103 protein-coding genes, 3 tRNA genes and 3 pseudogenes (2 of these 109 running past the window's edge) are annotated in these 114,225 nt (G+C 67.6%); 60 read left to right on the top strand and 49 right to left on the bottom strand.

The window, feature by feature from the left end:
- Together HIV01_RS02740 and HIV01_RS02745 are read left to right on the top strand one after the other, a co-directional pair.
- Window positions 1-197: the final stretch of an alpha/beta fold hydrolase gene (locus HIV01_RS02740; RefSeq protein WP_200604834.1), read on the top strand. It extends 730 nt beyond the left edge of the window; only the last 197 of its 927 coding nucleotides appear in the window; its start codon lies beyond the left edge, outside the window; the stop codon is at window positions 195-197.
- Complete coding sequence (locus tag HIV01_RS02745; protein WP_207527066.1) at window positions 194-1,699, top strand: lipopolysaccharide biosynthesis protein; 1,506 nt, start codon at window positions 194-196, stop codon at window positions 1,697-1,699. The genes HIV01_RS02740 and HIV01_RS02745 overlap by 4 nt, the downstream gene beginning before the upstream one ends.
- A 44-nt stretch (window positions 1,700-1,743) precedes the next feature.
- On the opposite strand, the gene HIV01_RS02750 is transcribed toward HIV01_RS02745, so the two are convergent.
- The gene (locus HIV01_RS02750) at window positions 1,744-3,600 is read right to left on the bottom strand and encodes a right-handed parallel beta-helix repeat-containing protein (RefSeq protein ID WP_200604836.1); all 1,857 of its coding nucleotides are present in this window, start codon (window positions 3,598-3,600) and stop codon (window positions 1,744-1,746) included.
- A 143-nt stretch (window positions 3,601-3,743) separates the two neighbouring features.
- Here HIV01_RS02750 and HIV01_RS02755 point away from each other — a divergent pair, with 143 nt between their 5' ends.
- On the top strand, window positions 3,744-4,493 hold the full coding sequence (locus HIV01_RS02755; RefSeq protein ID WP_200604837.1) for a YdcF family protein: 750 nt from the start codon (window positions 3,744-3,746) through the stop codon (window positions 4,491-4,493).
- On the opposite strand, the gene HIV01_RS02760 is transcribed toward HIV01_RS02755, so the two are convergent.
- The 11 genes from HIV01_RS02760 to HIV01_RS02810 all read right to left on the bottom strand — a co-directional run bounded on the left by HIV01_RS02760 (window position 4,490) and on the right by HIV01_RS02810 (window position 16,729).
- Complete coding sequence (locus HIV01_RS02760; protein ID WP_200604838.1) at window positions 4,490-5,734, bottom strand: glycosyltransferase family 4 protein; 1,245 nt, start codon at window positions 5,732-5,734, stop codon at window positions 4,490-4,492. The two genes, HIV01_RS02755 and HIV01_RS02760, sit on opposite strands and share 4 nt — an antisense overlap.
- Window positions 5,735-5,747: 13 nt before the next feature.
- Window positions 5,748-6,890: a glycosyltransferase family 2 protein gene (locus HIV01_RS02765; protein WP_207527067.1), complete on the bottom strand. Its 1,143-nt coding sequence runs from the start codon at window positions 6,888-6,890 to the stop codon at window positions 5,748-5,750.
- A complete protein-coding gene (locus tag HIV01_RS02770; RefSeq protein WP_200604840.1) occupies window positions 6,887-7,672 on the bottom strand; it encodes a polysaccharide deacetylase family protein in 786 nt (261 codons plus the stop codon). Before HIV01_RS02770 ends, HIV01_RS02765 begins: the two co-directional genes overlap by 4 nt.
- A 4-nt stretch (window positions 7,673-7,676) precedes the next feature.
- Window positions 7,677-8,747 (bottom strand): polysaccharide deacetylase family protein, encoded by a 1,071-nt coding sequence (locus HIV01_RS02775; protein ID WP_200604841.1) that lies wholly within the window; start codon window positions 8,745-8,747, stop codon window positions 7,677-7,679.
- Window positions 8,744-10,033 (bottom strand): O-antigen ligase family protein, encoded by a 1,290-nt coding sequence (locus tag HIV01_RS02780; RefSeq protein ID WP_200604842.1) that lies wholly within the window; start codon window positions 10,031-10,033, stop codon window positions 8,744-8,746. The genes HIV01_RS02775 and HIV01_RS02780 overlap by 4 nt, the downstream gene beginning before the upstream one ends.
- A gap of 103 nt (window positions 10,034-10,136) precedes the next feature.
- The gene (locus HIV01_RS02785) at window positions 10,137-11,294 is read right to left on the bottom strand and encodes a glycosyltransferase (RefSeq protein ID WP_200604843.1); all 1,158 of its coding nucleotides are present in this window, start codon (window positions 11,292-11,294) and stop codon (window positions 10,137-10,139) included.
- Window positions 11,291-12,415, bottom strand: a complete 1,125-nt coding sequence (locus HIV01_RS02790) for a glycosyltransferase (protein ID WP_207527068.1) — start codon at window positions 12,413-12,415, stop codon at window positions 11,291-11,293. The genes HIV01_RS02785 and HIV01_RS02790 overlap by 4 nt, the downstream gene beginning before the upstream one ends.
- Before the next feature lie 40 nt (window positions 12,416-12,455).
- Window positions 12,456-13,793 (bottom strand): outer membrane beta-barrel protein, encoded by a 1,338-nt coding sequence (locus HIV01_RS02795; RefSeq protein WP_200604845.1) that lies wholly within the window; start codon window positions 13,791-13,793, stop codon window positions 12,456-12,458.
- Between the two features lie 10 nt (window positions 13,794-13,803).
- Window positions 13,804-14,541 (bottom strand): P-loop NTPase family protein, encoded by a 738-nt coding sequence (locus tag HIV01_RS02800; protein WP_200604846.1) that lies wholly within the window; start codon window positions 14,539-14,541, stop codon window positions 13,804-13,806.
- On the bottom strand, window positions 14,538-16,115 hold the full coding sequence (locus tag HIV01_RS02805; RefSeq protein WP_200604847.1) for an XrtA system polysaccharide chain length determinant: 1,578 nt from the start codon (window positions 16,113-16,115) through the stop codon (window positions 14,538-14,540). Before HIV01_RS02805 ends, HIV01_RS02800 begins: the two co-directional genes overlap by 4 nt.
- Window positions 16,112-16,729, bottom strand: a complete 618-nt coding sequence (locus HIV01_RS02810) for an XrtA/PEP-CTERM system exopolysaccharide export protein (RefSeq protein ID WP_200604848.1) — start codon at window positions 16,727-16,729, stop codon at window positions 16,112-16,114. Before HIV01_RS02810 ends, HIV01_RS02805 begins: the two co-directional genes overlap by 4 nt.
- Before the next feature lie 309 nt (window positions 16,730-17,038).
- Here HIV01_RS02810 and galE point away from each other — a divergent pair.
- A pseudogene (gene galE / locus HIV01_RS02815) lies at window positions 17,039-18,084 on the top strand (UDP-glucose 4-epimerase GalE); the annotation flags it as partial.
- A 309-nt stretch (window positions 18,085-18,393) separates the two neighbouring features.
- Here the strand turns inward: galE and HIV01_RS18085 are convergent.
- The 13 genes and pseudogenes from HIV01_RS18085 to HIV01_RS02875 all read right to left on the bottom strand — a co-directional run.
- Window positions 18,394-19,974: pseudogene (locus HIV01_RS18085) on the bottom strand (sulfatase-like hydrolase/transferase); the annotation flags it as partial.
- 61 nt (window positions 19,975-20,035) lie between these two features.
- A complete protein-coding gene (locus HIV01_RS02820; RefSeq protein ID WP_207527069.1) occupies window positions 20,036-20,773 on the bottom strand; it encodes a response regulator in 738 nt (245 codons plus the stop codon).
- Between the two features lie 13 nt (window positions 20,774-20,786).
- Window positions 20,787-23,435 carry a sensor histidine kinase gene (locus tag HIV01_RS02825; RefSeq protein WP_200604852.1) on the bottom strand — a complete coding sequence of 883 codons (2,649 nt, stop codon included), beginning with the start codon at window positions 23,433-23,435 and terminating at the stop codon, window positions 20,787-20,789.
- Between the two features lie 148 nt (window positions 23,436-23,583).
- Window positions 23,584-24,207 carry a potassium-transporting ATPase subunit KdpC gene (gene kdpC, locus HIV01_RS02830; RefSeq protein WP_200604853.1) on the bottom strand — a complete coding sequence of 208 codons (624 nt, stop codon included), beginning with the start codon at window positions 24,205-24,207 and terminating at the stop codon, window positions 23,584-23,586.
- A gap of 1 nt (window position 24,208) precedes the next feature.
- Entirely contained in the window at window positions 24,209-26,230 is a 2,022-nt protein-coding gene (kdpB, locus tag HIV01_RS02835; protein ID WP_245156966.1) for a potassium-transporting ATPase subunit KdpB, read from the bottom strand.
- 52 nt (window positions 26,231-26,282) lie between these two features.
- Window positions 26,283-28,031, bottom strand: a complete 1,749-nt coding sequence (gene kdpA / locus HIV01_RS02840) for a potassium-transporting ATPase subunit KdpA (RefSeq protein WP_200604855.1) — start codon at window positions 28,029-28,031, stop codon at window positions 26,283-26,285.
- A 12-nt stretch (window positions 28,032-28,043) separates the two neighbouring features.
- Complete coding sequence (locus HIV01_RS02845) at window positions 28,044-28,136, bottom strand: potassium-transporting ATPase subunit F (protein WP_158732366.1); 93 nt, start codon at window positions 28,134-28,136, stop codon at window positions 28,044-28,046.
- 12 nt (window positions 28,137-28,148) lie between these two features.
- Window positions 28,149-28,880, bottom strand: coding sequence for a TorF family putative porin (locus tag HIV01_RS02850; RefSeq protein WP_200604856.1), 732 nt, complete (start codon window positions 28,878-28,880; stop codon window positions 28,149-28,151).
- A 134-nt stretch (window positions 28,881-29,014) separates the two neighbouring features.
- Window positions 29,015-29,863, bottom strand: a complete 849-nt coding sequence (locus HIV01_RS02855) for an alpha/beta hydrolase family protein (RefSeq protein ID WP_200604857.1) — start codon at window positions 29,861-29,863, stop codon at window positions 29,015-29,017.
- Window positions 29,856-30,671, bottom strand: coding sequence for a bifunctional hydroxymethylpyrimidine kinase/phosphomethylpyrimidine kinase (gene thiD, locus HIV01_RS02860; RefSeq protein ID WP_200604858.1), 816 nt, complete (start codon window positions 30,669-30,671; stop codon window positions 29,856-29,858). Before thiD ends, HIV01_RS02855 begins: the two co-directional genes overlap by 8 nt.
- A gap of 212 nt (window positions 30,672-30,883) precedes the next feature.
- Window positions 30,884-32,293, bottom strand: a complete 1,410-nt coding sequence (locus HIV01_RS02865) for a PhoH family protein (protein WP_200604859.1) — start codon at window positions 32,291-32,293, stop codon at window positions 30,884-30,886.
- Window positions 32,294-32,426: 133 nt separating this feature from the next.
- On the bottom strand, window positions 32,427-32,909 hold the full coding sequence (locus HIV01_RS02870) for a peroxiredoxin (RefSeq protein ID WP_200604860.1): 483 nt from the start codon (window positions 32,907-32,909) through the stop codon (window positions 32,427-32,429).
- A gap of 137 nt (window positions 32,910-33,046) precedes the next feature.
- Window positions 33,047-33,607, bottom strand: coding sequence for a glycine cleavage system transcriptional repressor (locus HIV01_RS02875; protein ID WP_158730621.1), 561 nt, complete (start codon window positions 33,605-33,607; stop codon window positions 33,047-33,049).
- Between the two features lie 248 nt (window positions 33,608-33,855).
- On the opposite strand from HIV01_RS02875, the gene dapA reads away from it, so the two are divergent.
- Together dapA and HIV01_RS02885 are read left to right on the top strand one after the other, a co-directional pair.
- Complete coding sequence (gene dapA / locus HIV01_RS02880; protein ID WP_200604862.1) at window positions 33,856-34,761, top strand: 4-hydroxy-tetrahydrodipicolinate synthase; 906 nt, start codon at window positions 33,856-33,858, stop codon at window positions 34,759-34,761.
- Between the two features lie 17 nt (window positions 34,762-34,778).
- Window positions 34,779-35,276: a hypothetical protein gene (locus HIV01_RS02885; RefSeq protein ID WP_200604863.1), complete on the top strand. Its 498-nt coding sequence runs from the start codon at window positions 34,779-34,781 to the stop codon at window positions 35,274-35,276.
- A gap of 86 nt (window positions 35,277-35,362) precedes the next feature.
- Here HIV01_RS02885 and fdxA read toward each other — a convergent pair whose 3' ends face one another.
- Window positions 35,363-35,686 (bottom strand): ferredoxin FdxA, encoded by a 324-nt coding sequence (gene fdxA, locus HIV01_RS02890; RefSeq protein ID WP_200604864.1) that lies wholly within the window; start codon window positions 35,684-35,686, stop codon window positions 35,363-35,365.
- 172 nt (window positions 35,687-35,858) lie between these two features.
- A tRNA-Glu gene (locus HIV01_RS02895) sits at window positions 35,859-35,934 on the bottom strand.
- Between the two features lie 109 nt (window positions 35,935-36,043).
- Between HIV01_RS02895 and pcnB the strand changes: the two genes are divergently transcribed.
- From pcnB to pgi, 6 genes are all read left to right on the top strand, one after another.
- On the top strand, window positions 36,044-37,399 hold the full coding sequence (pcnB, locus tag HIV01_RS02900) for a polynucleotide adenylyltransferase PcnB (RefSeq protein WP_200604865.1): 1,356 nt from the start codon (window positions 36,044-36,046) through the stop codon (window positions 37,397-37,399).
- Window positions 37,400-37,424: 25 nt separating this feature from the next.
- On the top strand, window positions 37,425-37,946 hold the full coding sequence (gene folK, locus HIV01_RS02905) for a 2-amino-4-hydroxy-6-hydroxymethyldihydropteridine diphosphokinase (protein ID WP_200604866.1): 522 nt from the start codon (window positions 37,425-37,427) through the stop codon (window positions 37,944-37,946).
- Window positions 37,947-38,005: 59 nt separating this feature from the next.
- On the top strand, window positions 38,006-38,824 hold the full coding sequence (gene panB / locus HIV01_RS02910; protein ID WP_200604867.1) for a 3-methyl-2-oxobutanoate hydroxymethyltransferase: 819 nt from the start codon (window positions 38,006-38,008) through the stop codon (window positions 38,822-38,824).
- Window positions 38,825-38,879: 55 nt separating this feature from the next.
- Window positions 38,880-39,728: a pantoate--beta-alanine ligase gene (gene panC, locus HIV01_RS02915; protein ID WP_200604868.1), complete on the top strand. Its 849-nt coding sequence runs from the start codon at window positions 38,880-38,882 to the stop codon at window positions 39,726-39,728.
- Window positions 39,729-39,873: 145 nt separating this feature from the next.
- A complete protein-coding gene (gene panD / locus HIV01_RS02920) occupies window positions 39,874-40,254 on the top strand; it encodes an aspartate 1-decarboxylase (RefSeq protein ID WP_158730628.1) in 381 nt (126 codons plus the stop codon).
- 7 nt (window positions 40,255-40,261) lie between these two features.
- On the top strand, window positions 40,262-41,770 hold the full coding sequence (pgi, locus tag HIV01_RS02925) for a glucose-6-phosphate isomerase (protein WP_200604869.1): 1,509 nt from the start codon (window positions 40,262-40,264) through the stop codon (window positions 41,768-41,770).
- 129 nt (window positions 41,771-41,899) lie between these two features.
- Here the strand turns inward: pgi and queG are convergent, their stop codons facing one another.
- Complete coding sequence (queG, locus tag HIV01_RS02930) at window positions 41,900-42,943, bottom strand: tRNA epoxyqueuosine(34) reductase QueG (RefSeq protein ID WP_200606320.1); 1,044 nt, start codon at window positions 42,941-42,943, stop codon at window positions 41,900-41,902.
- 84 nt (window positions 42,944-43,027) lie between these two features.
- On the opposite strand from queG, the gene HIV01_RS02935 reads away from it, so the two are divergent.
- The 6 genes from HIV01_RS02935 (at window position 43,028) to HIV01_RS02960 (ending at window position 50,788) form a co-directional block, all read left to right on the top strand.
- Complete coding sequence (locus HIV01_RS02935) at window positions 43,028-44,539, top strand: NAD(P)H-hydrate dehydratase (protein ID WP_200604870.1); 1,512 nt, start codon at window positions 43,028-43,030, stop codon at window positions 44,537-44,539.
- 27 nt (window positions 44,540-44,566) lie between these two features.
- Window positions 44,567-45,043 carry a tRNA (adenosine(37)-N6)-threonylcarbamoyltransferase complex ATPase subunit type 1 TsaE gene (gene tsaE / locus HIV01_RS02940; RefSeq protein WP_200606323.1) on the top strand — a complete coding sequence of 159 codons (477 nt, stop codon included), beginning with the start codon at window positions 44,567-44,569 and terminating at the stop codon, window positions 45,041-45,043.
- Between the two features lie 87 nt (window positions 45,044-45,130).
- Complete coding sequence (locus HIV01_RS02945; protein ID WP_200604871.1) at window positions 45,131-46,825, top strand: N-acetylmuramoyl-L-alanine amidase; 1,695 nt, start codon at window positions 45,131-45,133, stop codon at window positions 46,823-46,825.
- Between the two features lie 87 nt (window positions 46,826-46,912).
- A complete protein-coding gene (gene mutL, locus HIV01_RS02950; protein ID WP_200604872.1) occupies window positions 46,913-48,766 on the top strand; it encodes a DNA mismatch repair endonuclease MutL in 1,854 nt (617 codons plus the stop codon).
- 75 nt (window positions 48,767-48,841) lie between these two features.
- Window positions 48,842-49,756: a DUF1684 domain-containing protein gene (locus tag HIV01_RS02955; RefSeq protein ID WP_425600266.1), complete on the top strand. Its 915-nt coding sequence runs from the start codon at window positions 48,842-48,844 to the stop codon at window positions 49,754-49,756.
- Window positions 49,757-49,807: 51 nt separating this feature from the next.
- The gene (locus tag HIV01_RS02960) at window positions 49,808-50,788 is read left to right on the top strand and encodes a TraB/GumN family protein (protein ID WP_200604874.1); all 981 of its coding nucleotides are present in this window, start codon (window positions 49,808-49,810) and stop codon (window positions 50,786-50,788) included.
- A 25-nt stretch (window positions 50,789-50,813) separates the two neighbouring features.
- Here the strand turns inward: HIV01_RS02960 and rnfB are convergent, their stop codons facing one another.
- The 3 genes from rnfB to HIV01_RS02975 all read right to left on the bottom strand — a co-directional run bounded on the left by rnfB (window position 50,814) and on the right by HIV01_RS02975 (window position 53,934).
- Complete coding sequence (gene rnfB / locus HIV01_RS02965; RefSeq protein WP_200604875.1) at window positions 50,814-51,230, bottom strand: Rnf electron transport complex subunit RnfB; 417 nt, start codon at window positions 51,228-51,230, stop codon at window positions 50,814-50,816.
- A 44-nt stretch (window positions 51,231-51,274) separates the two neighbouring features.
- Window positions 51,275-53,365, bottom strand: coding sequence for a methionine--tRNA ligase (metG, locus tag HIV01_RS02970; RefSeq protein ID WP_200604876.1), 2,091 nt, complete (start codon window positions 53,363-53,365; stop codon window positions 51,275-51,277).
- Between the two features lie 113 nt (window positions 53,366-53,478).
- Window positions 53,479-53,934: a DUF2147 domain-containing protein gene (locus HIV01_RS02975; RefSeq protein WP_200604877.1), complete on the bottom strand. Its 456-nt coding sequence runs from the start codon at window positions 53,932-53,934 to the stop codon at window positions 53,479-53,481.
- 525 nt (window positions 53,935-54,459) lie between these two features.
- Here HIV01_RS02975 and apbC point away from each other — a divergent pair.
- Window positions 54,460-55,258 (top strand): annotated as a pseudogene (gene apbC / locus HIV01_RS02980) (iron-sulfur cluster carrier protein ApbC).
- A gap of 77 nt (window positions 55,259-55,335) precedes the next feature.
- Window positions 55,336-55,905 carry a dCTP deaminase gene (gene dcd, locus HIV01_RS02985; RefSeq protein WP_158730638.1) on the top strand — a complete coding sequence of 190 codons (570 nt, stop codon included), beginning with the start codon at window positions 55,336-55,338 and terminating at the stop codon, window positions 55,903-55,905.
- 50 nt (window positions 55,906-55,955) lie between these two features.
- Here dcd and HIV01_RS02990 read toward each other — a convergent pair whose 3' ends face one another.
- Genes HIV01_RS02990 through HIV01_RS03035 form a run of 10 tightly spaced genes read right to left on the bottom strand, consistent with a single transcriptional unit; the run spans window position 55,956 to window position 62,346 of the window.
- Complete coding sequence (locus HIV01_RS02990) at window positions 55,956-56,252, bottom strand: hypothetical protein (protein ID WP_200604878.1); 297 nt, start codon at window positions 56,250-56,252, stop codon at window positions 55,956-55,958.
- Window positions 56,253-56,263: 11 nt separating this feature from the next.
- Window positions 56,264-56,920: a pyroglutamyl-peptidase I gene (pcp, locus tag HIV01_RS02995; protein ID WP_245156896.1), complete on the bottom strand. Its 657-nt coding sequence runs from the start codon at window positions 56,918-56,920 to the stop codon at window positions 56,264-56,266.
- Between the two features lie 13 nt (window positions 56,921-56,933).
- Window positions 56,934-57,899 carry a DUF979 domain-containing protein gene (locus HIV01_RS03000; protein ID WP_200604879.1) on the bottom strand — a complete coding sequence of 322 codons (966 nt, stop codon included), beginning with the start codon at window positions 57,897-57,899 and terminating at the stop codon, window positions 56,934-56,936.
- On the bottom strand, window positions 57,886-58,611 hold the full coding sequence (locus HIV01_RS03005; RefSeq protein WP_200604880.1) for a DUF969 domain-containing protein: 726 nt from the start codon (window positions 58,609-58,611) through the stop codon (window positions 57,886-57,888). The genes HIV01_RS03000 and HIV01_RS03005 overlap by 14 nt, the downstream gene beginning before the upstream one ends.
- Window positions 58,608-59,369 (bottom strand): 5-oxoprolinase subunit PxpA, encoded by a 762-nt coding sequence (locus HIV01_RS03010; protein WP_200604881.1) that lies wholly within the window; start codon window positions 59,367-59,369, stop codon window positions 58,608-58,610. Before HIV01_RS03010 ends, HIV01_RS03005 begins: the two co-directional genes overlap by 4 nt.
- 19 nt (window positions 59,370-59,388) lie before the next feature.
- A complete protein-coding gene (locus tag HIV01_RS03015) occupies window positions 59,389-59,553 on the bottom strand; it encodes a LiaI-LiaF-like domain-containing protein (RefSeq protein WP_200604882.1) in 165 nt (54 codons plus the stop codon).
- Between the two features lie 30 nt (window positions 59,554-59,583).
- The gene (locus HIV01_RS03020) at window positions 59,584-60,543 is read right to left on the bottom strand and encodes a 5-oxoprolinase subunit C family protein (RefSeq protein WP_200604883.1); all 960 of its coding nucleotides are present in this window, start codon (window positions 60,541-60,543) and stop codon (window positions 59,584-59,586) included.
- Window positions 60,540-61,241: a 5-oxoprolinase subunit PxpB gene (pxpB, locus tag HIV01_RS03025; protein ID WP_200604884.1), complete on the bottom strand. Its 702-nt coding sequence runs from the start codon at window positions 61,239-61,241 to the stop codon at window positions 60,540-60,542. Before pxpB ends, HIV01_RS03020 begins: the two co-directional genes overlap by 4 nt.
- Entirely contained in the window at window positions 61,238-61,666 is a 429-nt protein-coding gene (locus HIV01_RS03030) for an HIT domain-containing protein (protein ID WP_200604885.1), read from the bottom strand. The genes pxpB and HIV01_RS03030 overlap by 4 nt, the downstream gene beginning before the upstream one ends.
- Window positions 61,663-62,346 carry a dienelactone hydrolase family protein gene (locus HIV01_RS03035; RefSeq protein ID WP_425600255.1) on the bottom strand — a complete coding sequence of 228 codons (684 nt, stop codon included), beginning with the start codon at window positions 62,344-62,346 and terminating at the stop codon, window positions 61,663-61,665. The genes HIV01_RS03030 and HIV01_RS03035 overlap by 4 nt, the downstream gene beginning before the upstream one ends.
- 204 nt (window positions 62,347-62,550) lie before the next feature.
- On the opposite strand from HIV01_RS03035, the gene rimO reads away from it, so the two are divergent.
- Window positions 62,551-63,900: a 30S ribosomal protein S12 methylthiotransferase RimO gene (rimO, locus tag HIV01_RS03040; RefSeq protein ID WP_200604886.1), complete on the top strand. Its 1,350-nt coding sequence runs from the start codon at window positions 62,551-62,553 to the stop codon at window positions 63,898-63,900.
- 9 nt (window positions 63,901-63,909) lie between these two features.
- Here the strand turns inward: rimO and HIV01_RS03045 are convergent, their stop codons facing one another.
- Window positions 63,910-64,389, bottom strand: coding sequence for a GNAT family N-acetyltransferase (locus HIV01_RS03045; protein ID WP_200604887.1), 480 nt, complete (start codon window positions 64,387-64,389; stop codon window positions 63,910-63,912).
- Entirely contained in the window at window positions 64,382-64,894 is a 513-nt protein-coding gene (greB, locus tag HIV01_RS03050) for a transcription elongation factor GreB (RefSeq protein ID WP_200604888.1), read from the bottom strand. The genes HIV01_RS03045 and greB overlap by 8 nt, the downstream gene beginning before the upstream one ends.
- A gap of 140 nt (window positions 64,895-65,034) precedes the next feature.
- Between greB and HIV01_RS03055 the strand changes: the two genes are divergently transcribed.
- Window positions 65,035-66,726 (top strand): MltF family protein, encoded by a 1,692-nt coding sequence (locus HIV01_RS03055; RefSeq protein ID WP_200604889.1) that lies wholly within the window; start codon window positions 65,035-65,037, stop codon window positions 66,724-66,726.
- Window positions 66,727-66,768: 42 nt separating this feature from the next.
- On the opposite strand, the gene HIV01_RS03060 is transcribed toward HIV01_RS03055, so the two are convergent.
- Window positions 66,769-68,322, bottom strand: coding sequence for a helicase HerA-like domain-containing protein (locus HIV01_RS03060; protein ID WP_200604890.1), 1,554 nt, complete (start codon window positions 68,320-68,322; stop codon window positions 66,769-66,771).
- 235 nt (window positions 68,323-68,557) lie between these two features.
- On the opposite strand from HIV01_RS03060, the gene HIV01_RS03065 reads away from it, so the two are divergent.
- A complete protein-coding gene (locus HIV01_RS03065; RefSeq protein WP_200604891.1) occupies window positions 68,558-70,108 on the top strand; it encodes a transglycosylase SLT domain-containing protein in 1,551 nt (516 codons plus the stop codon).
- Between the two features lie 110 nt (window positions 70,109-70,218).
- Here HIV01_RS03065 and asd read toward each other — a convergent pair whose 3' ends face one another.
- Together asd and HIV01_RS03075 are read right to left on the bottom strand one after the other, a co-directional pair.
- On the bottom strand, window positions 70,219-71,070 hold the full coding sequence (asd, locus tag HIV01_RS03070) for an archaetidylserine decarboxylase (RefSeq protein ID WP_200604892.1): 852 nt from the start codon (window positions 71,068-71,070) through the stop codon (window positions 70,219-70,221).
- Window positions 71,067-71,726: an SCO family protein gene (locus HIV01_RS03075; protein ID WP_200604893.1), complete on the bottom strand. Its 660-nt coding sequence runs from the start codon at window positions 71,724-71,726 to the stop codon at window positions 71,067-71,069. The genes asd and HIV01_RS03075 overlap by 4 nt, the downstream gene beginning before the upstream one ends.
- 90 nt (window positions 71,727-71,816) lie before the next feature.
- Between HIV01_RS03075 and prmB the strand changes: the two genes are divergently transcribed.
- The 7 genes from prmB to HIV01_RS03110 all read left to right on the top strand — a co-directional run bounded on the left by prmB (window position 71,817) and on the right by HIV01_RS03110 (window position 79,659).
- A complete protein-coding gene (gene prmB / locus HIV01_RS03080) occupies window positions 71,817-72,761 on the top strand; it encodes a 50S ribosomal protein L3 N(5)-glutamine methyltransferase (RefSeq protein WP_200604894.1) in 945 nt (314 codons plus the stop codon).
- Window positions 72,762-72,841: 80 nt separating this feature from the next.
- Window positions 72,842-73,945 carry a chorismate synthase gene (gene aroC / locus HIV01_RS03085; RefSeq protein WP_200604895.1) on the top strand — a complete coding sequence of 368 codons (1,104 nt, stop codon included), beginning with the start codon at window positions 72,842-72,844 and terminating at the stop codon, window positions 73,943-73,945.
- The gene (locus HIV01_RS03090; protein ID WP_200604896.1) at window positions 73,938-74,936 is read left to right on the top strand and encodes a 2-hydroxyacid dehydrogenase; all 999 of its coding nucleotides are present in this window, start codon (window positions 73,938-73,940) and stop codon (window positions 74,934-74,936) included. The genes aroC and HIV01_RS03090 overlap by 8 nt, the downstream gene beginning before the upstream one ends.
- A 107-nt stretch (window positions 74,937-75,043) precedes the next feature.
- On the top strand, window positions 75,044-76,069 hold the full coding sequence (locus HIV01_RS03095; protein WP_200604897.1) for an aspartate-semialdehyde dehydrogenase: 1,026 nt from the start codon (window positions 75,044-75,046) through the stop codon (window positions 76,067-76,069).
- Window positions 76,070-76,254: 185 nt separating this feature from the next.
- Window positions 76,255-78,105, top strand: coding sequence for a type IV pilus assembly protein FimV (locus HIV01_RS03100; protein WP_245156897.1), 1,851 nt, complete (start codon window positions 76,255-76,257; stop codon window positions 78,103-78,105).
- Between the two features lie 73 nt (window positions 78,106-78,178).
- Entirely contained in the window at window positions 78,179-79,024 is an 846-nt protein-coding gene (truA, locus tag HIV01_RS03105) for a tRNA pseudouridine(38-40) synthase TruA (protein WP_200604898.1), read from the top strand.
- Window positions 79,006-79,659: a phosphoribosylanthranilate isomerase gene (locus HIV01_RS03110; RefSeq protein WP_280633596.1), complete on the top strand. Its 654-nt coding sequence runs from the start codon at window positions 79,006-79,008 to the stop codon at window positions 79,657-79,659. Before truA ends, HIV01_RS03110 begins: the two co-directional genes overlap by 19 nt.
- Here the strand turns inward: HIV01_RS03110 and HIV01_RS03115 are convergent.
- The gene (locus HIV01_RS03115; RefSeq protein ID WP_200604899.1) at window positions 79,648-80,547 is read right to left on the bottom strand and encodes a LysR family transcriptional regulator; all 900 of its coding nucleotides are present in this window, start codon (window positions 80,545-80,547) and stop codon (window positions 79,648-79,650) included. The two genes, HIV01_RS03110 and HIV01_RS03115, sit on opposite strands and share 12 nt — an antisense overlap.
- Before the next feature lie 173 nt (window positions 80,548-80,720).
- Between HIV01_RS03115 and trpB the strand changes: the two genes are divergently transcribed.
- From trpB to HIV01_RS03140, 5 genes are all read left to right on the top strand, one after another.
- Window positions 80,721-81,947: a tryptophan synthase subunit beta gene (trpB, locus tag HIV01_RS03120; RefSeq protein WP_200604900.1), complete on the top strand. Its 1,227-nt coding sequence runs from the start codon at window positions 80,721-80,723 to the stop codon at window positions 81,945-81,947.
- An 18-nt stretch (window positions 81,948-81,965) separates the two neighbouring features.
- Window positions 81,966-82,766 (top strand): tryptophan synthase subunit alpha, encoded by an 801-nt coding sequence (trpA, locus tag HIV01_RS03125; RefSeq protein WP_200604901.1) that lies wholly within the window; start codon window positions 81,966-81,968, stop codon window positions 82,764-82,766.
- 81 nt (window positions 82,767-82,847) lie between these two features.
- Window positions 82,848-83,735 carry an acetyl-CoA carboxylase, carboxyltransferase subunit beta gene (gene accD, locus HIV01_RS03130; RefSeq protein ID WP_200604902.1) on the top strand — a complete coding sequence of 296 codons (888 nt, stop codon included), beginning with the start codon at window positions 82,848-82,850 and terminating at the stop codon, window positions 83,733-83,735.
- Window positions 83,732-85,072: a phosphoglucosamine mutase gene (gene glmM, locus HIV01_RS03135; RefSeq protein WP_200604903.1), complete on the top strand. Its 1,341-nt coding sequence runs from the start codon at window positions 83,732-83,734 to the stop codon at window positions 85,070-85,072. Before accD ends, glmM begins: the two co-directional genes overlap by 4 nt.
- Window positions 85,073-85,210: 138 nt before the next feature.
- Complete coding sequence (locus HIV01_RS03140) at window positions 85,211-86,161, top strand: isopenicillin N synthase family dioxygenase (RefSeq protein WP_200604904.1); 951 nt, start codon at window positions 85,211-85,213, stop codon at window positions 86,159-86,161.
- A gap of 17 nt (window positions 86,162-86,178) precedes the next feature.
- On the opposite strand, the gene HIV01_RS03145 is transcribed toward HIV01_RS03140, so the two are convergent.
- Window positions 86,179-86,859, bottom strand: a complete 681-nt coding sequence (locus HIV01_RS03145) for a DNA-deoxyinosine glycosylase (protein ID WP_342367060.1) — start codon at window positions 86,857-86,859, stop codon at window positions 86,179-86,181.
- Between HIV01_RS03145 and tpiA the strand changes: the two genes are divergently transcribed.
- The 25 genes from tpiA to pnp all read left to right on the top strand — a co-directional run bounded on the left by tpiA (window position 86,809) and on the right by pnp (window position 113,363).
- Window positions 86,809-87,561, top strand: a complete 753-nt coding sequence (gene tpiA, locus HIV01_RS03150; protein ID WP_200604905.1) for a triose-phosphate isomerase — start codon at window positions 86,809-86,811, stop codon at window positions 87,559-87,561. The two genes, HIV01_RS03145 and tpiA, sit on opposite strands and share 51 nt — an antisense overlap.
- 74 nt (window positions 87,562-87,635) lie before the next feature.
- Window positions 87,636-88,133 carry a preprotein translocase subunit SecG gene (secG, locus tag HIV01_RS03155; protein WP_200604906.1) on the top strand — a complete coding sequence of 166 codons (498 nt, stop codon included), beginning with the start codon at window positions 87,636-87,638 and terminating at the stop codon, window positions 88,131-88,133.
- Window positions 88,134-88,253: 120 nt separating this feature from the next.
- Window positions 88,254-88,338, top strand: a tRNA-Leu gene (locus tag HIV01_RS03160).
- A gap of 163 nt (window positions 88,339-88,501) precedes the next feature.
- Window positions 88,502-88,858, top strand: a complete 357-nt coding sequence (locus tag HIV01_RS03165; protein WP_200606334.1) for an NADH-quinone oxidoreductase subunit A — start codon at window positions 88,502-88,504, stop codon at window positions 88,856-88,858.
- On the top strand, window positions 88,849-89,421 hold the full coding sequence (locus tag HIV01_RS03170; RefSeq protein ID WP_200604907.1) for a NuoB/complex I 20 kDa subunit family protein: 573 nt from the start codon (window positions 88,849-88,851) through the stop codon (window positions 89,419-89,421). The genes HIV01_RS03165 and HIV01_RS03170 overlap by 10 nt, the downstream gene beginning before the upstream one ends.
- A gap of 1 nt (window position 89,422) precedes the next feature.
- Window positions 89,423-90,151, top strand: a complete 729-nt coding sequence (locus HIV01_RS03175; RefSeq protein ID WP_200604908.1) for an NADH-quinone oxidoreductase subunit C — start codon at window positions 89,423-89,425, stop codon at window positions 90,149-90,151.
- Window positions 90,148-91,449 (top strand): NADH-quinone oxidoreductase subunit D, encoded by a 1,302-nt coding sequence (locus tag HIV01_RS03180; protein ID WP_200604909.1) that lies wholly within the window; start codon window positions 90,148-90,150, stop codon window positions 91,447-91,449. The genes HIV01_RS03175 and HIV01_RS03180 overlap by 4 nt, the downstream gene beginning before the upstream one ends.
- Before the next feature lie 28 nt (window positions 91,450-91,477).
- Window positions 91,478-92,005, top strand: coding sequence for an NADH-quinone oxidoreductase subunit NuoE (gene nuoE / locus HIV01_RS03185; RefSeq protein ID WP_200604910.1), 528 nt, complete (start codon window positions 91,478-91,480; stop codon window positions 92,003-92,005).
- A 15-nt stretch (window positions 92,006-92,020) separates the two neighbouring features.
- Entirely contained in the window at window positions 92,021-93,388 is a 1,368-nt protein-coding gene (gene nuoF / locus HIV01_RS03190) for an NADH-quinone oxidoreductase subunit NuoF (RefSeq protein WP_200604911.1), read from the top strand.
- On the top strand, window positions 93,385-95,613 hold the full coding sequence (gene nuoG / locus HIV01_RS03195) for an NADH-quinone oxidoreductase subunit NuoG (protein WP_200604912.1): 2,229 nt from the start codon (window positions 93,385-93,387) through the stop codon (window positions 95,611-95,613). Before nuoF ends, nuoG begins: the two co-directional genes overlap by 4 nt.
- Complete coding sequence (gene nuoH / locus HIV01_RS03200) at window positions 95,610-96,680, top strand: NADH-quinone oxidoreductase subunit NuoH (protein WP_200606335.1); 1,071 nt, start codon at window positions 95,610-95,612, stop codon at window positions 96,678-96,680. The genes nuoG and nuoH overlap by 4 nt, the downstream gene beginning before the upstream one ends.
- Before the next feature lie 9 nt (window positions 96,681-96,689).
- The gene (gene nuoI / locus HIV01_RS03205) at window positions 96,690-97,178 is read left to right on the top strand and encodes an NADH-quinone oxidoreductase subunit NuoI (RefSeq protein ID WP_200604913.1); all 489 of its coding nucleotides are present in this window, start codon (window positions 96,690-96,692) and stop codon (window positions 97,176-97,178) included.
- 10 nt (window positions 97,179-97,188) lie between these two features.
- Entirely contained in the window at window positions 97,189-97,824 is a 636-nt protein-coding gene (locus HIV01_RS03210; protein ID WP_200604914.1) for an NADH-quinone oxidoreductase subunit J, read from the top strand.
- Window positions 97,821-98,147: an NADH-quinone oxidoreductase subunit NuoK gene (gene nuoK, locus HIV01_RS03215; protein ID WP_200604915.1), complete on the top strand. Its 327-nt coding sequence runs from the start codon at window positions 97,821-97,823 to the stop codon at window positions 98,145-98,147. Before HIV01_RS03210 ends, nuoK begins: the two co-directional genes overlap by 4 nt.
- Window positions 98,148-98,181: 34 nt before the next feature.
- Complete coding sequence (nuoL, locus tag HIV01_RS03220) at window positions 98,182-100,347, top strand: NADH-quinone oxidoreductase subunit L (protein WP_200606336.1); 2,166 nt, start codon at window positions 98,182-98,184, stop codon at window positions 100,345-100,347.
- Window positions 100,348-100,397: 50 nt separating this feature from the next.
- On the top strand, window positions 100,398-101,894 hold the full coding sequence (locus tag HIV01_RS03225) for an NADH-quinone oxidoreductase subunit M (protein WP_200606337.1): 1,497 nt from the start codon (window positions 100,398-100,400) through the stop codon (window positions 101,892-101,894).
- Window positions 101,895-101,905: 11 nt separating this feature from the next.
- Window positions 101,906-103,360, top strand: coding sequence for an NADH-quinone oxidoreductase subunit NuoN (gene nuoN, locus HIV01_RS03230; protein ID WP_200604916.1), 1,455 nt, complete (start codon window positions 101,906-101,908; stop codon window positions 103,358-103,360).
- 87 nt (window positions 103,361-103,447) lie between these two features.
- A tRNA-Met gene (locus tag HIV01_RS03235) sits at window positions 103,448-103,524 on the top strand.
- A gap of 772 nt (window positions 103,525-104,296) precedes the next feature.
- On the top strand, window positions 104,297-104,887 hold the full coding sequence (rimP, locus tag HIV01_RS03240; RefSeq protein ID WP_200604917.1) for a ribosome maturation factor RimP: 591 nt from the start codon (window positions 104,297-104,299) through the stop codon (window positions 104,885-104,887).
- Between the two features lie 62 nt (window positions 104,888-104,949).
- The gene (nusA, locus tag HIV01_RS03245) at window positions 104,950-106,437 is read left to right on the top strand and encodes a transcription termination factor NusA (RefSeq protein WP_200604918.1); all 1,488 of its coding nucleotides are present in this window, start codon (window positions 104,950-104,952) and stop codon (window positions 106,435-106,437) included.
- Window positions 106,438-106,545: 108 nt separating this feature from the next.
- Window positions 106,546-109,149 (top strand): translation initiation factor IF-2, encoded by a 2,604-nt coding sequence (infB, locus tag HIV01_RS03250; protein ID WP_200604919.1) that lies wholly within the window; start codon window positions 106,546-106,548, stop codon window positions 109,147-109,149.
- An 18-nt stretch (window positions 109,150-109,167) separates the two neighbouring features.
- Window positions 109,168-109,545: a 30S ribosome-binding factor RbfA gene (rbfA, locus tag HIV01_RS03255; protein ID WP_200604920.1), complete on the top strand. Its 378-nt coding sequence runs from the start codon at window positions 109,168-109,170 to the stop codon at window positions 109,543-109,545.
- A gap of 96 nt (window positions 109,546-109,641) precedes the next feature.
- On the top strand, window positions 109,642-110,613 hold the full coding sequence (gene truB, locus HIV01_RS03260) for a tRNA pseudouridine(55) synthase TruB (protein ID WP_200604921.1): 972 nt from the start codon (window positions 109,642-109,644) through the stop codon (window positions 110,611-110,613).
- A gap of 198 nt (window positions 110,614-110,811) precedes the next feature.
- Window positions 110,812-111,072: a 30S ribosomal protein S15 gene (gene rpsO, locus HIV01_RS03265; RefSeq protein WP_115858221.1), complete on the top strand. Its 261-nt coding sequence runs from the start codon at window positions 110,812-110,814 to the stop codon at window positions 111,070-111,072.
- 182 nt (window positions 111,073-111,254) lie between these two features.
- Complete coding sequence (gene pnp, locus HIV01_RS03270) at window positions 111,255-113,363, top strand: polyribonucleotide nucleotidyltransferase (protein WP_200604922.1); 2,109 nt, start codon at window positions 111,255-111,257, stop codon at window positions 113,361-113,363.
- Window positions 113,364-113,423: 60 nt separating this feature from the next.
- Here the strand turns inward: pnp and HIV01_RS03275 are convergent, their stop codons facing one another.
- Window positions 113,424-114,225, bottom strand: partial view of a sensor histidine kinase gene (locus HIV01_RS03275; RefSeq protein ID WP_200604923.1) — the 3' portion only. It continues 473 nt past the right edge of the window; only the last 802 of its 1,275 coding nucleotides appear in the window; its start codon lies off the right edge, out of view — the gene reads right to left on this strand; the stop codon is at window positions 113,424-113,426.

Here is a 114,225-nt window from a genome sequence, read left to right on the forward strand (position 1 = left end):
ACCATCGCTCGCAGCTCGCTGCCTGCCTGGGCCGCGCCGCGCGCTCGCCGCAGGTGAGCCTGGAGTACTGGCGCGAGTACGACCATACGTTCTACCTGCGCAAGCATCGGGAGATGCTGTTTGCCCGGATCAGCCACTGGATGGCGACGATGTGGGGGCAACCGGCCGGCTCGTCACGCGAGATTGCATCGACATGAGCAACGGTTCGTCTGGTTCGCCTGGCATTGGCACGCATTACCTGCGCTATTCGACCGCCAACGTACTGGTGATCATGGCCGGGCTGGTCTCGTTCCCGGTGCTGACGCGCCTGCTGGACAACACCCAGTTCGGCATCCTCGGCTACTACGACACCTGGGTGCTGATGGCAGTGGCCGTCGCCAAGCTTGGCGCGCAGCATTCGATCCAGCGCTTCTATCCGCACAACGGCGACGGCGCCAGCCAGCGCGCCTTCTCGACCAACCTGTTCTATTTGCCTTTGGCAGGTTCGTTGCTGTTGTGGGTGATCGTTTCGTTGGGCGTCATCGGCTATGGAAAGGTCAACGGCATCGGCCACTCGCCGGTGTTCTGGATGGCGTTGGTGATGACGCCGATGCTGGTCTACGGCAGCCTGGTGGAGACGGTGCTGCGAGTGACCGAGCGTTCGCGCATCGTCATGCTCACCCGGGTCGGCTGGCGCTGGCTGCAGTTGCTGCTGATGCTGGTGGCCGTACTGGCGGTGCAGCAGAGCGCGACCGCGGCCTACGGCGGCAAGCTGCTGGCGGTGGCCATCGGCAGCGTGTTCTACATCGCCTGGGCGTACCGAAACCTGGGCTTCTCGCGCGGTGCCGTGGACACCGCGTCGGTCAAGCAGTCGATGGGCTACGGCATGCCGCTGGTGGCCACCGAGATCCTGGCCGTGGCGCTGGTCTCGATCGACCGGTTGATGTTGAAGGGCATGTCCGGCGATTTCGCCGTGGTCGGCATCTACAGCGTGGGCGCGTCGCTGGCGATGCAGGTGCACATGTTCATGAACCTGACGGTGTTCGAATCGTTCGCGCCGGTGGCCAACCGCCTCTACGTGACCCAGGACCCTTCCGCGGTCCGCGCGCTCATGCTGCGGATGCTGATGCCGATGACCTACGCCGCGGTCGCGGTGGCGTTGTTGCTGGGGTGCCTGGGCACCGACACGATCATCGCGCTGAGCGGTCATGGCAAGGCCGCGTCCGGGCCGGTGTTCGCCTGGATGGGCGCGATGAACGCATTGCTGCCGGTGGCGCTGGTGTGCGGCTACGGGCTGGTGCTGGAGCGGCGCACCAAGGTGGTGCTGTTGATGATGTGCGGTTCGGTACTGCTCAACACGGCACTGAACTTCGTGTTGATTCCCGCCTATGGGGTGATGGGTGCGGTCTACGCGACGCTGGCCAGTTCCATGGCGGCTGCAGTCACCCATTGCCTGCTGGTATCGCCGTTGCTGCGGCAATTCCCGGACCGGCGCACGCTGGCCACGACCGCGGTGGCCCTGGCCGCAGGCCTGGCCGGTGCCGGGCTGGCGTCGTACCTGCAGCTGCGGCCGGGCTGGGAGCGGTTGATCTTCGGCGGACTGCTGATCGGCGTGCCGTACCTGCTGACCGTGCTGGTGCTGGACCCGCGCCTGCGCGCGATGCTGCCCCTCAAGCGCAAGGCCGGCGCCGCAACCGTGGGCGAAACACTGGCCGGCTGAGCGGCCGTCGAACGAGAAGGCGGCGACGGACTACCAGGCAGGCCTCATCCAGCGCGACGCGGACGCTGCTTGCGCGCAACCGCGGCCACGCCGCCTGCCAGCAGCGACGCGATCACGATGGCGCCGATGGTCATGGTCGACGTCTGTACGGCGGCGGGCGCACCGCTGCCTGTCGCGCCCGCGCCGGACCCCGTCGACTTCTGCGGCTCGCTGGCGCTGTCGACCGCGCCTGCCGCGGGCGCCGCGGCCTGCACGCCCTGGACTTCGATCGCGCCGATGTCGGGCGCCGCGCCAACCGGGCGTGCGTGCTTCAGGTAGTCCGAGGTCACTTCCGACAGTTGCGACGCGTGGTCGATCAGCGGGCTGCCTTCCAGCGGAACGGCGTCGAAGTCAGCCATGTCCATTCCCTTGAGCTTGGGATCGCGGTCGCACAGGTTGCCTGACGGGCATTGGTCGTCCTTGACGTTCCAGAACGCGTTGCCGGAGAAGTTGACGACGGCCTTGCTCTCGTCGGCGTAGTGGCCGCAGCTCATCTCGCCCTTGTCGCCCGAGGTCAGGTCGCGCTGGCCAACCAGTGCATTGTTCTGGATGTCGATGCGCGAGGACGCATCGCCGCCGGCGGTCAGTATCAGGCAGTCGCCTTCGCCGGTGATGGTGTTGTGGCGGATGGTGGCCGTGTGCTTGCGGCCGACCCCGACCGAGATCGCATTGCCATAGGCGCGGCACATGTCGCCGTCGGTCATGTTGAACTTGCCGTGGAAATAGGCGCACTGGCCGATCACGACCGAATTCTCGATCAACGCATTGCCCGCGGTCTTGATCTGGTTGCCGGCATTGGCGGCGGCGTAGACCCGTCGCACCACCGTGGTCCCGGTCTTGGACTCGTCCATGTAAAGCAGGTCGAGGCCGTCGGACGTGTTGTGGTGGATGCGCGAGTCCTCGATGAGCCAATGGCCATTGGTCTTGCCGGTGCCCAGGCCGTCGCCGTAGCCGCCTTCTTCCTGCGCCCAGCAGCCGACCGGTTCGCCGGTCTGCCAGCGCTCGGCGCACCCGTTCCAGGCAATCTCGACGTTGCGGAAGATGATGTCGCCCTCATTGGAGCTCTCGCCTTCACCGACGTCTCCGTCCCAGCCGGCCCAACCGTTGGCGATGATCCTGACCCGCTCGATGGTCCAGTTGGTCAGGCCGCCGGCCATCACGCCGCGACCGGACAGCCCATGGATGTTGAGATCGTGCAGCCAGACGTTGCGCGAGCGCTTGGCACCGATGCCGATGGAGGCCCAGTTGCCGTGCGGGAAGCTGTCGCGCTCGCAGCGCAGGTCGCTGTCGGTGTGGAATTCGACGCAGTCGCTGCGGTCGGTGATCTCCAGGCAGCCGACTTCGACGTTGTCGCTGTCCTGCAGGTTCAACACCAGCTCCACTCGTTCGGTGCCCCACAGTTTCGGCGGAGCCTTGCAGCCGCTGTCGAAGCCCTGGCCAAGGATGCGCGTCTTGTGGGCGGGGTCGGGTCCGCTCGGCGGCGCGGCGGGGTAGCAGTCGTAGGGGGCGCTGCGGTCGCAGCGGATGCTGTTCTCCGACAGCCCCGGCGCGCCCCAGCCGATCATGTAGTCGCCCGCGCCGATGATCAGCGTGTCGCCACCGTCGATGCGCGGACGGTCGTTGGTCGGCAATGCGTAATACGGGTGCTTCCAGGCGCAGTCCACGTCGTTGCCGCTGCCAGGGTAGGGCGCGTCGGCGCGGCCATTGCATTGCTTCTCGTCACCGCCGTCGGTGCGTACGTAATAGGTGCTTGCCGCCGACGCGTCGCGCCAGGCGCCGAGCAGCAGTAGTGCCAACAGGAGCAGCAGGGTTGGCATCGCGGTTTCGAGGCGACGCGAGTGACGACGGGGGAAGGCACGCATGACGGATCCCGAAGAGGAGGCAGGGTGTACCCGCGGTCATTCACCCGGTACACCCTGTAGAACGCGGAGGCCGTCAAGGTTCGGCCTAGACGCAGTCGCCGCCACCTCGCACCCGCGCCGCGTTCATGCAAGACTTCGGCGCGATGTCCCACCTCCTGCTCTCGCCGATGACCTGGGGCCTGTTGCTGGGCGCCTTGCTGTGGCTGACGTGGTCCCGGCTATGGGCGCCGGTGCGCGCGCTTGGCATCGTGCTGATGTTCGCGGTGCTGGTGCTGTGCACACCACTGGCGGCCAATGCCCTGATCGGTGACCTCGAGTCGCGCATCCCGGCCAAGGCGCATTGCGTCGCCCCAGGGGCGCCCATCGTGGTGCTGGCCGGTGGCCTCGACGGCGAACCCCGTGCAGACGACGACTACGCGGCACTGACCCAGGCCAGCTGGCGACGCCTGCGTGGCGCGGTGGAGTTGTGGCGCACCGACCCCGGCTCGCAGCTGGTGATTGCTGGCGGCGGGCCGTTCCAAGTCAAGGAAGCATCGGTGATGGCGCGGTTGGCGCGCGACTGGGGTGTGCCCGAGTCGGCCCTGCGCACCGAAACCGCCTCGACCACCACCTGGGAAAGCGCGTTCGCCCTGCGCGGCACGCTGCCCGCGCGCATGCGCCTGGTCAGTTCGGCGGCGCACCTGCCGCGCGCGCTGCTGTCGTTCCGCAGCGCCGGGTTCGACCCCTGTGTGTACGCCAGCGATTCGGACTATGTACCGATGGGAAGTGTCGGCTATTTCCTGCCGCAGGTATCGGCGGTGGCGAAGACCCAGAGCGCCCTGTATGAACTTGCCGGCATGATCCAGTACCGCATGCGTGCGCGCGAGACCGTGCCGGTGACGGCGACGCGCTAGGCCGCGTGGACCCGGCCACCCGGAGCGGCGATTGATTCAAAGACCGCGCGGCCAAGCAGACCGTCATAGCGATGGAGCAACTGTGCGCCGATCGCCTCCCAGCCGTAGCTTGCTTCGGCCAGCCGGCGCGCCGCCACGCCCATTGCGGCCACACGTTCCGGCGAGTCCATCAGGGCCAGCGTGGCGCGGGCGAAGTCCTCGGCATCGTCGGCAAACAGCGCACTGTCGCCATGTTCCAGTTCGATGCCTTCGCTGCCGACCGTGGTGGTGACGATCGCCTTGCCCAGGGCCATCGCCTCGAGCACCTTCAGCCGCGTGCCGCTTCCGGCGCGCAGCGGCACCACGTACACGGCGGCTGCGTGAACATCCGGCCGGAGGTCGTCGACGAAGCCGGCCAGGCGCACGTTGCCGGCCACCGTCGCGGGCACTTCATAGCCGTCGGCCTTGCCGACCAGCACGAACTGCGCCTGCGGTCGGGCGGCGAGGATGCGTGGGAACACCGACTGCAGGAACCAGTCGACGCCGTCGCGGTTCGGAAACCAGCCCATCTGGCCGACGAAGACCAGCCGGTCCGGATCCGGCGCCGCAGGCGCGGGACGGTTGCCATCGAGGTCGACGCCGTTGGCGATCACGCCGACGTCGCATCCCGGTGCCAGCTCGCGCAGTGCGTGCGCATCGGGTTCGGAGCAGGCCAGGATCGCGTCGGCGCGCTGGCAGGCGTGGCGCTCGAAGGCCTGCAGGCGCGACACCTGGCTGGCCAGGAACACGCGCGCGGCCAGGCGCGGCTCGATCTGCGCGCGCTTGGCGAGAAGGTGATGCTCGACGTTGTGTGCATTGAACGTGACCGGCACGCCGGCCGGGACGCAGTCAACGTGCGCCATCAACGGCAGCATGTCGAAATGGACCAAGTCGGCGTCGCGCGCAAGCTCGGCCAGGCGACGGCGAAGCGCTGCGGAGTCGTACTTGGCGACGAGGAAAGGCGTGCGCGTCGATGTGCCGCGCAGCAGCGCGCCCGCCATCGACGCGTGCGAATGCTCGCTGGCGATGGGAAAGGTTTCAAGGCGGGCGAGCACGTCTCGCAGCGGCCCGGCCTCGTCCAGCGCGTCGTCCTTGCGCAGGAAGCTCAGCAGCGTGACCTCGTGGCGCGACGCCAACGCCTTGAGCACGTGCCAGGCGCGCAGCTGGTGGCCTTCGCGTGGCGGGTAGGGCAGGCGGCTGGTGAGGGCGAGGATGCGTGCCATCAGCTCGCTCCCGTCAGTGTTTGCGCCACAGGCGCGAAGGACCCGCCAGTGATGCCGGCAGCGACAGCAGTGCGGCCAGGTTGAGCATCACGAAGCCGCTGGCCGCAGGCAGCAGCGGCAAGCGCGAGGCGAGTTTCGGCAGGCCCAACCCGATCATGGCGCCGGCGTAGCCGAGCAGTTGCGCGTAGAACGCCCACCGGTAGAACGGGCCGCTCGCCAGCGCCGACGCAGCCAGCGCCAGCAGCAATGCCCATGGCACCAGCAGGCGCAGGAACTTGTGCGAGAACCAGGCGAAGAACACCGGGTTGGCGAAGGGGTTCATCAGCGCCGGCATGCGCGCGAGCAGCTGCCAGTTGCCTGCGAGCGTGCGCAGCTTGCGGTGGAACTCTTCATCGGCGCTGGCGCTGGCATGGTCATGTGCGATCGAGTGGCGCGACATCCACACCTGGTGTCCCGACCACAACACCTGCAGCGGCATCCACATGTCGTCGAGCACGGTGCCGGCCGGAATCGGGCGGAACAGGTGCCGGCGCATGGCATGGATCGCGCCGGTGACGCCGTGCAGCCAACCCAGTCGCGCCTCGTCGGCACGCAGGCGTTTTTCCATGCGCCAGTAAAGTCCGACGCCCTCGGTGGCCGCGCGGTCCTTGCCGGCGGCGATCACCAGTTCGCCGGTGACCGCGCCGATCGCCGGGTCGGCGAACGGCGCCACCAGTGCGCGCAGTGCACGCGGGGCGAAGCGCTGGCGCACATCGGTGAAGGCGACCAGCTCGGTCTCGACGTGGCGCAACGCGGCGTTGATCGCCGCCGCCTTGCCGACGTTTCGGGGCAAGGCCAGCACCCGTACCCGCGGGTCGCCGATCGCGGCCGCGTCAGCGGTACCGTCGCGGCTGCCATCACTGACCACCAGCACCTGCAGACGCTGCGGCGGATAGTCCTCGGCGAGGATGTCGTCGATGCGCGCGGCGATGCGCAGTTCCTCGTCGTATGCGGCGACGACGACGGTCAATGCCGGGCACAGGCGGGACTCGAACGGCACCTGGCCGTAACGCTGTGACAACAGCGCCACGAACAGCGGATAGCCGACGTAGGCATAGGCGACCAGCGCCGTGCACAGCCAGAAGACGGTTTCGGCGCTGAAAGCCAGTGTCGTCATAGCAGGCGCTCGCGCAGTCGTTGGTAACCGTGGTTGCCGAGCACGCGCTTGGGAAGCGACAGCGCCGCGTGGCGGGCCTGCATCAGCCGTGGCGCCAGCCCCTGCCAGCGCACCAGCGCGGCGAAGTCGTCGATGCCAAGGTTGCGGGTGATGGCCAGGCGCTGCAGGCAACGATCACTGCGCGCGCGCAGGTTGCGGCCGGGGACCGAGCCGAGCACGTGGCGGTAGCCCAGCGATTGCGCGGCGAGCAGTTCGCGCTCGCCGCCGCGGCCGCCGGGCAGGGCGATGGCGTCGACCGGCCGCCGGCTCAAGGCCTGCAGGCGGCTTCGGCTGTCGTCCAGTTCGGACATCAGCGCGGTCGTGTCCAGGTCCTCGAGGAAGGAATGGCTGCAGCCGTGCGAGCCGATGCCCATGCCGGCCGCCGCCAGTTGCCGCACCTCGTCGGCCGACAGCATTCCGGTGGCGCCGATAAATCCGGTGGTGATGTAGAACTCGGCCTTCATGCCGCGCTCGAGCAACAGCGGCAGGGCGACCTCGATGTTGGACAGATCGCCGTCGTCGAAGCTGATCACCAGTGCGCGGTCGCCGCGCTGCTGCATGGCCTCGTCGAGCAGCATGCAGCGGTAGCCCTGCGCCTGGATCCAGTCGAGCTGGCGGGCGAACTGCTCGGGGGCCAGGCTGTAGACCGGATCGAAACGGCCGCGCGCGTCGGCATCGGCATGGAGGCCGTGGTACATCAGGATCGGCAGCCGGGCCGGGCCTTTGGCGGCTTCTTCTGTCATGGCGTCAGCCCGGTTGCACGCTGTGGTCGGGGAGCGATTCGACGGCACCGCGGCATCCGCGCAGCCAGCCCAGCAGGCCGCTGGTCTCGCTGAAGAACAGTGCCCGCGACAGGCGTCCGGACGGTGCCAGGAAACGCTGCTCGTGGACGTTGAAACGCATCAGCCGGTAAGGGTCCGCGCCGGGGCGGTTGATGCCTTCGATGGAAGTGGTTGCCGTCTCGAAGCCGGCTTCGCGCACCAGCCGCGCGTCGCGATCGCCGAAGTCCTGGCTGCCGCCGTTGGGGTAGGCGAAGTGGCGCGGCGGCATGCCCAGCTCGGTGGTGATGCTCGCATGCGCCAGGCCGATCTCCTCGCGTGCGGCGGTTTCGTCGAGGCGGCTGAGGATGGCATGGCTGCAGGTGTGCCCGCCGATCTCGACGCCGTTGACGTAGAGCTTGCGGACGTCATCCCAATCCAGCATCTCGCGATTCTCGTGCGGGATCGGGCGCGGTTTGGTCTGTTCGCACAGGTGGTCGACCCAGGCCTCCAGTTCGGCCGGCTCGAGTTCCTTCAGGCGCGCTGGCAGCAGGGCATAGAGGCGATAACGATCGTCTGGCTCGGCAAGGTCGAAGTGACCCATGCCGAGGCCGCCGAGATCGACCTGGTCGCGGCTTCGCGACTCGATGGCGTGGGCAAGCCGGTAGGCCCAGATCGGTTCGCCGCCGATGTGCCCGGTGGCGACATAGACCACGGCCGGCACGCGGCCGAGGCTGGCGTCGATCAGGCCGAGGTTGTCGTGGTAACCGTCGTCGAAGGTGAGGGCATAGCGCACGCGTTGTGGCGCCGCAGGCGACAGGTCGCGCAGGCCTTCGCCCAGGCCGACCAGTGCCTGCTGGCCGCGCAGCCAGCGGATGATCTGGCGCAGGTTGCCGCGCGACATGCTCAGCGGATAGGGATCGGGTTCGTCGCGCACGCGGTGCAGCATCAGGATCACCAGGCCGGCGCCGCTGACGTGGCGGTACAGCCAGTCCAGTCCGCTGTAATGGCAGCACAGCGCCAGCAGGTAGCGAAGCCAGGATCGCAGCGGTGCGGTCATCGCGGAACGTCCTCGGGTGGCAGGTGGCGCGCCTTCATCACCAGTGCCACGTAGGCCCAGAAATAGGCGACTACCGGGTAATACGTGAAACGGTCGCCAAACAGGTTGGCGATCACCATCGCCAGCCACGCCCCGAGCAGGCCCAACGCCAACGCGTAGCGCCAGGTTCCCGAGCGCGAATGCCGCAACTCCCGCATCGCCAGCGACAGCACCGACAGCAACACCCCCAGCAGCACCACCGCGCCGATCACGCCGCCTTCGCTGAGCGTGCGGATGTAGAGGTTGTGGGTGTCCTTGCCGTAGGGATTGATCTCGCGGTGGTGGAAGGTGTGGTATCCGGTGCCGGTGACCGGGTGGCGCAGGAAGTTGGCCCAGGCCACTTTCCAGTACTCGATGCGCAACTCGGTGCTTTCGTCGCGCTGGCCTTCCTCCACCGTGGTGCTGTCGAACCGCTCCACCACCGACGCCGGCAGGATCGCCGGCAACAGCGCCGCGGCCAGGACCAGCGGCAGGATCAGTTTCCAGCGCCCTCGCCAGACCAGGATCACCGCCACCAGGCCGACGATCAGGCTGACGTAGGCGGTGCGCGAATAGGCGTAGAGCACGCCCAGCACCATGCAGGCGACACCTCCGGCCAGCACCATGCGCCAGCGCCGCGACAGCCGGCACGCCAGCAGCAGCGAGAACAGCACGATGGTGACGGTGACGCAGAAGGCCGCGAACTCGTTGGCGCCGAGCAGGGCGAAGGTGCCACTGATGCGCAGGTCGTCGGTGTAGTGCGTCCGCGCCACGCTGAAGTGCTGCACCCACACCACCTTGGCGATGTACGGCAGCGGCACCAGCGTGGCCAGCACCACCAGCCGCACGCCCTTCCAGTCGCGCACGCTCATCTGCACGACGTAAAGGACGAACAGGCCGACCAGGTGGTCCTTCAGCTGGTTGAGATGGTTCTCGGCGGCGGTGACGTACTGGTAGCCGATGCACATCGAGATGATCATGTAGACGCTGTACACCATCACCCAGCTGTTGACCGCTTCGTCCCTGGCAAGGCGTCCCTGCTGGGCCATGGCGGTTGCAAGCGAGAGCAGGAACATGATGTTGAGGAAGTTGAAGCCGCCGCCGATGTTGGGCAGGTAGCCGGCGGTGATGTTCTGCAACGGCAGCAGGATCAGGAACGCGTACAGGGCCCAGTTTCGCGGTGCCTGCTGCACGGCAGGCAGGCGTACGCCGGTCGCGGCAGGCGTTGCGGTTGCCGCGCCGCGGACGCCGCCGGGTGCTGCCGGCATGGACCTGTTCAGTGCCCGTGCGGCCAACGGGAATCGCGGCTGCGCCGCGGCCTGGCCGGAGGCGGCATCGCTCGCGCCACGCGGCAGGCTGGGGCGCACGGAGCTAGGACGCACGCCGGTCATGCGTCTTCCCCTGCAGCCGCAGGTAGAGATCGAGGTAACGCGCGGCCATCGACTGGGCGCCATGGTGTTCACGCGCGTACCGACGCGCAGGAAGGTCGACGCGTCGTGGCAGCGACGCCGCTTCGGCGAGCGCCACCTGCAGGGCGTCGCGGTCACCGGCGGGCACCAGCCTTCCATGTTCGGCGTGGGCGAGCAGGCGAGGTATGTCGCCCACGGCACTGGCCATGACCGGAATGCCGCAGGCCATCGCTTCCAGAACCACCAGCGGCATGCCCTCGGTCAGCGATGGCAGGACCAGGCAATCGATCAACGCGTAGATCGCGCCCATGTGGTCGTGGCTGCCCAGAAAGCGCACCTGCGTGCCCAGCCCCAGTTCTTCTGCCAGCCGTTCCAGCGATCCACGTTCCGGACCGTCGCCGACCAGCAGCAGGACGGCACCGGGCGCCTGCCGCGCCACCGGTGCGAACGCCTGCAGCAGCATCGCCAGGTTCTTCTCCGGCGACAGCCGCGCCACGGCGCCGAACACGCGTGCGTCGCCGGGGATGCCCAGTTCGTCGCGCAGCATGGCTGCGCCGTTGGCGTCGGCGACGGGAAAGTCGATGCCGTTGTCGATGCAATGGACTCGCGAACGCGGCACGCCGGCGTCGACGAGGCGCGCGACCTGGTCGGCCGACACCGCTACCAGTGCATCGAAGCGACGCAGCAGGGCCAGCTCAAGGCGTGCGTACAGGCGTAGCGACGAGGTGCCCTCGACCCAGCCATGCAGCGTGGCCACCAGGTGCGCCGGTTGCGCGCGCGTGGCCAGCCAGGCGTAGAACGCGCTCTTGTAGTCATGGCTGTGCACGATCGCGCCCGGCCCCGCGGCGGAGATCTGCCCGGCCAGCGCGGTGACGGTGCCAAGATCGATGCGGCCGCGGCAGGGCAGCAGCAGTGCGTCATGGCCGGCGGCGCTGGCGGTTTCATGCAGCGGCTGGCCGTGCATGCGGTAGTTGTTGATGCTGAGCAGGCGGCTGCGCACGCCGGCGCGGGCCAGTCCACGATCCAGCGCCAGCACCATGCGATCGGCGCCGTAGAGTCCTGCGCTGGAGCGAAGCTGGAGCGTGGACAGCACCGGTGCGTGCGTGGCCGGCGCGTTCATGGCCGGGCCAGCAGGTGGCGGTAGAGCTGGTCGAAGGCGTGGACCATTGCGTCCAGCGAGAATTCCCGCTCGACGCGGGCGCGCGCGGCCATGCCCATGCGCCTGGCCATGTGCTGCGAACGCCCGAGCGTCTGCATGGCGGCCGCCAGCGACAGCGGGTCACGCGGAGGCACCAGCAGCCCGGTGGTTTCATGCTGGACCAAGTGCAGGTTGCCGCCGACCGCGGTGGCGATCACAGGCAGCGCACAGGCCATGGCTTCGAGGAGGGCGTTGGACATGCCCTCGCTGGATGAGGCGAGCACCACCGCGTCGAGCGCCGGCAGCAGGGTGTCGACATCGTCGCGGAAGTTGAGCAGGGTCACCGCTTCGGTGATGTGCAGGGCGGCGATGTGCGAACGGATCTCGCCCAGCAGCGGGCCGTCGCCGATCAGGACCAGCCGTGCCTGCGGCAGCGATTGATGCACCCGTGCGAAGGCGTCGATCAGGTCGGCATGGCGCTTGACCTCGGTCAGCCGGGCAATGCAGCCGAACACGATGGCGTCCTCATCCAGTCCGAGCGCGCGGCGGCTGTCGAGCCGCGACTGGTAGGTGGACGGGCAATAGCGCCGGGTATCGACGCCGTTGGGAATCCAGACCATGCGCAATGCGTCGAGCTGCTCGCATTCGGCCAGGCCCGTCAGGATCTGCCGTGCCGGCGCCACCACGCGGTCGAAGCGCGGATTGAGCATCCGGAACACCCGCGCCAACCGGGCACTCTTCTTGAAGCCCATGTCACGGCGGTTGGAGATGCGTACGCCGCCGGCACGCCGCGGAAGCAGCGCATTGAGCAGGTCGGCCTTCTCGTGCTGGGACTGGACGATGTCGAAGTGTTCTTCGCGCAGCATGGAGCGCAGCGCCTTCCATGCGCGAAGTCCGCTGACGTCGTAGACCGCATGCACCGGCAGCGCCCGCAATTGCACGTGCGGCAGCTGCCGGGCCGGTTGGCCGTTCGCCGGCATGCTTGCGCCGTGGAGCTGCACCAGGGTGATCCGATAGCGATCCCGCGGCAGCCGCGAGGCCAGGTTCAGCAGGAAGCGCTCGCTGCCACCCGGTGCCAATACCGCCGTGTCGGTCAGCAGCAACAGCCGGATGCGCCTGTCACCGCTGCCGGCAACCGCCGTGTCAGCGGGTATAGCGAACGCTGAAGATGGCGGCATTCTCGTCATAACTGGCTTCGGGTACGTTGCTGTTGCGTTCCTGGTGGCGCAGGTCGATCGACGCGCTCCAGTTGCGGGTGAAGATCTTGATCAGGCTCAGGTACGCAGCGAAATCGTCGTCGTCGCGATCGAACGTGTCGAAATCGCGGTAGCTGCGCGAGAGCAGGCAGGTCAGGTGCAGCATCGGCTGGATGCGCCATGTGGCTCCCATGCCAACGCCGTAGCTGCCTTCGCTTTCGACGGTCGGATCGAGGTACTCGTTGTTCTCGTAATAGGGACCGATGGCGAAGTCGTAGCGCTCACCGGTGAAGCGATAGTCGAATTCCACGCGCCGTTGCTTGTAGATGTCCGGGCCGATCAGCAGGTCGTTTGCGGCCTGGTCGCTCGGCGGCGGTGCCACGACGGTCGGCGAACCGATGTCGTCGGAGCGGGTGATCAGCTCCTGCGCGGCATCCGAGAACTGGTAGTAGAGCGCGCCGTTGAACGTGCTGCGCGGGCTGGCGCGCCAAGTCAGGACGCCGCGGACGAGCGGCGAGGACTGTTCGCCGTCGAAGCTGAGCAGTTCCACCCACGAATAGCCCAGGCGCAGGTTCAGGTCGAAGTTGGCCAGGTTGCGGTTCAGCGTCGCGTAGGTATCTAGGCGGCGATAGTCGGCGCCCAGGTTGGGCTGGTCGTACTCGACCTGGCTGGCCTCGATGGTGCCGGCCATCCGCGTGGTCTGGCTGGTGTCCTGCCACAGGGTGAAGGCGGCGTTGTAGCGGTCGCCGTTGAACTCTTCGGTTTCCTCGGCGTAGTAGTTGTTGTAGCGGATGTCCAGGCGCGTGCGCGTGGCGGCGCCGGGTCGCAGGTTCAGGGTGGCGCCGGCCAGGAAGACGTTGACCTGCTGCTGGTTGTCGGGGGCGTTGGCGGCGAGCACGTCGATCGGCTCGTAGTTGAGATAGTCCTCGACGAGGAACTGCAGGCGGTCCTGCATCGTGTTCCAGTCGAGGTGGCCGACCAGGGTCGCGCGGATGTCGTCGTCGAAGGTGTCGCCGGTGTAGTACAGGTACTCGAAGCCGCCACGCGCGGTGAGGTTGGTGTTCTTGCCGGTCTGGTTCATGTCGAAGTCGAACAGCGCGCCCAGCGTTTCGGCCTTCTCCGGGTTGGATTCGGTCAGGCCGATGTTGTCGCTGTGCTCGACGTAGCCGCCGACGGAGTAGTTGATCTTTGCCGCATCGGCGCCGAGGGGGATGGCCGACAGCAGCGCGAGGCACAATGCGGACCGCCGGGCCGTGCCCATCGGGTGACGTCGTTCCCTGGCCATTCGCGCTCCCTCATACGCCTTCATTGAAGACCACGCCGACGAACTTGTTCGGATCGAAGTTGGCGGCGGCCTGGGCAATCGATGCGGCGGTGTCGCGCCCGTACCCGGCCACCAGGATCACCACGTCGGCGATGTCGGCGAGGATCCGCGCGTCTGGCGTTCCGCGCACCGGCGGGCCGTCGAGGAACACGTAGCAGTTCGGATGGCGGCTACGGATCGAGTCGAGCAGCAGGCGCATGCGCGACGAAGAGAAGTACTCGGCGCCGATTTCGCGCGAGGTTCCCGCAGGGATCAGCCGCAGGCCCTGGACGCCGGTCTCGTAGATCACATCGGACAGGTCGCCTTCGGGATCCTCCAGGTACTCGACCAGTCCGGTCGGCGTGTCGATCTTCATCGTCACGTGCTGGGAAGGGTGGCGCAGGTCGCAATCGACCAGTAGCGCACTCTTGGTGTCATCGAAGGCGAGGGCGGTTGCCAGATTCCTGGCGACGAAGCTGCCACCGCTGCCGCTGCTGACCGGTGCCACCAGCGCCACGAAGCTGCCTTCGACCGCGGCAAGCAGGCGTGTGCGCAGCTCGCGGAAGGCGTCGACCTCCGGTCGCGAGACCGCGGTGCGGTGGATGATCGCGCGCTCCTCCAGTTGCGACGGCGTCAGCGTTACAGGCGCGGGGGCCGGCGCGATCGAGCGCTGGCTGCTGCGTTCGTCTGTCGCGGCGCTTTCGCGTTCGAAGATCGGGTTCGCGCTCATGGGGCGTACACCAGTTTCAGGGCGAGGGTCAGTCCGAAGATCAGCGGGACCAGCAAGGCGATCATCGCGGCGATCACGAAGCGTCGGTTGCCCAGGCGGCGTGCCGGGGCGGTCTGGTAGCGCGGCACCGAACCGATCACGGGCAGGGCAGCGATCGTCTCGATCTGGTGCGGCGAGCGCACGCGCGGATCGAGGCGGACGAAACCGATCAGCAGCACCAGCGGCGCCAGTGCGGCGGCGCCAAGGCCGGCGCCGGCGACGTGGATCAGGCGCAGGCCCGTGCCACGCAGCGGGAAGCTGGCCGGTTCCTGGATGCGGAAGCTCAGGCCGCGCTGTTCGGAATCCAGGCTCATCGAGACGCGGGCGTTCTCGCGGCGCTTGAGCAGGTCCTGGTAGAGGTCGCGGTTGACCTCGTAGTCGCGCGACAGTTCGGCCATCGTGCTCTCGGACGCGGCGATATGGCGGCTGCGGCCCAGTTCCTGGTCGAGCAGTCGCTGGCTGGTGGAGATGCGCGAGGACACCGCCGCGCTCTGCCGGCGGTTCTCGGCCAGCTTGCTCTTGAGTTCGCCATAGAGCGGGTTGAACGAGGCGACGCCGTCGAGCGAGGTCGGTGCGCCGATCTTGCGCGCGTCCTGGCGCGCCTCGTCCTGCCGAAGCCGCTCTTCCAGGTCGCGCAGCTGGTGCTGCACGCGGACGACGTCGGGATGCTGCTCGGTGTAATTCATCAGCAGCTTGGCGCGCTCGTTCTCGAGCTCGGCCATCTGCGCCATCACCTGGCCGGAGCGGGTCTGCACGACGTTGATTTCATTTTCGCCGGACAGCTGCGACTGCAGTGCGTTGCCCTGCGAGTCCAGGTCCATCAGTTCCATGCGCGAGGTGTCGACCATGCGCCGCAACTCGCCGATCCGGGAGTTGACGTCGCCGTCGATGCCGGGCCGCGCATCGGGGTTGGACTTGCGGTACGCCTCGAGCTTGGCTTCGGCATCGGTGAGCTTTTTGTGGTACTGGCGCACCTGGGAGTCGATGAACTCGTAGGCGTCGCGGCTTTCGCGCTCCTTGGTGGCCAGGCTCTCCTGGATGATCATCTCGGCGAAGCGCTTGGTGACATCGTGCGCGCGTTCGGCGCTGGTATCGGTGTAGGAGATCCGGATCAGGTTCTCGCGGGGATTGGAGATGATGGTGCGGCTGGTGATCTGCTCGATCAGCTGCTCCCGCTGCAGCGGGGTCGGATTGGCCTTCAGCCAGCCGCCGGTCTTGAGGATCTCGTTCATCACCTTGGCGCTGAAGGCGACCTCGCGCGTGATGCCGGCGCGGCTGACCACACCGGTCGGCACCGCACGGCCCTCCATCAGCGGTTTGATGATGTTGCTTTCCTCGATCAGGATGGTCGTGGCCGAGTTGTACTTCTTTGGCAGCAGCAGTCCGAACAGCAGGGCCGCCAGCGCAATGATCGCGAAGATCGATGCCAGCAGCACCGGATGGCGGCGGCTCTCTTCGAACGCCACCGGGACCATCGCCGCCACGGCCGACGGCCGCGCCTCGGCCACCACCAGGTCCATGGATGATCCGTTCATAGCGTGCGTTCCGGGACGGTGATGACGTCGCCGGGGGCGACCTTGAAGTTGGTGGACAGGTCGCCGTCCTCGAGGATGTGGTCGAGGCGAACCGCGTAGCTGCGCGTGCTGTCGCCGATCTTGCGGTACAGGTCCGAGCGCGCCGGGGCGGCGAATTCGGTGACGCCGCCGGCGGCCAGGACGGCATCGAGCACGGTCATGCCCTGGCGATAGGGAATCGAGATCGGCTGGCGCACCGCCCCGGTCACGCGCACGCGCGACAGGTACTCGTGGCTGCGCAGGTCGGTGAGGATCACCGCAACCTGCGGATCACGCACGAACGTGGCGAGCCGGGTCTGGATGTCCTTGGCGACTTCGTCGGGAGTGCGGCCGCCGGCGGAGACATCGCCGATCAACGGCACCGAGATCTTGCCGTCCGGGCGCACCGGGACGGTGATGCCCAATTCCGGGTTGCGCCAGACCGACACCTGGACGATGTCGTCGATGCCGATCTGGTAGGAGTCGACCGAGTGTTCGCTGCTCGGAGGCGGCGCGCCGGCAGTGTTGCCGGAGGAGGCGCACGCGGAAATCAACAGCAACAGGCCTACGGTCTGGAAGATCTGGATCAAGCGCATGGCAATAAGCCCCCCTTGCATTCGTGTCATTCCAACGGCGTGAAGTGCCCAATCCGGCCATCGCCCGACCGGAGCAAGGGGGGGTGGTTGCCCTCACCGGAGCACTTTTGCCGAATCCAGTGCGAGCAATGCGTGTCCGCATTCGCACGGTCGTTGCCGGTGCCGGAAATGCCGGTGTTCTGCGTTGAAAAGATCAGGACGGAGGATTGCCCGACGTCTGGGGAGCAGCCTGCCGGGATCGCGGTGCAGGGTGCCGGTGCAAACCAACACCGTCGGGACATCACCGTCGAGGCCCGGCCAGGACATCCAATGCGAATTCTCGTTTGCGGCGGTGCAGGCTATATCGGCAGCCATGCGTGCGTGACCCTGTGTGGCCGCGGCCATCACGTCGTCATCGCCGACAGCGGCGTGAACAGTTCGCCGCGCGTGCTGCAACGGTTGCAGCGGCTGGTCGGTGCACCGGTGTCACTGCATCGTGTCGACATCCGCGACCGCCGGGCGATGGCAGCCCTGTTTGCCACCTACCAGTTCGACGCCGTGCTGCATTTCGCCGCGCTCAAGGCGGTCGGGGAGTCGTGCCGGAAGCCGCTGGACTACTTCGACAACAACATCGGCGGCACCATCGCGTTGCTGCAGGCCATGCAGGAGGCCGGCGTGCGCCGGCTGGTGTTCAGCTCGTCGGCGACGGTCTACGGCGATCCCAGCCAGGTCCCGGTGCGTGAGGATGCCGGCCTGCAGGCGCTCAATCCCTACGGCCGCACCAAGCTCGTCGCCGAACAGCTGATCGAGGACCTGTGCCGGGCGGACGATCGGTTCCGCGCGGCCAACCTGCGTTACTTCAATCCGGTCGGCGCGCATCCCTCGGGCCTGATCGGCGAGGACCCGTGCGGCGAACCCAACAACCTGATGCCCTACATCTGCCGGTCGCAGTCGGCCAGCGCGACCACCTGCGCGTGTTCGGCGGTGATTACCCGACCGTCGACGGCACCGGTGTGCGCGACTACATCCACGTGGTCGACCTGGCGCAGGCGCATGCCGACGCGCTCGAGTACATGGTCGCGGCCGATCGCGGATTTACCGTCAACCTCGGCACGGGGCGCGGCATCAGCGTGCTGGAACTGGTGCAGGCCTTCGAGCGTGCCAGCGGCCGGCGGATTCCGTACGAGATCGTCGAACGCCGTCCGGGCGATTCGGCCGAAGTGTTCGCCGACCCCGCACTAGCCGGTCAACTGCTGGGCTGGCGTGCCCAGTACGACGTCGACGCCATGTGCCGCGATGCCTGGCATTGGCAGGCGATGAATCCGCTGGGTTACCGCTCGCCGCTGCGCCGCGCTGCCGCGCCGCGCGTCGAGCGTCGGCGCCGTGACGTCGCACGGCTTGCCGGGGCCTGAAGCGGGAACGGCTGGAGCCCGCAGGTGCGTGCCGCAGGTCAGCGTGAACCGCTGGCGGTGCCTTCCTTGGGAATTGACCTCACCTGCCAGCGCCCGTTGCAGGCCGTCGCGCAGGTGTGCCGGCTTGCCGATCGGGTTCCACACCGGCTCGCGGCCGAAGCGCACGAAGTACGTCGACAGGAAGTGCTGGTTGTCGCCGGGCAGGCTGGCGAACAGGTCCGGCTCGAACAGTTCCGACTTGCCGCCCGTCTCCGGCATGCCGTAGCCCATCACCCGCAGCACCGTCGGGTAGAGGTTGAAGTGGCTGGCCTTGTCGCGGTTGTCGTTGGCGGCGTCGCGCAACATCGGCGCCATGGCGGCGTTGCGGGTGATGGCGACCAGCGGCACGCGGCCTTCGCCGGCGGCGGCCTGGCCGGTCGTGCAGTGGGTCTGCGCGCCGGGCGAGCCGTCCTCGTGGAAGTTCTGGCCGTGGTCGGCGGTGTAGAGGATCAGGGTGTCGTCCAGCGGTGCGTCGGCCAGGGCCTCGCGGAAGAACTCGCGCGTGTTCCAGGCCACGCAGTTGCGATAGCTGTTCACCTGGCGCCAGCGATCCTCGGAACTTGCCGTGCCCGAAGCGTGCGGCTGCGGGGCGACGTCGGGATCGGCCTCGTTGCTGAAGTAGGTCCGTTCCATCGTCGGCGAATACAGCGTCTTGTTGGCCGGATACTTGCCCTCGTACGGGAAATGGCAGCCGACCTTGTTGACGTAGATGAAGCTGGGGCGGGGCCGCTTGAGCATCTCGCCCAGCAGCCGGCCGGCCTGGACGTCCTTGCTTTCCAGTGGCACCGAAGCGTCGATCTGCACGAACTCGTCGATCTCCGCGCGCTCGCGCTCGTCCATGAAATTGTGCAGCTTGCCGCCGTTGCGCTGGCCGTCGATGTAGATCGTTCGGTAACCGGCGCTGCTGGCGTAGCGCCAGAACGAGGGATTGACGTCGAGGTCGCGCTGGTAGCTGTCGCGGGTGACGCCATAACGAACGCTGGCGTTGGACGTGGAGGAGCAGTTGGCAGCCGATGCGGCGATGCCGAAATTGAACAGCGCCGGTCCGAGCGGCCGCAGGCCGGTCTCGACGCCGTCGTCGACATTGATGTCGACATAGTCGCCGCGCACGCTTTCGTCCATCACCAGCACGACATGGCGGAAGGGGCGCTGGCCGGGGTGCTTGAGCGCGACGTCCTGGCGGGGCGGCGTGGCCGGCGCGAGCACCTTCTCGGCGCCGAGCACGAAAGCGAACGCCGCCGGGTTGTACTGCCCGGGGAAGCCGTTGGAGCCTTCGCCGCCGCGCAGGTACAGGATCGCGGCAATCAGCACGATGGGGACGGCCTGGAGCCAGCCGGCGTGACGCAGCGGGCATGCCAGCGGCGCCGGCAGCCAGGCCGGTGGCGGGAACCAGGGCGGCAGGTTGAGTGCAATTACGCCGAGCAACGACCACAGCACGGCCTGGGCCAGCTGCGCGTCGTGGAAGCCGGCGAGGTTGCCGGCGAACCCGATCAGGCCCAGGAGCTGTTCGAAGTCGGCCAGGCCGAGGTGACGGGAGGTAATCAGCGCGTGGCCGAGGCTGAATGTGCTGCTGAGGAAAAAGGCGACGCTCCAGGCCGCCCGCGTGGCCGGCCGCGAATGGAACGCCAGCGCCAGCATCGACACCAGGCAGACCAGCCAGACGGCGGCAAACACCACCAGCCCCGGCTTCAGCCCGATATGCGCCACGCGCTCTGCCAGCAGGCGATTGGTGCCCAGCAGGTAGATCCCGATCAACACCAGCTTGACGACGACCAACCCCACCGTCGCCGCCTTCGATTGCGCCCACTTGGCCATGCACCGCCCCTCGCTCGGCCCGTCCGCCCGGTCAGTCGACCGGGTCCGGCCCTAGCACAGGTCAATGACCGGAGTGTGTCGGGTCCCGACTGATGAAACGCAGTCCGACGCCCGGTTCGGTCGCGATCCATTGCGGCGCTGCAGCATCGTCGCCGAGCTTGTGGCGCAATTTGCCGACCAGGATGCGCAGGTAATGGGTGTCGTGCTGGTGGCTGGGGCCCCACAGTTCGCGCAGCAGTTGCGGCTGGGTGACGACGCGGCCGGCATGCTGGATCAGCAGGGCGAGCAGGGCGTATTCCTTGCGCGTCAGTGCCACCGGTTGGCCTTGCAGCAGCACTTCGCGCCGCGCCAGGTCGACGTGCAGGCGGCCGTCTTCGTACAGCGGCTGCGAGCCGGCGGGGGCTGCGTGGGACCGCAACAGCGCACGCACGCGCGCCATCAGCTCCTGCACGCCGAACGGCTTGGTGACGTAGTCGTTACCACCGGCATCGAGCGCGGCGACCTTCTCGGTCTCGCTGGCGCGCACCGTCAGCAGGATCACCGGCACGCTCGACCACTGCCGCAGTTCGCGCAGCACTTCGTGGCCGTCGCGGTCGGGCAGTCCCAGGTCGAGGATGACCAGGTCGGCACCGTGCGTGGCCAACGCCTCCAGCCCGCCCTCGCCAGACTCCGCGCTTTCCACCGCATAGCCCTGAGCGCGCAGGCTGATGTCGAGGAACTTGCGGATCTGCGGCTCGTCGTCGATGACGAGGATGCGGGCGGGCGGGGTGGTGGTGTCGGCGGACCTGGGATCGCTCACGGGCTGTCAGTCGTCACTGCGGCTGCAATCGCGGCAGCGTAATCCGGATCGTCGTGCCGCGCCCGTCCGGACCGGGCAGCGCTTCGACGCTGCCGCCGTGCGCACCGATCATGCCCTGGCAGATCGCCAGGCCCAGGCCCGTGCCCTGGCGGCCGCGGTCGCCGCGCTCGACGCTGTAGAACATGTCGAAGATGCGCTTGCGCTCTTCCTCGGGGATGCCCGGGCCGCGGTCGCGCACGTCGATGCGCAGTTGTCCTTCGACCGTGTCCTGGGCGCGGATGGTGATGGCCACGGCGGGCGGCGAGAACTTGGCGGCGTTCTCGAGCACGTTGAACAGCGCCTGCTCGACCAGGGCAGGGTGCACCCATATCGGCGCCAGGCCGGGTTCGATCGACACCTCGAAGCTCGCCCCGGGTTCGTAGCGCTGCAAGCGCGTCACTGCCGAGCCGATCAGCTCGTCTACGCCGATCCAGTCGCGGTTGAGGGTGAGTCCGCCGTGGCCAAGCCGGGTCATGTCGAGCAGGTTCTGGATGTAGCGGTCGAGGCGTTCGCCTTCGATGCGGATGGTTTCCAGCAGGCTGTGCCGGTCCTGCTTGTCCATCGCGTCGGCGTAGTGGTCCAGGCTGCTGGCCGATCCGATGATCGAGGCCAGCGGCGAGCGCAGGTCGTGCGAGACCGACGACAGCAGCGCCGAGCGCAGCCGTTCGGTCTCGTTGCTGACGCGCGCATTCTCCAGGTCGGCGACCAGGCGCGTGCGGACCACGGCCTGGGCGATGTCCTGCGCCATCGCTTCGGCGAGGCGGCGTTGCTCGATGCCGAGGCGATGAAGCTGCGGTGGGAAGCGCAGGCCAAGCAGGCCAGTCTCGCGCTCACCCAGCGGCAGCGGCTGGAACCACCATTCCGAGCCGGCCAGCGTGTCGGTGTAGCGTCCTGACGCCTGACGGTGGCGTACTGCCCAGTCGGCGGCGGCGCGGTCCTTTTCGCTCAGCAGCTCGGCATGCACCTGATGGTCGCCGGCCTGCAGCACCACCTCGGCATCGAGCGCGCGGCGCAGCGCATCGCGCCCGGCCTGCAGCACCTGGCCGAGGTCGGCGGCGCTGGCCAGTTGCCGGCCCAGGGTCTGCAGCGCGGTCGCCTGTGCATTGGCTGCGCGTAGGGCCACCACCTGCATGCGCAGCTTCGAGGCCAGGCGCCCGGCCACCAGCGCCGCGATCAGGAACAGCACCACCGTCGTCACGCCCTGGCGCGCGCCGATCATCAGCGTGTAGCGCGGTTCGATGAAGAAAAAGTTGTAGGCCAGGAAGCACAGCACCGCCGAGATCACGGCCGCGGTCATGCGCGTGCGCGCGGCCACCAGCACCACCGCGACGATGAAGATCAGTGACAGGTCGTCCAGCGCGATCCAGCGCTCGGCGATCCAGGCCAGCGCCGTGGCCAGCGCGGCCGAGGTCACCGCCAGTGCGGTGTCGCTGCGGTTGAGGTAGCCACCGGGCTGGCGCCAGGAGCGGCGTGCCCGCGCACGCGCCTCCGGCGTGCTGACGATGGTCAGCTCGTAGTGGGCGCCGCGCTGGATCAGCTGCTGCGTCAGGGTCCGGTTGAACATGCGCGCGACCGGCCGTTCGCGGGTGCGGCCGAGGACAATCGTGCTGGCGCCCGATCGCGCCGCCTGGTCGAGCAGGGCATCGACGATGCTGTTGCCGTGCAGCACCAGGGCGTCGCCGCCGAGTCGCCGGGCGAGGGCGAAGGCGCGATCGAGTTCGAGCTGTTGCGCTTCGCCGGCGGCTTGCGCGCCCTGCACGGTCACCACGGTCCATGGCGAGTCGCGCCGCTCAGCGATGCGACGGGCCACGCGCACCAGGTATTCGGACTGGCCGCGACCGTCGATCGCCACCATCACGCCGCGACGCAATGGAACGCCGGGCAGGCCGCGCGCGGTCTGCGCTTCGCGCAGGTCGCTGTCGACGCGGTCGGCGGCGGTCTGCATGGCCAGTTCGCGCAGGGCGGTGAGGTTGCTCGGCGAGAAGAAGGCCTGCAGCGCGTGCGCGGCCTGGTCGGGCACGTAGACCTTGCCCTGTTGCAGGCGTTCGATCAGTTCGCGCGGCGGAAGGTCCACCAGGACGATGTCGCGCAGCCGGTCGAAGACGGCATCGGGCACGGTTTCGCTGACGCGCACGCCGGTGATGCGGTGGACGACGTCGTTGAGGCTTTCCAGGTGCTGGATGTTGATCGTCGTGAATACGTCGATGCCGGCATCGAGCAGTTCGATCACATCCTGCCAGCGGCGTTCGTGGCGGCTGCCGGGGACGTTGCGGTGGGCGAGTTCGTCGACCAGGGCGAGCCTGGGCTTGCGGGCGAGCAGGGCGTCGAGGTCGAGTTCCTCCATGGCCCTTCCCGTGCCTGTCGCGGGCATGTAGTCCACGCGCTTGCGCGGCAGGACTTCCAGTCCTTCGATCAATGCGGCGGTTTCGGCGCGGCCATGGGTTTCGACCAGGCCGACGACGACGTCGAGGCCGCGGCGCTGCAGTTCGCGGCCGCGGCTGAGCATGGTGTAGGTCTTGCCGACGCCGGGTGCGGCGCCGAGGAAGATCGTCAGGCGACCGGCGCCCTGGCGTTGCAGTTCGCCGATGAGTGCGTCTGCCTGGGCGCTTCTTGTGTCGGTCATGGCGGGCATTGTGCCTGTGTGGGTTGTTGCGGTTGCGTGCGCGGCCCTGCGGCCAACGCTACGGCGCGTCATCGCCCGGTCTTCGTTGGTGAGCCAAAAGGCCCTCTCCGCGCGCGGAGAGGGGTTGGGGTGAGGGCGGCTCTTGCCGTTACTTGAGTGCGTCCATCGCCAGATTGAGTTGCAGCACGTTGACACGCGTCTGACCCAGCACGCCGAACTGAGGCGCCTCGGTGTGCGCGGTCACGACCGCGGCCACATCCGCTTCGCTGAGGCCCCGCGCCTTCGCCACCCGCGCGAACTGCACCTGCGCGCCCAGCGGCGACAAGTGAGGGTCCAGTCCGCCACCCGATTGCGTGACCAGTTCAGCCGGCACCTGCGCCGGCGTAATGCCCTCGCGCGTGGCGACTTCCCGGGTCAGTTCCTCGATGCGCTTGCGCAGGTCGGGATTGCTACGGGCCATGTTGCTGCCGGCGGCGGCCATCGGGTCGTAACTGGCGGCCGACGGGCGCGGCTGGAAGTAGCGGTCATCGGCGAACGGCTGGGCCACCAGGGCCGAACCGCGCGCCTTGCCATCGACCATCACGATGCTGCCCGTGGCCTGGTGCGGGAACAGCAGCCGGCCCAGTGCGGCGCCGGCCAGCGAATAGAGCAGGCCGAATCCGACCAGTATCACCACGGCGAACACCAGCGGGGCGCGCAGCGACGTGCGGTCCTCCAGCACGGCCGCGTGCGCGGCCGGCGGAACGTACGAAACGGAAGTAACGGTAGTCATCTCAGAACCCCACTGCCACGAGAGCAAGATCGATCAGCTTGATGGCGGCGAACGGCAGCAGCACGCCGCCGACGCCGTACACGAGCATGTTCCGGCGCAGCAGCGAGACCGCGCTGGCGGGCTTGAAGCGCACGCCGGCCAGCGCCAGCGGAATCAGCGCCGGGATGATGATTGCGTTGAAGACCAGCGCCGCCATCACGGCGTTGGTCGGGCTCGACAGGTGCATCACGTTGAGCGCGGCCATCTGCGGAATGGCGGCGGCAAACAGCGCCGGCAGGATCGCGAAGTACTTCGACACGTCGTTGGCGAGCGAGAACGTGGTCAGCGCGCCACGGGTGATCAACTGCTGCTTGCCGACCTCGACCACCGCCAGCAGCTTCGCAGGATCGGAATCCAGGTCGACCATGTTGCCGGCTTCCTTGGCTGCCTGCGTGCCCGAGTTCATCGCCAGTCCGACGTCGGCCTGGGCCAGCGCCGGCGCGTCGTTGGTGCCGTCGCCGACCATCGCCACCATGCGGCCGCCGGCCTGCTCGGCGCGGATGCGGGCGAGCTTGTCTTCGGGCCTTGCCTCGGCGATGTAGTCGTCGACACCGGCCTCCGCGGCAATCGCGGCGGCGGTGAGCGGGTTGTCGCCGGTGATCATCACCGTGCGCACGCCCATCGCACGCAAGCGGGCGAAGCGTTCCTTGACGCCGTGCTTGACCACGTCCGACAGCTCGATCACGCCCAGGATGTGGCGGCCTTCGGCGACCACCAGCGGCGTGGCGCCGCCACGTGCGACCTGCTCGATGCGCGCGGCCAGCTCCGGAACGACCTGGCCACCCAGTGCCTGCACGTGCTGGGCAATCGAATCGCCGGCGCCCTTGCGGATGATGCGGCCGTCGCGGCCCCCAAGCGGGATGTCTACGCCCGACATGCGGGTCTGCGCGGTGAACTGCACGTAGTGGGCCTTCTCCGGCTCGGGTACGGTGCTCTTGAGCTCGCGAGCCAGGCGCACGATCGACTTTCCTTCCGGCGTCGGGTCGGCCAGCGAAGAGAGCAGCGCGGCATCGCGCAGCTGGCTCATGTCGACGCCGGCGAGCGGATGGAACACCGTGGCCTGGCGATCGCCATGCGTGATCGTGCCGGTCTTGTCGAGCAGCAGCACGTCGACGTCGCCGGCGACTTCCACCGCCTTGCCCGACTTCGCCAGCACGTTGGCCTGCAGCGCACGGTTCATGCCGGCAATGCCGATCGCCGGCAGCAGGCCGCCGATCGTGGTCGGGATCAGGCACACCAGCAGCGCGATCAGCAGCAGCGGATCGATCTTGGCGCCGACGAAACCGGCCAGTGCGGGCAGGGTGGCGACGACGATCAGGAAGGTCAGCGTCATCGCCGCCAGCAGCATCGTCAGCGCGATCTCGTTCGGCGTCTTCTGCCGGTTGGCGCCTTCAACGAGAGCGATCATGCGGTCGAGGAAGCTGTGACCGGGCTCGGCGCTGACTTCGACGACGATCTCGTCGGAGAGCACCTTGGTGCCGCCGATCACGCCGGAGCGGTCGGTGCCAGCCTCGCGCAGTACCGGTGCGGACTCGCCGGTGACCGCCGCCTCGTTGATGGTGGCCACGCCTTCGACGATCTCGCCATCGGCCGGCACCAGTTCACCGGCCGAGACAATGACGCGGTCGCCCGGGCGCAGCGTTGCCGCCGCGACTCGGCTCTCACCGCCAACGCGGGTCTTGCCGTTGAGGCGACGCGCAACCAAGTCGCGCCGTGCCGCACGCAGCGAGGCCGCCTGGCCACGGCCGCGCGCTTCGGCCACCGCTTCGGCGAAGTTGGCGAACAGCACTGTCACGAACAGGGTCAGTGTCACCGCGACGCCGAAGGCGGTATTGCCGGGAACCGCTGCGGTAATGAGCGCCGACAGGATCGTGCCGAGCAGCACGATCGCCATGACGGGACTCTTCACCGCCTGGCGCGGCGACAGCTTGCGGAAGGAATCGATCAGCGACGTGCGCAGGGCTGCGGCGTCGAGGCCGGCCACCGACTGGCGGCGGGCAGTACCAAGATGAGAAGTGTCAGTCACGTTCATTACCTCACGGGCCAACCGAAGCGGCGCCGTACAGCGTCAGATGCTCGGCGATGGGTCCCATCACCAGGGCGGGCATGAATTGCAGGACGGTCAGGATCACGATGACCGCGATCAGCGTCAGTGCGAAGGTAGGCGTCTCCACGTGCAGCGTGCCGCTGCTTTCCGGAGCCACGCGCTTGCGCGCCATCAGGCCGGCAACGGCGAGCGGGATGATCAGCGCGGGATAGCGGCCAAGTGCGAGCACTACCGAGCAACTCAGGTTCCACCACCAGGTCGCATCGCCCAGGCCTTCGAACCCCGAGCCGTTGTTGGCGAACGCAGATGTGTATTCGTAGAACACCTGGCTGATGCCATGGAAACCCGGATTGGAGTTGCCAGTAATCGACGGGAACGCCAGCGTGACTGCCGAGAAGCCAAGCACGACCAGCGGCTGCAACAGGATCAGCAGCGCCAGCAGCTTCACTTCAGGCGCCTCGATCTTGCGTCCGAACAGCTCCGGAGTCCGCCCGGTCATCAGGCCGGCCAGGAACACGGCGAGCATCAGGTACACCAGGAACTGCTGCAGGCCGCAGCCGACGCCGCCCCAGATGGCATTGATCAGCATGTTGACCATCGCCATGCCGCCGGTGAGCGGCGCCAGCGAGTCATGCATCGCATTGACCGAGCCGTTGTTGACCTGCGTGGTCATGGCCGACCACAGCGTCGACGACTCCACGCCAAGGCGCACTTCCTTGCCTTCCATCAACGCCGGATCAGCCGCGGTGGATGAATAAGCCTCGGACCACATCGACAGGCCGGTGGAGGCCAGCGACATCAGCAGCATGGTGCCGAACACCATGGCGGTCAGTCGCTTGCGACGCGTGAACGGCCCGACCATGAAGGTGATCGCCATCGGGATCAGCAGGATCCCCAGCACTTCGATCAGATTCGAAAGTGGCGTGGGATTTTCCAGGGCCGCCGTGCTGTTGGGGCCGTACCAGCCGCCACCGTTGGAGCCGAGCTGCTTGATGGCGACCATCGGCGAGACCGGGCCGAGCGGGATCTTCTGCTCCTTCATCTCGACGCTGGCGTCGACCGGCGTGATGCTGGGGCCGGCCTGAAGCGTCGACGGCACGCCCTGCCAGGTCAGCAGGACCGACCACAGCAGGCACAGCGGCAGCATGAAGCGCAGCGTTGCGCGGGTCACGTCTACCCAGTAGTTGCCGACGTCACGCTCGCTGCCTTCCTGCACAGCGTGGCCTGCGATGACGGTCTTGCCGGCGGTCTGCGCCATTTCCGCACGGCCACCGAACAGGCCCCGCAGCGTGGCCACCACGATCGCAAGGCCCATGACAGGCGTTGCGACCTGCAGGCCGACGATGCCGACCATCTGCGACAGGTAGCTCAGCTGCGACTGGCCGGAGTAGTGCTGCTGGTTGGTGTTGGTCAGGAACGACACCATCGTGTGCAGGGCGGTATCCCAGCGCATGTTGGGGATGCCGTCGGGATTGAGCGGTAGCCAGGTCTGGGTCATGAACTGCACCCACACCACCAGGCCCACGACCAGGTTGCTGATCGCGAATGCCGTGGCGTAGCCGCGCCAGCTCATGCCGCGTTGCGGATCGGTGCCAAGCGCCTTGTAGATCAGGCGCTCGGCCGGTCCGGCGACGCGGTCCATCCAAGAGCGATCGCCACGCATGACGCGGGCGAGGTAGTGCCCGAGCGGCCAGCCGAGGCCGATCGCAAGCACCAGAACAAGTAGTGTCTCGGTCATCGTTGTGCTGCCTTAGAAATCTTCGGGTCGAAGAACCACGTACAGCAGGTATGCCGAGGCGACGATCACCGCGACTCCGCACACAAGGGCAAGCCAGCCAGGCATGTCGTCTCTCCTTTAGAAGGAAGCCTGCAGGGCCGCTTCGATGCGGTTGCCTGCAAGTTCGTCACCGAAGATGTCTTCGGCGTTGGAATCGGTCGCGTGCGCGGTCACGCGCAGCTCCAGCGGGGCCTTCACGGCCCACACCGCGCTGAGCTGGCCGTGCAGGTAGCTGTCGGCGGCGGCGCTGTAACCATCGAAGGCGTAGTAGCCGAGCGCTCCTTCGAGCCGGAACGCGTCGTTGATGGGGAACCTGGCGCCGAGCTGGGTGTACAGGCCGTCCTCTTCGCCACCGAGTGCCTCGGTCGAGTAGCCCATCGACAACCAGTAGTTGCTGTCGTAGGTCAGCGTGCCGTTGAGCTCGGTCCAGTTGAGGTCGACGGTGGTCGACGGGTACTGGTAGCGCAGCAGGTTCACGTCCAGCGCCCACTTCTCGGACAGGGCGCCGCCCCAGCCGACGGTGAAGTCGAGCTCGCTGCTGGCGTGCGTATCCGGGGCGAACTCGACGTTGGAGCCCCATACCGAGCCGTAGAAGCCGGAGTCACTGGCCAGCTTGAAGCCGGCCTGCACGGCGGCATCGCCCTGGGTCTGGGTGGTGCCGCGCCAGACGTAGTCGCTGGTCAGTGCGGCGTTGCCGGAAAGTGGTGCGGCGCTGGCCTTGCCACCAAGGGCGAGCAGGCCGATACCCGCGCAGGCGGCGAACAGCAACGGCACGGAAGCTTCGCGCGCGCGGACGAAATGGAGGGACATTGCGGATATCCAGAAATGACGTTCGAGGCCCGATTGGCCACGGCGTCATTGTTGGTATCGGACCCGTAAAGCCTCTATTCCGCGGTCATGCCCGGGGCGTAAATTCCCCGTAAACAATCCTTGTCGCCAGCCGCTCAGCCCAGCAGCTTTTCCACCACCGCCTGCGGCTGCTTCATCCACGCATAGTGGTCCGCGCGCGTACCCAGCGCGGCAGCGTCGAGCACATCGACGCGATTCGGCGAATGGCGGAGTTTCGACAACAGGAAGCGCGCCGAAGACTCCGGCCCCAGCCAGTCGCGATCGAATGCCACCGCATGCGCTTCGACTTCGACGGCCGCCATCGCGGCGTCGAGGTCGATGTCGAGCCCGCCGGCGGCATAACGCCCGCTCAAGCCGCTGCGACTCCAGTCGCGGATCAGCCCGCGAGCCTCTTGCCCGCCAAAGCCGATCCGCCGGCCGGGCAGGGCGCCATGGCGGTCGGCCAGCCACGCCAGGAAGCGATAGACGAACGGCAGGAACCACTTGGTCCGCAGCGGAAACGCACGCCAGTAAGGCGCGCCACTGGCCACGAGCCACAGTCGCTGTGCAGTCGTTGGCGACAGGCCGAGCCGGCAGCAGGCCAGCTGTCCGCCGAGGCTGTGGCCGCCGATGATGCGCGCAACCTCGGGTGCGTGTTGCATCACCAGCGCTTCGCTCGCGGCGATGTCTTCCATCAGCAGCTCGCGATAACCCCAGTCGGTGGCGCGATCGGCGCGCAGGCTGCTTGAACCGCCGCCGCGCCATTCGTGCACGAACACGGCAATTCCGCGCGCGGCCAGCGCCTCGGCGAAGGGCAGGTAGTGCTTGGCCGCGATGCCCAGCGCAGGCAGCCACAACAGGCTTGCCTGCGGGTTGGCGGGAATGCGCGCCAGCAACGTCCAGCGGTGGCCGTCGCCGGCCTGCGCGTCCAGTTCGATCGGTTGCACCGCAACGGACTCATTCATGGGGGGCGGCGCCGAAGTGGTCGAGCACGAGGATGTCACTGTTGCCGGGGCGATAACCCCGCTGCAGCGCTGCATGGACGTAATCGGCGGCCGCCGCGCAACTTGCGCCGAGGTCGCGGCCGAGGCACAGGTTGGCCGCCACCGCCGAGGCCAGCGTGCAGCCGGTGCCATGGGCTTCCAGTTGCAGGCGCGGGTGGGCAATCGCTTCAATGCCGCCGTCGGCATCGGCGAACAGATCGACGACGTCACCATCGGCCGGCAGATGGCCGCCCTTGAGCAGCACGGCGTGGGCACCCAGTTCGCGCAAACGCGCGATCGCTTCGTGCATCGCGTCCAGGTCCGCGATCGGCTGGCCGAGCAGCAGCTCGGCCTCGGGAAGATTGGGGGTGATCAGCGTCGCCAGCGGGATCAGTCGCGTGCGCAGCGCATCGAGCGCGCTGGTTTCGAGCAGGCGTGCGCCGGAGGTCGACACCATCACCGGATCGAGCACGACGTGCGCGGGCCGGTAGTGTTCCAGCGCGTCGGCGACTGCTTCGATCACCGCGGCGTTGGCGAGCATGCCGAGCTTGACGGCGCCGATATCGAAGTCGTCGAAGCAGGCATCGATCTGCGCGCGCAGGAAGCCGACGTCGGGCACGTTCACCGCGGTGACACCGCGCGTGTGCTGGGCAGTGAGCGCGGCAATGGCGCTCAGTCCGTGGACGCGATGGGCGGCGAACGTCTTGAGGTCGGCCTGGATGCCGGCGCCACCGCCGGAGTCGGAACCGGCGATGGTGAGGGCGCTGATGGGGCGGGAGCGGGCGGTCATGGCGACAGTTTGCCATCAGCCCCGTTCGTCCTGAGCGTAGGCCGCAGGCCGAAGTCGAAGGAAGCGTAGGCCGCAGGCCGAAGTCGAAGGACACGCCGAGGAGATGGCCCTTCGACTTCGGCGCGATGCGCCTACGCTCAGGGCGAACGGTAAGGGCGCGGGTTCGGCCAAGAGACCGGGCGCTGGATGCCAGCGCCCGGTCATGGCAACCCTTAGAGCACTTCGGACGCGTAATCCGCCAGGCGCGAACGCTCGCCGCGACGCAGGGTGATGTGCGCGCTGTGGTCCCAGTTCTTGAAGCGGTCCACCGCGTAGGTCAGGCCCGAGGTGGTCTCGGTGAGGTAGGGGGTGTCGATCTGTTCGACGTTGCCCAGGCAGACGATCTTGGTGCCGGGACCGGCACGCGTGATCAGCGTCTTCATCTGCTTGGGCGTGAGGTTCTGCGCCTCGTCGAGGATCAGCCAGCGGTTGAGGAAGGTGCGGCCGCGCATGAAGTTCAGCGAGCGGATCTTGATGCGGCTGGCAAGCAGGTCGTTGGTCGCCGCGCGGCCCCAGCTGCCGCCGTCCTGGTTGTGGGTGAGCACTTCCAGGTTGTCGGTCAGCGCGCCCATCCACGGCGTCATCTTTTCCTCTTCCGTGCCGGGCAGGAAGCCGATGTCCTCGCCGACGCTGACCGTGGCGCGGGTCATGATGATCTCGCGGTAGCGCTGCTGGTCCATCGTCTGCGCCAGGCCCGCCGCGAGCGCCAGCAGGGTCTTGCCGGTGCCGGCGGTGCCGAGCAGGGTGACGAAGTCGATTTCCGGGTCCATCAGCGCGTTCAACGCGAAATTCTGTTCGCGGTTGCGCGCGGTGATGCCCCACACCGCGTGCTGGTGGTGGCGGAAGTCGTCGACGATCTGCAGCACGACCTTGCTGTCGGTCAGGCGCGCGACCTTCATCTGCGACTCGTCGTCGCCGGGCAGGTACAGGAACTGGTTCGGATGCCAGTTGTCGTCCTCGGCGCTGTCGCGGTTGCGCGAGATCTCGTAGAAGGTGCGGCCCTTCTCGGTCCACGAGCGCAGGTCCTTGCCGAAGCGTTGCCAGAAGTCTTCCGGCAACGCGGTGGCGCCGGTGTAGAGCAGGCTGAAGTCGTCGAGGGCGCGGTCGTTCTCGTAGTCCTCCGACACGATCCCGGCAATGGACGCCTTGATGCGCAGGTTGATGTCCTTGGACACGAACACCACCGGCACGCCCGGGTCGCTCTCTTTCAGCGACAGGATCGAACCGAGGATGTGGTTGTCCGGGATCACCGCGCCGAAGCGCTTGCCCGAGTCGAAGTCGCGGGTCTGGAAACGCAGCTTGCCGATGCTCTGCTCGCCGCGCAGCTGCAAACCCTGCGGGCGGCTGAGGGTGATGCCGGACGAGATCTTGTCGGTGCCTTCGGCCTGGATCAGCTCGTTGAGGAAGCGGCTGACCTGACGTGCGTTGCGGCTGGCTTCGGAGGTGCCTTTTTTGGCGTTGTCGAGTTCCTCGATGACCTGCATCGGCAGGAAGACATCGTGTTCCTCGAACTTGAACAGCGCGGTCGGGTCGTGCATGAGCACATTGGTGTCGAGCACGTAGATCCGCTTGCTTCTGGTCATCGAATGCTCCGATGCGGGTTGTACATGGTGAACGGCCGGGTGGAACGATTGAACGCTTGAAGGAGGTGCGGACACGGCGACGCTGCCGTGGCCCGCGGGGCGGGACGGCAGCGTGGGTGGCGGGCGGAGGGGGTCACTGCGTTGCGGCAGCCTTGAGTGCGTCGAGGACGGCCTGGGCATGGCCGGGGACTTTCACCGGACTCCATGACTGGGCGATGACGCCCTTGGGATCAATGAGGAACGTGCTGCGCACGATGCCCAGCACCTTGCGCCCGTACATGTTCTTTTCCCGGATCACGCCAAAGGCGTTGCACAGGGTTTCGTCGGGATCGCTGACCAGGTCGAACTTGAAGCCCTGCTTGGTGCAGAAGTTCTGGTGCGAGCGGATCGAATCGCGGGAAACGCCCAGGACGGTGGCACCAAGCTTCTTGAAGCTGGGCAGCAGGGCATTGAAGTCGATGCCCTCGGTGGTGCAGCCGGGCGTGCTGTCCTTGGGATAGAAGTACAGCACCAGCCACTGGCCGGCGAAATCCTTGAGCTGCGCAGTCTGGCCGCTGGACAGCGCCAGGGGCAGTTCGGAGACGTCCTTCGAAATACGTTCGCCGGTGTCGGGCATTTCGCCTTGTGCTTCCGAGCGCAGTGAGGGACCTGCTCTGCGTTTACTGCAACCCGGAGTGCAGCCCCTCACTGCGTCCGGGTGGCGCCTCCGCGAGGAGGGTCGCCGTGCTTTGTCGTGACGCTAACACGGAATTCCTAGAACTTCATCGGGTCCATGATCGCGTCGAGATTGAGGTGGTCGCAGAACTCGAGGAAGTCGTCGCGCAGGGCGGCGATATGCATGCTCGAGGGCACGCCAATGGTGATCTGCGCCGAGAACATCTCCGCCCCGGTCTGCATGGCGCGGTAGCGCGAGCTGTGCAGGCTTTCGATGGTGATGCCCTGGCGGTCGAAGAAATCGGCCAGCTGGAACAGGATCCCGGCCTTGTCGGCGGCCACGACCTCGACCACGTAAGGCAGCAGGTTGGATTGCACCTGCTTGGCGCCGGTGCGGTACCACACGAGTTTCAGGCCTTCCTCGCGCTCCAGCCTCGTCAGCATGGCTTCCAGCTTGGCCACCGCGTCCCAGGAGCCGACGGCGAGCACGGTAACGGAGACGTCGCGACCGACCGTGGCCAGGCGAGCGTCAACCAGGTTGCAGCCGGAATCGGCAATCCGGCGAGTCACCGACAATAGCGGCGTCTCCGGATGCGTCGTGTAGGCGTTGATCAGGAGGTGGTTTTCGTTCGGCGACGGCCGGGCAGCGGAATCGGTCAAGGCGGCGCCTGCTTGGGGAGCAACGTGCTCAGATACTGAATGGCGGCCCGTGAGCGGGCTGTGGTTGCCGGGCAGCATACTTGCCCGCGCTTTCGGCCCGCAAGTAACATCCCGTGCGATCATCCCGGCCGATCGACCCATTGATCGGCCTGCCGATTGGCCCTTCTGGCCGGCAGCCAGGCCTGGGATCCAGGGCCCGCACGTGATGTGCGGGGTTCAACGCAACAAGTGCACCGAGTACCCCCAACTTGCGACTTTCCGGCAGCATCACCGCGCTGGCGACGCCTTTCACCGCGTCCGGCGAAATTGACTTCGACGCCTGGCAGCGACTGCTCGATCAGCAGCTTGCGGCCGGCACCCAGGCCATCGTTGTCGCCGGTTCGACCGGCGAGGCGGCCGCGCTGTTCGACGGCGAGTACGACGCGTTGCTGCGCAGCGCGGTCGAGCGCGTCGCCGGTGCGATCCCGGTGCTTGCCGGAACCGGCTTGTCCAACACCGCAAAAACCATCGAGCTGACGCGTCGCGTCGCTGCCCTCGGCGCCGATGCCGCGCTGGTCGTGACCCCGCCGTATGTGCGCCCGACCCAGGCCGGCCTGCTGGCCCACTACCGCGCAATCGCCGACGACGTTGCACTGCCGATCGTGCTCTACAACGTACCCGGCCGGACCGGCGGCGACCTGCTGCCGGAAACCGTTGCCGAACTGGCGCCGCACAAGAACATCATCGGCATCAAGGAAGCACGCGCCGAAGCCGAGCGCATGCAGGCGCTGCTGGCGCTGAAGAACGAGGGCTTCGCCGTGCTCAGCGGTGACGACCCGACCGCATGCCGCGCGATGCTGGCCGGTGCCGACGGCGTGATCTCGGTGGCCTCCAACGTGTTGCCGCACGCGTTCCGGCGCCTGGCCGACCTGGCACGCGGCGGCCGTCGCGACGAGGCGCAGGCACTGGATGCACGCATGCAGGCTGCCTACGACTTCCTCGGCGTGGAGCCCAATCCGATCCCGGTGAAGGCGCTGCTGCAGCGCCAGGGCATCGGCCACGGCCTGCGCCTGCCGCTGCTGCCGCTGTCGTCGGCCCATACTGATTCCGTCGCGACGATCGAAACGCTCGTCCGCGAACTCGAACACGCCTGCCGCGATTCCCTCGCGGCCTGACCCTGCAGGAGAGATACATGAGTTCCAACGTTTCGATGTCCCGCGTCGCCGTCGCCGCCCTGGTGCTGGCCGGTGTCGCCGCCGGTTCTGGCTGCAGCTGGTTCCGCAAGGGCAATGACCTGTACGCGCAGGCCCCGGAAATGCGCCCGCTGGAAGTCCCGCCGGACCTGGACGCGCCGCGCACCGACACCGCCGTCAACCTGCCGACCCCGTCGACCGCGCTGGGTAACCCGGCCCTGGTCGGTACCGGCTTCACCGTCACCGGCACGCGCGACGAAGTGTTCGCCAAGGTCGGCACCGCACTGGCGGCGGTCGAAGGCGTGAAGATCACCAGCAGCGCCCAGGCAATGGGCGTGTACGACGTCAACTACGAGGGCAGCAACTTCCTCGTGCGCGTGGCCGGTGCCGATGTCGGCGCCTACGTCGCCGCGGTCGACCCGCGTGGCGTGCCGGCAACCGGCGACGCCCCGAAGAAGCTGATCGAAACGCTGCGTACGGCGCTCGTCGGTCGCTGAGCGGTCAACGCCGCAAATGAAAACGGGCGCCATCGGCGCCCGTTTTTTTGTCTGTTCGCAGCAGCGAACTCAGCGCTCCAGCAGGCTCAGCGCTCCAGCAGATCGAGCTTGCCCGGCTTGCCTTCCCATTCCTTGGCATCGGCCAGGCCGTCCTTGCGCGTGGTGATGACCGGCCAGGCCTTGGCCAGCTCGGCATTGAGGGCGACAAACGCCTCCTGGCCGGCCGGCACGTCATCCTCGGGGTAGATGGCGTTGATCGGGCACTCCGGCTCGCACAGGGTGCAGTCGATGCACTCGTCCGGGTCGATCACCAGGAAGTTCGGGCCCTCATGGAAGCAGTCGACCGGGCACACCTCGACGCAGTCGGTGTACTTGCACTTGATGCAGTTCTCGGTGACGACGAAGGGCATGGCGATGGTTCCGTTTCTGAAGAAGCCCCTTGGGCATCCCGATATTGTAGCGATTCGCGCGGCCAAGGCTTCTGCCGGGGGCGAGGTTCCTTGGCCACGATCGCCCAAGCTCGATCGCCAAGGCCCGATCGCCAAAGAAAAAGCCCGCGCATCGCTGCGCGGGCTTCGGAATTGGTACACCCTACGGGATTCGAACCCGTGTTGATGCCTTGAGAGGGCACCGTCCTAGGCCTCTAGACGAAGGGTGCAGATGAAGCGGGTTGGTTGTGTTAACCCCCGGCGTCAGGCTCTCAACCCAGCGCGGCTTGCTAGTATATGCGGCGCCGCTGCCCTGGGCAATGGCCTCCCACACCTAAAATGGACTGCGGCAACGCCCGCTCGATGGAATCCGACAACCAAATCCAACTCAGGCTGCAAACCATTCCTCGCGACCAGCACAACGTGTCGCGCCGGGATATCAGCCCCAATGCCCTGCGCGTGCTGTATCGACTGCGCGAGGGTGGCTTCGACGCCTTCCTGGTCGGCGGCGCGGTCCGTGACCTGCTGATCGGCGGCCACCCCAAGGATTTCGACGTGGCCACCAATGCCACGCCGGAGGAGGTCAAGGGCCTGTTCCGCAACTGCCGGTTGATCGGCCGTCGCTTCCGGCTTGCGCACGTGGTCTACGGCCGCGAGATCATCGAGGTGGCGACGTTCCGCGCCAACACCGACGATGGCAGCGGCGACCGCGAGCTGCACGAGGGCGGTCGCCTGCTGCGCGACAACGTCTACGGCACCATCGAGGACGACGCGGTCCGCCGCGACTTCACCGCCAACGCGTTGTATTACGCGATCGAGGATTTCTCGGTGCGCGACTACGTCGGTGGATTCGAGGACGTGCGCAACCGGCTGATGCGCCTGATCGGCGACCCGGAGACGCGCTACCGCGAGGACCCGGTGCGGATGCTGCGCGCCGTGCGCCTGGCGGCCAAGCTCGATTTCGAGATCGAACCGGCAACCGCGGCACCGATCCCGGTGCTGGCACCGCTGCTGCGCGAATCCGCGCCGGCGCGCCTGTTCGAGGAATGCCTGAAGCTGTTCCTGTCCGGCAATGCGGTCAAGAGTTTCCTCGGCCTGGAGCGTCATGGCCTGCTGCCGGCGCTGCTGCCGGAAACCGCCGCCGCACTGAAATCCAACCGCAGCGGCGCGCTGCGCAACATGGTGCTGGAAGGGCTGAAGAACACCGACGCGCGCGTTGCCAACGACGAGCCGGTTTCGCCTGCGTTCCTGTTCGCGCTGCTGCTGTGGCCGGCGTATTGCCGCGCACTGATGGCGCTGCAGGCGCAGGGCATGCACACGGCCGAGGCGCAGCGACGCGCCGCCGACCGCGTCACCGTGCACCAGCTCGAGACCATCGCGTTGCCGCGCCGGTTCTCGCTGCCGATGCAGGAGATCTGGCTGCTGCAGTCGCGTTTCTCGCTGCGCCAGCGCAAGCGCGTGTTCCGCACGCTTGCCCATCCGCGTTTCCGCGCCGCGTTCGATTTCCTCGGCCTGCGCCTGACGGCGTCGGACGAGCACGCCGAGGACGTCGCGTTCTGGCGCGAGGCGCAGGCGAACCCCGGCGATGCCGTTGCCATCGCCGAGCTCGAGACCGAGCGCGCTGCGCAGGCTGACGACGAAGAGCCGCGCAAGCGTCGCCGTCGCCGCCGCAAGCCCGCCACCAGCCAGGAATGAGGCAGGCAGGGCGGATCCTCCGGCAATGACCGTCACCGCGTTCGTCGGACTGGGCAGCAACCTGGGTGACAGCACCGCCGCCCTGCGCGCGGCCTTCATCGCCCTGGCGGCGATCGACGGCACGCGCCTGGTGCAGGCCTCGCGCCTGTACCGCACCCCGGCGTGGGGCGTCACCGAGCAGCCCGATTTCATCAATGCCGTGGCGATGCTGGAAACGCAGCGCACGCCACAGCAGTTGCTGGCCGACCTGCTCGCCATCGAGCGCGTAGCCGGCCGCGACCGCCAGGCCGATGGCAGCGATCGCTGGGGGCCGCGCACGCTCGACCTGGACCTGTTGCTGTACGGCGATGCCGTGATCAGCGAACCGGGCCTGCATGTCCCGCACCCGCACCTGCACGAGCGCGCCTTCGCGCTGGTGCCGCTGCTCGAAATCGCGCCCGGCGTGGTCATTCCCGGCATCGGCCCGGCGCAACGGGCGCTGGCGAAGATGGAACCGGGGGAGGTCGAGGCGGTAACGTATGCGGATTCTCTGGACGATCGCCCGTAGCCGCCCCTTGGCCGGCTCCGGCTCTGCCTGACCCGCGCCGACAACTGGTACCCCACGCCATGTACAGCGGAACCCCGAACGACAAGCCCTGGACTGTGCCGGCCCTGGCCGACGCCAAGCGCGACGGCCGCCGACTGGTGATGCTGACCTGCTACGACGCCGGATTCGCCCGCACCATGGACGCCGCTGGCGTCGACCTGGTGCTGGTTGGTGATTCGCTTGGCATGGTCGTGCAGGGCCACGACAGCACGCTGCCGGTGACCACCGCCGATGTCGCCTATCACACCGCCTGCGTCGCCCGCGGCCTGGCCAAGGCGCTGCTGATTTCCGACCTGCCGTTCCAGGCCGACGCCACGCCCGAGCGCGCGCTCGATGCCTCGGTGCAGCTGCTGCAGGCCGGCGCGGCGATGGTCAAGCTCGAGGGCGCAGGGCACAAGCTCGATGTCATCCGCTTCCTGGTCGAGCGCGAGATCCCGGTCTGCGCGCACCTGGGGCTGACACCGCAGTCGGTGCTGCGCCTGGGCGGCTACAAGGTCCAGGGTCGCGACGAGGCCGCGGCGGCACGCCTGCGCGCCGACGCGCGCGCCGTGGCCGAGGCCGGCGCCACCCTGCTGGTGCTCGAATGCGTGCCGACCCCGGTCGCCGCGGCGATTACCGCCGACCTGACCATTCCCACCATCGGCATTGGCGCCGGCCCGCACTGCGATGGCCAGGTGCTGGTGCTGCACGATCTGCTTGGCCTCAACTCCGGCCATCGCCGGCCGCGCTTCGTCAAGGATTTCCTCGCCGAGGGCGGCTCGGTAGCGGGCGCTGTCCAATCATTCGCCCAGGCCGTTCGCGACGGCAGCTTCCCGGATGCCGAACACTCCTATGCCTGACCGCCGCACCCCTGTAACCGCTGGCGCGCATTCCGCAAACCTTCGCAAGCAAGCCATGATCGAAACCATCACCGACCTTGCCGCGCTGCGCGCGCGCGTGGCGCAGTGGCGACGCGAAGGATTGCGCGTCGCCCTGGTGCCGACCATGGGCAACCTGCACGAAGGCCACTACTCGCTGGTACGACTGGCACGCCAGCATGCCGATCGCGTGATCACCAGCGTGTTCGTCAACCCGACCCAGTTCGGCCCGAACGAAGACTTCTCCCGCTACCCGCGCACGCCCGAAGCCGACGCGCTCGGGCTGGGCGCGGCCGGCTGCGATGTCATGTGGTTGCCGACGGTCGAGACGATGTACCCCTACGGCGTCGAGGCGACCGTTCGCGTGCAGGTGCCGGGCGTCAGCACGACGCTCGAAGGCGCGCACCGGCCGGGTCATTTCGATGGTGTCGCCACCGTGGTGTCGCGACTGTTCAACCAGGTCCAGCCGGACGTGGCCGTGTTCGGGCGCAAGGATTACCAGCAGCTCGCGGTCATCCGCTACATGGTCCGCGACCTGGCGTTCGCCATCGAGCTGGTCGGTGCCGACATCGTCCGCGAGGGCAATGGCCTGGCGATGAGTTCGCGCAACCAGTACCTGTCGGCGGACGAGCGCGGCACTGCGGCGGCGATCCACCGTTGCCTGCTGGCCATGCGCGATGCCATCGCGGCCGGCACGCCGCGCGCGGCGGTCGAGGCCGAGGCGGTCAAGCGCCTGGAAGCGGACGGCTTCGTTCCTGACTACGCCGTGGTGCGGCGCCCGGACCTGACCGAGCCGGCGGACGGCGAGGGCGGTCCCCGGGTGGCGCTGATCGCGGCCCGGCTGGGCCGGACGCGGCTGATCGACAACCTGGAATTCGGCGGCTAACCATCCCCCGATGCCGGGTTTCGCGGCGATCTGAACCGTTCCACCGGCGGTGTCAATCCGGTGGGCGGGGAGATGTTGCACTGCGCCATGCGCTGCTAGACTTGCGCTCTGACGCGTCCGCATGCCCGCGGCCGGAGCCACACACATGCAACTGAACGTACTCAAGGCCAAGATCCACCGCGCCACCGTGACCCACGCCGAGCTTCACTACGAAGGCTCGTGCGCGATCGACGGGCGCCTGCTCGACATCTCGGGTATCCGCGAGTACGAGCAGATCCACATCTACAACGTCAACAACGGCCAGCGCTTCGTCACCTACGCCATCCGCGGCGAAGAGGGCAGCGGCGTGATCTCGGTCAACGGTGCCGCCGCCCACTGCGCGCAGCCCGGCGACCTGGTGATCATCTGCGCCTACGGCGTGTGCGACGAAGCCGAGGCGGCCAAGTACAAGCCGACCCTGGTCTACGTCGACCGCCACAATGCGCTGACGCATACCAACCGTTCGATGCCGGCACAGGCAGCCTGACCTGCCCATGGATGCCGATGCCCGTCTGAGCCGTCTTCGCGCCCAGGCAGGGCGCGTCATCCAAACCCCGCTGAAGGACCTGGTCGCCGCAGACCCGTCGCGCGCGCAGCAGTTCGCCGTGCGCGTCGGTCCGGTCTACGCCAACTTCGCCCGCCAGCACTACGACCGTGACGCGCTGGCGTCGCTGTTCGAACTGGCCGAGCAGGCCGCCGTGCGGCAGAAACTGCAGGCGCAGTTCGACGGCGAGAAGATCAACGTCACCGAAGGCCGCAGCGTGCTGCATACCGCGCTGCGTGGCGACGTCTCGACCGCGCCGGTGGCGCGCGCCGCGCACGCCCAGGCGCTGGAAGCGCGTGCACGCATGCGTGCACTGGTCGATGCGCTGGCTGCCAGCGATGTCACCGACATCGTCAGCGTCGGCATCGGCGGCTCCGACCTGGGTCCGCGCCTGGCAGTCGATGCGCTGACCGGTGCCGCACCCGGTCGCTTCCGCGTCCATTTCCTGTCCAATGTCGACGGCCATGCCGCACAGCGCGTGCTGGCGGGTCTCGATCCGCGTCGCACCGCCGCGGTGCTGATCTCCAAGACCTTCGGTACGCAGGAGACGCTGCTCAACGGCGCGATCCTGCGCGACTGGCTCGGCGGAACCGAACGGCTGTATGCCGTGTCGGCGAACGTCGAGCGCGCCGCCGAAGCATTCGCCATTCCGCCCGAGCGCATCCTGCCGATGTGGGACTGGGTGGGTGGCCGTTATTCGCTGTGGTCGGCGGTGGGCTTCCCGATCGCGCTGGCGATCGGCATGGACGCGTTCGAGGCGATGCTCGATGGCGCCTCGCAGATGGACGCGCACGTCCTCGACACGCCGCTGCCGCAGAACCTTGCCGCGTGGCACGCACTGACTTCGATCTGGAACCGCAATGGCCTGGGCTATGCCACGCAGGCCGTGCTGGCCTACGACGAGCGCCTGAAGCTGCTGTCGAACTACCTGCAGCAGCTGGTGATGGAAAGCCTGGGCAAGTCGGTGCGCACCGATGCTTCCGCGGTCACCGTCGACACCGTGCCGGTCTGGTGGGGCGGTGCCGGCACCGATACCCAGCACAGTTTCTTCCAGGCGTTGCACCAGGGCACCTCGATCGTGCCCGCCGACTTCATCGGTGTGGTTCGTTCCGATGCGCCGTATCCGGACAACCACCGCGCGCTGCAGGCCAACCTGCTGGCGCAGACCGAGGCCTTTGCCAACGGCCAGGGCAGCGACGACCCGGCGCGCGCGTACGCCGGTGGTCGGCCGAGCACGATGATCCTGCTCGACGCGCTGACGCCGCAGGCGTTCGGCGCGCTGCTGGCGCTGTACGAGCACAGCGTTTACCTGCAGTCGGTGATCTGGGGCATCAACGCCTTCGATCAGTTCGGCGTGGAGCTGGGCAAGCAGGTGGCGAGCCGGTTGCTGCCAGCGCTGGCCGGTGACGTGCAGGCTGACGATCCGGTGACGCGGGAGTTGCTGGCGCAGCTGCGATAGCCCTTCGACTTCGGCGCTTTGCGCCTACGCTCAGGACGAACGGGGTTGAAGTGACCGCCACCTGTCCCCGTTCGTCCTGAGCGTAGCGGCGTAGCCGCGAAGTCGAAGGACGATCGGGCCAACAGACTCTCAGCCCGCCTGATGCTGCCGCAGCGCCCACTCGATGTGTTCACGCACCATTGGGCTGGCTGATTCGCGACGAGACTCCAGCGCCGCTATCACCTGCGCAACCACGTCCGCGCTGCCGCGCGCATTTCCCAGCGCGACCGCGATATTGCGCAGCCAGCGCTCATGCCCGCTGCGGCGGATCGCGGTGCCTTCGGTGCGCTGCAGGAACTCCTCTTCGCTCCAGGCGAACAGCTGCACCAGCGTGGCCTTGTCGAGGTCGTTGCGGGCGCGGAAATCGGCCTCGTCGGTGCGCTTGGCGAACTTGTTCCAGGGGCAGATCAGCTGGCAGTCGTCGCAGCCGAAGATGCGGTTGCCGATCGGCGCGCGCAGGTCTTCCGGTATCGAGCCTTCGTGCTCGATGGTGAGGTAGGCGATGCAGCGGCGCGCATCGAGCCGGTAGGGGGCAATGATCGCCTGGGTCGGGCAGATGTCGATGCACTTGCGGCAAGTGCCGCAGTGCGCGCTGGCCGGCGTGTCGATCGGGAATGGCAGGTCGACGTAGATCTCGCCGATGAAGAAGAACGAACCGCCGTCCTTGTCGATCAGGCAGGTGTGCTTGCCGATCCAGCCGAGCCCGGCGTTGCGCGCGAGCGCGCGTTCGAGCACCGGCGCCGAATCGACGAAGACGCGATGACCGAACGGACCGACCTCCTCGGCGATGCGGTCGGCCAGTCGCTGCAGGCGTTGCCGCATGAGCTTGTGGTAATCGCGGCCGAGGGCGTAGCGGGCGACGTAGGCGCGCTCGCTGTCATCCAGCGTCGCCCATGCTTCATCGCTGTCGCGGCCGTAGTCCAGCCCGACCGAAATCACGCGCACGGTGCCGGGGTGGAGATCGCCCGGGCGCGCACGCAGTTCGCCGTGGCGGGCCATCCAGTCCATCGAGCCGTACAGGCCCTTTGCCAGCCAGTCGCGCAGGTGTGCTTCGTCCTGGCCCAGCTCGATGTCGGTGATGCCGCAGCGCTGGAAGCCGAATTCGCGCGCCAGCGAACGCACGCGCTGCGCCAGCGCGACGTAGTCCGGCGTCGCGGGGGGCGGGTTGGTCGGCAGGGGGGCGAGGGGCTTCACGATGCACAAGTATAGAATCCCGTGATGCCGCACGATGTCGCGCTCCTGGATAACTTGCCCTTCGCTGAAGCGCTTTACGCCGCCGCTGCGCTTCGCGCGGTCGAGGCGCGTGCGGCGCAGGCGCTGGGGGACCCGTTCGAGCTGATGCAGCGGGCCGGCCGGGCCGCCTGGCGCGAACTGCTCACGCACTGGCCGCAGGCGCAGCGGGTGGTGATCGCCTGCGGGCCGGGCAACAACGGCGGCGACGGCTACGTGCTGGCGCGGCACGCGCGCCAGTCCGGCCGCCAGGTGCTGGTGGTGCATCTGCCCGGCCAGACGCCGGGTGGCGAGCTGGCGCGCCGCGCCGCCCAGGATTACTTCGCCGTCGGCGGCGCGGTCGAGCTGTTCGAAGGCGCGTTGCCGCCGGCCGACGTCGTGGTCGACGCACTGTTCGGCATCGGCCTGTCGCGCGAACCCGATGAGGCGACGCAGGCGCTGATCGCGGCGATCAACGCGCATGCCGCTCCGGTGCTGGCGCTGGACGTTCCAAGTGGCATCGATGCCGAACGCGGTTGCAGGGTGGGTAGCGCGGTCATGGCGACGCGCACCGTCGAGTTCATGGCAGGCAAGGCGGGACTTCGCACCGGTGCCGCGCTCGACCACGTCGGCGCGCTGTCACTGGCTACGCTCGACATGCCGGTCGAGTGGTTCGACGGCGTTGGCGTGCATGCACAACGGCTGACACCGATCGCGCTCGCGCGCTCGCTCGCGCCGCGCCGCCGCGACAGCCACAAGGGCAGCAACGGTCGCGTGCTGTGCGTGGGCGGTGAGTCCGGCAGCGGCGGCGCGATCATGCTGTGCGCGCACGCTGCGTTGCGCACCGGTGCGGGACTGGTCGAAGTGGCGACGCGTGCGCAGCATGTCGCGCCGTTGCTTGCGCGTTTGCCGGAAGCGATGGTGCATGAAGTCACCGATGCGCAATCGTTGCAGTCCGCGCTCGGTCGTGCCGATTCCATCGCGCTGGGTCCAGGCCTTGGCCAGCACGAGTGGGGACGCGGTTTGTACGAGCGTGCAGTCGCCAGCGGCAGGCCATTGCTGCTCGACGCCGACGCTTTGAACCTGCTGGCGACGCATCCGTTCGCACTGCCTGCCGATGCGGTGATGACGCCGCATCCGGGCGAAGCCGCGCGCCTGCTCGGTATCAGTACCGCCGAAGTGCAGCGCGACCGTTTCGCCGCCGCCAGGTCGTTGTGCGAACGCTACGCGTGCGTGGTCGTGCTCAAGGGCGCAGGCAGCATTGTCGCTGCCGCGCATGAAACGCCTCGGGTGATTGCCGCGGGCAATCCCGGCATGGCGGTCGGCGGCATGGGCGACGTGCTCAGTGGCGTCATCGCTGCATTGCGTGCGCAAGGGCTTTCCGCGTTCGATGCGGCAAGCACCGGTGCGTTGTTGCATGCGGCGGCGGGCGATGCGGCCGCGCACGAAGGCGGTGAACGCGGATTGCTGCCAAGCGATCTGATGCCGTGGCTTCGCCACTTCGTCAATCCGGAACGTTGATGCATGTTGCAGGGGAGCGTTGCTGCGATGAATGAGTTTTTCCTGGCCGATGCCGATGCGACCGATGCACTGGGCGCGCAACTGGCACGCACGCGGCCAGCCGATGCGGTCGTGCATCTGCACGGCGATCTTGGTGCAGGCAAGTCGACGCTTGCGCGTGCATTGCTGCGCGCGTTGGGAGTGCGCGGTGCGATTCGCAGTCCGACGTACACGCTTGTTGAACGCTATCCGCTCGCAGAAGGCGGAGAAGCGTGGCATCTGGATCTGTATCGCATTGCCGATGCAGGCGAACTGGAGTTCCTTGGTCTCGATGGCGCGGAAGTGCGCTTGTGGCTGGTCGAATGGCCCGAACGTGGCGCCGGCGCGCTGCCGGCGGCGGACCTCACCGTGGACCTGGCCATGCACGGCACTGGCCGCCGGGCCCGCCTGCGGCCTGGGTCGACGGTCGGGGAGGCCTGGCTGGGACGGGTGGCCGCAGGCCATGAGGTTGCGTCGGACTCCTGAACGGTTTAACAGGAAAGTCCGGCAGGCCTCGGATTCGTAAGGGAAAAGTGCTTGCAAATTCATTGGCTCGGTGGTTGACTACCGTCCATGCGCGTAAAGGCCGCCACCGTCCAGAAGTTTCTGCTCGGCCTAGCGCTGCTCGCTGCCCTCGCCTGGAATCTGGCCCATGCCAGTGAAATCAAAGGCTTGGAGCTGAGCGCCGGAGCCACCGGCACCCGCGCCGAGATCGCCCTCGATGGCGCCGGCGAATTCAAGGTGATCAGCCTGAAGGGACCCGACCGCCTGGTCGTTGACCTGCCGGCATCGAGCCTCGCCCGCAATTTCCGACTCCCCGCCAGCGCGGGTGTGGTCAAGTCCGTGCGCACCGGCGAGCCGGCGCCGGGCACGTCGCGCATCGTCTTCGACCTGTCGCAGCCGGTAACGGTGCTCAAGCCGCGCATCGAGCAGGGCAGCAACGGTCCGCGTCTGGTGCTGGAGTGGCCGGGCGATGGCGCCGAGCCGATCGAAGGCATCGCCACGGTCGCCGCGCCGGTCGCACCGGTGCTGCCGCCTGCCTCCACATCTTCAGTGCCGACTTCTTCAGTGACGACCTCGCCGTCGCTGCCGGCTGCCACGGTGAGCGTGCCGTCCGGAACCGTGACGACCGCGTCCGCCGCAGCGTCTGCTGTCGCGCAGGCACCGTCCCCGGGCGAAGTCAGCGCTGCATCGTCCGAGGCCACGACCCGTTTGATCTCGGCGATCGTTGCCGGCCGTAGCGGTGCTGGCGATGCGCCGGCCGCCGCACCGACGTCCGCGGCCACCGTCGCCGGGAATCCTGAGCCGGTTGCCGTCACCCCCGCGCCGCCGACGCAGCCGACCACGATCGCCACCGGCGTGCCCACCCGGATCGCTACCGGCCAACCGACTCTGATGCCCGGAGCGTCGACCGCTGCCGCGCCGCCGGCATCCACGGTTGTTGCGCCCGCTCCTGGCCAGGCGCCGGTCAAGACCATGAAGGACGTGATGCGCGGCCGCGGCATGCGCCCTCTCGTCATCGCCATCGACGCCGGCCACGGCGGCCAGGACCCTGGCGCGCTCGGCCCGTCGGGCAAGCGCGAGAAGGATGTCACCCTGGCCATCGCCCGCGAACTGGCACGCCAGATCAACGCCACGCCGGGCCTGAAGGCCCACCTGGTGCGCGACACCGACGTGTTCATCCCGCTGCCGCGCCGCGCGCAGCTGGCGCGCCAGGCCAAGGCCGACATGTTCATCTCGATCCACGCCGACGCCGCCGAGAACCGCTCGGCCAAGGGCTCGTCGGTGTACGTGCTCTCGCTCAAGGGCGCGTCCTCGCAGCGTGCGCGCTGGCTGGCCGACAAGGAAAACTCCTCCGACCTGATCGGCGGCGTGCGCCTGGAGCAGACCAGCAACACCCTGGCATCGGTGCTGCTCGACCTGACCCAGAGTGGCCACATGAAGGCGTCCGAAGACGCCGCCGCGCACGTCCTGGACGGGCTCAAGCGCGTCGGCAACAACCACAAGCCGCATATCGAGCGCGCCAACTTCGCCGTGCTGCGCACGTCCGACATGCCGGCGATGCTGGTCGAGACCGCTTTCATCTCCAATCCGGACGAAGAGCGCCGGCTGACCGACCCCGCCCACCAGCGCAACCTGGCCCGCGCGGTGCTCGATGGCGTCAATACCTACTTCACCCGCCAGCCGCCGCCGGGAACGTTGTACGCCGCGCGCGCTGATGCCACCTACGTGACTGCAGACGCGGGTGCCGGTGGCGGCAGCCCGTAAAACAGCATTGCATCCCCGGAAACGTCGCTGCGTCGGCTATCATCACACCCGACTATTCCGACGACGCAGGACTGCGTCGCCCAGGCCGTGACGATCCGCCAGCTCCCCGACACCCTCATCAACCAGATCGCGGCCGGCGAGGTCATCGAGCGCCCGGCGTCCGTGGTCAAGGAACTGGTGGAGAACGCGCTCGATGCCGGCGCGCGCCGCATCGACATCGACCTGGAAGAGGGCGGGGTACGCCTGATCCGCATCCGCGATGACGGTGGCGGCATCGCCGCCGACGAACTGCCGCTGGCGATCCAGCGCCATGCCACCAGCAAGATCGCCTCGCTCGACGACCTCGAAGGCGTGGCCACGCTCGGCTTCCGTGGCGAGGCGTTGCCGTCGATCGCCTCGGTGAGCCGCTTCGCCCTGACCTCGCGCCGCATCGGCAACGACCACGCGGCCACACTGGATGTCGAAGGCGGGCGCATCGGCTCGATCGTGCCCAAGCCGCATCCGCAGGGGACCACGGTCGAGGTTCGCGACCTGTTCTTCAACGTGCCGGCACGCCGCAAGTTCCTCAAGGCCGAGCGCACCGAGCTGGGCCACATCGAGGAATGGCTGCGGCAGCTGGCGCTGGCGCGCCCGGACGTCGAACTGCGTGTCTCGCACAACGGCAAGCCGTCGCGGCGCTGGAAGGGCGAGGGCGACCTGCTCTCGGAAGTGCGCCTGCACGAAGCACTGGGCGAGGAATTCGCCCGCAACGCGCTGCGCGTCGACCACGCCGGCGGCGCGCACACCGAAGGCTCGGGCCAGGGGCTGCGCCTGCACGGCTGGATCGCCCAGCCGGCCTACAACCGCGCCAGCGCCGACCAGCAGTACCTGTACGTCAACGGCCGCGCCGTGCGCGACCGCAGCATCGCCCATGCGATCAAGCAGGCGTATGCCGACGTGCTGTTCCATGGCCGCCAGCCGGCGTACGTGTTGTTCCTCGAACTCGATCCGCGCCGTGTCGACGTCAACGTGCATCCGGCCAAGCACGAGGTCCGCTTCCGCGACGCGCGCCTGATCCACGATTTCGTCTATCGCACGCTGCAAAGTGCACTGGCCGAGACCCGTGCCGGCACGACCGCGATCGGATCCGGCGCCCCGGTGGCCGGGGCTTCGGCTCCGGACTGGGGCGGGTCGATGTCGATGAGGGCTGGAGCGTCCAGCGCCGGCGTCTCGCCCGCCTTCTGGCGCCAGGAGCAGTCGCCGCTGCCGATGCAGGTCGCCGAGGCGCGCTCGGGCTATGCCGCACTCTACGGTGCGGCGCAGCCGGCGATGACTTCGTCCGCACCGATGCCGATGCCGCAAAGCGGCGACGCCACGCTGCCGCCCCTGGGCTATGCGATCGCGCAGCTGCATGGCGTGTACGTCCTGGCTGAAACCGCCGAAGGCCTGATCGTCGTCGACATGCATGCCGCCCACGAGCGCATCGGTTACGAGAAACTCAAGAACGCGCACGACGGAGAAGGCCTGCGCACCCAGCCGCTGCTGGTGCCGGCGACCCTGGCGGTGTCAGAGCGCGAGGCCGAAGTGGCCGAACGCGAAGGCGAGACACTGGCTGCGCTGGGCTTCGAAGTGACCCGCAGCGGGCCGCAGTCGCTGACGCTGCGCAGTGTTCCTGCATTGCTGGCCCATGGCGATGTCGAAGCGCTGCTGCGTGACGTCCTGGCCGACCTGCGCGAGCACGGCGAATCCAGGCGTGTGGCCGCCGCCCGCGACGAACTGCTGGCGACGATGGCCTGCCACGGCGCAGTGCGCGCCAACCGGCGCCTGAGCCTGCCGGAAATGAATGCCCTGCTGCGCGAGATGGAAGCCACCGAGCGCTCGGGCCAGTGCAACCATGGCCGCCCGACCTGGGCGCGCTTCACCCTTCCCGAAATCGATCGCTGGTTCCTGCGAGGACGTTGAATGTCGGCATTTGCGAAAGGCGTGGTGTTGAGTAGCGCGCTGTTGAGTAGCGCGCTCTTGAGAAGCGTGCTCGTCCTGGCCGTGCTTGCGGCCGTCACCGCCTGCAGCAAGCCTGCCGAAGACACCGGCAAGGCAGCCAGTGACCAGGCCACGCAGGTAGCGTTCGCCCGCGACCTGGAACTGTGGCGCAGCCAGCGCGTGGCCGACCTGACCCGGCCCGACGGCTGGACCAGCGTGGTTGGCCTGCACTGGATCGACCCGGGTGCGCACTACATCGGCTCGTCCGCCGGCAATGGCATCACCCTGTCGGTCGGACCCTCGCACCTGGGCATGATCGACTTCAGCAACGGAAGGCTGCGCTTCGTCCCGGAGAAGGGCCTGGCGATGACGCCCGACGGCCAGCCGCTGACGGGCGCCACAGAACTGCGCGCCGACGATTCACCGACCGGACCCAGCCTGATCTCGTTCGACGAGGGCAAGGGCCTGGTCACGGTGATCAAGCGTGGTGATCGCTACGCGCTGCGCGTCAAGCATGCCGACGCCGCCAGCCGCACCGGTTTCCGCGGCCTGGAGTACTGGCCGGCCACCACCAACTGGAAGGTCCAGGCGCGCTACGTGCCGCATCCGCCGGGCAAGACCCTGCCGATCGCCAACATCATCGGCACCACCGAAGAAGTCCCCAACCCCGGCGTGCTCGAATTCGAACGCGACGGCAAGCAATACCGCCTGGAAGCGCTCGACGAAGGCGAGGACACGCTGTTCCTCGTGTTCGCCGACCGCACCAGCGGCCATGGCAGTTATCCGGCCGGCCGCTTCCTCGACGCCCCCAAGCCAGGCGCCGATGCGAACGTGATGCTCGATTTCAACCAGGCCTACAACCCGCCGTGCGCGTTCACCGCGTTCGCGACGTGCCCGCTGCCGCCGGCGGAGAATCGACTCGACCTGCGCGTCGACGCCGGCGAGAAGACCTACGCTCACGCTGCACCCTGACTTTCCTCAACCCCTCAACCTCGCGCCCGAAAGCCGAAGGAAACCGTTCCGATGCGTCGCCTGAAGATGTTCTGCCTGACCCTGCTGGCTGTTGCCGGACTGGCTTCGGTAGCGCTCGCCGTCGAACGCGTGGCCGTGCCAGAGCGCGCGCCGCAGCCGCCGGCAGGAGCAGTGAAGGCGCCGCCGGTGCCGCTGCTGTGGAAGGTCTCCGACGCCGACAATTCGGTGTACCTGCTGGGGTCGTTCCATCTGCTCAAGGGCGATGACTATCCGCTGTCGCCCGACATCGACAGCGCCTTCGCCGCGTCCGACAAGGTCGTGTTCGAAGTCCCGCCCGAGCAGATGCTCGATCCGGCGATGGCGCAGAAGTTCCTGACCGCCGCCGGCTACAGCGATGGCCGCACGCTCACCCAGGTGCTGCCGGCGGCGCTGCGCGAGAAGTTCGCCCGCATCCTCGCCCAGCGCGGTGCCTCGATCGCCCAGTTCGATGCCTACGAGCCGTGGTTCATCAACCTGTCGCTGATGCTGGGGATGTCGCAGCAGCTCGGTTTCAGTCCCGAGAAGGGCATGGACCAGTACCTGATGCAGCGCGCGGCGGCCGCCAGCAAGCCGACCTCGGGCCTGGAGTCGATCGATCTGCAGTTGCAGGTGCTCGACGCTTCGCCGATGGACGAGCAGATCGTGTCGCTGAAGGAATTCCTCGACAAGCCGCTGGAGATGCCGGGCATGCTCGGCGACGTGCATTCGGCCTGGCGCGACGGCGACGTCGCCCGACTCGACAAGCTCACCCGCGACGAGATGCGCGAGAAGACCCCGCAGACCTACCGGATGGTCAACGTCGAACGCAACCAGGCCTGGTTGCCGCAGATCCAGGCCATGCTCGACAACGCGAAGAAGGGCGACACCCTGGTCGTGGTCGGCGCGCTGCACCTGCTCGGCGACGACGGCATCGTCGGCAAGCTGCGCGAGAAGGGGTACAAGGTCGAGCGCGTGTGCTCGACGTGCAGCGAGCAGCAACTGCTGGCGCAGTAACCCTCTCGCCGGAGCGAGCCCGCTCCTACGGCGTTGCCGGCACCAGTTCGATGCAGTCGACAGGGCAGGCCGGCACGCACAGCTCGCAGCCGGTGCACAGCGGTTCGATGACGGTATGCATGTGCTTGGACGCGCCGATGATCGCGTCCACCGGGCAGGCCTGGATGCACTTGGTGCAGCCGATGCAGTCGGCCTCGACGATCACCGCGACCAGCGCCGGCTTGTGTTCGCCGCGCGTGCGGTCATAGGGCCGCGCTTGCACACCGAGCAGGCGCGCCAGTGCGCGCGCACCGGCATCGCCGCCGGGTGGGCAGCGATCGACATCGGCTTCGCCCGCGGCCATCGCTTCGGCGTACGGGCGGCAGCCGGCAAACCCGCACTGACCGCATTGGGTCTGCGGCAGGATGCGGTCGAGACGCTCGGTCAGGTCGAGGTCGGTCATAAGGTGATGCCGGAGCGAGCAGGCTCGCTCCTGCGCGCGAAGGCTTACCGGACCGGCATTCCCGGTTCGGCGCCGCCGTCGGTGTCAAGCAGGAACAGCGAGCCACCGTCGAAGCCGGCCGACAGGATCATGCCCTCGCTGATGCCGAAGCGCATCTTGCGCGGGGCGAGGTTGGCGATGAACACCACGCTGCGGCCGACCAGCTTCTCCGGTTCGCCATAGGAACCGCGGATGCCGGAGAAGATCTGGCGCTTGCCCAGCTCGCCGGCATCGAGTTCGAAGCGCAGCAGCTTGTCGGAGCCGTCGACGAACTCGCACGCCAGCACCTTGCCGATGCGCAGGTCGAGCCTGGCGAAGTCGTCGATGCCTATCGTCGCGCCTGCCGTGGCGGCAGCAGCGGCCGGCGCCGCAGCCACGGCCTTCTCGGCCTTCGCCGGGGCGGCGGCCGTCTTCGTGGCGGTGTCGGCGTTGGCGTTCTCGGGATTCAGCGATTCTTTCGAGGCGTCGATCATGTGTTCGATGTGCTTGGGGTCGATTCGGGTGAACAGCGGCGTGTAGTTGCCGATGCGGTGGGCGAGCAGCGGCGATTCGAGATCGTTCCACTGCGCGACGGGCGCTGCCAGGAACGCCTCGGCCTGCGCGGTCACGCGCGGCAGCACCGGCTTGAGCGCGGCGTTGAGGACGCGGAACAGGTTCAGGCCCTGCGTGCACACCGACTGCAGCTGCGCGTCGGCGCCTTCCTGCTTGGCCAGCACCCACGGCTTGTGCTCGTCGATGTACTTGTTGGCCTCGTCGGCCAGGGCCATGGTCAGGCGCACGGCGGTGGCGGCCTCGTTGCGCGCGTAGGCCTCGGCGATCGGCGCCAGCTGCGCGACGAAGTGCGCGTACATCGCCCGATCGGGCAGGGCATCGGCAAGACGACCTTCGAAACGCTTCTCGATGAAGCCGGCGCATCGGCTGGCGAGGTTGACGAACTTGCCGACCACGTCGGCGTTCACGCGTGCGGTGAAGTCGGCCAGGTTGAGGTCGAGGTCGTCGACGCCGCCGCTGGTCTTGGTCGCGTAGTAGTAGCGCAGCGCCTCCGGATCCAGGCCGGCATCGAGGTAGGTGCGCGCCATCACGAACGTGCCGCGCGACTTCGACATCTTGGCGCCGTCCACCATCAGGTAGCCGTTGACGTGCAGGCGGGTCGGCGCGCGGAAACCCGCGCCGTGCAGCACCGCCGGCCAGAACAGGCCGTGGAAGTTGACGATGTCCTTGCCGATGAAATGGTGCAGTTCGGCCTTGCTGTCGCGGGTGAGGTACGACCAGAAATCCAGGCCCTCGCGTTCGCACAGCGCCTGGAAGCTCGACAGGTAACCGATCGGCGCGTCGAGCCAGACGTACAGGAACTTGCCCGGGTGGCCGGGAATCTGGAATCCGAAGTAGGGCGCGTCGCGGGAGATGTCCCAGGCGCGCAGCCCGCCCTCGGCGTCCAGCCATTCCTGCAGCTTGGCCTTGACGCCGGGCATGGCGACATCGCCCGACAGCCACTCGCGCAGGAAGGCGTCGAACTGGCCGACCTCGAAGAAGAAGTGCTCGGACTCGCGCAGTTCCGGCGTCGCGCCGCTGACCACGGAGCGCGGCTCCTTCAACTCGCTCGGCGAGTAGGTGGCGCCGCAGTTCTCGCAGTTGTCGCCGTACTGGTCGGGCGTGCCGCAGTTGGGGCAGATGCCCTTGACGTAGCGGTCGGGCAGGAACATGCCCTTGACCGGGTCGTACAGCTGCTCGACCGAGCGCCGGCTGATGTGGCCGTTGTTGTCGAGCTTGGCGTAGATCGCCTCGGTCAACGCGCGGTTGCGCGGCGAGTTGGTCGAATCGTAGTGATCGAAGGCCACGCCGAAGTCGGCGAAGTCGCGCTCATGGCTGGACTGCATGCCGGCGATGAACGCTTCCGGCGACTGCCCGGCCTTCTCGGCGGCGAGCATGATCGGGGTGCCGTGGGTGTCGTCGGCGCAGACATACCAGGCCTTGTGGCCGGCCAATCGCTGCGCGCGGCACCAGATGTCGGCCTGTGTGTAGCCGACCAGATGGCCGAGGTGCAGGTGCCCGTTGGCGTAGGGCAGGGCACAGGAAACGACGAACTCGCGGGACATGGGGGGCCGGGACGCGTAAAGAGCGGGGGATTATCGCATGGCGACTTCCCCCTCTCCCTCGTCGCTTCGCGACCTGTCCCTCTCGCCCTGAAGGGAGAGGGACGGTGGACGTATTACTGGCGCACCCAGGTCTGCGTGCGACCCAGCAGCGAGAAGCCCATGAAACCGCGGACTTCCAGCTTCTTGCCGCCGTCGATCGGGGTGACCTTCACCGAGTAGATCTTGCCGCTGGCCGGGTCGAGGATCTGGCCGCCTTCCCAGGTCTCGCCGTCCTGCTTGATGCCCCACAGGATCACCATGCCCTTGACCGGCTTGTCCTTGCGGTCGCCCGAGCACTTGTCGCAGACCGGGTTCGGGCCGCGGTCGGACTGCAGGATCTCGGTGACGCGGCCGGCAAGGCTGCCGTCCTTGGCCTGGTAGATCTCCACCACGGACTTGGGCTTCTGGGTCTTGTCGTCGATGGTGGTCCAGTGACCGACCGGCACCGGCGTCTGCGCTGACGCGGCAGTCGACAGCAGGCTCAACGGCAGTGCAGTGAGGAACAGCAGGGCAAGCAACTTCGTACGCATGGGTCCCCTCCCAGGGATGTATTCGGCAAGGCCCGCACCGGGGTGCGGTTGCGGACCTTTATACCGCATCCGCAAGCGTACGGACCGGGCCTGGAGAGCGTTTTGGCAATGACCCGATGTGGCGGCATCGCGGCGACAGTGAACGGGTCCGGGCGTCCGTGACGCTGTGATTCCGGGGCGGGCGCGCAATAGCACGTAACATGGCGGCCCCGGGCAATGCCGCATTGAAGAAAGATCAAGGTCGCTGTCGTGAGTGAGTCCCTGCAAGCCGTTGTTCCCGTTCTCGCCGCCCTCCGCCTGCCCGATACCGAGGTCACGCTGGGCGAAACCGGCGCCCGCATCCGCGCCGTCGAGGCCGAAGGCCGGGTGGTCGTCGAGATCGTCGCCGGATTCCCCTGCCTTGCGCTGCGGCCGTGGCTGGAAGGCGAGGCCGCCGCCGCCGTAGCCGCAACCGGCCGCCAGCTGGCACGGCTGGAGCTGCACTCGCGCATCGTCTCGCACGCCGTGCAACCCAACGTCACGCCGATGCCCAGCGTGCGCAACCTGATCGCGATCGGTTCGGGCAAGGGCGGCGTCGGCAAGTCGACCACCGCCGTCAACCTGGCCCTGGCCCTGGCCGCCGAGGGCGCCCGCGTCGGCGTGCTCGATGCCGACATCTACGGCCCGAGCATCCCGACCATGCTCGGCCTGTCCGGGCGTCCGGACAGCCCCGACGGCAAGTCGATCGAACCAATGCGCGCGCACGGCGTGGAAGCGATGTCGATCGGCCTGCTGGTCGAGCAGGACACGCCGATGATCTGGCGCGGCCCGATGGCGACGTCGGCGCTGACGCAGCTGCTCAATGAAACCCGCTGGGGCGAGCTTGATTACCTGATCGTCGACCTGCCGCCGGGCACCGGCGACATCCAGCTGACCCTTGGCGCAGAAGATTCCGGTGGCCGGCGCGGTCATCGTCACCACGCCGCAGGACGTGGCCACGCTGGATGCGCGCAAGGCGCTGAAGATGTTCGAGAAGGTGCAGGTGCCGGTGCTGGGCCTGGTCGAGAACATGGCCGTGCACGTGTGCTCCAACTGCGGCCACGCCGAGCACGTGTTCGGCGAAGGCGGCGGCCAGCGCATGGCGGCGCAGTACGGCGTGCCGCTGCTGGGCAGCCTGCCGCTGGAGATCGCGATCCGCGAGCAGGGCGACGCCGGCGTGCCGGTCGTCACCGCGGCCCCGGACAGCGCCGCGGCCCGCGCTTACCGCGTCACCGCCCGGCGCATCGCCGTCGAGCTGGCCAGGCGGCCGCAGGTGGCCACGCCGCTGTCGGTGTCGCTGCTCTGAGGCGCCTGCCGCCAGTTCCCCGTAGCCGCTCCGGCTGACACAATCCCCTTTCCGTTGCCCAAGGCCCCCGTACAAGCATGAGCATCAAGTCCGACCGTTGGATCCGTCGCATGGCCGAGCAGCACGGCATGATCGAGCCGTTCGAGCCGGGCCAGGTCAAGACCGCCGCCGACGGCCACCGCATCGTCAGCTACGGCACGTCCAGCTACGGCTATGACGTGCGCTGCTCGCGCGAGTTCAAGGTCTTCACCAACATCAACTCGACGATCGTCGACCCGAAGCATTTCGACAGCGGCAGCTTCGTCGACATCGAAAGCGACGTGTGCATCATCCCGCCGAACTCGTTCGCGCTGGCGCGCACGGTCGAGTACTTCCGCATCCCGCGCGACACCCTGGTGGTGTGCCTGGGCAAGAGCACGTACGCGCGCTGCGGCATCATCGTCAACGTCACGCCGCTCGAGCCGGAATGGGAAGGCCACGTGACCCTCGAATTCAGCAACACCACGCCGCTGCCGGCGCGCATCTACGCCAACGAGGGCGTGGCGCAGATGCTGTTCTTCCAGTCCGACGAAGTCTGCGAGACCTCGTACAAGGACCGCGGCGGCAAGTACCAGGGCCAGGTCGGCGTCACGCTGCCGCGCACCTGACCGGAAGCGATCCACAGGCCGCCAGCGGCGGCCTGTGAGAGGGCAATCCCTCAGCGACGCACGTAGGTGACGAAGAATCCCTGCAGGTCGCCGTTCTCGGTGTAACCCACCACGCTCTGCACCTGGTAACCATTGCTGTTGAACGCGCGATGGGCCTGGTTGAGCTCGCTGGCCGAGCCGTTCTTGCGCGCGCCCAGGTCGACGTCGACATACAGGCTCACGGTCTGCTGACCGGTCTGGGCGAACTCGGCCGCCTTCTTGTCGTACTGGGACTGCGTGGCGGCCAGCGCCAGGGCAGGGGTGATCAGGCACGCGGCCAGCAGGGCAGCGACAACGGTCTTGCGCATCAGGGTGTCCTTCAGTGGGTGGTGCCCGCCGCCAGGCGGACATCGTGTTCGACAGTCAACGCGGTGGCGACCGCCAGGCGCAGGGCCTGGCTCACCACCGACGGCGGCAGACTCGGCGCGCCCGGGTGTCGCGCGGCCTGCGCGGGAGCATACGGAATGTGGATGAAGCCGCCACGGACGCCGTGCACAGTTCGCAACGCGTGCATCAACCCGTAGAAGACATGGTTGCAGACGTAGGTGCCGGCCGTCTGCGAGATCTCGGCCGGGATGCCGGCATCGCGCAGCGCCGACAGCATCGCCTTGATCGGCAGGTCGCTGAAGTAGGCGGCCGGGCCGCCGGCGATGACGGCCTCGTCGATCGGCTGGGCGCCGGCGTTGTCGGCAATGCGGGCATCGTCGACGTTGATGGCCACGCGCTCCAGCGCGATCTGCGCGCGGCCGCCGGCCTGGCCGACGCAGATCGCCAGCACCGGCGCGGTCTCGTCGAGCGCGCGGCGCAGGGATTGCAGCGAAGCGCCGAACTCGACCGGCAGGCAACGCGTAGCGATGCGGTGGCCGAGGATCTGCTCGCCATCGAGCGCGGACACGGCCTCCCAGCTCGGATTGCTGTCCTCGCCGCCGAAGGGGGCGAAGCCGGTGAGCAGGACGGTGGGAATAGGCGCGGTCACGGAAGCAAGGCTCTCACTTGAACGCCAGCCAGTACATCAGCAGCAGGTTCACCGCCAGCAGCGGCACCGCGGTGGCGATCTGCACCCGGATCACCGCATTGGGGTCATCGAGTTCCAGCAGCGCCGCCGGCACCAGGTTGAAGTTGGCCGCCATCGGCGTCATCAGCGTCCCGCAATAACCGGTCAGCATGCCAAGCGCGCCGAGGATCGCCGGCTCCGCGCCATGCTGCTGGATCAGCAGCGGCAGGCCGATGCCGGCGGTCATCACCGGAAACGCGGCGAAGGCATTGCCCATGATCATCGTGAACACCACCATGCCCAGCCCATAGGCCAGCACGCAGGCCACGCGGCTGTCGGCGGGAATCACCGCGGACACGATCGACGCCACCGCATCGCCGACGCCGCTGGCAGCGAACACGCCGCCGAGCGTCGCCAGTACCAGCGGCAGCAGCGCCGCCCAGCCCATCGTGTCGAGCAGGCGCCGGCCTTCGCTGGCCGCGCGGATCGGCCGCTCGCGCGTCACCACGACCGCGGCCAGCGCCGCCAGCACGCACGCCAGGGCCAGCCCGATCAGGGTGATGCTGCCCTCGCCGAACAACGGCGTGCCGAAGATCACGATGTACTTGCCGAACAACACGATCAGCACGGTGATCGCCGGGATCAGCAATGCCGGCACGAACAGGCGATGGCCCAGGCGCAAGGCCGAGGCCCGGCGCTGATCTTCAGGTGCTTCGGCAATGTGTTCCCGGCGCATGCGCGTGGCCAGCAGCGCCAGCACGATGACGGCCGCGCCGGCCAGCTGCGACGGCAGCGGATTGCCGGCCTTGCTGGCCGTCAGCACCAGCTTGCCGGTGGCGAACAGCACGCCCAGCATCGACCAGAACGCGGCATGGGCGTAGCGACCTTCGCGCAGGTTGCTGCCGCCTGCGAAGAACAGGAACAGCGCCAGCACGATGTAGAAATGTTCAATCGACAGCATCGTGGCGCTCCGTGCTGTCGGTCGACGAACTCATCCGGCGGGCGAGGCCGCGCTGGAAGAAGACGATGCGCACGGCGTGGATCACGAACGCGGCGATCGCGGTCGGGATCGCCCACAGCGCGATCTGTAACGGCTCCAGGGTGATGCCGTGTTCGGCGTAGAAGCCCTGGATCAGCAGCACCGCGCCGAAGGCGAGGAACACGTCCTCGCCGAAGAAGCGGCCGACGTTGTCGGTCGCCGCGGCGAGGGCATGCACGCGCTGGATTTCCGCGCGCGGCAGCGGGCCATGCTCCTGCAGGCCGGGTGTGCGGTTGGCCGCAGATTCCGACATCGGCGCCAGCAGCGGGCGCACGGTCTGGGCGTGACCGGCGATGTCGATCAGGCCGAGCGTGCTCAGCCCCTGGCGCGCGGCGAGGTAGACGACCAGCAGTCGTGCCAGGGTCAATCCGCGCCAGCGCGCGATCCACTGCAGTGCGTGCTCGCGCAGACCGGCGCGTTCGAGCAGGCCGATGGTCGGGAGCGTCATCGCGAACATCAGCAGGGCGCGATTGGAAATGAAACTGTCGCCGATCACGGCCAGCAGCTCCGGCATCGACTTGCCCGCGGCCAAGCCGCTCACCAGTCCGGCACTGACGACCACGATGACCGGGTTGGCGCGCAGGACGAAGCCGACGACGACCCAGGCGACGCCCAGGAGGGGCCAGTAATTCATGGAAGGCCTTTGGCCGTGACGGAGGCGACGACTATGCCATCCGCCTGCAGCGCCTCGCGAACCGCCTGCGCGAACACCGCCGCATCGCTGCGGTCACCGTGCAGGCACAAGGTATCGGCGCGCAGCGCCACGATGCTGCCGTCGTCGGCGACCACTTCGCCGCGGGTGGCCAGCCGTCGAACCTGCGCAATGGCGACGTCGAGCGATTCGATCACCGCGCCTTCGCTGCCGCGCGGCAGCAGGCGGCCGCGGCGGTCGTAGCCGCGTTCGGCGAACACTTCGTGGGCGACCTGCAGCCCATGGGCGCTGCCGGCATCGGTCAGCGCCGAGCCGGACAGGCCGAACAGCACCAGCGACGGGTCGAAGTCCTTGACGACTGCGGCGATCGCGTCGGCGACACCGCGGTCGTCGGCGGCGACGTTGTAGAGCGCGCCGTGTGGCTTGACGTGGGTCAGGCGCACGCCTTCCTTGCTGGCGATCGTTGCCAGGCGCTCGATCTGCGCCCGCACCGTCCGCGCGATATCGGCCGGGGGGACCGTCAGGGCACGCCGGCCGAAATGCTCGCGGTCGTCGAACGAGGGATGCGCGCCTGCCGCCACGCCGTGCGCGCGGCACAGCCTCAGCGTCGCGCGCATCGTCGCGTCGTCGCCGGCGTGGCCGCCGCAGGCGATGTTGGCCGAGCTGACCAGCGGCAGGATCGCCGCATCGTCGCCGCAGCCTTCGCCCAGATCGCAGTTGAAGTCGATACGTCTGCTCACGTCATGGTCGGATGCGGCCTCAGCCGCGCTTGAAGAGCATTCCCAGGCCGACCACGATCAGGATCGCCGGCCACCAGGTCATCAGCATCCGACCCAGGCTCATGTCGGTGTAGCCAAGGTTGTTGAGCAGGAAAAGGGTGCCGATCACGACCAGCACCAGCGCGCCGATGACATTGGATTTCATGGGATTCCGGAAGGTAAGGAGTTGGAGGGGTCAGACCGCGGGCACGCGCGCGTCGATCATCACGCCGATTCTGGCGACCCGTGCCCGCGCCGCGCAAGCCAGGCGGTAGGCAGCGGTGGCATCGACTGCGGCGAAGTGCAGGGTCTGTCCCGGAATGCATTGCGCCAGACGGGGCAGGTCGGCGGCGATGACGTGCCCCAGTCGCGGGTAGCCGCCGACGGTCTGGGCATCGGCCAACAGGATGATCGGCTGGCCGTCGGGCGGCAGCTGGATCGTGCCCGGCGCGACCGGTTCGGAGATGCCGTCGGCCTTGGGGGTCGGCAAGGCATCGCCTTGCAGCCGCAGGCCCTGGCGGTTGCTGCTGGCGCTGACCTTCCAGGCGCGTCGCGCCAGCGGCGCCGACCAGGCATGCGTCGAAGGCAGATAGCGGATAGGCGCGCGCGGGTCTTCGTCATGGCCGGGGTCGATCCACCAGCGCACGCTTTGCAATCGCGTGGTGTCGCACGGCGGCGCGTCGCCCAGCGCCAGTCTGTCGCCGGTGCGCAGTGCGCGTCCGTCGAGACCGCCGAAGCCGCCACGCAGGTCGGTGCTGCGGCTACCGAGCACTTCGGGCACGTCGATGCCGCCGGCGATGGCCAGCCAGGCGCGCGCACCGCCACGGACCGCGCCAAGCTCGAGCGTGCCGGCCGGCAGCAGCACCGGGCGGCCGCCGGGAACCGGCTCGCCATCGAATCGCGCCGCGACTGTGGCGCCGGTCAGGGCGATGCGCATCGGCACGTCCAGTTGCAGCGTCGGGCCGTGCAGGGTGACTTCCAGCACCGCGGCGTCGGCGCGGTTGCCGACCAGGCGATTGCCCAGTCGCGCCGCATCGCCGTCGAGTGCGCCGGCATGGGCAACGCCGAGGTGGCGCCAGTCCGTGCGGCCCAGGTCCTGCACGGTCGTAAGCAACCCGGGGCGCAGCACGCGCAGGCCATAACGGGCACGGCTCATGGAGCGGCGTCCGCGAAACGGTCCGCCTCGATGGCGACGAAGCGGACGCGATCACCGGGCAGCAGCAGCGATGGCGTCGCCCGCGCAGGGTCGAACAGCACTTTCGGCGTGCGCCCGAGCAGGCGCCAGCCACCGGGGCTTTCGCGTGGGTAGATGCCGGTCTGGGCGCCGCCGATGGCGACGCTGCCCGCTGCAACGCGTGCGCGCGGCGTCGCAAGCCGCGGCAGCGCCAGCGCCGGGTCAAGTCCGGCCAGGTAAGGGAACCCCGGTGCGAAGCCGATCATCGCCACGGTGTACACGCCGCTGGAGTGTCGCGTGATCAGCTGCTGCGGCGACATCTGCAGCTCCGCCGCCGCGGACTCCAGGTCCGGGCCGAACTCGCCGCCGTAAACGACGGGAATCTCCACCGTCCGTGCCGCCTGCGCGCTTGCGTCGACCACCGGCGTCTCGTCCATCGCGAGCAATGCCAGCAGCTCCTCGTGGATGTGCGCCGGATCCGCGGCCGGATCGAAGAACACGCCCAGGCTGGCGAAGGCGGGCACCAGGCCGCGCAGCCAGTGCGGTTTGTGTTCGCCGCCAAGCCGGCGCGCAATCGCATGCACGCGGGCATTGAGCTGCGGGTCAAGCTGGTCGCCGAAGCGCAGCAGCCAGGCGTCGTCTGCGAGCGCTTCAATGTCGCAGACGAACGAACGGTTCACTGCGGAAGGGCGCCCTGCAGTTGCTGGATCCGCGTCACCAGCGCCTCGGGCGTATAGGCCTGCGCGCTGGCGGTGCCCCAGACCGGTCGCGGCCAGGCGATGTCGTCGTGGAAGCGCGCGATGACATGCACGTGCAGTTGCGGCACCACATTGCCGAGCGCGGCGACGTTGATCTTCTGTGGCTTGAACTCGACCTGCAGGGCGCGGCTGGCGGCACTGATCTCGCGCATCAGCGTGGCCTGCTGCGCCTCGTCGAGGTCGACCAGCTCGACCGCGTCGGCCACGCGCGGGATCAGGATCAGCCATGGATGGTTGGCATCGTCCATGAGTCGCAGCTCGCTCAGGGCGAGATGTGCGACCGGGTGCGTGTCCTCGGCCAGCTGCGCATGCAGTTGCCAGGCGCCCGTGTTACCAGTGCGATTCATCGCAGGTTCTCCGCCAGGAAATCGATGGTGCGGTGCCAGGCCAGTTCGGCGCTGGCGGGATGGTAGGCATGGTTGTCGACGTCGCGATTGAAGGCATGGCCGGCGCCGGCATAGACGTGCACGGCCGCGCCCGGATGCTTGCCGCGGTGCTGTTCGATCACCTCGGCCGGGATGCTGCCGTCGTTTTCGCCGAAGTGGAACATCATCCGCGCGCGCAATGGTTCATCGAGGAAGGGCACGGTGCGCGCGCCGTACCAGGACACGGCCGGCAGGCCCAGGCGCGTATTGGCCAGGAAAGCCAGGCTGCCGCCCCAGCAGAATCCGACCACTCCCACGCGCAGGCCCTCGCGGTGCAGCTCGTCGGCGGCCTCGCTGATGATGTCGACTGCGCGCTCGAATCCCAGTTCGTTGCGCAGGGCAGCACCGCGTTGCGTGCCTGCCTCGTCATAGCCCAGCTCGACCCCGGGCGCCACCGGGTCGTACAGCGCCGGCGCCAGGGCGACGAAACCGGCCGCGGCGAAGCGTTCGGCGACGCTGCGGATGTGGGCGTTGGCGCCGAAAATCTCCTGCAACACGATCACGGCGCCCTTCGAGGGGCCGGTCGGCTCGGCGCGCCAGGCCCTGACCGGGCCATGCGGGGTGTCCAGATCTATCCAGTGGGCCATGGGGGAGAGGTCCATTCAGTTGTCTGTGGGCGCTCGTGACCGCAAGTGTTCAGCTTCGCGGCACCTCCTGCCCGGTTGATTCTAGCGCCGGCGCTATAATCCGCAGCCATCCTGTCGTCCCGAGCGCAGCGAGGGACCTGCTGTAGCCGCCAAGCGCGTGGCCAGCAGGTCGCTCGCTGCACTTGGCGCGACTGCAACTCGACATGCCCGGTTCCTTCAATGTCCCTAGCCAATCCCAAAGTCGGTTTCGTCAGCCTCGGTTGCCCCAAGGCGCTGGTCGACTCCGAACGCATCCTCACCCAGTTGCGCGTGGAGGGCTACGACATCGTCCAGACCTACGACGATGCCGACGTGGTCGTGGTCAACACCTGCGGCTTCATCGACTCGGCCGTGACCGAGTCGCTGGACGCGATCGGCGAGGCCATCGCCGAGAACGGCAAGGTCATCGTCACCGGTTGTCTGGGCAAGAAGCCCGAGCAGATCCGCGAGGCGCACCCGGGCGTGCTGTCGATCAGCGGCCCGCAGGATTACGGCAGCGTGATGAGCGCGGTGCACGCGGCACTGCCGCCCAAGCACGATCCGTTCCTGAACCTGGTGCCCGACACGGGCATCAAGCTGACGCCCAAGCACTACGCCTACCTGAAGATTTCCGAAGGCTGCAATCACCGCTGCAGCTTCTGCATCATCCCGTCGATGCGCGGCGACCTCGTCAGCCGTCCGGTCGACCAGGTGCTGCGCGAGGCCGAGAAGCTCGCCATGGGCGGCGTCAAGGAACTGCTGGTGATCTCGCAGGACACCTCGGCCTACGGCGTCGACGTCAAGTACGCGCAGCACGAATGGCGCGGCAAGACCTACCAGACGCGCATGAAAGCGCTGTGCGAGGGCCTGAGCGAACTGGGCATCTGGACCCGCCTGCATTACGTGTACCCGTATCCGCACGTCGACGACATCATCCCGCTGATGGCCGAGACCGGCGCCAACGGCATGCGCAAGCTGCTGCCGTACCTGGACATCCCGTTCCAGCACGCCAGCCCGCGCGTGCTCAAGCTGATGAAGCGCCCGGGCGCGGTCGACAAGACGCTCGAGCGGATCCAGCGCTGGCGCTCGATCGCGCCGGACATCACCATCCGCTCGACCTTCATCGTCGGTTTCCCCGGCGAGACCGAGGCCGAGTTCGAAGAGCTGCTGGACTTCCTCGACGAGGCCCAGCTCGACCGCGTCGGCGCGTTCGCCTATTCGCCGGTCGACGGTGCCAGCGCCAACGCGCTGCCCGATCCGGTGCCGGAAGAGGTCAAGGCCGAGCGTCTTGCGCGCTTCATGGAGCGCCAGGCGGACATTTCCGCGGCCAAGCTCGAAGCCAAGGTCGGCACCACCCAGCGCTGCCTGGTCGACGCGCTCGACGGCGAACTGGCGATCGCGCGCTCGATGGCCGACGCGCCAGAGATCGACGGTCTCGTGCAGATCCAGAACGGCTTCATGGCCGGCCTCAAGCCGGGCGAGTTCGTCGACGTCGAGATCATGGGCAGCGACGAGCACGACCTGTTCGGCGAAGTCGCGTTCGACGACTGAGGCACGGCCTCAGCTCGGCGGGCGCCACAGCATCGGTGTGAACACGATGCCGTGCTCGCACAGTTCCGGGCCGGTCGCTTCGAATCCCAGCTGGCGGTAGACCGCCAGCGCGTGGCGCGAGGCGTTGACGGTGATCAGTGCAGGCGGTTCCACCCACGCCTGCACGGTTTCCCACATGCGACGCGCCAGTCCTTGCCGCTGCGCCGCTTCGGCGACGAACAGATGGAACAGGTGGGCAGGCGGACGCAACGCCGCAACGCCGACCAGTACCTGGCCACGCTGCGCCACGAGGTAGCGGAAGCCGTCATCCAGGCGCTTGGCCGTGGGTTCTGGCGCGAGCATCTGCAGCAGCCGCGCCGCGCCGTCAGGCGTGCAATCCGGTGCGATCCAGCGTCGGGTCAATTCGCACACGAGCGCGCTCATGGCGGCCGCGTCGGCGACTGTCGCCTCGCGCAGGTCGACACGTGGTCCGACAGCGTGCTCAGGCACCGGCATCGCCATAACTGACGTCGACGATCACGAAGCGCGCGGCGCCGCCGGGCAGCATCGCTTCGAATTCATCGTCGAGGCGTTTCTTGAGCATCGCGCGTGCCAACGGCGAATCGATGCTGATCCAGCCCGCGCGCGCGTCGGTCTCGTCCGGGCCGACGATGCGATAGCGCTGGCTCTCGCCGCTGGCGATGTTCTCGACTTCCACGCGCGCCCCGAAGAACACCGCTTCCGGATCGGTCGGCACGGTGTCGACGATGCGCAGCGACGGCAGGCGCTTGCTGAGGTAACGCACACGCCGGTCGATCTCGCCGAGCTGCTTCTTGCGATAGGTGTACTCGGCGTTCTCGGAACGGTCGCCCTCGGCGGCGGCCGCGGCCAGCGCTTTGACCACCTCCGGACGCTTGACGCGCCACAGCTCGTCGAGCTCGGACTTGAGGCGATCGTGGCCGCCGCGGGTGATCAGGGCGGTGCTTTTCTCGGCAGGGGGACGCCAGCGGGACATCGGCGAGGACATGGGGACGGGCGACCGTTATCGCAGAGCCGACGGCGTCCCTCAAGCCCGGTGCGAGCCGCAGCCGTCGGCTCACACGCGGTCTGAACGAAGCGCGGCGCAACCTTCTGGCAGCTCCCGGAGAAGCGGTCATGAAGACGCAGGCAGCATGGCGGTACCGGTGCGTCCGCGTGGGTTGGCTGTGGCTGCTGCTGGCGGTCGCGTGTTCGCGCGAACAGGCGCCGGCGCCCGCTGCGCCGCCGGTGCAGGCACGCACGACGGCTGCGGCTCCGACTTCGGCGGAGCGGTCGCAGGATGTTGCGCCGGGACCCGAGGTGGCGCCGACCCCGTCGCCGGTCGAGGCGCAAGGTCCGGCCGAGGCCGCGCCGGAGGTTCCTGCCGGGTCCCCACAGGCGCCAGCGGCGGACGCCGCTGCAGCTACCGCCGTGCCCGAACAGGCCAGCACGGTTCGCCAGCTCAACCTCGAGAACCGGCCGTGGAAGGGCGACTTCGACGCGATGCTCGAGCGGCGCATGATCCGTGCGCTGGTGCCGTACAGCCGCACCCTCTACTTCACCGACAAGGGCCGCGAGCGCGGCCTCAGTGCGGAGCTGCTGCGCGACTTCGAGCGCTACATCAACCGCAAGTACGCCAAGCAGCTGGGCAAGCGTCCGTTGACCCTCTACCTGATTCCGACCACGCGTGATCGCCTGCTGCCCGATGTCGCCAGCGGCCTGGGCGACATCGGCGCGGGCAACCTCACCGTGACGCCCGCGCGCGAGGCGATCGTCGACTTCGCCGCGCCGCGCGACCGCAAGCCGGTGCGCGAACTACTGGTGACCGGCCCGGCCTCGCCAGCCATCGCCCGGCTGGACGAACTGTCCGGGCGTCGCGTGCATGTGCGGCTGGCCAGCAGCTACCACGAGAGCCTCAAGGCGCTCAGCGAGCGGCTGGTCAAGTCAGGCAAACCGGCCATCACCATCGTGCCCCTGCCCGAGGCGCTGGAGGACGAGGACTTCCTGGAGATGCTCAACGCAGGCCTGCTGGAGTACATCGTCGTCGACGACTGGAAGGCGCGGCTGTGGGCGCAGGTATTGCCCGACATCCGCCCGCGCGACGACCTGGTGCTGCGCGAACAGGGGTATGTCGGCTGGGCCTACCGCAAGCAGAGTCCGCAGCTCGCTGCGGCGCTGCAGGATTTCTATGTCAACTGGGTGAAGAAGCAGGGCGTGATCGACTATCGCCTGGCGCAGTTCCACAAGCAGATCAAGCAGATCGGCAACAACACCGGCGGCGAGGAATGGCGGCAGTTCGAGCAGGTCGTCGGCCTGTTCGAGAAGTACGGCGCGCAGTACGGCTTCGATCCGGTGATGCTGGCGGCGCAGGGCTACCAGGAGTCACGCCTGCGCCAGGACGCGAAGAGCCACGTCGGCGCGATCGGAGTGATGCAGGTGATGCCGGCCACCGGGGCCGAGCTCAAGGTCGGCGACATCCGCCAGGTCGAGCCCAACATCCACGCCGGTGCAAAGTACATGGACAAGCTGATGGGCCAGTACTTCAAGGATGCGCATTTCAGCAAGGACGTGCGACCGCTCTTCGCCTTCGCCAGCTACAACGCGGGCCCCGGCAACATCGCCAGGATGCGGCGCGAGGCGGCCAGGCGCGGACTCAACCCGGACAAATGGTTCAACAACGTCGAGATCGTCACCGCCGAGAAGATCGGCATCGAAACGACGACCTACGTGCGCAACATCTACAAGTACTACACCGCCTACAAGCTGACGATGCAGATGCAGCAGACGCAGAAGCGCGCGCGGGAGCAGGTTGGCAAACGCAAATCCTGAGCGGCCCCGGCGACGTTGGGCCGCCGCCGGAGCAGGTGCGAATCAGCGCCGAGCCTTGCCCCCGAAGATCCCGCCCAGCAGCCCGCGCAGGATCTGCTGGCCGATCTGGTTGCCGACCGTTCGCGCGGTCTGCTTGGCCATGGTCTCGACCATGCCCTGGCGGCGCTTGGTGCCGAACACGGCGTCCTTCACCGACTGGCTGAAACCACCTTCGTCGGCATCGTCCTGTTCGCGCGTGCGCGCCGGGGGGGCCTTGGCCTGTTCGGCCGCGGCGGTGGCCTTCTGTGCCAGCACTTCGGCGGCCGAGTCGCGATCGATGCGGGTGTCGTACCTGGGCCCGACCGGACTGCCGGCGCGAACCTGCGCGCGTTCGGCTTCGGTGATCGCGCCCATGCGGCAACGCGGCGGCGCCACCAGGGTCTTTTCGACCGGCATCGGCACGCCTTTCTCCTGCAACGTGGACACCAGCGCCTCGCCGGTGCCGAGCTGCGAGATGGTCTCGGCCACGTCCAGCGCCGGGTTGGCGACGAAGGTCTGCGCCGCGGTCTTCACCGCCTTCTGGTCGCGCGGCGTGAACGCCCGCAACGCATGCTGCACGCGATTGCCGAGCTGGCCGAGGATGTTGTCGGGCACGTCGTCGGGAAACTGCGAGCAGAAATACACGCCCACGCCCTTGGAGCGGATCAGGCGCACCACCTGCTCGACACGCTGCTGCAGCGCCGGCGGCGCGTCGTCGAACAGCAGGTGGGCCTCGTCGAAGACGAACACCAGCTTGGGCTTATCGAGGTCGCCGACCTCGGGCAGGTTCTCGAACAGCTCCGACAGCAGCCACAGCAGGAAGCTCGAGTACAGCCGCGGCTTCAGGACCAATTGGTCGGAGGCGAGGATGTTGACCACGCCGCGCCCGTCGGTGTGGGTGCGCATCAGGTCGGTCAGTTCCAGCGCCGGTTCGCCGAAGAACATCTCGCCGCCTTCCTGTTCCAGGCGCAGCAGCGAGCGCTGGATCGCGCCGATCGACTGTGCGCTGACCAGGCCATAGCTGGTGGAGATGTCCTTGCGCTCGGCCGCGACCAGGCCGAGCAGGGCACGCAGGTCCTCCAGGTCGAGCAGCAGCAGGCCGCGGTCGTCGGCGAGCTTGAAGACGATGTCGAGCACCCCCGACTGGGTGTCGTTGAGTTCGAGCACGCGCGCCAGCAGGGTCGGGCCCATCTCGCTGACGGTGGTGCGCACCGGGTGGCCGAGCTTGCCGAACAGGTCCCAGAACACGACCGGACTGGCCTGGCTGGCGTAGTCGCCGATGCCGATCTCCGCGACACGGGCCTGCAGCTTGTCGCTGCTGGTGCCGGCCATCGCCAGGCCGGCGACGTCGCCCTTCACGTCGGCGAGGAACACTGGCACGCCCTGGCGCGAGAAGCCTTCGGCCAGGGTCATCAGGGTCACGGTCTTGCCGGTACCGGTGGCGCCGGCGACCAGGCCATGGCGGTTGCCGAACTTGGACAGCAGGTACACCTGGCCGTGGCTGTCGGGCAGGGAAGTCGGGGTGGTGACGGCCTTGCCGATGAGAATAGTGCCTGTCGTGCCTGTGCTTGGGTCCATGTCCGGGTCCGTGCTCGGTTCAGTGGGGGAAGTGCGGACGATTCTATGCGGCGTCGCCGAATGCTGCTCGGGCGCGCATGGACACCGGGAAAGTTTCCCGGCTGGACGCTGCCGGCACCGATACGGGCCGCATTTGCCACGCATATCCCCATTCACGCACTTTGGCTGCAACAGTGCTTGCCCGCGTTCGCAAGGCAACGCTACCCTCCCAGTCCCCCGCTTTCAGTTGTCGTCCATGCCCGCACTGGTTCGTCCTTCCGTCGCGCTGCTCGCGCTCGGTTTCGCCACTCTTGCGCCGAGCGCGCATGCCCTCTCCAAGCGCGACCAGGCAGCCGTGGAGGCACTCGACCAGCGCATGCAGGCCGCCGAGGCCCGCTATCGCCAGGGCATCGTCAAGGTCGGCAACGCCGATCCGTCCGGGCGCAGCGAGGTCGATGCCTCGCTGGAGGACATGGAAGACGTGATGGCCGCCTGCGTGAAGCAGAAGGGCTGCTCGCCCACGACCATGCTGACCGCCTACAAGCGCCTGCTGAAGCAGAACGCCGACGTTGCCGCTGGCGACGACGTGCCCGAAGACAGCGAGGACGAAGGCGCCGGCAGCATCACCGCCGACGTGCCCGAGGCCGCCCGTGCCGCGGCGCTGCTCAGTGCCGACGGCCAGCGCTTCGTGAAGATGGTGCAGTACAACCCGGCCGTGCAGGCGGGCATCCGCCGCTGGCTGACCGACATGCGCCCGGCGCTGATCGATACGTTCGAGAACTACCAGTACCTGCGCCAGTCGATGTGGCCGCAGTTCGAGCGCGCCGGCCTGCCCGAGGCGCTGCTGTTCGGCGTGATGGCCAAGGAGTCCAACGGCCGCGTCCATTCGACCTCGCGCGCCGGCGCCGCCGGGCCGATGCAGTTCATGTACGGCACCGGTCTGCGCTTCGGCCTGGGCGAAGACGGTACCGGCTTCGATACCCGCTACGACGCCCGCGCATCGGCACAGGCGGCAGCGTCCTATTTCAACGAGCGCCTGGGCCAGCTCAACCGCAGCATCGAGCTGTCTCTGGCTGCCTACAACGGCGGCGAGGGCCGCGCCCAGCGCGTCTACAACAGCTCGGGCGGGCGCAACTTCTGGGACGAGTCGGTCTACAACCAGTTCCCGGCGGAAACCCGCGACTACGTGCCGATGGTGATCGCCGCGGCATGGCTGTTCCTGCATCCAAAGGAGTACGGCCTGAGCTTCCCGAAGGTCGACGCGCGCGCGGCGGCCCTGCGGCTGAGCAAGCCCAGCTCGATCTACGAGCTGACCATCTGCCTGGGCAGCAGCGGTTCGCGTGACGGCTACATGCGCGCGCTGCGCAACCTCAACCCGCGTTACGAGGCCGACCGCTACCTGCCTACCGGCACCGTCCTCAACGCCACCACCAAAATGGTCGGCCTGTACAACCGCTACTGCATCCAGGGCCAGCGCGCCGACCTCGCGCATACGCTTGTGATGAGCGATGCCAGTTCGGCGATCGTGCGGACCGGGCCGGTCACTCCGGTGAATTCGAGCGACGTGGTGTACGAAGCCGAGAGCGCGGGCACCGGTTCGGCCGGCGCGGTGGCGGTGGCGAAGGCGGCACCGAAGAAGGCGTCCAAGCCGTCGTCCTATACGGTCAAGCGCGGCGAAACGCTGACTGCGATCGCGCAGAAGTTCCAGTGCGATACCGGTGACCTGGCCAAGGCCAACAAGCTCAAGGCACCGCGTTACGCGATCAAGCCGGGACAGAAGATCAAGCTGGACGGCTGCGAGGGCTGAGGCCCGCCACCGGTACGTGATCCCCGCGAAGGCGGGGATCCAGCGTCATCCAGGGGCGTGCAGAAGCCATGTCCCTGGTTCCCGCCTTCGCGGGGATGACGGACTCCTGCTTATGCCGCGTCCGAACGACGCGCCAGCACTTCGCCCAGCCGCACCGGCGATTCACCCTTCAATGAGGGGTCCAGCGCCGCCACGCCCGGCGGCAGCAGCACGATCACGGTCGAGCCATAGTTGAAGCGCGCCATCTCGGCGAAGCGCTCCAGGGTGATGTCCGCGCCGCGGTAGTCCTTCACGGTCACGGTGTCGCCGTAGCGCGGAATCTCCACGCCGCTCCACACCGTTTCCACGCCCGAGACCAGCAGCGCGCCGACCATCACCATCGCCATCGGCCCGAAGTCGGTGTCGAAGTGGCAGACCAGGCGTTCGTTGCGGGCGAACAGGCGCGGCACGTTCTGCACCGCGGCCGGGCCGACGCTGAAGAGGCGGCCGGGCACGTGCACGGTCTCGCGCAGCTTGCCGCCCCACGGCATGTGCACGCGGTGGTAGTCCTTGGGCGACAGGTACACGGTGGCGAACAGGCCGTTGTTGAACGGCTCGGCGGCGTCATCGTCACCGAGCAGTTCGGCGGCGGTGAACGACTGGCCCTTGGCCTGGAAGATGCGGCCGTTCTCGATCGGGCCGCACTGGCTGATGCGGCCGTCGGCGGGCATCAGCAGCGAGCGCGGATCGGCATCGGCAACGCGCGCGCCGGGCCTGAGCGCGCGGGTGAAGAAGGCATTGAACGTCGGATACGCGTTCGGATCGGGTTCGGCCGCCTCGGCGAGGTTGACGCCGAACTTGCGCGTGACCGTGTCGATCAGCCACTGCTTGACCATCGGCGAGTCCGAGTAGGCCAAGCGGCGCGCCATCGACGACAGCAGGCGATGCGGCAGCACATAGGTGAGGGCAGTGACCAGGCTCATTCGGCGCGCACTCCTGCGGCCGCCTGGGTCAGCGCGGTCATGTCGGCAGCGATCGCCTTGGGGTCCAGCGGCGGCTGGATGATGCCGGCCATGCGTCCCTGCGGGTCGAGGACCGCCATCGAGGCACTGTGGTCGACGCTGTACTGGTCAGCCGGCGCGCCGTCGGGTGCCGGCACCTTGGCGAAGACCATGCTCAGCGACTTGGCGAAGCCTTCCAGCGCCGGGATGTCGGCGGTGGCGGCCAGGGTGTCGCGGTGGAAGGCGTGGGCGTACTCGCCGATGCGGTCCGGCGTGTCGCGCTCGGGATCGACCGAGACGAACAGCACGCGCGGGCGGGTGGCTTCCGGAAGGGCTGCCCACTGCTTCTGGGCACGGGCCATCTCCGCCAAGGTGGTCGGGCAAACGTCCGGGCAATGGGTGAAGCCCAGGAACACCAGCGTCCAGTGGCCCTTGAGCTCACCTGGCACCAGCGCCGTGCCATCGGACTGGCGCAACGAGAACGACGGCAGCTCGCGGGCGGGCTCGAACAGGCGCACGACCTGCGTCTGCGGCCACTTGGAGGCGGTGACCGGGCCGAAATGGCGTTGCGCGGCCCACAGCCCCAGGGCGGCGGCGAGGGCGGCGATCAGGATGAGCACGGTGGTGCGGTTGAACATGATGTCTCTTGAACGGCCGCCCCGGCTGGGCGCGCGGGCATGATACCGGTCGCCCGGTATAATCGCCGACCCCCAATGCAAGGCCTCGCCATGTCCGGCTCCGCCAACCTCCAGGCCGTTCAGTTCGAACAGGTCTCGATCATCGACCTGATCCGCTACGGCGGCAGCCGCTTCAACGAGTCGGGCCTGACCTTCGGCCACAGCTACGACAACGCCCTGGACGAAGCCACCCAGCTGGTGCTGCATGCGCTGCACCTGCCGCACGACCTGAGCCCGGTCTACGGCACCTCGCGCGTGACCGCGGATGAGAAGGCCAAGGTGCTGGCGCTATTCGAGCGCCGCATCGGTGAGCGCGTCCCGGCCGCCTACCTGACCGGTGAGGCCTGGTTCGCCGGACTGAGCTTCAAGAGCGACCGCCGCGCCCTCGTGCCGCGTTCGCCGATCGCCGAACTGATCACCAGCGGCTTCGAGCCGTGGCTGGGCGGTCGCGAAGTCGAGCGCGTGCTCGACCTGTGCACCGGCTCGGGCTGCATCGCCATTGCCACCGGCCACTACCACCCGTACTGGCAGGTCGACGGCGCCGACATCAACGACGACGCACTGTCGCTGGCGCACGAGAACAAGGCGCGCCTGCATGCCGACAACGTCACGCTGCGCAAGTCGGACCTGTTCAAGGGCCTGCAGGGCGAGGTCTACGACCTGATCGTGACCAACCCGCCGTACGTGACCAACGACGAGACCGATGCGCTGCCGAAGGAATACTCGTACGAGCCCGACCTGGGCCTGCGCGCCGGCGACGACGGTCTCGACCTGGCGCTGAAGATCCTGCGCGACGCACCCGATCACCTCAGCGAACACGGCCTGCTGATCTGCGAAGTCGGCGAAGCCGAGCAGGCCCTGGTGGCGCTGCTGCCGGAGCTGCCGATGGCCTGGGTCGAGTTCAAGGTCGGCCAGATGGGCATCTTCGTGGTCGAGCGCAGCGACATGGTCGAGCATCACGCCCGCATCAAGGAACTGGCGGACGCGCGCGGCTGAGGCCGCGCACCGCGGCCGTGGTTCCGGCAGCAACCATTTCCGATTGCTAGAGTGCACCGGTCCAGACAACAGGATCCCCCGTGTCCAGCAACACCTTCGGCAAGCTGCTCTCGGTAACCACCTTCGGTGAAAGCCACGGCCCGGCGATCGGCTGCGTCGTCGACGGCTGTCCTCCCGGCATCGCGATCGCGCCGGAAGACTTCCGCCGCGACCTCGAGCGGCGCGCCACCGGCCGCACCCGCCACACCTCGCAGCGCCACGAGGCCGACGAGGTCGAGATCCTCAGCGGTGTCTACGAAGGCGTCACCACCGGTACTCCCATCGCGTTGCTGATCCGCAACACCGACCAGCGCAGCAAGGACTACGCGAAAATCTCCGAGCAGTTCCGCCCGGGCCACGCCGACTACACCTACTGGCAGAAGTACGGCATCCGCGACCCGCGCGGTGGCGGCCGCTCCTCGGCGCGCGAGACCACGATGCGCGTCGCCGCTGCCGTGATCGCCAAGAAGTGGCTGGCCGACCGCCATGGCGTCGTGGTTCGCGGCTACCTGTCGCAAATTGGCGAGATCGTGCCCGACGGCTTCGACCTGGCGGCGGTGGAGGACAACCCGTTCTTCTGGCCCGACACCCGCCAGGTCACCGAACTCGAGCTGTACATGGATGCGCTGCGCAAGTCCGGCGACTCGGTCGGCGCGCGCGTCGACGTCATCGCCACCGGCGTGCCGCCGGGCTGGGGCGAGCCGATCTACGGCAAGCTCGACGGCGAACTGGCCGGCGCGCTGATGAGCATCAATGCGGTCAAGGGCGTGGAGATCGGCGACGGCTTCGGCGTGGTCACGCAGAAGGGCAGCGAGCACCGCGACCACATGACACCCGAGGGTTTTGCCTCCAACCACGCCGGCGGCATCCTCGGCGGCATCAGCAGCGGGCAGCCGCTGCGCTGCTCGGTCGCCTTCAAGCCGACCTCGAGCCTGCGCCTGCCGGTCGACAGCCTCGATGTCCACGGCAATGTCGTCGAGGTGGTCACCACCGGCCGTCATGATCCCTGCGTCGGCATCCGCGCCACGCCGATCTGCGAAGCGATGGTGGCGCTGGTGCTGATGGACCAGGCGCTGCGCCACCGCGCCCAGTGCGGCGACGTAGAACTGCCGACGCCGCGCATCGCAGGTTCGCTCGATGGCTGAAGCGCGGCCGCGGGTGTGGGTGTCGCAACCCCTGTTCGCCGACATTGTCGGACGCCTGCGTGAGCACTTCGATGTCGACGACACCGCGCAGGTGACCCAGCACGGGAGTGCAGCCATTGCCGCTGCGCTGGCCGGCAGCGACGGGGCCCTGGTCACGCTCAACGATCCGATCGGCGCGGCCGAAGTCGCAGGCGCCGGCCGCCTGCGCGCGATCGCCAATGTCGGCGTCGGCTACAACAACCTCGACGTGCCGGCGCTCAGCCGTGCCGGCATCGTCGTCACCAACACGCCCGACGTGCTGACCGAAACCACTGCCGACTTCGGCTTCGCTTTGATGATGGCCGCGGCACGGCGCATCACCGAGGGCGAACGCTGGCTGCGCGAGGGCCAGTGGCGGCAGTGGAGTTTCGAGACGCTGCTCGGCGGCGACCTGCACGGCTCGACCCTGGCCATCCTCGGCATGGGACGGATCGGGCAGGGCATCGCCCGCCGTGCCGCCGGCTTCGACATGCGCGTGCTGTACCACAACCGCAGCCGCCTGCCGGAAGGCATCGAGCGCGACTGCCGCGCGCAATACGTGGATTTCGATTCGCTGCTGGTGCAGGCCGACCACCTGGTGCTGGTGCTGCCGTACTCGCCGCAGGTGCATCACCTGGTCAATGCCGCGGCGCTGGCGAAGATGAAGCCGACCGCGACGCTGACCAACGTCGCCCGCGGCGGCCTGGTCGACGAGGATGCGCTGGCCGACGCGCTTTCCGCCGGAAGGCTGGCCGCCGCAGGCCTGGACGTGTTCGAAGGCGAGCCGGCGGTGAATCCGCGCCTGCTCGCGCTGCGCAATGTCGTGCTGACCCCGCACATCGCCAGCGCCAGCCTCGCCACGCGGCGGGCGATGGTCAGCCTGGCCGTCGACAACCTGATTGCCGCGCTGGGCTTCGGCCCTGACGCCGGCCGCCCGCCGACACCCGTCAACGCCGGTCAGCTCAAACGCTGAGTCCCGCTGCCATCAGCGGGAGATCGACCGTTGTTGGCGGATAATGCCGTCACCCCACCCGCCGGATCGGATCCGGCAGCCCCACCAACCAGGACCACAAGGAACCAATGAACGCCAAGAACTCCTGCAACGTTGCCATCGTCGGTGCCACCGGCGCGGTCGGCGAGACCATGCTCAAGATCCTCGCCGAGCGCCAGTTCCCCATCGGCAAATTGCACGTACTCGCCAGCGAACGCTCGGCCGGCGAGAAGATCGAGTTCGGTGCGAAGAAACTGGTGGTGGAAGACCTCGCCAAATTCGATCCGAGCGGCGTCGACATCGCGCTGTTCTCCGCCGGTGGCAGCATTTCCAAGGAGTACGCGCCCAAGTTCGCCGCCGCCGGTGCGGTGGTGATCGACAACTCCTCGGCGTTCCGCTACGACGACGACGTGCCGCTGGTGGTGTCGGAGGTCAATCCCGAGCAGGTGGCCAACCGCCCGCGCGGCATCATCGCCAACCCCAACTGCTCGACCATGCAGATGCTGGTCGCGCTGGCGCCGATCCACCGCAAGGTCGGCATCGAGCGCATCAACGTGGCGACCTACCAGTCGGTGTCCGGCGGTGGCCGCTCGGCGCTGGAGGAACTCGGCCGCCAGACCGGCGCGCTGCTGAACTTCCAGGATCCGCAGCCGGAACGTTTCCCGGTGCAGATCGCCTTCAACCTGATCCCGCACATCGACGACTTCCAGGACAACGGCTACACCAAGGAAGAGATGAAGCTGGTCTGGGAGACGCGCAAGATCCTCGGCGACGACTCGATCCAGGTGAACCCGACCGCGGTGCGCGTGCCGGTGTTCTACGGCCACTCCGAGGCCGTCAACGTCGAGACCCGCGAGAAGATCACCGCCGCGCAGGTTCGCGAGATGCTGCTGACCGCGCCCGGCGTGGAAGTGGTCGATGAGCCCAGGGCCGGCGGTTACCCGACCCCGGTCACCCACGCCTCGGGCAACGACCCGGTGTATGTCGGCCGCATCCGCGACGATTTCTCGCACCCGCGCGCGGTCAACCTGTGGATCGTCTCGGATAACATCCGCAAGGGCGCGGCGCTGAACGCGGTCCAGCTCGCCGAGCTGGTCTGGGCCGAGCGCGGCTGAGCATGCGCGACTGAGCATGCGCGGTTGAGCATGCGCGGTTGAGCAGGGCCGGGGGCGGCAAGGCCGCTCCCGAACGGCTCGCGGCCCTCAATCCGTCGCCGCGATCGCACTCGGCGACGGTTTCAATTGCCCCTGACCCCGGCGAAGGCTAGAGTCGCCGCCGGGGGACGGCATCGGGATCCGAAGTGAAACAACGTCAAGTGAAACAGCCGGCCAGGCGCGGCTCGCGCACGGTGCTGGCATTGGCGCTGGCCCTTGCCAGCGGCGCCGCGTCGGCGTTGGGCCTGGGCCAGATCGAGGTCAAGTCGCGAATCGGGCAGCCATTCCTGGCTGAGATTCCGATCGTCTCCAACGATCCGTCGGAGCTGGAGAACCTGCAGGCGGAGCTGGCTTCGCCGCTGGTGTTCGCCCGCATCGGCCTGCAACCGCCCAGCGGCGTCGTCGCCGAACTGCGCTTTGCCTCGGCGCTGGACTCGGCCGGGCGGCCGGTCATCCGCGTCACCAGCGACCAGCCGGTGAACGACTCGCTGCTCACCTTCCTGGTCTCGGTCGACTGGGGCCAGGGCCGGCTGGTGCGCGAGTACTCGGCGCTGCTGGACACCCCGCGTACGGTCTCGGCGCCGTTGCAGCCGCAGATCGAGGAGACCGTGGTCTCCGCACCCAACATCGTCGAGCGCCCGCTCGAACCGGAAGTGGCCGCCGCTCCCGCGGACGCTCCGGCAGAAGCCGCTCCGGCTGAAGAAACCGTCGCTGCCGGTCCCGACGGCGACAACAACGAAGACGCCAACGCAATTGCGCCGACGCCGACGCCCACCCCGGCGGCAGAACCGGCGCAAGTGGCCAGTGCCTCGCCAGTCGAAGTACCCGCGGGCGATCTTGCCGGCGAGTACTCGGTGCGTCGTGGCGACACCCTTTCGGAGATTGCCGGTCGCGTGCAGGGCGAGGGCTTCACCCTCGACCAGGCGATGATCGCGCTGCTGCGTGCCAACCCCGAAGCGTTCATCGGCGGCAACGTCAACCGGCTCAAGGCTGGCGCCGTGCTGGCCGTGCCGGCCCGCGATCAGGTCGCCAGCGTCGATGCGGCGCAGGCGCGCCAGCTGGTCAGCAGCCAGGTGCGGCAGTGGCGCGATGCACGTCGCGCGGTGCCGCAGCCGGCACTCGAAGCCGGCAGCGCCGCCGCGGCGACAACGCCGGTGGCGGCTGGTGCAACGACTGCGGCGGCCAACCCGCGCAGTGCCGATGCACGTCTGGAAATCGTTCCGCCTGGCGCCAGCAGCGCTACCCAGGCGGGTACACAATCCGGCATCAACGCCGGTGGTGAGGGCGACATGCTGCGTCAGGAACTGCAACAGAACACCGAAACCCTCGCCGCGCGCGAAGCCGAGCTGCAGGAACTCAAGGGCCGCGTCGCGGAACTCGAGCAGCTGCAGAGCAAGCAGCAGCAACTGATCGCGATGAAGGACAGCGAGCTGGCCGCCGCCCAGCAGCGCCTGGCGCAGAGCAACCAGAAGGACCAGGCGATGCAGGCCGCTTCGGCGATGCCCTCGCTGATCGGCGCTGGCGTGCTGTTGCTGGCCGTGGTTGGTGGCTGGTTCATGCGTCGCCGCCCTGTCAAGCCGGTGTTCCGCGCGCCGCTACCTGGCGATGCCGCAGCCGCGACGTCGATCGCCGATTCGTTCGCCGAATCCTCCTTCCCGGCACAGCAGCGCGCCCCGGTCCAGGCCGAAGCCGAACTGCGCGTCGAGGAAGAGCCCGCAGCGCCGGCGTTCGAACTGCAGGCGTCCGCTCCGGCAGTCGCGGCGGCACCGGCTCCCAGCACTGTCGCACCGGCGTGGCACGTCGCATCGGCCGACACCAAGGGCCGCGTCGAGCCTTCGATGGCGACGCAGCCCGGCCAGGAGCGCCTCGAACTCGCCCGCGCCTACCTCGACCTGGGCGACCGCGAAAGCGCTCGCCAACTGCTTGCCGAAGTCGTCATCAACGGCGACCTGTCGGCACGCCAGCGCGCTTCGCGGATGCTGCAGGAACTTGATTGACCGAGCCGGCTTGCCCTTGCCGGACTGACCCGGCTGGACTGATATTGCCGGTCTGACCCAACTGGACTGAAGCGTGGTCGATACCGCAACCGCCGCCGACGCCCCCCCGTCGCGGCGCCATGCCCTCGGCGTCGAATACGACGGCAGCGGGTTCTCGGGCTGGCAACGGCTGAGCAAGCATGGCGAACCGGAGCGGGAGGGCGAGCAGACCCTGCAGGCCGCGCTCGAGCAGGCGCTGACCTTCGTCGCCGGGCATCCGGTCGAGGTGGTCTGTGCCGGTCGCACCGACGCCGGCGTGCACGCCGCTTGCCAGGTCGTCCACTTCGACAGCACCGCCGTGCGTGATCCGCGCGGCTGGATGCTCGGCGTCACCAGCCGCCTGCCGCCACAGTTGTGCGTGCGCTGGTGCCAGCCGGTGCCGGACGACTTCCATGCCCGCTTCTCGGCACGCGCGCGCCGGTATCGCTACCGCATCCTCAATCGCCCGGTGCGTCCGGCCCTGGGCCGCCAGTACCTGAGCTGGGAGCGGCGCCCGCTCGATGCCGACGCCATGGATCGCGCCGCGCAGGCGCTGCTCGGCGAGAACGACTTTTCCGCATTCCGCACCGTGCATTGCCAGGCGCCACACGCGATGCGCGAGATGCAGGCGATCCGCGTGCGTCGCGATGGCGAAATCGTCGAGGTCGAAGTGCAGGCCAATGCGTTCCTGCATCACATGGTCCGCAACATCGTCGGCAGCCTGCTGATGGTTGGCAGCGGCGAGCAGCCCGAGGCGTGGATCGCGCAGTTGCTCGCCGGTCGCGATCGCACGGTCGCCGGTCCGACCGCGCCGTCGGCGGGGCTGGTGTTCCTCGGGCCGCGCTATCCGGCGCAGTGGGACTTGCCCGCCGAGGTCACGCTATCCGGGAGCGCGCTGTGAGCCACACCCGCATCAAGTTCTGCGGCATGACCCGCGCCGACGACATCCGCCTGGCCTGCCATCTGGGCGTGGACGCGATCGGAATGGTGTTCGCGCAGCGCAGCCCGCGTCGCCTTGAAGTCACGCAGGCCGCGTCGCTGCGCACGGAAGTCGCCGCCGGGATCGAAGCCGTCGCGTTGTTCATGGACAACACGGCCGATGAAGTGAATGACGTCATCGCGCAGGCGCGCCCGACGCTGTTGCAGTTCCATGGCGTAGAAGACGAGGCGTTCTGTCGCAGCTTCGGCCTGCCGTACATGAAGGCGATCGCCATGGGCGATGAAGGCGGGCAGGTCATCGATTGGGCCGCCCGCTATCCCGATGCGACCGCGCTGCTGCTCGACAGCCACGCCGTCGGCGGTGCCGGCGGCAGCGGACGCACGTTCGACTGGTCGCGCATTCCAGCGCAGCTGGGCAAGCCCTTCCTGCTGGCCGGCGGCATCGTGCCCGACAACGCATTCGAGGCCGTGAGTGTCGTGCGCCCGTGGGGCGTGGATGTATCGAGCGGGATCGAAAGCGCGCCCGGGATCAAGGATGCCGCGCGCATGCGTCGCTTCGTCGAGGAAGTGCGCCGCGCCGACGCCCTACGCGGATGATGTAGTCGCAAGTTCCGCGCGCAGCCACCTCGCCAGCCGCGGCACGCGTGGATCGCTGCTTCGCTTCGGCGCGCACAGCGCCCAGCATCCATCCGTCGCCACGAAGCCCCAGGGCGCAAGCAAGCGACCGGCGGCGATGTCTTCGGCCACCAGCGGCTCCGGGCTGATCGCCACGCCCAGTCCCGCCTGCGCGGCTTCGAGCAGGTAATACAGGTGTTCGAAGCCGGTGCCCAGACGAAGCGCTTCCGGCTCCAGTCCCATGCGAATGCCCCAGTCCTGCCACGCCTGCGGCCGCGAGGTCGTGTGCAGCAGCGGCTCGCCGAGCAGCGCGCTTGCAGGCGACGACAGCAATCGTTGGTGACCTTCCAGGCGCGGGCTGAGGACTGGTCCGATGCGCTCGGGTGCCAACTCGTGCACCTGCCAGTCTGCCGGCCATGGCGCTTGCGAGATCAGCAGCGCCGCATCGAGCCCGCTCATTTGCGCATCCGGCGCCGTCTCGCTTGCCGACAGGTGCAGCTTGAGATCGGGCAGTTCGCGCGTCAGCCGTTCCAGGCGCGGAATCATCCAGCGCGCCAGCACGCTGCCGGGGCATCCGAGCACCAGCGGTGCCTGTTGGGGGCGGCGACGCAGTTCCGCCCAGGCGCCGCGCAGCGGTTCGAAGGCCGCTTCGGCGGCTTCGTGCAGGCGCCGGCCTGCGGGAGTGAGGGCGAGGCCGCGGCCCTGGCGCACGAACAGCGCTGTCCCGAGGGTCTCCTCGAGCGCCCGCAGGTGCCGGCTGACCGCGCCATGGGTGACATGGAGTTCTTCGGCCGCGCGGCTGACGCTGTCCAGCCGGGCGACCGCCTCGAACGCGCGCAGGGCATTGAGCGGGGGCAGGTCACGGCTCATTGGGTGTGAGTTTTCCTGACAGGTCGTGCCGATTTTATAGGTTTTTGTGGCCGGCACCGTGCGATAAGGTGGGATCCGTTGTTGCAGGCCCAGCTTGCTGGTGGCGCCCCCTCCCCAGTCGCCAGCAAGCTGGCCTCCTGCCTTGCTTGCCGCATTGATCCAAAGGAACTGACATGAGCGCCGTGGACTTCACCCAAGTGGACTACCACGCCTACCCGGACGCCTCCGGTCACTTTGGTCGCTACGGCGGCCGCTTCGTCGCCGAGACCCTGATCGGTCCCCTCGAGGAACTGGCTGCAGCCTATGACGCCGCGCGGATCGACCCGGCCTTCGTCGCCGAGTTCGACCGCGACCTGGCCCATTACGTCGGCCGTCCCAGCCCGATCTACCACGCACAGCGGCTGAGCGAGGAAGTCGGCGGTGCGCGCATCCTGCTCAAGCGCGAGGACCTCAACCACACCGGCGCGCACAAGATCAACAACACCATCGGCCAGGCGCTGCTCGCCAGCCGCATGGGCAAGACCCGGATCATCGCCGAGACCGGCGCCGGCCAGCACGGCGTCGCCAGCGCCACCGTCGCCGCGCGCCTGGGCCTGGAATGCGTGGTCTACATGGGCGCCACCGACATCGAGCGGCAGAAGATCAACGTCTACCGGATGCGCCTGCTCGGCGCGACCGTGGTGCCGGTGACCAGCGGTTCGGCCACGCTCAAGGACGCGCTCAACGAGGCCATGCGCGACTGGGTCACCAACGTGCGCGACACGTTCTACATCATCGGCACGGTCGCCGGCCCCGACCCGTATCCGCGCATGGTCCGTGACTTCAACGCGATCGTCGGCCGCGAGGCGCGCGCACAGATGCTGGCCGAATACGGCCGCCTGCCCGATGCCGTCACTGCCTGCGTCGGCGGCGGCAGCAATGCGATCGGCATCTTCCACGCCTTCCTCAACGACCGCGACGTGCGCCTGGTCGGCGCCGAAGCGGCGGGCGAGGGCATCGCCACCGGCCATCACGCCGCATCGCTGGCCGCCGGCCGTCCGGGCGTGCTGCACGGCAACCGCACCTACGTGCTGTGCGACGACGACGGCCAGATCATCGAGACGCATTCGGTCTCGGCCGGCCTGGACTATCCCGGCGTCGGCCCCGAGCACGCATTCCTCAAGGATGCCGGTCGCGCGCAGTACGTCGGCGTGAGTGACGACGAAGCGCTGACGGCATTCCACCAGCTCGCGCGCTGCGAAGGCATCCTGCCGGCGCTGGAATCCAGCCATGCGATCGCGCAGGCGACGAAGCTGGCGCGGGAGCTGCCGAAGGACGCGATCGTGCTGTGCAATCTGTCCGGCCGCGGCGACAAGGACGTGCACACGATTGCCGCGCGCGAAGGCATCTCGATTGGCTGACGCCTTAAGGATGAGCCCATGAACCGCATCGATACCCGCTTCGCCGATCTCAAGGCGCAGGGCCGCAAGGCGCTGATCCCCTTCATCACAGCCGGTGATCCGTCGCTCGAAGCCACCGTGCCGGTGATGCACGCGCTGGTCGAAGCCGGCGCCGACGTCATCGAGCTGGGCGTGCCGTTCTCCGACCCGATGGCCGACGGCCCGACCATCCAGCGCAGCTCCGAACGTGCGCTGGCGCGTGGGGCAGGGCGGTCGTTCGTGTTCGACTGCGTGCACCGCTTCCGCGAGCGCGATGCCGACACGCCGGTGGTGCTGATGGGCTACCTCAATCCGGTCGAGATTCCAGGCGCCGAGCGCTTCGCTGCCGAGGCGGTCGCGGCCGGCGTCGACGGCGTGTTGCTGGTCGACCTGCCGCCGGAGGAGTCCGCCGAGTTCCGCGTGGCCTTCTCGACGCACGGCCTGTCACTGATCCTGCTGGCCTCGCCAACCACCACCGACGCCCGCATGCAGGTGCTGTGCGAGCAGGCGCAGGGCTATCTCTACTACGTCAGCTTTGCCGGCGTCACCGGCGCCGACCGGCTCGATGCCGGCGCCGCCAACGCCCGCCTGCACGAGATCCGCAGCCGCAGCCGCGTCCCGGTGGTGGCCGGGTTCGGCATCAAGGACGCGTCCAGCGCGGCGGCCATGGCCGGCGAGGCCGAAGGCGTCGTCGTCGGCAGCGCCCTGGTGGCGGCGCTGGCCGAGGCAGTCGATCCGGCCGCCCAGGCCAGGGACTTTCTCGAACCGCTACGGGCTGCCCTCGACGCCCTGCCGGCCTGAGCACGCCACTGCGCTAAACTGGCCCGCTCGGCCGGACCCTGATCCGGCACTCACCAAGCCTGAACGGGGAACACCCAACGCATGTCCTGGCTCAAGAAACTCATGCCTTCGGGCATCCGCACCGAGACTGGCGCTTCCAAGCGCCGCAGCGTGCCGGAAGGCCTGTGGGAGAAGTGCGACCGCTGCGGCGCCGTGCTTTACCGCCCGGAACTGGAGGAAAACCTCGAGGTCTGCCCGAAGTGCGGCTTCCACATGGCGATCCGGGCGCGCGTGCGCCTGACCGCGTTGCTGGATGCCGGCAGCACCACCGAGATCGCCGCCGAGCTCGGCCCGGTCGACGTGCTCAGGTTCAAGGACCAGAAGAAGTACGCCGACCGCATCAAGGCCGCGCAGAAGTCCACCGGCGAGCGTGACGCCCTGGTCGCCATGAGCGGCACCCTCAAGCAGCGGCCGCTGGTCGCCTGCGCGTTCGACTTCGCCTTCATGGGCGGCTCGATGGGTTCAGTGGTCGGCGAGCGTTTTGCCCGCGCCGCCGAAACCGCGGTCGAGCTGGGCTGCCCGATGGTCTGCTTCACCGCCACCGGCGGCGCGCGCATGCAGGAAAGCCTGTTCTCGCTGATGCAGATGGCCAAGACCTCGGCGGCGCTCGGACGCATGCGCGCCAAGGGCCTGCCCTTCATCTCGGTGATGACCCACCCGACCACCGGCGGCGTGTCGGCCTCGTTCGCGATGCTGGGCGACCTCAACCTCGCCGAGCCCGAGGCCCTGATCGGCTTCGCCGGCCCGCGCGTGATCGAGCAGACCGTGCGCGAAACGCTGCCGGAAGGCTTCCAGCGCTCGGAGTTCCTGTTGGAGCACGGCGCCATCGATCAGATCTGCGATCGCCGCGAGATGCGCGACCGTCTTGCCACGTTGTTTGCGTTGATGATGAAGCAACCGCAACCGGTGGACGAAGAGGTGGGTGTTTGAGCCGCAAGTACTTCGGCACCGACGGCATCCGTGGACGCGTCGGTGAGGGTCCGATCTCGGCCGACTTCGTGATGCGCCTGGGCAATGCCTACGGCCACGCGCTGCCTCGCCGCGACTGGCGCAACCCCGTGGTGATCATCGGCAAGGACACGCGCATCTCGAACTACATGTTCGAGGCCGCGCTCGAAGCCGGCCTGGTCGCCGCCGGCGTCGACGTGCAGCTGATGGGTCCGATGCCGACCCCGGCCGTCGCCCACCTGACCCACTCGATGCGCGCCGACGGCGGCATCGTGATCTCGGCCTCGCACAACCCGCACCACGACAACGGCATCAAGTTCTTCTCCGCCGAAGGCGAGAAGCTCGACGATGCCACCGAGCTGGCAATCGAGGCCGCGCTGGAACAGCCGTTCCGCACCGTGCCGTCGGAGCAGCTGGGCAAGGCCGTGCGCACCCGTGATGCGCTTGGTCGCTACATCGAGGCCTGCAAGGGTTCGGTGCCCAAGGGCTTCGACCTGGGCGGCATGCGCATCGCGATGGACTGCGCCAACGGTGCCACCTACCAGCTCGGACCGCTGGTTCTGCGCGAGCTGGGTGCCCGTGTCGATCCGATCGGCATCGACCCCAACGGCATCAACATCAACGACGGCGTCGGCTCGACCCATCCGGAAACGCTGGCGGCGCACGTCAAGGCGACCAAGGCCGATCTCGGCATCGCCTTCGACGGCGACGGCGACCGCGTGCTGTTCGTCGACGGCGACGGCGTCGTCCGCGACGGCGACGACCTGATCTACGTGCTGGCCTGTGACTGGCAGCAGACCGGTCGCCTGCAGGGGCCCGTGGTCGGCACGCTGATGACCAACTACGCGCTCGAGCGCGCGCTGGCCGAGCGTGGCATCGGCTTCGTCCGCGCCAAGGTCGGCGACCGCTACGTCCACCAGCAATTGCACGCCAACAACGCCGTGCTCGGTGGCGAAGCGTCGGGCCATCTGCTGTGCCTGGATCGTGCCAGCACCGGCGACGGCATCGTCAGCGCGTTGCAGGTGCTGGAAGTGCTCAAGCGCCGCGGCATGAGCCTGGCCCAGGCACTCGACGGCTTCAACAAGCTGCCGCAGAAGACCGTGAATGTGCGCTTCCAGGGTGGCTCCAAACCGGCCGAGGCACCGTCGGTGCAGGCTGCGCTGGAGCAGGCCCAGGCGGCCGTGGCCGGTCGCGGACGTGCCTTCCTGCGTCCGTCCGGCACCGAGCCGGTCGTGCGCGTGACCGTGGAAGCCGACGACGCGACGCTGATGCAGGACACGCTCGACCGCCTCGCCGAAGCAGTGCGCGCCGCGGCCTGACCGCCGCTGCGCCGCACCGCAGGTGCAGGCTTGACCGCGATCGCGCGCCGATGCGCCGATCGCGGGAAAGTCGCCCCTCGGCCACCACGTGACAGACCTATCATTTCCACTCGAACATCGACCCACGCAGGCACGCCCGTGAACCGCATTCCGACGCTCGACATTCGCCGCTTCAGCCAGCCTTCCAGCGCCGGCGATCGTGACGCCTTCGTGGCCGAACTGGGCGCGGCCTATCGCGAGTGGGGCTTCGCCGGCATCCGCGGCCACGGCATTCCGAGCGGGCAGATCGACGCGTCCTACGACGTGTTCAAGCGCTTCTTCGACCTGCCCGAGGCGGTGAAGCTGAAGTATCACATTGCCGGCAGCGGCGGCGCCCGCGGTTACACGCCATTCGGCGTGGAGACGGCGAAGGACTCAAAGCACTTCGACCTGAAGGAGTTCTGGCACGTCGGCCGCGAGATCCCGCGCGACTCGAAGTACGCCGACGTGATGCCGCCGAACCTGTGGCCGACGGAGATCCCGGAGTTCCGCGAGCAGGCTTATGGCCTGTATGAATCGCTCGACCAGCTCGGTTCGCGCGTGCTCAGCGCGCTGGCCCTGCACATCGGCCTGCCGGAGTCGTATTTCGCCGACAAGACCAATTCCGGCAACTCGATCCTGCGTCCGATCCATTACCCGCCGATCACGTCCGACGACATCCCCAACGAGCGCGCCGGCGCGCACGAGGACATCAACCTGATCACGCTGCTGGTCGGTGCCAGCGCGGAAGGACTGGAAGTGCGTTCGCACAAGGGCGAGTGGGTGCCGTTCACGGCCGACGCCGACACGATCGTGGTCAACATCGGCGACATGCTGCAGCGCCTGACCAACCATGTGTACCCGTCGACGACGCATCGCGTGGTCAACCCGCCGGGCGAGAAGGCGCGCCAGCCGCGCTACTCGACGCCGTTCTTCCTGCACCCCAATCCCGATTTCCTGATCGACGTGCTGCCGTCGTGCGTGAGCGCCGACAACCCGAGCCGCTACCCGGAAGCGATCACCGCCCACGGCTACCTCGAAGAGCGCCTGCGCGAGATCAAACTGAAGTGACGTGACGGGGCGGCCCATCACGCCAGGATGCCGCCCGCCCTCAAAGCCTCCCGCCACGCCGCCAGCTTCACCGCTGGCGAAATCGACGCATTCGCCGGACTCGTCGAAGGCAGCCGCACGCACTGCAACCCCAGCGCATCGGGCTGCACGCCGGCGAGCCGTCGGAATCCGCTCTCGGCCTTCGCGCCGTTGAACAGCACCGTCCTGATCCCGCGGTGCCCCTCGAAGAAGGCGATGAAATCGTTGGCCTGCGCCGTGTCGTCGCGGATCGCCGAATCCAGGCTGCCCTCGCGCTCGCAGCGATCGAACACGTCCCAAAGCGCAATGCCGCATTGCTGCAAACGCAACAGTCGTTGCGCATAGGGCAGGGCAGGCGCGGCGCCGACCAGTTCGCCCATGATCGGCCAGAAGCGGTTGTGCCGATGCGCGTAGTACTGGTGGGCCTGCAACGACGCGGCGCCGGGCATGCTGCCGAGGATCAGCACGCGCGCATCCTTTGCACTGACCGGCGGAAAGCCCTTCAACAGTCGCGAGCTGGCGGAAGAGGTCGTTGCCATGGATCGATTCTCGCCGACGTGAGGTAAACTTTGCGCCCTTCGTTCAGCGCGCCACGGCAGCTGGACCCAGCCAGGAATCAAGGAGTGGCCATGCGCCGCAGAATCGTCGCCGGAAATTGGAAGCTGCATGGCGATCGCCATTTCGCCCTGGAGCTGCTCGATGCGCTGGTCGCGATGCCGGCCCCGGCCGGGGTCGAGCAGCTGATCCTGCCGCCGCTGCCTTACCTGGCCGGCCTGATCGCCCGTTATGGCGAGAAGGGCCTGACCTTTGGTGCGCAGGACGTCAGCGTCAACCAGAAGGGCGCCTACACCGGCGAAGTCTCGGCCGAGATGCTCAAGGACGTCGATGCCGGCTACGGCCTGGTCGGCCACTCCGAGCGTCGCCAGTACCACGGCGAAAGCAGCGAGCTGGTCGCGCGCAAGTTCCTGGCCTGCAAGGCCGCCGGCCTGACCCCGATCCTGTGCGTGGGCGAGAGCCTGCGCGAGCGCGAGGACGGCCAGACCGAATGGCGCATCCAGGAGCAGCTCGAGCCGGTTTTCAAGCTTGCCGGCGCGCAGGCGCTGGACGGCGCGATCCTCGCCTACGAGCCGGTCTGGGCAATTGGTACCGGCAAGACCGCCACACCCGAACAGGCACAGGCGGTACACGCATTCATCCGTAGCGAAATCTCCGCACACGATGCTAGAATCGCTGGCTCGCTACCGATCCTGTACGGCGGAAGCGTAAAGGCCGACAATGCCGCCGCGCTGTTTTCGCAGCCGGACGTCGATGGCGGCCTGGTCGGCGGGGCCTCTCTGGTCGCGTCCGATTTCCACGCCATCGCGGTAGCGGCGGCACCCTGACGAGTCGCGGACCCGGTCCTTTGGGCCAGTCCAGGTTCGTTCCACGAGCTTCAGTGAACTAGCAGAATCCAACGATGCTGTTGTTACTCAACGTCATCTACGTGCTGATCGCGATCGCGATGGTTGCGCTGATCCTGATGCAGCGCGGCGCGGGTGCGCAGGCCGGCTCCGGTTTCGGTGGCGGCGCCTCGGCGACCGTGTTCGGCGCGCGTGGCTCGGCCAACTTCCTGACCAAGGCCACCAAGTGGCTGGCGATCTCGTTCTTCGCGATCAGCCTGTTCATGGCCTGGCAGGCGATGCACCGTGCAACCGGCGACACCAGCGCGGCGGCCCCGGCGGCCGGCGTGATGGCCGACCAGGTTCCGGCAGCTCCGGCGGCTCCGGCTACGGGCGGCAACAATTCGGCAGTGCCGGCGGCCCCCGTGGCCCAGCCGGCGCCCGCCAGCAGCGTTCCGCAGGCTCCGGCCGCGACCGACGCTGCACCGGCTCCGGCTCCGGCCCCGGCAACGCAGGCTCCGGCCGCGACCCAGTCGCCCGAGCCGGCAAAGCCGCAGCCACCGGCTGGCGGCTGAGCGAAGGGGTACCATTGGTTTTCATCGGCCCGGCACGGATTGCCGGGTACGGTCAGCGATGACCGGCAACGACCAGGCCTGCATCGGCGGGGTCGCGTCAGGACGACACAAGGTTTGATTGCCCAGGTGGCGGAATTGGTAGACGCACTACCTTGAGGTGGTAGCGACGTAAGTCGTGGGGGTTCGAGTCCCCCCTTGGGCACCACACCTAATAACAAACACGCAAAAACGTACTGCAGCAAACAGCACCACCGACGCGGGTGCGGCGCGCACGGCGTGCCGGAAACTCGCGCGGGGATGACCAGGCGGCAAAACGCCGAGCCAAGGTCGCAATGGCGGCCGAGCTAAACGAAGCGAGAGAACAACTAGTGCTGGCCGAATACCTGCCGACCCTGCTGTTCCTGATCGTCGCCGGAGGTATCGGCGTCGCCCTGCTGGTGGTGGGCCAACTGCTCGGCCCCCAGCGCCCGACCCTCGAAAAACTCTCGCCGTACGAGTGCGGATTCGAGGCGTTCGAAAGTGCGCGCATGCAGTTCGACGTGCGCTACTACCTGATCGCGATCCAGTTCATCATCTTTGACCTGGAAATCATCTTCATCGTGCCCTGGGCCACCGTGTTCCGCGAACTCGGTGTGATCGGCCTGATCGAGATGGGCATCTTCGCCGGCATGCTCTTGCTCGGCTTCGTCTACGTCTGGAAGAAGGGAGCACTCGAATGGGAGTGATCCAGAATGTTTCCGAGCTGATGCACAACCCGCTGCCCGAAGGGCGGCTGGACGACATCCTGCGCCCGGAAGGTGACAACCCGCTGCTGCAGCAGGGCTTTGCCCTCACCTCGTTCGATGCGCTGTGGAACTGGGCGCGCACCGGCTCGATGTGGCCGATGACGTTCGGCCTGGCCTGCTGCGCCGTCGAGATGATGCACGCAGGCGCCGCGCGCCTGGACCTGGACCGTTACGGCGTGGTGTTCCGCCCGTCGCCGCGCCAGTCCGACGTGATGATCGTCGCCGGCACCCTGGTCAACAAGATGGCTCCCGCGCTGCGCAAGGTCTACGACCAGATGCCCGGCCCGAAGTGGGTGATCTCGATGGGCAGCTGCGCCAACGGCGGTGGTTACTACCACTACTCGTACTCGGTCGTGCGCGGCTGTGACCGCATCGTGCCGGTCGACGTCTACGTGCCGGGCTGCCCGCCGACGGCCGAAGCGCTGATCTACGGCATCCTGCAGCTGCAGAAGAAGATCCGCCGTGGCACCAACTTCGGCGAAAACATCCAGGGCGTGCGCTGAGATGGCCGAGACCGTGCAAGCGTTTGTCGATCGCCTCGCTGCCCGTTTTGACGGCGCGCTGGTGGTCGTTGCAGAACCGCGTGGCGAAGTCACCATCGACGTCGCCGCCGCGCAATGGCTGTCCACCGCACTCGCGCTGCGCGACGAGTTCGGGTTCGAACAGCTCGTCGACGTCAGCGGCGTCGATTACCTCAGCTACGGCAGCGACGAGTGGGACACCGACGTGTCCTCCGAGGGTTTCTCGCGTGGCGTGGAAGGCAAGAGCGCCGGCCGCTTCGCCTGGGGCGAGCAGGTCAACGGTGCCGCCGCTTCGCCGGAGCGCCGCTTCGCCGCGGTCGCGCACCTGCTGTCGTACCAGCACAACCGTCGCATCCGCCTGCGCACCTTCGCCGAGAACGACGACCTGCCGGTCGTGGATTCGCTGACGTCGGTGTGGCCGGGCAGCAACTGGTTCGAGCGCGAGGCGTTCGACCTGTTCGGCATCATTTTCGAAGGCCATCCGGACCTGCGCCGGATCCTCACCGACTACGGTTTCGTCGGCCATCCGTTCCGCAAGGACTTCCCGCTGATCGGCAACGTCGAAGTGCGCTACGACGCCGACAAGAAGCGCGTGGTCTACGAGCCCGTGTCGATCGAGCCGCGTGTCGGCGTGCCGCGCGTGATCCGCGATGACGCGCGCTACCAGACCGCTGCCGGCGAAGCCGCGCAGGGCGCGGAGGTGAAGAAGTGAGCGCCATTGTGTCCAGCAACACACCGAACACCTCGGGCCTCAACAACGCCGAGATCCGCAACTACACGCTGAACTTCGGCCCGCAGCATCCGGCCGCGCACGGCGTGCTGCGCCTGATCCTCGAAATGGACGGCGAAGTGATCCAGCGCGCCGACCCGCACGTCGGCCTGCTGCATCGCGGCACCGAGAAGCTGGCCGAGTCCAAGCCGTTCAACCAGTCGATCGGCTACATGGATCGCCTCGACTACGTGTCGATGATGTGCAACGAGCACGCCTACGTGCGCGCGATCGAGACCCTGATGGGGATCGAGGCGCCCGAGCGTGCGCAGTACATCCGCACCATGTTCGACGAGATCACCCGCATCCTGAACCACCTGATGTGGATCGGATCCAACGCGCTCGACCTGGGCGCGATGGCGGTGTTCCTGTACGCGTTCCGCGAGCGCGAAGAGCTGATGGACTGCTACGAGGCAGTCTCCGGCGCGCGCATGCATGCGACCTACTACCGTCCGGGCGGCGTCTACCGCGACCTGCCGGACCGCATGCCCAAGTACAAGGAATCGCCGTGGCGCAAGGGCGGCAAGCTCAAGCGTTTCAACGAATGGCGTGAAGGCTCGCTGCTGGATTACCTGGAAGCGTTCACCAAGGATTTCCCGGCGCGCGTCGACGAGTACGAGACGCTGCTGACCGAGAACCGCATCTGGAAGCAGCGCACCGTCGGCATCGGCGTGGTCTCGCCCGAGCAGGCCCTGGCCTGGGGCATGACCGGCGCGATGATCCGCGGCTCGGGCGTTGCCTGGGACCTGCGCAAGAAGCAGCCGTACGCCAAGTACGACGCGGTGGATTTCGACATCCCGGTTGGCACCAACGGCGACTGCTACGACCGCTACCTGGTGCGCGTGGCCGAGATGCGCCAGTCCAACCGCATCATCCAGCAGTGCGTGAAGTGGCTCAAGGCCAACCCCGGCCCGGTGATCGTCGACAACTTCAAGGTCGCGCCTCCCTCCCGCGAGGAGATGAAGGACGACATGGAAGCGCTGATCCACCACTTCAAGCTGTTCTCCGAAGGCTACTGCGTGCCGGCTGGCGAGACCTACTGCGCGGTTGAAGCGCCCAAGGGCGAGTTCGGCTGCTACCTGGTGTCGGACGGTGCCAACAAGCCGTTCCGCGTGAAGCTGCGTGCGCCGGGTTTCGCGCACCTGTCTTCGATGGACGAAATCGTGAAGGGCCACATGCTGGCCGACGTCGTGGCGATGATCGGTACCTACGATCTCGTGTTCGGCGAGGTCGACCGCTGATCGCGGCGGCCGTTGAGGAACTGATCAGATGAAGGCAACCGGAAATTTCGAGGCCTGCCAGCACGTCGACCCGATGGTCGCGTTGTCGGACAAGACCCGCGCCCATATCGACCACTGGCTGGCCAAGTTCCCGCCGGACCGCAAGCGTTCGGCGGTGCTGCAGGGTCTGCACGCGGCGCAGGAACAGAACAACGGCTGGCTCAGCGACGAGCTGATCGCCGCCGTGGCCAAGTACCTCGACCTGCCGCCGGTGTGGGCCTACGAGGTCGCCAGTTTCTATTCGATGTTCGAGACCGAGAAGGTCGGCCACAACAACGTCGCTTTCTGCACCAACATCAGCTGCTGGCTCAACGGCGCCGAGGATCTCGTGCGTCATGCCGAGAAGAAGCTGGGCTGCAAGCTGGGCGAGTCGACCGCCGACGGCCGCATCTTCCTCAAGCGCGAGGAAGAGTGCCTGGCCGCGTGCTGCGGCGCGCCGGTGGTGGTCATCAACGGGCATTACCACGAGAAGCTGGACACCGCTCAGGTGGACGAGCTGCTCGACGGTCTGAAGTGAGGCTTAGGACGACCCATGGCGCACTCGCACCACGACTACTCGCAGGGCTACGGTCCGGTCGGCCCGGTTCCGCAGGAGCACAACGTCGTTTACACGACGCTGCACTACGACACCCCGTGGTCGTATGAGAACTACCTCAAGACCGGTGGCTACGCCGCGCTGCGCAAGATCCTGACCGAGAAGATGGATCCGGCCGCGGTGATCGACATGGTCAAGGCCTCGGGCCTTCGCGGCCGTGGCGGTGCCGGCTTCCCGACCGGCCTGAAGTGGAGCTTCATGCCCAAGGGCAGCGGCACCCAGAAGTACATCCTGTGCAACTCGGACGAGTCCGAGCCTGGCACGGCGAAGGATCGCGACATCCTGCGCTACAACCCGCATTCGGTGGTCGAGGGCATGGCGATCGCCTGCTACGCGACCGGTTCGACGGTGGCCTACAACTACCTGCGTGGCGAGTTCCATCACGAGCCGTTCGAGCATTTCGAGCAGGCACTGAAGGAAGCCTACGAGAACGGCTGGCTGGGCAAGAACGTGCTCGGCAGCGGCGTCGACATCGACATCTACGGCGCGCTCGGCGCCGGCGCGTACATCTGCGGCGAAGAAACCGCGCTGATGGAATCGCTGGAAGGCAAGAAGGGCCAGCCGCGCTACAAGCCGCCGTTCCCGGCCAACTTCGGCCTGTTCGGCAAGCCGACGACGATCAACAACACCGAGACCTATGCTTCGGTGCCGGCGATCATCCGCAATGGCGCCGAGTGGTTCCTCAACCTGGGCAAGCCGAACAACGGCGGGCCGAAGGTGTTCTCGGTGTCGGGCCACGTCGCCCGTCCGGGCAATTACGAAATCCGCCTGGGCACGTCGTTCGCCGACCTGCTGCAGATGGCCGGCGGCATGCGTTGCGGCCGCCAGCTCAAGGCGGTGATCCCGGGTGGTTCCTCGATGCCGGTGCTGCCGGGCGAGACCATGATGGGCCTGACGATGGACTACGACTCGATCCAGAAGGCCGGTTCCGGCCTGGGTTCGGGTGCGGTGATCGTGATGGACGAGACCACCTGCATGGTCCGTGCCTGCCAGCGCATCGCCCGTTTCTACTTCAAGGAAAGCTGCGGCCAGTGCACGCCGTGCCGCGAAGGCACCGGCTGGATGTACCGCATGCTGACCCGCATCGTCGAGAAGCAGGCGACGCTGGAAGACCTGCAGATGCTGCGTGCCGCTGCCGGCCAGATCGAAGGCCACACCATCTGCGCCTTCGGCGAAGCCGCGGCGTGGCCGGTGCAGGGCTTCCTGCGCCACTACTGGAACGAGTTCGAGTACGCGATCGTGAACAAGCGTTTCCTGGTCGATGACCAGCTCGCAGGCACCGTGGTCGAGAAGGTGGCGGCATGAGCGCGCAGCCCGTGAACCCGAACGTACCGCCGGACCACGTCTCGATCGAGATCGACGGCATCGCAATGGTCGCGCCGAAGGGCTCGATGATCATCCATGCCGCCGACAAGGCCGGCATCCCGATCCCGCGCTTCTGCTACCACGACAAGCTGGCCGTCGCGGCGAACTGCCGCATGTGCCTGGTCGAAGTCGAGAAGATGCCCAAGCCGGCGCCGGCCTGCGCCACGCCGGTGATGGAAGGCATGAAGGTCGTCACGCGCAGCGAGAAGGCACTCAAGTCGCAGCGCAACGTGATGGAGTTCCTGCTGATCAACCATCCGCTCGACTGCCCGATCTGCGACCAGGGCGGCGAGTGCGAGCTGCAGGATCTGTCGCTGGGTTACGGCCGTTCGGTCAGCCGCTTCTCCGAGCGCAAGCGCGTGGTGCCCGACGAGGACATCGGTCCGCTGGTCGCCACCGAGATGACCCGCTGCATCCAGTGCACGCGCTGCGTGCGCTTCACCGCGGAAATCGCCGGCACCTACGAGCTGGGCGGCATGTACCGCGGCGAGAACCTGCAGATCGGCACCTACGACGGCAAGCCGTTGACCACCGAGCTGTCGGGCAACGTCATCGACGTCTGCCCGGTCGGTGCGCTGACCAACAAGGTGTTCCAGTTCAAGGCACGCCCGTGGGAACTGACCGCGCGTGAATCGCTCGGCTACCACGACGCGCTGGGCAGCAACCTGTTCCTGCACGTGCGCCGCGGCGAAGTGCTGCGCACCGTGCCGCGCGACAACGAAGCGGTGAACGAGTGCTGGCTGTCGGATCGCGACCGTTATTCGCACCAGGGCCTGTACGCGCAGGACCGTGCGACGTCGCCGATGATCAAGGAGAACGGCGAGTGGCGCGATGCCTCGTGGGAAGAAGCGCTGGCTCGCGCCGCGAAGATCCTGCGTGACAACGGTGCCGACAGCCTCGGCATCCTTGCCCATCCGGCGACCTCGAACGAAGAGGGCGTGCTGCTGGCCCGCCTGGCCGAAGCGCTGGGCACCGGCAACATCGACCACCGCATCGGCCAGCACGACCTGAGCGATGCCGCCATCGCCACGCCGTTCGCCACGCCGGTGAACGACATCGACCATGCCGACCTGATCGTCATCGTCGGTTCCAACCTGCGCCACGAGCTGCCGCTGGTGCACCAGCGCGTGCGCAAGGCCTGGACACGCGGCGCCAAGGTGCACGTGGTCAACCCGGTTGATTTCGACTTCACCTTCGACATCGCCGGCAAGCACATCGTCGCTCCGTCGCAGATCGCCGCGACGCTGTCGGACACCGCGCTGAACGACGTCGCCAAGAACGCCACGCGCGCCGTGGTGATCGTCGGCGCGCTGGCCGAGAACGGTGCCCACGCTGCCGCGATCCGCAAGGCCGCCGTCGCCTTCGCCGCCAGCACCGGTGCCGCGCTCAACCGCATCCCGCAGGGCGCCAATGCCGTCGGCCTGTCCGACTACGGCGTGCTGCCGATCGCCCGCGATGCGCAGGCGATGCTGGCCGACGCGCGCACCGCCTACATCCTGTACGGCATCGAGCCCGGCCTGGATTTCGCCGACACCGCGACCGCGCTGAAGGCACTCAACCCGGCCCAGGTCGTGGCGTTCAGCACTTTTGCGTGCCGCTCGACCCGCGCCGTTGCCGACGTGATCCTGCCGATCGGCCTGCTGCCGGAAATCGACGCCACGCTGACCAACCTCGACGGTCGCCAGCAGGTCGCCGTTGCCGGCGCCAAGCTGCCCGGCCAAGCCCGTCCCGGCTGGCGCGTGCTGCGCGGTCTCGGTGGCGAGCTCGAGGCCAAGGGCTTCGGCTTCACCGACCTGGTCGGCCTGCGCGCGAGCATGAAGATGCGCGACACCCAGGTCGTCGCCGGCAAGGCGCCGTCGACCGCCGGCGAAGGCCTCGAAGTCGCCGCCAGCATCGGCATCTACCGCAGCGATGCGGTGGTGCGTCGTGCCCCGGCGCTGCAGTCGCATCCGCTCAACGTCGAGCCCAAGGCCGTGCTCAATCCGCATGACGCTTCCGCCCTCGGCCTGGCCGATGGCGTGGTCGCCAAGTTCAATACCGCCGCAGGTACCGCGACGCTGCCGGTCGCCGTCAGCGACAAGGTCGCGCGCGGCACCGTGTGGGTCGAGAGCGGGCACGGCGCGACCGCGCCGATGTCCGGTCGCGTGCAGGCGGGGAGGGCATAAGCATGCTTTCGACTCATGTGATCGATCCGTTCCGCGACTGGATGCTGTCGTTCGGCAACATCGGCGCGTTGCTGTGGATCGTGCTGAAGATCCTGCTGATCGCCATGCCGGTGATCATCACGGTCGCGTTCTACGTGGTCTGGGAGCGCAAGCTGATCGGCTGGATGCACGTCCGCCACGGACCGATGTACGTCGGCCGAGGCATCCTCCAGGCCTTCGCCGACGTCTTCAAGCTGCTGTTCAAGGAAGTGATCCAGCCGACCAAGGCCGAGCCGTTCCTGTTCAAGTTCGCTCCGCTGATCGCGCTGGCCCCGGCCTTCGCGGCGTGGGCGGTGGTGCCGTTCGACTACCAGGTGGTGCTGTCGAACGCCAACGCCGGCCTGCTGTACCTGCTGGCGATGACCTCGCTGGGCGTGTACGGCATCATCCTCGCCGGCTGGGCCTCGAACTCGAAGTACGCCTTCCTCGGTGCCATGCGCGCCGCGGCGCAGGTGGTCTCGTACGAAATCGCCATGGGCTTTGCCATGGTCGGCGTGATGGTCGGCGCGGGCAGCCTCAACCTCACCGACATCGTGATGGCGCAGGCCGGCAACGCCGGCGCGCTGGAATGGTTCTGGCTGCCGATGCTGCCGCTGTTCGTCATCTACTTCATCTCGGGCGTGGCTGAAACCAACCGCGCGCCGTTCGACGTGGTGGAAGGCGAGTCGGAGATTGTTGCCGGCCACATGGTCGAGTACTCGGGCTCGGCGTTCGCGCTGTTCTTCCTGGCCGAGTACGCGAACATGATCCTGATCAGCTTCCTGGTCTCGATCTTCTTCGTCGGCGGCTGGCTCAGCCCGTTCCAGGGCCTGGGCATCCCGCTGCTGTCGGCCAATGGCTGGTGGTGGCTGCTGGCCAAGGTGTTCTTCTTCGCCAGCTGCTTCATCTGGTTCCGTGCGTCGTTCCCGCGCTACCGCTACGACCAGATCATGCGCCTGGGCTGGAAGGTCTTCATCCCGCTCACCATCGCCTGGATCTGCGTGGTCGCGTTGATGGCGTACTTCAGAATCTTCGAGCCGGGCGTGTAAGGGACAGGCATGAATCGCATCGTTTCCTATTTCAAGAGCCTGCTGCTCATCGAGCTCGCGCAAGGGCTTGCCCTCACCGGCAAGTACCTGTTCAAGCCGAAGTACACGCTGATGTACCCGATGGAGAAGACGCCGCAGTCGCCGCGCTTCCGCGGCGTGCACGCGCTGCGCCGTTACCCCAACGGCGAAGAGCGCTGCATCGCCTGCAAGCTGTGCGAGGCGGTGTGCCCGGCGCTGGCGATCACCATCGACTCGGAGAAGCGCGAGGACGGCACCCGCCGCACCACGCGTTACGACATCGACCTGTTCAAGTGCATCTTCTGCGGGTTCTGCGAGGAGTCCTGCCCGGTCGACTCGATCGTGGAGACGCATATCCACGAGTACCACTTCGACAAGCGCGGACAGAACATCGTCACCAAGCCGCAGCTGCTGGCCATCGGCGACCGTCTCGAAGCCGAGATCGCCGAGCGCCGCGCTGCCGACGCACCTTTCCGCTGAGGCCTGAAGCATGGATCTCGCCCAGATCTCCTTTTTCGTATTCGCCGCCATAGCCACCGCTGCCGCGGTCGGTGTCATCAGCGTGCGCAACCCCGTGCACGCGGTGCTGCTGCTGGTACTGACCTTCTTCTCGGTCGCCTGCACCTGGATCATCGCCGGCGCCGAGTTCCTCGGCGTGGCCCTGATCCTGGTCTACGTCGGCGCGGTGATGGTGCTGCTGCTGTTCGTGGTGATGATGCTCGACATCGACGTCGCCCCGCTGCGCGAGGGTTACGTGCGCTACTTGCCGGTCGGCCTGGTGGTCGCGGTGGTGATGCTGGTCGAGATGCTGACCCTGATCGGGGTCAAGGCAAAGGTCGCCACGGCATTTACTGCCGACGCCACGACCGGCGGCAACACCGCCTGGCTGGCGCGCGCTTTGTTCACCCAGTTCCTGCTGCCGTTCGAACTGGCCGCGGTGATCCTGACCGTGGCGGTGATCGCAGCGGTCACGCTGACCCTGCGCCGTCGCCCGGGTGCCAAGCACCAGAGCCCGTCGGCCCAGGCCCGCGTGCGCGCCAGCGACCGCCTGCGCATGGTCAAGATGGATGCAGTGCGGCCGGTGCCGGCCCCAGTCGATGCACCCGCAGAGGAGAGCAAGCCGTGAGCGAATTCTTCGGCGCCGGCCTCGCGCTTGGCCACTATCTCGCCCTCGGCGCGGTGCTGTTCTGCATCAGCGTCGCCGGCATCTTCCTCAACCGCAAGAACGTGATCATGTTGCTGATGTCGCTGGAGCTGCTCCTGCTCGCGGTGAACATCAACTTCGTCGCCTTCTCGCGCGAGCTTTCCGATCCGGCCGGCCAGGTGTTCGTGTTCTTCATCCTGACCGTGGCGGCGGCCGAGGCCGCCATCGGCCTGGCCATCCTGGTCACGCTGTTCCGCAACCGGCGCACGATCAACGTCGCCGAAATCGATTCGATGAAGGGCTGACGCGGTGGACAACGCAATCATGGGGCACGCACTCGTGGAGCATGCACTCTCCAAGACGGTCCTGCTGGCGATCGTGCTCGCGCCGCTGCTTGGCGCGATCATCGCCGGCCTGTTCCGTCGCCAGGTCGGCCGTGCCGGCGCCCACTGGGTGACGATCATCGGCGTGGCCGTGAGCTGCCTGCTGTCGATCCAGGTGCTGTGGCAGCTGGTCGGGCAGGGCGCCGCGCCGTTCAACGAGAACGTCTACACCTGGTTCCAGGTCGGCGGCTTCGAGGCACACGTCGGCTTCATGGTCGACAAGCTGACCGCGATGATGATGGTGGTTGTCACCTTCGTCTCGCTGCTGGTGCACATCTACACCATCGGCTACATGGCCGAGGACGATGGCTACCAGCGCTTCTTCAGCTACATCTCGCTGTTCACCTTCTCGATGTTGATGCTCGTCATGAGCAACAACTTCCTGCAGCTGTTCTTCGGCTGGGAAGCGGTGGGCCTGGTCTCGTACCTGCTGATCGGCTTCTGGTTCAAGCGCCCGACCGCGGTGTTCGCCAACCTCAAGGCGTTCCTGGTCAACCGCGTCGGCGACTTCGGCTTCCTGCTCGGCATCGCCGGCGTGCTGATGATGTTCGGCACGCTCGACTACTCGGAAGTGTTCGCCAACGCCCCGCGCTTCGTCGGCGCGCAGATGCAGCACTTCTGGCCAACGCTGACGGCGAGCGGCTGGACCGCGGGCATGGCCGGCTGGTCGATGTTCACGCTGATCTGCGTGTGCCTGTTCATCGGCGCCATGGGCAAGTCGGCGCAGGTGCCGCTGCACGTGTGGCTGCCTGACTCGATGGAAGGCCCGACGCCTATCTCCGCGCTGATCCATGCCGCGACGATGGTCACCGCCGGCATCTTCATGGTCGCGCGCATGTCGCCGCTGTTCGAGCACTCGCAGACTGCACTGAACTTCGTTCTGTTCATCGGTGCCACGACCGCCTTCTGGACCGGCCTGATCGGCATCGTCCAGAACGACATCAAGCGCGTGGTCGCGTACTCGACGCTGTCGCAGCTGGGCTACATGACCGTCGCTCTGGGCGTGTCGGCGTACAGCGCCGGCGTCTACCACCTGATGACCCACGCCTTCTTCAAGGCGCTGCTGTTCCTCGGTGCCGGCTCGGTGATCATCGGCATGCACCACGAGCAGGACATGCGTCGCATGGGTGGCCTGAAGAAGTACATGCCGATCACCTACTGGACGATGCTGATCGGCACGCTGGCCCTGGTCGGCACGCCGTTCTTCAGCGGCTTCTACTCGAAGGACACCATCATCGAGGCCGCCGCGCACAACGCCCACGAAGCGCACAACTGGATCGCCACCTACGCCTACTGGGCGGTGCTGCTGGGTGCATTCGTGACCGCGTTCTACAGCTTCCGCCTGCTGTACCTGACCTTCCACGGCAAGGAGCGCTTCCACGATCCGGTGCCCGACCATTACGTCGCGCCGGAAGCGGATTCGTCCGAGCATGAGGCCGCGCTGGCCGAAGAACACGGTCACGGCGGCCATGCCAAGCACGATGACCATGGCCACGGCCACGATGACCACGCCCACACTCCGCACGAGTCGCCGTGGGTGGTGACGGTGCCGCTGATCCTGCTGGCGATTCCGTCGATCCTGATCGGTTTCTTCAGCGTTGGTCCGATGCTGTTCGGTACCGATGTGTCGGGTCACCACAAGCAGCTGCCGTTCTTCCTCGGCGCGATCGACGTGCCGGAAGCGCACGACGTGATCGGCAAGCTGGCCGAAGAGTTCCATGGCCCGGTGGCCTTCGCGCTGCACGGCTTCATGGCGCCGGCGTTCTGGCTGGCCTTCGCCGGCTTCGCCCTGGCCACGATCATGTACTGGTGGAAGCCGGAACTGCCGGCCAAGGCCCGCAAGCTGTTTGCATGGCCGGTGCGCGTGCTCGAGAACAAGTACGGCATGGACAACCTGTGGATCGACGGTTTCGCCGGTGGCGGCCTCGGCCTGGGCAAGGCTTCGCGCGCGGTCGACACCTACGTCATTGACGGTGCCGCCGTGAACGGCAGCGCCCGCGTCGTCGACCTGGTTGCACGCCTGACCCGCCGGATGCAGTCCGGTTACCTCTACCACTACGCCTTCGCGATGATCATCGGCCTGATTGCACTCCTGGCCATCCTCATCCGTTACTGGCGCTAACCCGACAAGGACCCGACGTGAGCTCCGAGCCCTTGCAGAGCACCTCTTTCCTGCTCAGCCTGCTGATCTGGCTGCCGATCCTTGGCGGCTTCGCCACCCTCGCGTTCGGCAACGAACGCGCCAGTGCAGCACGCTGGTTCGCCACCGCCGTGGCGCTGGTGACGATGGCCGTGAACATCCCCATGTTCACCGCGTTCGACATGACCACCCCGGCCATGCAGTTCGTCGAGAACAAGGCCTGGATCCCGGCCTACGACATCCGCTATCACCTCGGCGTGGACGGAATCTCGGCCGCGCTGATCGGCCTGACCACGCTGACCACGCTGTTGGCGATGGTCGGCGCCTGGACTTCGATCGACAAGCGCGTCAGCCAGTACTACGCCGCCTTCCTGATCCTGGAAGGCCTGATGATCGGCGTGTTCTCTGCGCTGGATTCGATGCTGTTCTATGTCTTCTTCGAAGGCATGCTGATCCCGATGTTCATCATCATCGGTGTCTGGGGCGGCCCGCGTCGCGTCTACGCCTCGATCAAGTTCTTCCTGTACACGTTCCTCGGCTCGCTGTTCATGCTGCTGGGCCTGATCTACCTGTACCTCAAGGGCGGTAGCTGGCAGCTGTCGGACATGTACTCGCTGTCGCTGACGGCAACCGAGCAGATGTGGCTGTTCTTTGGCTTCCTGATCGCCTTCGCGGTCAAGGTGCCGATGTTCCCGGTCCACACCTGGTTGCCCGATGCGCACGTCGAGGCGCCGACCGCCGGTTCGGTGATCCTGGCGGCGATCATGCTGAAGATCGGTGGCTACGGCTTCATCCGTTTCGTCCTTCCGATCGTTCCTGACGCCGGCGCCGAGTGGGCCTGGCTGGTGATCGCGCTGAGCCTGATCGCGGTGGTCTACGTCGGCCTGGTCGCGCTGGCGCAGGACGACATGAAGAAGCTGATCGCCTATTCGTCGGTCTCGCACATGGGCTTCGTCACCCTGGGCATCTTCATCGCCTTTGCCCTGGTCCGCGAAGCCGGCAACACCGAAGGCGCACGCCTGGGCCTGCAGGGTGCCATGGTGCAGATGATCAGCCACGGCTTCGTCTCGGGCGCGATGTTCAGCTGCGTCGGCGTGCTCTACGACCGCATGCACACCCGCATGATCAAGGACTACGGCGGCGTCGCCAACGTGATGCCGTGGTTCGCCGCCTTCATCGTGCTGTTCGCCATGGCCAACTCGGGCCTGCCGGGCACGTCGGGTTTCGTCGGTGAGTTCATGGTGATCCTGGCGTCGTTCCAGCAGCACCCGCTGATCGGTTTCGTTGCTGCCACCACGCTGATCATCGGTGCGGCCTACACGCTGTGGCTGGTCAAGCGCACCATCTGGGGCGAGGTCGGCAACGCCCACGTCGCCGAGCTGGAGGACGTCAATGCACGCGAAGCGTTCGTGCTGGGCGTGTTCGCTGCCGGCGTGCTGATCCTGGGCCTGTGGCCGAAGCCGCTGACGGACCTGATGGAACCCGCGATTGCGAATCTGGCGACGCAGATCGCCTCGTCGAAGCTTTGAGGTTGTAGCGCATGATCATGCCTGTACGCACCGCCGCCGACCTGATGCCGCTGCTCCCAGAGCTGGTGGTGATCCTGGGCGCGTTCGCGCTGCTGATGCTCGACCTGTTCATCGACGAGCGCCGCCGCGTCATCAGCCACGTCTTCGCCATCGCCGTGCTGGCGGTCGCGACCACGCTGATCGCCTGTGGTGTCGGCGAGCACGGGACCTTCCTCGGCGGCATGTTCGTGCGCGACACGGCGGCCGACGTCATGAAGATCACGATAGGGATCGTCTCGATTCTGGCGATGATCTACACCTGGCCGTACCTGCGCGCCCGCGAGCTGTACAAGGGTGAAGTCTCGGTGCTGATGCTGTTCGCCACCGCCGGCATGATGTTCCTGGTGTCGTCGGGCAGCCTGGTGATGGTCTACCTCGGCCTGGAAATGCTGGCGCTGTGCTCCTACGCACTGGTCGCGATTGACCGCGACAGCCCGCTGGCCTCGGAAGCGGCGATCAAGTACTTCGTCCTCGGTGCGCTCGCCTCGGGCCTGCTGCTGTACGGCCTGTCGCTGATCTACGGCGCCACCGGCTCGCTGCAGCTCGACCAGATCGCCACCGCGGCGCAGGCCAAGATCGCCGATGGCTCGTCGCTGATGCTGATCACCGGCGTCGTCTTCGTCGTTGCCGGCATTGCCTTCAAGTTCGGTGCGGCGCCGTTCCACATGTGGCTGCCGGACGTCTACCACGGCGCGCCGACGCCGATCACGCTGTTCATCGGTTCGGCGCCCAAGCTGGCCGCGTTCGGCATGACCTACCGCCTGCTCGAAGTCGGCGCTGCCCCGTTCGAGGACCAGTGGCGCCTGCTGCTGGCCGGCATCGCGGTGCTGTCGCTGGCGATCGGCAACCTCAGCGCGATGGTGCAGAGCAACCTCAAGCGACTGCTGGCGTACTCGACCGTGTCGCACGTGGGCTTCCTGTTCGTCGGCCTGGCCGGTGGCGGTCGCGAAGGGTTCGCCGCGGCGCTGTTCTATGCGATCAGCTACGCGATCATGTCGGCGGCAGCCTTCGGCGCGATCGTGGTGCTGTCGCGTCGCGGCTTCGAGGCCGATCGCATCGACGACTACAAGGGACTCAATGCCCGCAGTCCGTGGATGGCCGGTCTGGTGCTGTGCGTGATGGCCTCGCTGGCAGGCGTGCCGCCGTTCCTCGGCTTCTGGTCGAAGCTGGCCGTGCTGCGCGCAGCGCTGCAGGGCGACATGCTGTGGCTGACCCTGGTCGGCGTGGTGTTCGCGGTGGTTGGCGCGTTCTACTACCTGCGCGTGATCAAGGTGATGTACTTCGACGAGCCGGAAGGCCCGCCGATGGAGCCGAGCAGCGACCGTCCGCTGCGCATCGTGTTCGGCGTCAATGCACTGGCGCTGCTCGCGCTGGGCCTGGCGTGGAGTCCGATCATGGCGTGGTGCCAGCGCGCATTCGCAGGTTGATCTGAAGATGATTTCGCAAGCCCTGAACAGAAAACTCTGAATCGGGCTTGCGAAGATTCGCGTCACACGTTAACATTGTCGTTCTGGTGCGGGGTGGAGCAGTCTGGCAGCTCGTCGGGCTCATAACCCGAAGGTCGCAGGTTCAAATCCTGCCCCCGCTACCACATTCTTCCGGGAAGATTGACGAGCAATCCCGGGAACAACGATCAAGCCGATGCCTCAGCGATGAGCCATCGGCTTTTTTGTTTTTGTGCTCTTGCTTGCATGTCCGGGTTTCGCATGCGAGTCGTAACGATCGATCGAGTTGCTGCGACGATTCGAACGATTGCTACGGGTGGATGCAGCCGAGTCGCTTCCCGCGTATCCATGCCTGGCTTCGAAGGTTTCTCTTCTTTCCGCGGCGAGGGGCCGGCGTCCCGGAGTCGGGCGCGGCCTTGAAATCCATGGCCCCGGCAGCTATCTCAGGTTCACGGCCAAGGGCAGGGCGGCCATCTCCGGGCAGGCAACTGCGCTGTACGGGGTGCCCGGTCAGGCCGCCTGAAGGGTTTGCACCATCCCGGGGCAACCCGGTATCATGGGCGGCCTAGCGGTTTGGTGACCGGTCCCTCGGGACGCTGGCCCAACCCCCGCTACCAGCTTCGGCCAGGGCCCCGTGCCCTCGGACCACCCGGAATCCGGGCAGTCCCAAGGCCAAAGGCCGGGCTTTGTGGCCGCGCCCAGCGCGACCACGCCGACATCCAGCTGTACGGACAAGGGGCCCGCAAGGGCCCTTTTTCGTTGTTCGTGGCTTGGTTCGTGGTCGCACGTGCTTGTCGCAAGACCGGGTCAAAGGTTGCATGTAATTCAGTCCCTGGATCGGCTGGCAGTCGTTTTGGCCGGTCCCTGGAGCGTTATCGCGATCGTTATTGCAATTGTTCCTCGCGGGAGTCGTTACGCGTGTCTGATAAAGCTGTCGAAATCGCCAGGCTGCTCACCCCGACCGTCCAGTCGCTGGGTGTCGAGCTGCTCGGTGCCGAATACCTGCCGGCTCCCGGCAGCGCGGTGCTGCGTCTGTACATCGACGTGCCTGCGGGTCAGGAGACGGACGCGGACGGGCAGCCGCGCTCGGTCACGATCGAGGATTGCGAGGCGGTCAGCCGCGAGGTGTCCGCGCAGCTCGACGTCGAGGATCCGATCAGCGGTATGTACACGCTGGAAGTGTCGTCGCCGGGTATCGATCGGCCGCTGTTCACGCTCGAGCATTACCAGCGCTTCCTCGGCGAGACCGCGAAGGTCGGCCTGAAGCTGCCGCAGGACGGGCGTCGCCGCCTGACCGGGAAGATTGCCCGTGTCGATGGCGACACCGTGGTGTTCCACATTGATGGCGTCGAGGCGAACGAATTCGCTGTCGCCGTCGGCAACATCGACAAGGCGCGCCTGGTCCCGGATTGGGCCGCTTTGGGATTCGCTCCGGTCAAGCCCGGAAAAGACAAGCCTGCACAGGGCGCGCCTGAAAAGAAGCGCCGTCCTGCGAAAGGCAAGAAGTAAATCAACCTTGGTAACCACCCAATTGCCGGCGGCGCACCAGCGCCAACGTGCGGAGTAACGAGATGAGCAAGGAACTGTTGCTGGTCGTGGATGCAGTCGCCAACGAGAAGGGCGTACCGCGTGAAGTCATCTTCGAGGCCATCGAGGCCGCGTTGGCTTCGGCCGCGAAGAAGCGCTATCACGATGAAGACGTGCTCGTGCGCGTCGCCATCGACCAGAAGGACGGCAGCTACGAGACCTTCCGCCGCATGGAAGTGGTCGCCGACGACGTCGTCATGGAGTCGCCGGACCGCCAGATCCGCATGATGGACGCGATCGACGAAGTCGAAGGCGTCGAAGTCGGCGATTACATCGAAGAGCAGATCGAGAACCCGGAGTTCGGCCGCATCGCCGCCCAGGCCGCCAAGCAGGTCATCGTCCAGCGCGTGCGCGAGGCCGAGCGCCAGCAGGTCGTCGACGGCTGGAAGGATCGTGTCGGCGAGCTGGTCACCGGCGTGGTCAAGCGCGTCGAGCGCGGCAACATCTACGTCGACCTCGGCGGCAACGCCGAAGCGATCATCCCCAAGGACAAGGGCATCCCGCGTGACGTCCTGCGTACTGGCGACCGCGTCCGCGGTTACCTGTTCGACGTGCGCAGCGAGCCGCGCGGCCCGCAGCTGTTCATCAGCCGCGCAGCCCCGGAATTCATGATCGAGCTGTTCAAGCTCGAAGTGCCGGAAGTCGGCCAGGGCCTGGTCTCGATCAAGGCCTGCGCACGCGATCCGGGCGACCGCGCCAAGATCGCCGTGCTCGCCCACGACAACCGCACCGATCCGATCGGCGCCTGCATCGGCATGCGCGGTTCGCGCGTGCAGGCCGTGAGCAACGAGCTCAACGGCGAGCGCGTTGACATCGTGCTGTGGTCCGACAACCCGGCCCAGTTCGTCATCAATGCGATGGCGCCGGCCGAAGTGCAGTCGATCATCGTCGATGAAGAAAAGCATTCGATGGACCTGGCCGTGGCCGAGGACCGTCTGGCCCAGGCGATCGGCAAGGGCGGGCAGAACGTGCGCCTGGCCAGCCGCCTGTCGGGCTGGCAGCTCAACGTGATGACCCAGGACCAGGTCACCGCCAAGTCCGAGGCCGAGCAGACCGCCGCCAAGTCGCTGTTCCAGGAGAAGCTCGAAGTCGACGAGGAAATCGCCGGCATCCTGGTCTCGGAAGGCTTCAGCACGGTCGAGGAAATTGCTTACGTCCCGGTCGGCGAGCTGCTCGCCGTCGAGGGCTTCGACGAGGACATCGTCGAGGAGCTGCGTTCGCGTGCCCGCGACGCGCTGCTCAACGAGGCCCTGGCTGCCGAGGAGGAGCTCGACGAGCACCAGCCGGCGGCCGACCTGCTCGAGCTGGAAGGCATGGACGAAGCCACCGCCTACGCGCTTGCCGCGCGTGGCGTGGTGACCCGTGACGATCTGGCCGATATGGCGACGGACGAGCTGACCGATATCGAAGGTATCGACGAAGCCCGTGCTGCCGCTTTGATCATGGAAGCGCGCAAGCACTGGTTTGAATGAACCGGGTCGACTGAACAACGCGTAGTTCTGACCGGCCCAGTGCCGCAGGTCTAGAATGACGCCCACACGCGCGGGACTCGTCCCGCGCAACGAGGACACGGAATCCGAATGTCGCAGCAAACCACCATCCGCAAGCTGGCCGAACTGGTGAACACGCCGGTCGAGAAGTTGCTGGAGCAGCTGGCCGAGGCCGGCATGACTTTCAGCGGCCCCGACCAGGTCGTGACCAGTATCGAGAAAGTCAAGCTGCTCGGCTTCCTCAAGCGCGCCCATGGCAAGACCGAAAAGGTCGAAGCCAGCGACGACGCCGCGAAGAAGATCACCCTCAATCGCAGCCGCAAGCAGGAAATCACTGTCGGCGGCGGCAAGAACAAGACCACGGTCGACGTCGTCGTGCGAAAGAAGGTCACGCTGGTCAAGCCCAGCGAAGGCCAGTCGCCGGGTGACGAGCGCGCCGAGATCCTGCGCAAGCTGGAGGAATCCAAGCAGCGCAACCTTGCCGAGCAGGAAAAGCTGGCTGCCGACGACAAGCGTCGTGCCGACGCCATCGCGGCCACTCGCCGCGAGGCCGAGGAAGCCGCGCGCCTGAAGGCCGAGGAAGAGGAAAAGGCCAAGCTCGCCGACGCCAGCGTCCTCGTCGCCGACGAGGATGCTCCGGTCGTGCGCAAGCCGCCGAGCACGCACGGTCACGGCCATCCGCCGGCCAAGCCTGCCGCACCGCGTGCCGCCGAGCCCGCTCGCGGCGCTCCGGCGCACAAGACCCGCGGCTCGCACGCGATGGTCGCAGGCGTCGAGGACGACGACCGCACCAACCGCTTCGCCGGCCAGATGCACCTGAGTGCATCGGACCGCGCGCGCCGCACCACCAACGTGCGTGGCAAGTCCAAGCCGCAGCGCCGCCAGAGCGAGCAGAGCCGGTCCGGCAGCGGTTTCACCCGCCCGACCGCTCCGATCGTGCGCGACGTCGCCATCGGCGAGACGATCACGGTTGCCGACCTCGCGCAGAAGATGGCGCTCAAGGGCGGCGACGTGGTCAAGGCGCTGTTCAAGATGGGCGTGATGGCGACGATCAACATGTCGATCGACCATGACACCGCCGCGCTGGTGACCGAGGAACTCGGCCACAACGTGGTCAAGGCCGATGCCGGTTCCGCCGAGGACGCACTGCTCGCCCACGTCGAAGAGACGCAGGGCGACAAGATCGCGCGTCCGCCGGTCGTCACCATCATGGGCCACGTCGACCACGGCAAGACCTCGCTGCTGGATTACATCCGCCGCACCAAGGTCGCCTCCGGCGAAGCCGGCGGCATCACCCAGCACATTGGTGCCTACCACGTTGAAACCGACAAGGGCGTCATCAGCTTCCTCGACACCCCGGGCCACGCCGCTTTCACCTCGATGCGTGCACGCGGCGCCAAGCTGACCGACATCGTCGTGCTCGTGGTTGCCGCCGATGACGGCGTCATGCCGCAGACCAAGGAAGCCGTGCAGCACGCCAAGGCTGCCGGCGTGCCGCTGATCGTGGCGATCAACAAGATCGACAAGTCCGACGCCGATCCGCTGCGGGTCAAGAACGAACTGCTCAGCGAAGACGTCGTCGCCGAAGACTTCGGTGGCGAGACCCAGATGGTCGAGCTTTCCGCCAAGACCGGCCTGGGCGTCGACAACCTGCTCGATGCGATTTCGATCCAGGCCGAAGTGCTCGAACTGCGTGCGGTCGCCACCGGTCGTGCGACCGGCGTGGTGATCGAATCCTCGCTCGACAAGGGCCGTGGTCCGGTTGCGACCGTGCTGGTCCAGCAGGGCGAGCTGAAGAAGGGCGACTACCTCGTCTGCGGCGTGCAGTACGGCCGCGTGCGTGCGCTGTTCGACGAAACCGGTTCGCAGGTTCCGTCGGCAGGTCCGTCGATCCCGGTGCAGGTGCTCGGCCTGTCGGGCGTGCCCGATGCCGGCGACGACTTCGTCGTGGTCGAAGACGAGCGCCTGGCCAAGGACGTCGCCCAGCAGCGTGATGCCAAGCGTCGCGAGTCGCGCCTGGTCGCCGCCGCGGGCAACCGCATGGAAGACATCATGGCGCAGATGGGCAAGGGCGAGGGCCAGCTGAGCCTCAACCTGGTCATCAAGGCCGACGTGCAGGGTTCGGTCGAGGCACTGCGTCAGTCGCTGACGGCGCTGTCCAACGACCAGATCCGCATCAACGTGATCAGCTCCGGCGTGGGCGGCATCACCGAGTCCGACGCCAATGCCGCGGCCACCGCCAAGGCCACCGTGATCGGCTTCAACGTGCGCGCCGATGCGTCGGCACGCAAGGTGATCGACTCCTACGGCGTCGACCTGCGTTACTTCTCGATCATCTATGACGTGATCGACCAGGTGAAGCAGGTGGCTTCGGGCATCCTCGGCGTCGAGATCCGCGAAGAGATCATCGGCACCGCCGAGGTCCGCGACGTGTTCCGCAGCTCGAAGTTCGGCGCGGTTGCCGGCTGCATGGTGGTCGAGGGCGTGGTCAAGCGCCACAAGCCGATCCGCGTGCTGCGCGACAACGCCGTGGTCTTCGAGGGCGAGCTGGAATCGCTGCGCCGCTTCAAGGAGAACGTCGACGAGGTGCGCAACGGCACCGAGTGCGGCATCGGCGTGAAGGCGTACAACGACGTCAAGCCCGGCGACCAGATCGAGTGCTTCGAGCGTATCGAAGTCCAGCGCACGCTCTGATCCAGGAGCCCGCAGACCATGCCGACCAAGTCGTTCCACCGCACCGATCGCGTTTCCGCCCAGCTCCGCAGGGAGCTGGGCACGATCGTGCACCAGGCCGTGCGCGAGCACGGCCTGCCGTCGGTCAGCGTGTCCGATGTCGAAATCACCCGTGACCTGGCCCATGCCAAGGTCTTCGTCACCGCGTTGCAGCAGGAGCGTTCCCGCGAGGCCGTCAAGGCGCTCAAGGAACTCGCCCCGCAACTGCGATTCCAGCTGGGCCGCGCGGTGAAGATGCGGCACGTGCCCGAGCTGCACTTCCACTACGACGACTCGGTCGATCGTGGTGAGCGCATCGACAACCTGCTGCGTGACGAAGCCGGCCCGGCGCCGGCTGACGACGACAGCGAAAGCTGAGAGGGTTGAGGGGGCCGATGGCCCCCCAGTTGCAGCCGTCCCGTATACGCGGGAACGTACGCGCATCCCGGCCGACCCGCACGATTCCCGGACCTGATGAGAAAGAAGCCCCGTACCGTGTTCCGTGCGCTCGACGGCATCGTCCTGCTGGACAAGCCGCAGGGCCTGAGCTCGAACCAGGCGCTGCAGCAGGTGCGCCACCTGTTCCGCGCCGAGAAAGGCGGCCACACCGGCAGCCTCGATCCGCTGGCCACCGGCCTGCTGCCGATCTGCTTCGGCGAGGCGACCAAAATCGCCGGCCTGCTATTGGGGTCGAGCAAGGCCTACGAGACCACCGCGGTGCTCGGCCTGACCACCGACAGCGACGACGCCGACGGCGCGCCGCTGCTGCAGCGCCCCGTCCCCGAACTCGACGACGCCACCATCGAAGCTGCACTGGCACCGCTGCGCGGCGCCATCCGCCAGCGCGCACCGATCTACTCCGCGCTGAAGCAGGGCGGCGAGCCGTTGTATGCCAAGGCACGTCGTGGCGAAGCCATCGAGGCCCCGGAGCGCGATGTCGTCGTGCACCGCTTCGACCTCCTGGGTAGCGAGCAGGGACCCGATGGCACGCGCCTGCGCCTGCATGTCGAATGCGGCTCCGGCACCTATGTCCGCAGCCTGGTCCGCGACCTCGGCGAGGCGCTGGGCTGCGGTGCCCACGTCGCCAGCCTGCGCCGGCTCTGGGTCGATCCGTTCAGCCAGCCGCGCATGTTCACGCTGGATGCCTTGCGCGAGATCGCGGCCCGGGGCGAGGCCGTTCTCGACGGCTGCCTGCTGCCGATCGAGGCCGGCCTGAGCGCCTTCCCGCGCGCCGCGATCGACGCCGAGGCCGCGCTGCGTTTCGGTCACGGCCAGACCATCGACTGCGAGGCGGGCGAGGACGGCCTGGTCGCGGTCTACTCGCTCGCCGGGCGCTGCCTGGGCCTGGCACAGCGCGAGGGCGGCAAGCTGTCGCCGCGGCGCCTGTTCCGCTGGGCGGCGGCCGCGACCCGCGAGCCTGAACAGCCGGTAGCGCCTTCGGCCTGAATGGCCAAACGCTTGTCGGTTGTCACAATTCAGGTCGCAATCGCCGGGGCGGGCTGATACAATTTCGCCGCTTTTCAAGCACTTCAGTATTTCCTTCAGCACCATTCCAGAAAACGGCGGGCCCAGGCGGTGCGTTGGCGCGGATTGACCGCGACCGATTCGCTTCTGCAGGCCACGCATCTACGAGGCAATTCAACGATGTCCATCGACACCAGCAAAGTTATTGAAGACAACAAGCGCGGCGCCAACGACACCGGTTCGCCGGAAGTCCAGGTCGCCCTGCTGACCGCACGCATCGAGCAGCTCACCGGCCACTTCAAGGTCCACAAGCAGGACCACCACAGCCGCCGCGGTCTGCTCCAGATGGTCAACCGCCGCCGCAGCCTGCTCGACTACCTCAAGCGCAAGGACAACGAGCGCTACAAGGCACTGATCGAGAAACTCGGCCTGCGTCGCTAAACGCACTACCTACCGCGGCGCAGCGATGCGCCGCGGTTTGTTTTTAAGCTTCGAAGTTTTTCCCGCAGGCCGAACAGGCCTGCACGTGTTTTCAACACACAAGAATCCCAGGCCGCACTGTCGGCCGACCGGAGCGGGGCAGGGGCCCCGACCGGACCGCATCGAAACGATAGGAACCCAACGTGGCAAAAATCACCAAGACCTTTCAGTACGGCAACCATCAGGTAACGCTGGAAACCGGCGAGATCGCCCGCCAGGCCGGCGGCGCAGTCCTCGTCAAGATGGACGACACCGTACTGCTGGTCACCGCCGTGGCTGCCAAGAGCGCGCGCGAAGGCCAGGACTTCTTCCCGCTGACCGTGGACTACCAGGAGAAGTTCTACGCTGGTGGCCGCATCCCGGGTGGCTTCTTCAAGCGTGAGGGCCGTGCGACCGAGAAGGAGACGCTGATCTCCCGCCTCATCGACCGCCCGATCCGTCCGCTGTTCCCGGAAGACTTCCGCAACGAAGTCCAGATCATCGCCACCGTGATGTCGATGAACCCGGAAATCGACGGTGACATCCCGGCGCTGATCGGCGCTTCGGCTGCCATGGCCCTGACCGGTGCGCCGTTCGACGGCCCGATCGGCGCTGCCAAGGTCGGTTACAAGAACGGCCAGTACCTGCTGAACCCGACCGTGTCCGAGCTGGCTGACTCCGAGCTGGAGCTCGTCGTCGCCGGTACCTCGAACGCGGTGCTGATGGTCGAGTCCGAAGCCAAGGTGCTGTCGGAAGACGTGATGCTGGGCGCGGTGATGTTCGGTCATCGCGAGATGCAGAAGGTCATCAACATCATCAACGAACTGGTCGTCGAAGCCGGCACCAAGTCGTGGGACTGGAAGGCTCCGGCCAAGAACGACGCCCTGATCGGCGCGCTCAAGGAAGCCGTTGGCAGCCAGCTCGAGCAGGCCTTCCAGGTCCGCGACAAGCTGCAGCGCCGCGACGCCATCAGCGCGATCAAGAAGGACGTGCTGCAGTCGCTGGCCGGCCGCGCCGAAGCCGATGGCTGGAGCACCGGTGAGCTGTCGAAGGAATTCGGCGAGCTCGAGTACCAGACCATGCGCAACTCGGTGCTCAGCACCAAGGTCCGCATCGACGGTCGCGCCCTCGACACCGTCCGCCCGATCGCCTCGAAGGTGAGCGTGCTGCCGCGTACCCACGGCTCCTCGCTGTTCACCCGCGGTGAAACGCAGGCGATCGTGGTTGCCACCCTGGGCACCGCGCGCGACGGCCAGATCATCGACGCCGTCTCGGGCGAGTACAAGGAACACTTCCTGTTCCATTACAACTTCCCCCCGTTCTCGGTCGGTGAAGCTGGCCGCATGATGGGTCCGAAGCGTCGCGAAATCGGCCACGGCCGCCTCGCCAAGCGCGGCGTGCTCGCCGTCATGCCGACGATGGAAGAGTTCCCGTACACCATCCGCGTCGTCTCGGAAATCACCGAGTCGAACGGCTCCTCGTCGATGGCATCGGTCTGCGGTTCGTCGCTGGCGCTGATGGACGCGGGCGTGCCGATCAAGGCACCGGTCGCCGGCATCGCGATGGGCCTGGTGAAGGAAGGCGACAACTTCGTCGTCCTGTCCGACATCCTCGGTGACGAAGATCACCTGGGCGACATGGACTTCAAGGTGGCCGGTACCTCGGAAGGTATCTCGGCGCTGCAGATGGACATCAAGATCCAGGGCATCACCGAAGAAATCATGAAGGCCGCTCTGGCCCAGGCCAAGGCCGGCCGCCTGCACATCCTCGGCGAGATGGCCAACGCCATCACCACGCCGCGCGGTGAGCTGAGCGAGTTCGCTCCGCGCCTGCTGACGATGAAGATCCATCCGGACAAGATCCGCGAAGTGATCGGCAAGGGTGGTTCGACCATCCAGGCCATCACCAAGGAAACCGGTACGCAGATCGACATCCAGGACGACGGCACGATCGTCATCGCTTCGGTCAATGCCGCCGCCGCCCAGGCTGCGAAGGCACGCATCGAGCAGATCACCTCCGACGTCGAGCCGGGCCGCATCTACGAGGGCAAGGTCGCCAAGATCATGGACTTCGGTGCATTCGTCACGATCCTGCCGGGCAAGGACGGTCTCGTCCACGTCTCGCAGATCTCCAGCGAGCGCGTCGAGAAGGTCTCCGACAAGCTCAAGGAAGGCGATGTCGTGAAGGTCAAGGTGCTGGAAGTCGACAAGCAGGGCCGTATCCGCCTGTCGATCAAGGCCGTCGAGGAAGGCGAGGGCGTGCCGGCTGAGTAAGCCGCGCCGCTGCATCGCTGGAATCTGAAAAAGCGGGCTTCGGCCCGCTTTTTCTTTGGGTCAGGCCACGAAGCGCAGCGTTGTCGTCGTCCCATGCCCGGTGTCGGAGGCAATGTCGAGCTTCCAGCCCAGGTGCTCGCACAGGCGCGAGATCAGGTCCAGGCCGATGCCGCCGCCCTGGCGCTCGCCGCCGCCGCGAGCGAGCCTGGCGTAGATCTCGCTGATCTCCTCGGGCGTCATGCCGTGGCCCGGGTCGTCGATGACGACGGTCGCCGGTGCTTCGAGGCGGATGGAGATCTCGCCGCGATCGCTGTGTTCGATCGCGTTGCGCAGCAGGTTGCCTATGGCCGCCTGCACGATCGGCAACGGCGCCAGGATCTGGCTGGGCTGCAGCGCCGACACCGTCAGGGCAAGGTCCTTGTCCTGGGTCAGGTGACGGTGGTCGTCGACGATCTCGGGCAGCAACTGGTCGAGCTCGACGTGGTCGCTGACGCGGGCCAGTCGCGCCGGGTCCTTGGCCAGCACCAGCAGCAGCGAGATCAGTTGTTCGACGTCGCGGGCCGTGCGCTGGATGCGGTTGAGCTGGCCGCGCGTACCGGCGGGAACGTCGGCCTGTTGCAACGCGATTTCGGTGGCGCCGGCGATCACCGCAATCGGCGTGCGCAGCTCATGGCTGGCGCTGTCGATGAAAGTGCGCTCGCGCTCGACGAAGCGGTCGTTGCGCTGCAGGTAGTCGTTGAGTGCGTCGGCAATCACCACCAGTTCGGCGCTGGCCGACTCGGGCACGACGATGCGCTGGCCTGGCTGGTCCGGTTGCAGGCGGGCGATGTCCTGGGCGACGTTGCTCAGCGGGCGGACCAGG

The organism is Lysobacter arenosi, from assembly GCF_016613475.2.
Taxonomy (GTDB): Bacteria; Pseudomonadota; Gammaproteobacteria; order Xanthomonadales; family Xanthomonadaceae; genus Lysobacter_J; species Lysobacter_J arenosi.

Bases quoted from the DNA above. Each gene is read 5' to 3' on its own strand.
- HIV01_RS02745 (WP_207527066.1), top strand. From the start codon at position 194: ATGAGCAACGGTTCGTCTGGTTCGCCTGGCATTGGCACGCATTACCTG.
- HIV01_RS02750 (WP_200604836.1), bottom strand. From the start codon at position 3,600: ATGCGTGCCTTCCCCCGTCGTCACTCGCGTCGCCTCGAAACCGCGATG.
- HIV01_RS02755 (WP_200604837.1), top strand. From the start codon at position 3,744: ATGTCCCACCTCCTGCTCTCGCCGATGACCTGGGGCCTGTTGCTGGGC.
- HIV01_RS02760 (WP_200604838.1), bottom strand. From the start codon at position 5,734: ATGGCACGCATCCTCGCCCTCACCAGCCGCCTGCCCTACCCGCCACGC.
- HIV01_RS02765 (WP_207527067.1), bottom strand. From the start codon at position 6,890: ATGACGACACTGGCTTTCAGCGCCGAAACCGTCTTCTGGCTGTGCACG.
- HIV01_RS02770 (WP_200604840.1), bottom strand. From the start codon at position 7,672: ATGACAGAAGAAGCCGCCAAAGGCCCGGCCCGGCTGCCGATCCTGATG.
- HIV01_RS02775 (WP_200604841.1), bottom strand. From the start codon at position 8,747: ATGACCGCACCGCTGCGATCCTGGCTTCGCTACCTGCTGGCGCTGTGC.
- HIV01_RS02780 (WP_200604842.1), bottom strand. From the start codon at position 10,033: ATGCCGGCAGCACCCGGCGGCGTCCGCGGCGCGGCAACCGCAACGCCT.
- HIV01_RS02785 (WP_200604843.1), bottom strand. From the start codon at position 11,294: ATGAACGCGCCGGCCACGCACGCACCGGTGCTGTCCACGCTCCAGCTT.
- HIV01_RS02795 (WP_200604845.1), bottom strand. From the start codon at position 13,793: ATGGCCAGGGAACGACGTCACCCGATGGGCACGGCCCGGCGGTCCGCA.
- HIV01_RS02800 (WP_200604846.1), bottom strand. From the start codon at position 14,541: ATGAGCGCGAACCCGATCTTCGAACGCGAAAGCGCCGCGACAGACGAA.
- HIV01_RS02805 (WP_200604847.1), bottom strand. From the start codon at position 16,115: ATGAACGGATCATCCATGGACCTGGTGGTGGCCGAGGCGCGGCCGTCG.
- HIV01_RS02810 (WP_200604848.1), bottom strand. From the start codon at position 16,729: ATGCGCTTGATCCAGATCTTCCAGACCGTAGGCCTGTTGCTGTTGATT.
- HIV01_RS02825 (WP_200604852.1), bottom strand. From the start codon at position 23,435: ATGACCGACACAAGAAGCGCCCAGGCAGACGCACTCATCGGCGAACTG.
- kdpC (WP_200604853.1), bottom strand. From the start codon at position 24,207: ATGACTACCGTTACTTCCGTTTCGTACGTTCCGCCGGCCGCGCACGCG.
- kdpA (WP_200604855.1), bottom strand. From the start codon at position 28,031: ATGACCGAGACACTACTTGTTCTGGTGCTTGCGATCGGCCTCGGCTGG.
- HIV01_RS02845 (WP_158732366.1), bottom strand. From the start codon at position 28,136: ATGCCTGGCTGGCTTGCCCTTGTGTGCGGAGTCGCGGTGATCGTCGCC.
- HIV01_RS02850 (WP_200604856.1), bottom strand. From the start codon at position 28,880: ATGTCCCTCCATTTCGTCCGCGCGCGCGAAGCTTCCGTGCCGTTGCTG.
- HIV01_RS02855 (WP_200604857.1), bottom strand. From the start codon at position 29,863: ATGAATGAGTCCGTTGCGGTGCAACCGATCGAACTGGACGCGCAGGCC.
- thiD (WP_200604858.1), bottom strand. From the start codon at position 30,671: ATGACCGCCCGCTCCCGCCCCATCAGCGCCCTCACCATCGCCGGTTCC.
- HIV01_RS02865 (WP_200604859.1), bottom strand. From the start codon at position 32,293: ATGACCAGAAGCAAGCGGATCTACGTGCTCGACACCAATGTGCTCATG.
- HIV01_RS02870 (WP_200604860.1), bottom strand. From the start codon at position 32,909: ATGCCCGACACCGGCGAACGTATTTCGAAGGACGTCTCCGAACTGCCC.
- HIV01_RS02885 (WP_200604863.1), top strand. From the start codon at position 34,779: ATGAGTTCCAACGTTTCGATGTCCCGCGTCGCCGTCGCCGCCCTGGTG.
- fdxA (WP_200604864.1), bottom strand. From the start codon at position 35,686: ATGCCCTTCGTCGTCACCGAGAACTGCATCAAGTGCAAGTACACCGAC.
- pcnB (WP_200604865.1), top strand. From the start codon at position 36,044: ATGGACTGCGGCAACGCCCGCTCGATGGAATCCGACAACCAAATCCAA.
- folK (WP_200604866.1), top strand. From the start codon at position 37,425: ATGACCGTCACCGCGTTCGTCGGACTGGGCAGCAACCTGGGTGACAGC.
- panB (WP_200604867.1), top strand. From the start codon at position 38,006: ATGTACAGCGGAACCCCGAACGACAAGCCCTGGACTGTGCCGGCCCTG.
- panC (WP_200604868.1), top strand. From the start codon at position 38,880: ATGATCGAAACCATCACCGACCTTGCCGCGCTGCGCGCGCGCGTGGCG.
- panD (WP_158730628.1), top strand. From the start codon at position 39,874: ATGCAACTGAACGTACTCAAGGCCAAGATCCACCGCGCCACCGTGACC.
- pgi (WP_200604869.1), top strand. From the start codon at position 40,262: ATGGATGCCGATGCCCGTCTGAGCCGTCTTCGCGCCCAGGCAGGGCGC.
- HIV01_RS02935 (WP_200604870.1), top strand. From the start codon at position 43,028: ATGCCGCACGATGTCGCGCTCCTGGATAACTTGCCCTTCGCTGAAGCG.
- tsaE (WP_200606323.1), top strand. From the start codon at position 44,567: ATGAATGAGTTTTTCCTGGCCGATGCCGATGCGACCGATGCACTGGGC.
- HIV01_RS02945 (WP_200604871.1), top strand. From the start codon at position 45,131: ATGCGCGTAAAGGCCGCCACCGTCCAGAAGTTTCTGCTCGGCCTAGCG.
- HIV01_RS02960 (WP_200604874.1), top strand. From the start codon at position 49,808: ATGCGTCGCCTGAAGATGTTCTGCCTGACCCTGCTGGCTGTTGCCGGA.
- rnfB (WP_200604875.1), bottom strand. From the start codon at position 51,230: ATGACCGACCTCGACCTGACCGAGCGTCTCGACCGCATCCTGCCGCAG.
- metG (WP_200604876.1), bottom strand. From the start codon at position 53,365: ATGTCCCGCGAGTTCGTCGTTTCCTGTGCCCTGCCCTACGCCAACGGG.
- HIV01_RS02975 (WP_200604877.1), bottom strand. From the start codon at position 53,934: ATGCGTACGAAGTTGCTTGCCCTGCTGTTCCTCACTGCACTGCCGTTG.
- dcd (WP_158730638.1), top strand. From the start codon at position 55,336: ATGAGCATCAAGTCCGACCGTTGGATCCGTCGCATGGCCGAGCAGCAC.
- HIV01_RS02990 (WP_200604878.1), bottom strand. From the start codon at position 56,252: ATGCGCAAGACCGTTGTCGCTGCCCTGCTGGCCGCGTGCCTGATCACC.
- HIV01_RS03000 (WP_200604879.1), bottom strand. From the start codon at position 57,899: ATGCTGTCGATTGAACATTTCTACATCGTGCTGGCGCTGTTCCTGTTC.
- HIV01_RS03005 (WP_200604880.1), bottom strand. From the start codon at position 58,611: ATGAATTACTGGCCCCTCCTGGGCGTCGCCTGGGTCGTCGTCGGCTTC.
- HIV01_RS03015 (WP_200604882.1), bottom strand. From the start codon at position 59,553: ATGAAATCCAATGTCATCGGCGCGCTGGTGCTGGTCGTGATCGGCACC.
- HIV01_RS03020 (WP_200604883.1), bottom strand. From the start codon at position 60,543: ATGAGCCGTGCCCGTTATGGCCTGCGCGTGCTGCGCCCCGGGTTGCTT.
- HIV01_RS03030 (WP_200604885.1), bottom strand. From the start codon at position 61,666: ATGAATCGCACTGGTAACACGGGCGCCTGGCAACTGCATGCGCAGCTG.
- HIV01_RS03035 (WP_425600255.1), bottom strand. From the start codon at position 62,346: ATGGACCTCTCCCCCATGGCCCACTGGATAGATCTGGACACCCCGCAT.
- rimO (WP_200604886.1), top strand. From the start codon at position 62,551: ATGTCCCTAGCCAATCCCAAAGTCGGTTTCGTCAGCCTCGGTTGCCCC.
- greB (WP_200604888.1), bottom strand. From the start codon at position 64,894: ATGTCCCGCTGGCGTCCCCCTGCCGAGAAAAGCACCGCCCTGATCACC.
- HIV01_RS03055 (WP_200604889.1), top strand. From the start codon at position 65,035: ATGAAGACGCAGGCAGCATGGCGGTACCGGTGCGTCCGCGTGGGTTGG.
- HIV01_RS03060 (WP_200604890.1), bottom strand. From the start codon at position 68,322: ATGGACCCAAGCACAGGCACGACAGGCACTATTCTCATCGGCAAGGCC.
- HIV01_RS03065 (WP_200604891.1), top strand. From the start codon at position 68,558: ATGCCCGCACTGGTTCGTCCTTCCGTCGCGCTGCTCGCGCTCGGTTTC.
- asd (WP_200604892.1), bottom strand. From the start codon at position 71,070: ATGAGCCTGGTCACTGCCCTCACCTATGTGCTGCCGCATCGCCTGCTG.
- HIV01_RS03075 (WP_200604893.1), bottom strand. From the start codon at position 71,726: ATGTTCAACCGCACCACCGTGCTCATCCTGATCGCCGCCCTCGCCGCC.
- prmB (WP_200604894.1), top strand. From the start codon at position 71,817: ATGTCCGGCTCCGCCAACCTCCAGGCCGTTCAGTTCGAACAGGTCTCG.
- HIV01_RS03090 (WP_200604896.1), top strand. From the start codon at position 73,938: ATGGCTGAAGCGCGGCCGCGGGTGTGGGTGTCGCAACCCCTGTTCGCC.
- HIV01_RS03095 (WP_200604897.1), top strand. From the start codon at position 75,044: ATGAACGCCAAGAACTCCTGCAACGTTGCCATCGTCGGTGCCACCGGC.
- HIV01_RS03115 (WP_200604899.1), bottom strand. From the start codon at position 80,547: ATGAGCCGTGACCTGCCCCCGCTCAATGCCCTGCGCGCGTTCGAGGCG.
- trpB (WP_200604900.1), top strand. From the start codon at position 80,721: ATGAGCGCCGTGGACTTCACCCAAGTGGACTACCACGCCTACCCGGAC.
- trpA (WP_200604901.1), top strand. From the start codon at position 81,966: ATGAACCGCATCGATACCCGCTTCGCCGATCTCAAGGCGCAGGGCCGC.
- accD (WP_200604902.1), top strand. From the start codon at position 82,848: ATGTCCTGGCTCAAGAAACTCATGCCTTCGGGCATCCGCACCGAGACT.
- tpiA (WP_200604905.1), top strand. From the start codon at position 86,809: ATGCGCCGCAGAATCGTCGCCGGAAATTGGAAGCTGCATGGCGATCGC.
- HIV01_RS03145 (WP_342367060.1), bottom strand. From the start codon at position 86,859: ATGGCGATCGCCATGCAGCTTCCAATTTCCGGCGACGATTCTGCGGCG.
- secG (WP_200604906.1), top strand. From the start codon at position 87,636: ATGCTGTTGTTACTCAACGTCATCTACGTGCTGATCGCGATCGCGATG.
- HIV01_RS03170 (WP_200604907.1), top strand. From the start codon at position 88,849: ATGGGAGTGATCCAGAATGTTTCCGAGCTGATGCACAACCCGCTGCCC.
- HIV01_RS03175 (WP_200604908.1), top strand. From the start codon at position 89,423: ATGGCCGAGACCGTGCAAGCGTTTGTCGATCGCCTCGCTGCCCGTTTT.
- nuoE (WP_200604910.1), top strand. From the start codon at position 91,478: ATGAAGGCAACCGGAAATTTCGAGGCCTGCCAGCACGTCGACCCGATG.
- nuoF (WP_200604911.1), top strand. From the start codon at position 92,021: ATGGCGCACTCGCACCACGACTACTCGCAGGGCTACGGTCCGGTCGGC.
- nuoG (WP_200604912.1), top strand. From the start codon at position 93,385: ATGAGCGCGCAGCCCGTGAACCCGAACGTACCGCCGGACCACGTCTCG.
- nuoI (WP_200604913.1), top strand. From the start codon at position 96,690: ATGAATCGCATCGTTTCCTATTTCAAGAGCCTGCTGCTCATCGAGCTC.
- HIV01_RS03210 (WP_200604914.1), top strand. From the start codon at position 97,189: ATGGATCTCGCCCAGATCTCCTTTTTCGTATTCGCCGCCATAGCCACC.
- nuoN (WP_200604916.1), top strand. From the start codon at position 101,906: ATGATCATGCCTGTACGCACCGCCGCCGACCTGATGCCGCTGCTCCCA.
- nusA (WP_200604918.1), top strand. From the start codon at position 104,950: ATGAGCAAGGAACTGTTGCTGGTCGTGGATGCAGTCGCCAACGAGAAG.
- infB (WP_200604919.1), top strand. From the start codon at position 106,546: ATGTCGCAGCAAACCACCATCCGCAAGCTGGCCGAACTGGTGAACACG.
- rbfA (WP_200604920.1), top strand. From the start codon at position 109,168: ATGCCGACCAAGTCGTTCCACCGCACCGATCGCGTTTCCGCCCAGCTC.
- truB (WP_200604921.1), top strand. From the start codon at position 109,642: ATGAGAAAGAAGCCCCGTACCGTGTTCCGTGCGCTCGACGGCATCGTC.
- rpsO (WP_115858221.1), top strand. From the start codon at position 110,812: ATGTCCATCGACACCAGCAAAGTTATTGAAGACAACAAGCGCGGCGCC.